The sequence below is a fragment of the Pseudomonas sp. MONT-RG-20F-20-E-7-02 genome (assembly GCF_022662395.1).
GTDB lineage: Bacteria > Pseudomonadota > Gammaproteobacteria > Pseudomonadales > Pseudomonadaceae > Aquipseudomonas.
This window is the reverse complement of record NZ_JAKNQN010000004.1, coordinates 112,298-227,640: the sequence shown is the minus strand read 5'-3', so window position 1 is coordinate 227,640 and position 115,343 is coordinate 112,298. Positions and strand designations below refer to the sequence as shown.

The following is a 115,343-nucleotide window of genomic DNA, read 5'->3' as shown; positions in this document are numbered from 1 at the left end:
GGACGCCAAACTGTCCACTTTGCCGCTCACCAACTTGATCGACGACGTCGAAACTGCCCTGGGCACCGCCGTGCAAACCGCTGTGAAACGTGCGGACGAACAAGCCTTCGCCCTGGCCAACGGGCAGAACCTGATGTTCTGCGAAGATGCCGCCCGCCGCCTCAACCTCGCCTTGAAACGCTCGGATGCCGTCAAAGCCTTCCACCTGAAAGTGATCCACGCCGAAAGCCTGCACGCGCACGATGCCGTGGCTGAAAGCCGCTGGACGAGAGACTCTGCATGATCACCTGTAACGCTCTGCGCTGGGGTGCACCGGGGCAACCGCTCACCCCTGCGCTGGATTTGACCCTGGAAAAAGGCAGCCTCACCGGCATCATCGGCGCCAACGGCACCGGCAAAAGCAGCCTGCTCAAAGTGATCGCCGGCTTGCAAAAGCCGCTGGCGGGCAAGGTCAGTGTGGATGTTCCACGCCGAGGCGGCCTGTCGTTCCTGCCTCAGCAACAACACCTCGACAGACAGTTTCCGATCAGCCTGCAAGCGTTGGTCGCCGCCGGTTTCTGGGGCACCCAGCTCACGCCGCCACAACGCAGCGAACGCCTGCAAGCCGTGCTGGAAGATTGGTGCCTCAGCGGCCTGGAACATCGCCCGCTGATGGCCTTGTCCGGCGGCGAACTGCAACGCGCCCTGCTCGCGCGCATGAGCCTGGCCGAAGCGCCGGTGTTGTTGCTCGACGAGCCCCACGCCGCCCTCGACGAAGAAGGCCAGGCGCTGTGCTGGAAACACATCCACGCCTGGCACGATCAAGGCCGCACGCTGATCGTCGTCTGCCATGACCTGGCGTCCGTGCGCCACCACACCCAGAACGTGGTGCAGATAAAAAGCACCGGCTGCGTGTTCGGGCCCAGCAAAGAACTGATCCGTCCCCAAGCCCACATGCAGGTGGCCTGATGCACTTCGCCGCGCACTTGTGGATGCCCTTCTTCGACTTCGTTTTCATGCGCCGCGCACTCATCGGCGGGCTGGTGCTCGCCTGCAGCACCGCGCCGCTGGGAGTGTTCCTGATCCTGCGGCGCATGAGCCTGATCGGTGACGCCGTGGCCCACGGCATTCTGCCCGGCGCCGCACTGGGCTTCTGGTTTGCCGGGCTCAGCCTGCCCGCGCTGACCATCGGCGGCCTCGGCGCCGGGTTGAGCATGGCCGGTTTATCCGCATGGATCACCCGCCGCACCGGCCTGCGCGAAGACGCCAGCCTCGCCGCCATCTACCCCATTTCCCTCGCCGCCGGTGTGCTGATCCTCGGCATCGCCGGCAAGCGCCTGGACCTTTTGCACCTGCTGTTCGGTTCAGCGCTGGCCGTGGACGAAACCACCCTCACCGGCATGCTCTGGGTCTCCGGCTTCAGCTTGATCGCCATGGCGCTGATCTACAAACCGCTGTTGCTGGACACCCTCGACCCGCTGTTCCTGCAAACCGTCAGCCGCCTCGGCCCGCTCGCTCATGGGTTGTTCCTGACCTTGGTGGTGCTGAACCTGGTGATCGGCTTCCAGGCCATCGGCGCGTTGATGGTGGTGGGTTTGATGATGTTGCCGGCGATTGCTTCACGGTTCTGGAGCCGGCGCCTGCCGGTGTTGATTGCGGTGTCGGCGGTGCTGGGATGCCTGTCGGTGTGGTTCGGTTTATTGCTGTCGTTCTACTACTCGCTGCCCAGCGGCCCGGCCATCGTGCTGGTGGCTGGCGGCGGGTATTTGCTTTCCGTGGTCTTCGGTCCGGTGCACGGCTTGCTGCGCCGCCCGCCCTCTCTTACATCCCAATGAGGTGTTTCCCGATGCGCGCTCTACTCGTGCTGTTCAGCCTGCTGCTGCCGTTGTCGATGGCTCAGGCTGCCGACAAACTCCAGGTGGTTACCAGCTTCAGTATTCTCGATGACATCACCCACCAGATCGGTGGCGATCACATCCAGATCAGCAACATGGTCGGCCCGGACGCCGACGCCCACACCTACGAACCCACGCCGGACGACGCCAAGGCGCTGCTCAAGGCCAAGGTAATCATCAAGAACGGTTTGGGCTTCGAGCCCTGGCTGGACCGCCTGGTGACCAGCACCGAAACCAAGGCCACGGTGGTGACCGCCAGCAAAGGCGTGATCTCCCACACCATGGAAGAAGACGGCGAAACCATTCCCGACCCGCACGCCTGGCATAACCTGGCCAACGCCGAAATCTACGTCAACAACATCACCAAGGCGCTGATTGCCGCCGACCCGGCCAACAAAGCCGACTACCAGCGCAATAGCCAAACCTACCTGAAAGAAATCTACCGCTTGCTGGCCGAAGCCAAAGCCAAGTTCGGCGCGCTGCCACCGGGTAACCGTCGCATCGTCACGTCCCATGACGCCTTCGGTTATCTCGGCCAGGCCTATGGCATCCAGTTCCTGGCGCCCCAAGGCCTGTCGACTGAACGCGAACCGTCTGCCGCCGAAGTTGCCGCGCTGATCACCCAGATCCGCAAAGACAAGGTCAAAGCCGTGTTCATGGAAAACATCAAGGATTCGCGCCTGCTCAAGCAGATTGCTGACGAAAGCGGCGCGCAAATCGGCGGCACCTTGTACTCCGACGCCCTCGCCGCCGAAGGCCCGGCCAGCACCTTCACCGGGCTGTTCGAATACAACCTCAACACCCTGTGCGCCGCCCTGAGCAAGCCATGACCCTGAGCATGCTCGACCTGGAAGGGGCTGCCCTCGGCAGCCGCTTTCCACTCGAACCCGTGCTCGACGCCCTGCCGTGGAACCGCGATGGCCTGATCGCCGCCATCGCCCAGCAACACGGCAGCGGCGAGGTGTTGATGCTGGCCTGGATGAACCGCCAGGCCCTCAATGAAACCCTGGCCACCGGCCAAGTCTGCTACTGGTCGCGCTCGCGCCAACAGCTGTGGCGCAAAGGTGAAAGCTCCGGCCACTGGCAGCAGTTGGTCGAAGCGCGGCTCGACTGCGACGGCGACGCCGTGCTGCTGATCGTCGACCAGCAAGGCCCGGCCTGCCACACCGGCCGGCCCACCTGTTTCTACAACGCCATCGATGGCGCCTACGTTAATGTCATTACGGAGCCCGCTGCATGATCCGCAAAAACCCTTCTGGCGATCTGCCGGTGATTGCCGAATCGGCCTACGTCGATAAAACCGCAATCATCTGCGGCAAGGTCATCATCGGCGAGAACGTATTCGTCGGCCCCTACGCCGTGATACGCGCCGACGAAGTCGACGCCACCGGCGACATGGACCCGATCACCATCGGCGCCAACTCGAACATTCAGGACGGCGTGGTCATTCACTCCAAATCCGGCGCGGCGGTGAACATCGGCGAGTTCACTTCCATCGCCCACCGTTCCATCGTCCACGGCCCCTGCACCGTCGGCGACCGTGTGTTCATCGGCTTCAACAGCGTGCTGTTCAACTGCGCCGTCGGCGATGGCTGCGTGGTGCGCCACAACTCAGTGGTGGATGGCCGCGACCTGCCCGCCGCGTTCTATGTGCCCTCCACCACCCGCATCGGGCCGAACACTGACCTGTCGCAATTCCCGCCGGTGAGTGTCAGCGCCTCGGAGTTCTCCGAAGACGTGGCGCGCACCAACGTCGATTTGGTGCGTGGCTACAAAGCCTTGCAAAACGAGTTCTGAACCATGAGCCGCCTGCTGATTCGCAATGCCCGTCTGGTGAATGAAGGCCAGGAGTTTGACGCCGATGTACTGGTCGCCAATGGCCGTATCGAGAAGATCGCCGCCAGCCTCGAAGGCTACAACGAACCGGTGGAAATTGACGCACAAGGTCAGTGGCTGCTGCCGGGCATGATCGACGACCAGGTGCATTTCCGCGAACCCGGCGCGCCCGACAAAGGCAGCTTCTACAGCGAATCCCGTGCGGCGGTGGCCGGTGGTATCACCAGCTTCATGGACATGCCCAACACCCATCCCGCCACCTTGAACCTGGAAGCCCTGGCCGATAAAAAGCGTCGCGCAGCGTTGCACTCGGTGGCCAACTACGGCTTTCACTTTGGCGTGAGCAACGACAATCTCGACACCGTCGCCGCCCTCGACCCGCGCGAAGTGGCCGGGGTGAAAGTGTTCATGGGCGCCTCCACCGGCAACATGCTGGTGGACGACCCACGGATTCTGGAGCGACTGTTTGCCGAAGTGCCGACTATTCTGCTCGCTCACTGCGAACACACACCGAGCATCCTGGCCAACGAACAGCGTCTGCGTGAGCGCTTTGGCGACAATATCCCTGCCGTCGCCCATCCACTGATTCGCGATGCCGAAGCCTGCTATCGCTCGTCGTCGTTTGCAGTGGAGCTGGCCAAGCGTCACGGCACGCGCCTGCATGTGCTGCACCTGACCAGCGCCCGCGAGCTGGCCTTATTCGAAGACAAACCCCTGGCCGAAAAGCGCATCACCGCCGAGGTCTGCCTGCACCACTTGCTGTTCGATGACCGCGACTATCACCGCCTCGGCCACCAGATCAAATGCAACCCGGCGATCAAGACCCGCGCCGACCGCGACGCGCTGCGCCTGGCCTTGCTGAGTGAGCGTCTGGATGTGATTGGCACTGATCATGCGCCGCATACCTGGGCGCAAAAACAGTTGGGCTACCGCGAAGCACCCTCCGGCCTGCCGCTGGTGCAGCACGCGTTGCCGGCGTTGTTGGAGTTGGTGATCGACGGGCATCTGCCGCTGACCACGCTGGTGGCTAAAACCAGCCACCGTGTTGCTGACCTGTTCGCCATCCCGGACCGCGGCTACCTACGCGAAGGCTATTGGGCTGACCTGGTGCTGATCAAGCCCGAGCCCGAAGGCAAACCCGTCAGCAGCCAGCCGATTCTCGCGCGCTGCGGCTGGACGCCTTTCGCCGAGCGCAGCTTTCGCCACAGCGTCAGCACCACGCTGGTGTCCGGCCACCTGGCGTGGCACAACGGCCAGGTGGTCGACAGCTGCCAGGGCTTGCCCCTGCACTTTTTGCGTTAAGCGCGGGGTTTGACCGTACCGCAATCGTTGCCCAGCCACTGGGCGTGCGTGTCGAGGCTGCCCTTTTGCTGGATGCCGGTGGCATTGAAGGTGCCGTTCACGGTGGTGGTGAATTCCTGCTGACTCTGGAACGTGGCAACGCCGGTGCCTTGGGCTTTCGGGCAGCTGAAACGGAATTTCCACTGGTTTCCGGTCTTGTCGGTCACTTCCTGTTTGCAGCCCGACTGCGGGTCGGTCAGCGGAATGGAATCCGACGCGACTTGGGCGGGCGTCAGGCAAACCTGCACGCCTTTGCCGGCCATGGTGATGCCTTGTTTTTCCAGCATGGCGCGCTGTTCAGGTGTCATCTGTTGCTTGAGCTGACCGAGGATCAGCGACAGGTCCGGCAAGTCCTGGTTGTCGACTTTCATATTGCTGGTGGTCAATTCCCACAAGCCCGGCGCCAGCATCTGCGCCTGAGCCGCCACGGGCAGCGACAATCCAACAACCATGGCCAAACTGAGCAGACGAGCATTCATCGGGTAACTCCTGGGTAATTGTGGGCGTTAGACGCCGCAAAGGTGTCAGTGTTGCACGGCAAATAAAATAGCGACATTCACGGCGGTTCATGGTCTGTTAGGCACTTGATTGCCTGGAGTTAAGTCATTCATGGATTTTTTTGGCCCGCACCTGCTCGCCTACTTCATTGCCACGTTGCACTTTCTCGGGACTCTGGCCGCGATCCACGCGGTGCTGACGGTCAGGACTGCCCAAGGCTCGATTGCCTGGGCGTTGTCACTGATGTTCATGCCGTACCTGACGCTGATTCCCTACCTGATTTTCGGCCGCAGCACCTTCGACGCGTACATCCAGGCGCGGCGCCAGGCCAATCAGGAAATGCACACCGCTATCACCGAGCTGAACTGGCGCCCCTGGGTCGAAGAAGCCCTGGCCGCGCGCAACTCCAGTGCCTATGCCTCGCTGCGCGCCATGCCCAAACTGGGACGCATGCCGTGCCTGGCCAACAATCAAGTGCGCCTATTGATCAATGGCGACGCCACGTTCAGCGCGATCTTCGAGGCGATTCGCAACGCCAAAACGGCGGTGCTGTTCCAGTTTTTCATCATTCATGACGACGAGCTTGGCAGGCAGTTGCACGCCTTGCTGAAGGAAAAAGCTGCCGAAGGCGTAGACATTCACGTGCTCTACGACCGCATCGGCAGCCACGCCCTGCCCCACCGCTACGTACAATCGCTGCGCGACGCCGGGGTCAAAGTCAAAGCGTTCGCCACCCGCAGCGGCTGGCTCAATCGGTTCCAGGTCAACTTCCGCAACCACCGCAAAATCGTGGTGGTGGATGGCATCACCGGGTTTGTCGGCGGGCATAACGTCGGCGATGAATACCTGGGCAAAAAACCACCGCTGGCGCCGTGGCGCGATACCCATGTGCAAGTCACCGGCCCGGTGGTGGCGTGCCTGCAGGAATCGTTTGCCGAAGATTGGTTCTGGGCCGCGCGCGAGCTGCCGCCGCTGATCCTGCCGGACGCTTACCCCGAGGACGGCGTGCTTTGCCAATTGCTCGCCAGCGGCCCGGCCGACCCGTACGAAACCTGCTCGCTGTTTTTCGTCGAGGCCATCCACGCAGCGACCGAACGCGTGTGGATCACCAGCCCCTATTTCGTGCCCGATGAGGCGGTGTTCTCCGCCCTGCGCCTGGCGGTTCTGCGTGGCGTAGATGTACGCCTGCTGCTGCCGTCGCGGCCCGACCACCGCATTGTGTATGCCGCCTCCAGCCTCTACGCCATCGAAGCGGTGCGCGCCGGGGTGCGGGTGTTCCGCTATAAACCGGGCTTCCTGCACCAGAAAGTGGTGCTGGTCGACAGCGAGATCAGCGCCATCGGCAGCGCGAACATGGACAACCGTTCGTTCCGGCTGAATTTTGAAGTGATGTTGCTGACGGTGGATGAGGCGTTCGCCAGCGAAGTGGAGCAGATGCTGCTGGATGACTTTGCCCTGGCCCATGAAGTCAGCCAGGAAGAAAGCCGCGAGACGCGCCGCCTGCAACAGTTGGGCATGCGGGTTGCGCGGCTTATTTCACCCATCCTCTGAGCACAACAGAACAAATGTGGGAGCTGGCTTGCCTGCGATGGCGGTGTGTCAGTTGACCCATCTGGTCCTGATACACCGCCATCGCAGGCAAGCCAGCTCCCACAGTTTTTGATCCCCAGTGTGTTTTGAAGATCAGCGGTAAATATCTTCCCGCGTCCACGGCAGTTCATGGCTGCCATCGGCATGCGGTTTCACCGCCAATATCTGGTGCAGGTTGATCCAGCCCCGCGCAAACGCATACGCGCAGCCCGCCAGGTACAGCCGCCAGATGCGCAACGCTTGCTCCGGCACCATCTTCGCCGCCGCTTCCAGGTTGTCTTCCAGGCGTTCGCTCCAATGGTCCAGCGTGCGCGCGTAGTGCAGGCGCAGGCTTTCGACGTCGACCACTTCCAGCCCGACTTCACTGATTTCCGCGGTCATCATCGCCAGGTGCGGCAGCTCGCCGTTGGGGAACACATACCGCTCGATAAAATCCCCGGCGCCACGGCCCACGGGGCGGCCGTCGGTGTGCTTGGCGGTAATGCCGTGGTTCATCACCAGGCCGCCTTCACGCACCGCGCCAAACAGGGTTTTGCAGTACTGGGCCAGGTTGGCGTGGCCGACGTGTTCGAACATGCCCACGCTCACCACTTTGTCGAAACGGCCGTCTTGAGGCAGGTCGCGGTAGTCGAGCAGTTGCAGGTCTACCTGGCCTTCCAGGCCCTCGGCTTTGACCCGTTCGCGGGCCAGCGCCAATTGCTCTTTGCTCAGGGTGATACCAAACACCTTGACCCCAAACTCACGCGCGGCAAAACGCGCCAGCCCGCCCCAACCACAGCCTACGTCGAGCAAATACTCGCCCGGCTGCAAGCGCAACTTGCGGCACAGGTGGCGGAATTTGTCTTGTTGAGCCTGGTCGATGGATTCGCTGCCGGTTTCGAAATAACCGCAGGAGTACGCCATGTCCTGATCCAGCCATAGCTGGTAGAACTCGTTGGACAGGTCGTAATGGTAGGAAATGGCGGCTGCGTCAGTAGCCTTGTCGTGGATCGAGCGCACCGGACGACTCCCCTCGTCGTCATCGATCAAGGCGTGACTCAGCTCGTCACACACCCGGATCACTTCGGTGATGGAGCCTTCCAGCTCCAATTTGCCCTCGACGAAGGCTTCGCCCAATGAGTCGAGCGTTGGATGGGTCAGGCTGGAAACGACCGTGGGGTCCTTCACCACGATGGTCACACTGGGCTCGGGGCCCAAGTTGAATTCATGGCCGTCCCAGAGTCGAAGACGCAGCGGTAGCTTGAGATTCTGTAAGGCCGGTGGAAGTTGCGCGAGCATGAGTAATCCCCCCTTGTTTCAGACGTCTGGAGTGAGGGTAGACCATCCGAAGACAAAGTAGGAGGCTATCGATTTGATAGCGCTGATCTATGGGGCTCGAAACTCGAGCAAACCGTCTTGGATCCACTGTTTCAGCCACGTAACCGCTTGCAGCGATGCACCCTCTCCAGTAGTGACTGCCAACTCTGCGCACAGTTCTGAAAAGTTCCAGCCGGTGGTGGCCATGCCTGCCAGCGCGCAGGCTTCATCAGGCTCCAGGCTGCGGTAATGGCAGACATTCTGGTGACGCCACACCAGGCAAATCTGCGCCAGTTCCAATGCGTGGCTGTGGGGGAAATCCGACTCATCCTTGCTTGCGCGCCAGATCGCCACGCTATTGAAATGGCACAGCACCTGCTGCACCGACGGCGCCAGGCTCACCTGCAACCCCGGCCAGTCTTCGGGCGCCAGTTGCGCCATGTCATTGAGGCTCAAAGGCTCACCCTGCGGCGCATCGAAGGCGAGGGTAAACGCCCACTCCAATCGCGCCAGCTCGGCCAGCGGCGCGCTCTGCTCCGCCACCAGATGCTCAACGAGAAATGCCGGGAACCGCTCGCCCAACCAACGCAGGCTGTAATGGGCCGACGGATAGCGCCGCACGTAGGCGTCTGTCAGTAACGCGAATTCGTCGTCACCCAGCCAATACCAGATGGCGCTGAAGTCGTGGCGCAACACTTCCTGCAGCCGCGAGACATAGGCGTTGTGATAAATCGCCAGGCCCGTGTCCACGTCCAGGGTCGGCCCGCCCAGCAAGGTGGCGGCAAAGCCACTGTTGGCCACCGAGCTTTCGGACAATAGATGCTGTTCAAAGGCCAGCTGCCAGTCGATCAGGCGCATAACGCCCTCCTGGCCAACGCGCTGGCGCCCAGCTCACGGGCCTTGCTCAACTCGGTGAGCAACTCTTCGAACGGCGGGAAATGGTCATCACGTTCCAACAGCGTCGACACCGGCCCCAGCAATTCCAGCGTCTGTTGATAAAGCGCCCACACCGGGTCGCACACCGGGTGGTCATGGGTGTCGACCACGTAGTCGCCGTAATCCATATGCCCGGCCAGGTGCAGTTGGCGGATGCTTTCGGGCGGCAGATTGCGGATAAACGTCCAGGCGTCGAACCCGTGGTTACGCGAGCTGACGTACACGTTGTTAACGTCCAGCAACAGCTGGCACCCGGTGAGGTGGGCCAGGGCGTTGAGAAATTCCCACTCGGTGAATTCGTCGGCCTTGGAGCGCACATAACTGGAGACGTTTTCCAGCACCAGCGGGCGCTGCAATACGTCCTGCACTTGGCGTACGCGGCTGGCCACGTGGTAAAGGCTTTCTTCGGTGTAAGGCAGCGGCAGCAAGTCGTGCAGCTGGTGTGCGCTGCCACGGCTCCAGCACAGGTGATCGGAAATCCACGCGGGCTGAATGCGCTCGGCGAGCTGTTTGATGTGTTTCAGGTAATCGGTATCGAGGGCATGCGGCCCACCGATGGACAGGGACACACCGTGCATCACCAAGGGATAGCGCTCGGCTATCGCGTCCAGGTAATACAAGGCTTTACCGCCCTGGACCAGATAATTCTCGGAGATCACTTCGAACCAATCCACGGCCGGCGATTGTTCAAGGATCTGCTGGTAGTACTCACTGCGTAAACCCAGGCCGTAACCCAGACTTGGAAGGGACGCGGACATGACTCACTCCAGGGCAAAGTGTCCGCAGCGGTGGGGGGCTTCCGCTGCGGGTGCACTCGGTTGCCGGTTATTCGCCGACGGTGCCGCCAGCCTTCATGCAGGCATCAGCCGAAGGCTTGGCAACGAAGCCCTGGCCTTTGCAAGAACCCAGACCTTTGCACGCATGGTCCTTGGTTTTGCAATCGTTCTGGCCTTTGCAGGCGTTGATGCCGTAGCAGTGCACGGCCGTGTCAGCGGCTTGAGCCTGAGTGACAACACCAGCAAACATGGTAGCGGCGGCCATTGCGAGAGCGGCACCAGCAGCAGCGGATTTGATGTTCATCGTGTATTCCTCATGATCGGTAGTGGAGTCGGTCTGAACGGATTGTTCAGTCTCGACATACCACTAGAGTGAGGTCCCTTATCGGCGTTACAGCTGTGTGCAAATATTTCTGAAAATTATTCTTCGAGCTTCAAAAGCGGCTCCTGAAAGCGCAGCAAACGCCCGGCGTTGCCCAGTACCAGCAAGGTGCTGAGGTTATGCAACACCGCCGCAATCATCGCGCCGGCCGCGCCCAGCCAGCCAAATGCGGCGAACACCACGATGGCCAGCGTCCAGCCCAAGCCGATGATCACGTTGACCTGCAACGTGTGTCGGCACTGGCGGCTCAAGCGCACACAGGTGCCCAGGCGGCGCAGGTCGCTGCCGATCAACACCACATCCGCCGACGCCAGTGCGATGTCCGCCCCGCCCGCGCCCATCGCCACGCCCACCACGCCCGCCTTGAGCGCCAGCGAGTCGTTGATGCCATCGCCCACCACCATCGGCCGGAAACCGCTGCCGATTTCCCCCAGCACGCGGTTGAGTTTGTCTTCCGGTAAGGCCTGGGCTTCGACATCGCTGATGCCCACGTCCAATGCCAGGCTGTCGGCAACGCTCTGACGGTCGCCGGTCAGCAGCAGTTGGCGACCCAGGCCCAAGTCGCGTAGCTCTTGCAATGCCTGGCGTGCCTCCGGCTTGACGCTGTCGGCGAGCAACAGCCAGGCGAGGAATTGCCCGTTCAATGCCAACCCGGCAATCGGGCCATCGTGGTTCGGCACCTCAGTGGTCACGATGCCCAATTGCTCGAACAACTCCGGGCGCCCCAAGGCCGCTTCGCCCTGCTCGGTCCGCGCTACAACACCCAAGCCCTGGCGTTCGCGAATATCCGTGAGCACCAGCATCTGTTCCTGCGTCGCCAAGCCCGCCAACGCGCGGCTGACCGGGTGGCTGCTGGCCGAGCCAAGGCTGGCCGCCAGGTTCAGCAACACCTGCCGATCGGGTGCTGTGGTCTCGATGGACTGCAGACGCAGCGTGCCAAAGGTCAACGTACCGGTCTTGTCGACCACCAACGAAGTCAGGTCGGCCAGTTCCTCAAGAAACGCCGAGCTGCGAATCAAAATCCCGTGCCGCGCCGCCACCGCAATCCCGGCAATCGCCGTGGCCGGGGCCGACAGCACCAACGCACACGGGCACGCCGCCACCAGCACGGCCAACATCGCCTGGGCGTCATTGGTCACAAACCAGGTCACCGCCGCCAGCAGCAACACCAGCACCATATAGCTGCCGGCATAACGCTCCAGCAGCCGCGTGATCGGCGGCTTGGAACGCTCGGCGTTCTGCATCAGCGCAATGACTTTGCCCAAGGTCGATTCATGACCCGTACGCGTCACTTCAAGGCGCAGCAAGCCATCCAGGTTGATCGCGCCACCAAACACCTGCACACCGACGCTGGCCTCCAACGGCACCGACTCGCCAGTGATCGGCGCCGTGTCCAGGCTCGCCTGGCCCGACAGCACCACGCCATCGGCGGGCACGCGGTCACCGGCGCGCACTTCGACGATATCGCCGGTGTTCAGCGTGCCGTTATCCACTTCAACAATGCTGCCGTCAGCCTGCACCAGCCGCGCATGGCTGCGGGTCAGTTTGCCCAAAGCATGAATCGCTTCCTGGGAGCCAATCACGCTGCGCTCTTCCAGCACGTGGCCGAAAATCATGATGATCGGCAGCAACGCAGCGGTCAGCAGATCGCCCGTAGCCCACGCGCCGATCATCGCCAGGGCGATCAATTGGTCGGTGATGCCATGCAGGCTCGGGTAACGCAGGCTGTACCAGGCCGAGCGCATCACCGGCACGGCGACCAGCAAGGACGCGACGCCAAGCAGCAGTTGGCTCACGCCGTTCTGGTCCGGCGCCAGCCAGCGCCACACCAGGCCCAATACCAGTAAGCCCAGGGCCAACATGGCCAAGGTCAGTTGCCGCGCAGCACTGCGCTGTTCGGCGGAAGTCAGCATAGGCGCGCTCATTGTTCGGCTCCCTGGATGATCAAGCGGGAGTCGTCTTTAGGATCGACCGTGGTCACGGAGCCGGCCTGGCCGAGAATCTTCGGCATACGCTCGCGGTACAGACGCAGCAACAAACCTGGGTCTTTGACCTGGGCCAGGCTGGCGACAGTGGCGGTTTGCGCCTGGGCATTGGCCAGGCGTTCGCTGGCCTGGGCGTGGGCGACTTGCACCAGCCGGTCAGCCTCTTGGTTGGCGGTCTGGGTGAGTTTTTCTGCGTCGGTACGCGCATTCGCCACGGCTTTATCGGCTTGCTGACTGGCGGTCAGCACGGCATTGAACGCATTCACCGCCGGGCCCGGCAGGCTCGACTGCACGTCGACACGGGTCACTTCGATGCCCAGCCCCAAACCGGTGGAGGCCAATTCCGCCAGGCGCTTGTTGATGCCTTGCACCAAGTCGCCACGTAACCGCTCACGACGCTCGGCGGCGCCGTTGTCGCTGCCGATCAATTCGGGGCGCGCCACCAGAATCGTGTCCAGGTCGCGCGCCGCCGTCAGCGCCACCGCGCTGCGCGTCACCAAGCGATCCAGCGCCGGCAGCACGTGTTCGCCTTGCAACACAAACGCGTAGGGCTCGGTGACCTTATAGAACACCCGCACATCCAACTGCACCACGCCGGCATCGCCGGTCAGCAGGTAACCGGAACCCGCCAGGGCATCGCTCAATGGCGTGGCAAAACTGGCCACGCGGTCGGCCTGGATAGCCGTGTCGGAGCGCAACAGGTTCTCCACCCGGCGCTCTATCACTCGGTCGGCGGCCGGCAACAACACCACCTGCTCGAACGGCTGCGGCCACGCCAATAACAGCCCGGCGTTCTGAATGCGGTCGAGGGCGCCGAAGTGCAGCACCACGGCACGGTTCTGCGGGTCGATCTGGCGCACGTTGGAAAATGCCCAGGCCAACGCCGCCAACACGGTCACCGCGTACAGCGCCAGGAAGGTCAGGCGCCCGGCCTGAATCCACGGGCTGTCCGGGCTGTCACGCATCGTCATGGTTGAACATCCTTCGGCCCGTCCACCAGCGCACGAAACGGCGCGGCGTCGGTGCGCAGGATGATTTTTGTACCCGGCGTCACCACCGTGCCCAAGGTGTCCAGCGAGCGCAGCAAGTTGTACAGCTGCGGATTACCGGCGTAGGCGCGGCCATAAATCTGCGCCGCTTCAACCCGCGACTGCGCTTCGATATCGGCGGCTTTCACCGTGGCGTCGGCCTGCACGATGCGCGCATCGCGCTCGGCGGCCGAGCGAATCTGCGCCGCTTCACGCTTGCCCACGGCGGTGCGTTCGGTGGCGATGGTTTCGCGCTCGGCGCGCATGCGGTCGACGGTGGCCGTGAGGGTGACCGACGGCAGGGTCAGGCGCTCGACACCGACTTGCGCCACGCGCACGCCATAGGTGGTGAGCAATTGTTGATCAATCTGCTGGCGCAACTGCGCTTCGAAGTCGGCGATGCGCACTTGGCTGGCGTCGGTGTTAATCAGGCTCGACAGGTCAAAGCTGGCCGCGGTGGTTTCCAGCGCCGAGCCGACGAAGGTGCGAATCTGCCGAGCCGCTTCATCCGGCTGGTTCTGCACCGCACGCATAAAGCGCTGCACATTGTCGGCATCGCCTTGGACCTGCCACGCCACATAGGCCTGCACGATAATCCGCAGGCCGTCGCGGGTGCCCACATCCTGCAAACCGCTGGAGGTGGTGCGCAGGCGCAGGTCCACCGGGATCGCCGCTTCGAACGGTGCCGGCCAGCGCCAGCCCAGGCCGGGCTCCAACAGCACCCGCGACGGGTTGCCGAACCGCGTAATCACCGTGGCTTCGCCGGAACGCACCTGCACCAGGCTGGCGGCCGCCACCGCAAACAGCACCAGCAACACCGCCCAGGCCATGCGCCGCCAAGGGAATGGGCCAGCCGCTTGCTCATCACCGTGATGATGATGGTGGTGGTGGCCGTGATGATGACCGTGATCGTGAGAATGAGCGCTCAACAGACAGACTCCTTATTGAACGGCTTTACGCGGCGCCATCGGGTCGGCCGGCAAAGTAAAAGAACGCAGATCGATCGTCGGCGCGCCATCGGCGCCCAGGCGGTGATCCAGAATAAGCAGCTTGGCGTGGGCCAGGCCTTGGCTGAGTTGGCCGAGGTACTGTTCCAGCACGAAGGCCTGGCCTGCGGTGGCATAGGCCTTTTGCTCGGCGGTAAAACGCAGGTCAGCCGCTTGGGCGCCGGCATTCACTTCACGCGCAGTGGCCAAGGCCTGGTCGCGGGCGGTGCTGGCTTGCAGCAAGGCCTGGTTGGTCTGTTCGCTGGCGGCGCCGCGCTCACGGGAGATCAGCGCCTGGGCGCCGATCTGCGCAGCCTGCACCGCGTGGTAGGCGTTGGCAGCGCCGGCCGGTGGATGAATCGCTTCCACCACCGTGGCCAGAATTTCCACGCCACTGTCGAGTTTTTGCAGGTCCGCCTGCACCGAACGGCCGATTTCGTCGGCCAGCTGGGTGCGTTGCTCGCCGAGCAATTCATCCAGCGTGCGCGAGGCAAAGTCGTGAACCAGAATGCGGCTGGCGGTGCTGCGGATCAGGGTCGGTACATCGGCGCTGTTATAGGTGGCGGCGAGCGCGGCCTTATCCGTCAGGCCGATGCGGTAGACAAAGCGCACGTCCATATTGACGATCTGGAAGCTCTGTTTGTCGCCACTGCTGCTGGCGATCACCTGGGCCTTGTCATTCACATGGCTGGCGTCCCACAAGCGGTTGGCGATCGTCGGCGCCGGGCCTTCAGCAGAAGCCAGCTCCGGTGCGGAAGCTTCGCTGACGCTGGTGGCCAGTTCATGCACCACACCGTTTTCCACGTTGATGACGCGGCCCAACGGCCAGGGCAACCCGGCATGCAAGCCAGGGCCCAACACTTCCACCGGTTTACCGAAGCGCTCATAAATCCCACGGCCTTGCAGGGGCACTTCGTGCACGCCGGTCAGCGCCCAGCCGACCGCCAGCACCACCAGCAGCACCGGCAAGAACGCCCGACGCATGTAGGTAAAGGCCCAGATCTGGCGCAGGTCGATGCCAAAGCGGTTGTGCAACTCGTGCTGCAACGCCAGCAACGGCTGGGGCGGCCAGCGCAACAGCCCGGCGATAAAGCTTTGCGCCATCAAACGCGGTTCGAGGCGTGGCTGGCGAGGGCTGAACAGCGAAAGGAGCGCCCGCAGCAAAAACTCCACCGCGACCAGCCCCGGCAGCAGGCCGATCAACACGGCCAGGCGCAATGGCCACACCGTCTCCCCACCGGCAAACAGCAGGCAAATCGCGCTGACCACCAGGCAGGCAATCGCCACCCGGCTCAACTGCGCCAGCTGCGAGGCTTCCGGCCATTGGGCCGCCGTTTCCTGCGCCAGGCGGCGTTCGAACACCAGTAAACCAAAGGCCAACGCCAACCCAAGCGCAGCGCCGATACTCGCCGACTGCCCCACCGGCGCGGCGGGCAACGCCAGGTTCCAGAACTCGATGATGCTGACCAACGCCAGCAACGACCAGCCACTCAGCCACAGCACCGGCGCGCCAATCTGTGCCAGCAGGCCGCTACCGAAACGCCCGAGCAGGCGCGTGTACCCGCCGGTGTCTTCAACCGGCAGTTCGATCACTTCAGCCGTCGGCGCTTCCAGCGCCTGGGCGCGCCAATCGGCGACCCACCACGCCGATTGCAACCCGGCCACCAGCACCAGCAAGGCCGACGCGCAGTTGATCAACACCACCGGCCAGATCGACAGCGGCGCAAACAGGGCGACAAACAACGCCAGCACCCAACCGCAAACGGCAAGGGCCGTCAGGCTGATGCCCGCCTGGCGTAATCGACGGGCATGAAACAGCCCCTGCTGAAAACGCGGCAGGCCTTCCACCGAAGCGCCGTCAGCTTCTAGATCCACTTGCATCCGCTCAACGCCCGCTTGTACATAATTCGTTACGATATAACACGCAGCGTGAAATTTTTGTTCGAAAACAACACAAAACCCCCTGTGTGCGGGCTTGCTCGCGAATGCGGTGGGTCAGTTAGCGATGTTTAACTTGATACACCGCTATCGCGGGCAAGCCCGCTCCCACATTTATCCTTCATTGCATTCGGGATCGTGACTAAACCCCCAGAAACACGAGCCATCACTGGTGCAGGCACGGATTAATCGGCACACTCCAACACAGTTTTTCGCGGGTCCACGGACAAGGAAGCGTCATCCCCCATGATTTCGATCTATCAGCTCAAGCCGCGTTTTCAAAACCTGCTGCGCCCCCTTGTGCAGCGCCTCTACGACAACGGCACCACCGCCAACCAGATCACCGTGCTGGCCGGCGTGGTTTCCCTGCTGGTCGGCCTGCTGATCGCCAGCTTTGCTCAACACCTGTGGCTGTTTGCGCTGATCCCGTTGTGGATGATCCTGCGCATGGCCCTCAATGCCATCGATGGCATGCTCGCCCGGGAATTCGGCCAGCAGTCGCGCCTGGGCGCCTACCTCAATGAACTGTGCGACGTGATCGCCGACAGCGCGCTGATCCTGCCCTTCGCACTGATCCCTGGTGTGAGCCTGGCGCCGGTACTGCTGGTGGCATTGCTGGCGGTGTTCAGCGAATACGCCGGTGTGCTCGGGCCGATGGTGGGTGCGTCGCGGCGCTACGACGGGCCGATGGGCAAGAGTGATCGCGCGTTTGTACTCGGCGTGTTGGCCACCGGCGTGGCGCTGGGCTGGCTCGGCGCAGGCTGGGTCGACACGGTGATGTGGCTGGTCGCCGCCCTGCTCGCCTACACCTTGGTCAACCGTGTGCGCCAAGGTCTTAAAGAAACGACTTCCCCTTCTGCATAAGGAATTTGCGATGCGCGAACAGCAAGAGCACACCTTCAGTACCCATGATGGCGTCGAGCTTTTCTACCGGCACTGGCCGGCCACCGCCCCGCTTGGCGATGAGCCGCGCAAGGCGATCCTGCTGTTCCATCGCGGCCACGAGCATTCGGGGCGCATTGCCCATTTGGTCGATGAACTCGACCTGCCGCAGTTCGACTTCTTCGCTTGGGACGCCCGTGGCCACGGCCAGTCGCCCGGCGCGCGCGGCGACAGCCCCAGCTTCGCCACCAGCGCCCGCGACGTGCAAACCTTCCGCGACCACATCGGCGACACCTACGGCATCGAAGAACAAAACTGCGCGGTGATTGCCCAGAGCGTCGGTGCGGTGATCGCAGCCACGTGGGTGCACGATTACGCGCCGAAAATCCGCGCACTGGTGCTCGCCTCGCCGGCGTTCAAGGTCAAGCTCTACGTGCCGTTCGCGCGGCCGGGCCTGGCGCTGATGCGCAGGTTTCGCGGCAACTTTTTCGTCAACAGTTACGTCAAGGCCAAGTTCCTCAGCCATGACCCCGAGCGCGTGGCTTCCTACGACAGCGACCCGCTGATCACCAAGGCGATTTCGGTGAATGTGCTGCTCGGCCTGTACGAAGCTGCCGACCGCGTCGTCGCCGATGCCCAGGCGATCCAGGTGCCGACGCAACTGCTGATCTCCGGCTCCGACTTCGTGGTACACCGCAAACCCCAGCAGCGATTCTTCGACCGCCTCGGCAGTTTGAAAAAAGAGCTGCACATCCTGCCCGGCTTCTTCCACGACACCCTCGGCGAACGTGACCGCGCCGTGGCCGTGAGCAGCGCCAAACGCTTTATCCTGCAGAACTTCGCCCAGCCGCTGGACCGCGCCTCGCTGCTGGACGCCGACAAACTGGGCGCCACCTGCGCCGAGTCCGAGTCCCTGGCTGCACCGCTGCCGCGCAACTCGTTGCGCGACCTGTACTGGCGCATGACCCGCGCCAGCATGGGCCTGGGCAAGAACCTCTCGGACGGCGTGAAGCTGGGCTTCGACACCGGCTTCGACTCCGGCAGCACCCTCGATTACGTGTACCGCAACAAGCCCACCGGCAAGGGCGGGTTGGGGCGGATGATCGACACCAACTACCTCAACTCCATCGGCTGGCGCGGCATTCGCCAGCGCAAGCTGAATGTCGAAGAACTGCTGCGCCTGGCCATGGCCAAGTTGCGCAGTGATGATCGCGAAGTGCGCATTGTCGACATCGCGGCGGGCCACGGCCGCTACATTCTGGAAGCCTTGCAGGGCGTGTCGCCGCTGCCGGAATCGATCCTGCTGCGCGACTACAGCGACATCAACGTGCGCGACGGTGGCGCGCTGATTCGCGAAAAAGGCCTGGGGGATATCGCCCAGTTCGTCAAAGGTGATGCGTTTGATCGCGCGGACCTGGCGGCGCTGGAGCCCAAGCCGACGTTGGCGGTGGTGTCCGGGTTGTATGAGCTGTTTGCCGATAACGGCATGGTTGGCGGCTCGTTGGCCGGTCTCGCCGAAGCCGTGGAGCCCGGCGGTTACCTGGTTTACACCGGCCAGCCGTGGCACCCGCAGCTGGAGCTGATCGCCCGCGCACTGACCAGCCACCGCCAGGGCCAGGCCTGGGTGATGCGCCGGCGCAGCCAGGCGGAAATGGATCAACTCGTCGAGGCCGCAGGCTTTCGCAAGATCACTCAGCGTGTGGACGAATGGGGCATTTTCACTGTGTCTCTGGCACAGAAGATCTGAGCATGCGCGAACCCGGCCTATTGAAACCCGCGGTCCTCTGGCTGCTGCTGTTGGCGCCGCTGTTTTTCAGCACCTACGGCTTTGCCACGTGGGTCACCAGCCAGCGCAGCGACGTCGGCACGCTGTTGTTTGGCTGGGAAATCCATATGCCGTTCTGGGCCTGGACCATCGTGCCCTACTGGTCCATCGACCTGCTTTACGGATTCTCACTGCTGCTGCCCAACAGCCGACAAGAACTGAAACAGCACGCCCTGCGCCTGCTGACGGCACAAGTGATTGCCGTGAGCTGCTTCCTGATCTGGCCGCTGCGCTTCACCTTCGAGCGGCCGGAACTGGACGGAGTGTTCGGCTGGCTGTTTGCGGTGTTGGCGGGCTTCGACAAGCCGTTCAACCAGGCGCCGTCACTGCACATCGCGCTGCTGGTGATCCTGTGGGTCATGTACCAGCGCCACACCCAAGGCTTTTGGCGCTGGGTGGTGCACGGCTGGTTCGCGCTGATCGGTATTTCGGTGCTGACCACTTATCAACATCACTTTATCGACTTACCCACAGGCGCGCTCGCCGGCTGGCTGTGCGTATGGCTGTGGCCGCTGGAACACCCGAGCCCGCTGTTGAGTGTGCGGCTTACGCGGGACCGAAAACGCTGGCGGCTGGGCGTGCGTTACGGCCTGGGCGCCGTGGCCTTGGTGATTCTCGCGCTGGCGCTCGGCGGCGGGTCGCTGTGGTTGCTGTGGCCGGCGGTTTCCCTGGGGTTGATCAAGGCCAATTACTTCGTGCTGGGCGCGCCGGGCTTTCAAAAACGCGCCGACGGCACGCTGACGCCCGCCGCGCGCTGGCTGTACGCGCCCTACCTGGCGGCGGCGTGGCTCAACTCACGCCTGTGGACACGCAAGCATCCACAGCCGGACCTGATTGTGGATAACGTTTGGCTTGGGCGAATTCCCACGACGGGTGAGCAAGGTTCATTCACGGCCATCGTCGATCTCTGCGCCGAATTGCCGATTAATCCACAGGGCCGTGGGTATGCATGCATCCCCGTGCTGGACCTGATCGCGCCGACACCCACCGAATGCCTGCATGCCGCGCAGGCGATTGAACGCTTGCGCGCAAACGGACCTTTACTGGTGTGTTGCGCCCTCGGCTACTCGCGCAGCGCCACCGCCGTCGCCGCCTGGCTGCTGCACAGCGGGCGCGCGGCTACGGTCGATGCGGCACTGGCTATTATTCGTACAGCGCGGGCCCATGTGGTCCTGCATCCTGCTCACCGTGAAGCGTTGGAGGGCTTAGCCCATGCCCGCTGATATGGAACTCCAAGTGGTCGCCAACCTGCTGCGTCGCGGCCGCTCGCTGGATCAGTTATCCACAGGCCTGACGCTGCTCGGCGTGTTATTCGGCCTGGCTCAACTGCTGATGGCGAGCATTGCGCCGATCTGCCTGCTGCTCAGCCTGTGGATGATTATCCTCGGGATGCTGCAAAAGTACTGGGCGCTGCGCGTCGCCTTCGATGCCGACCTGTTCGCCCTGCTCGCCCGCGACACCGACCGCACCCCGGACCTTGACCAGGCCCTGCAAAGCCTTGGCCTGCAGTCGGCCAAGCGAGCCGGCCGGCCCTGGACCGAACGCCGTCGCGGCGCCCTCAAACTGCTGCGCAAGCAAGCCTGGCTGTTGGGCGCGCAAGTGCTGCTGACCCTGGCCGTGATCCTCGCCAGCCCTTGGCTATCTTTCGCCGGATAAGGAATCCCCATGTTCGAACCCGTGGTTGCCACGCTGATCACTTCAATGGCCCGCACCGTCACCGGCGCTCGCAGCCTGTGGCTGGGGTGTGCGCCGGTACCGGTGCAACGCATCTATTTCGCCAACCACAGCAGCCACGGCGACTTCGTGCTGGTGTGGGCGTCGCTGCCGCAAAACCTGCGCAAATTCACGCGCCCGGTGGCCGGCAGCGATTACTGGAATAAAAGCGCGCTGCGCCGCTACATCATCAACCGCGTGTTCAACGGCGTGCTGATTGATCGCGAACGCAAAGACCCTGTGGATAACCCATTACAGCCCATGCTCGCGGCGCTGGAAGGTGGCGACTCGCTGATCATCTTCCCCGAAGGCACGCGCAATCTCGAAGACGGCCTGCTGCCGTTCAAAAGCGGCCTGTATCACCTGGCAAAAAGTTACCCACAGGCCGAACTGATCCCGGTGTGGATCGCCAACCTCAACCGGGTCATGCCCAAGGGCCGCGTACTGCCGCTGCCTTTGTTGTGCACCACCAGCTTCGGCGCGCCGCTGCAATTGGGAGACGGCGAAGACAAAGCCGCCTTCCTCGCCCGCACCCGCGACGCCCTGCTCGCCCTCGCCCCGGAGCATGTCTGACATGGATAGCCAAACCCTGATGTTGTTCGGCGGCATCGGCGCCATCCTGGTGCTTGCCTCGCTGATCGGCCTGATCCTCAAGCTGCGCACCCGTGGCACGCCGAATGCGGTGATCGACAATCTCAACGCGCGCATCAACGCCTGGTGGGTGATGGTGGTGGTGATCGGCATCGCCTTCTGGCTCGGCACCGGCGCGGTGATCCTGCTGTTCTACGCGGTGTCGTTCTACGCCCTGCGCGAGTTCCTGACCCTTACGCCGACCCGCCGCAGCGACTACCCGGCGCTGGTGGCCGCGTTCTACCTGGCGCTGCCGCTGCAATACCTGCTGATCTATTCCGACTGGTATGGGCTGTTCTCGATCTTTATCCCGGTGTACGTGTTCCTGCTGCTGCCGATCCTCGCCTCGCTGGGCGGCGACAGCACGCACTTCCTGGAGCGCGCATCGAAGGTGCAATGGGGCCTGATGATCGCGGTGTTCTGCGTGTCCTTCGTCCCGGCCCTGCTGACCCTCGACATCCCCGGCTACGAAGGCCGCAACCTCTTGCTGATCGCCTACCTGGTTATCGTGGTGCAGCTGTCGGACGTGCTGCAGTACGTGTGCGGCAAGCTGTTCGGCAAACACAAGATCGCCCCCAACCTGTCGCCGTCAAAAACCGTCGAAGGCTTTGTTGGCGGGATCCTGCTGTCATCCCTGATCGGCGCAGCGCTGTGGTGGACCACGCCGTTCAACCCGTGGCAGTCGTTCTTGATCGCACTGCTGATCAACCTGCTCGGGTTTGCTGGCGGCATTGTGATGTCGGCCATCAAGCGGGACCGGGGCGTGAAGGATTGGGGCCACATGATCGAAGGCCACGGCGGGATGCTGGACCGGCTGGATTCGGTGTGTTTTGCCGCGCCGATTTTCTTCCACCTTGTTCGGTACTGGTGGACCTGAGAAATACCACCTCAAGCTCCCACAGTTGTTTGACGATTGTTCCCACGCTCTGCGTGGGAATGCATCCTGTGACGCTCCGCGTCACGGCTTTCTGAGTGGACGCAGAGCGTCCTCGGCGGCATTCCCACGCGGAGCGTGGGAACGATCAGCCAGCGTTCAGCCAGCTCCCACAGTGGTTTGGTGGGGTTTTGAAGTGCTTAGCCCGGCAAATGCCCCAGCGGCAAGGCGCCTGGGGTTTTTACGGTCTGGATCGCGAAGTTGCTGCGGATGTCCCTCACGCCCGGCAGCTTTAACAGGCTGCCGGTGACAAACCGCTCATACCCACGCAAATCCGGCACCACCACCTGCAATAGAAAATCCGACTCGCCCGACACCAGAAATGCCGAGATCACCTCGGGCAGTGCGGTCACCGCTTCGCGAAAGGCATTGGCCTCGGTGTCGTTATGCCGCTCAACCTTCACGCCGACGAACACCATCATGCCCAAGCCCACTTCATCGCGGTCCAGCGTCGCCTGGTAGCCGCGAATCACCCCGGCTTCTTCCAACAGCCGCACGCGGCGCAAACACGGTGAGGCAGACAGGCCGATCTCATCCGCCAGTTGCACATTGCTCAGGCGACCGTCGCGTTGCAGGGCTTCAAGAATCTTACGGTCAAAGGCATCAAGTTTGAGATTTGGCATAAGTGAAGGGTCACTGGCTTGATTTTTGGCAGAGAATACCAAGACTAGACGCTTTTCTGGCTGACTACGCAAGCACCTGCCCTGCCCTTGCATCCTAGAATTGGCCAACCAATCTAGGGGGTTTGAACATGACGGAACTCTGGTTATTTCTGGTGGCGCTTTCGGTCGCGTATCTACTGCCGGGGCCGGACATGATCCTGTTGCTGCAAACCGGCGCGCGGCAAGGCAAGGCGTTGGCGCTGACCACGGCCATCGGCTTGGGGCTCGCCCGGGCCTGCCATGTGGCGCTGGCAGGCATGGGCCTGGCGACATTGTTCAAGGTGGCGCCATGGACGTTCGATGTGGTGCGCCTGGGCGGCGCGGCCTATCTGTTATGGCTGGGCGTGCAGTGTCTGCGGGCAAATATGTTGCCTTCGCTTGAGGCAAACCCCGGCGCCCCGCCAGCACATGCCTGGCGCGCAGCCTTTCAACGCGGCCTGCTGACGAATCTGCTCAACCCCAAGGCCTTGTTGTTCTGCTCGGTGCTGCTGCCGCAGTTCATCAACCCGCATGCCGGCCCGGTGGCGGCGCAGTTTGCGTTGCTGGGGGTGATTCTGGTGGGTGTGGGCTTTGCCTTCGACTGTTGCTACGCCCTGGCCGGCGCACGCATCGGCCACTGGCTGGCACGCAATCGCTCGGCGCAGCGTCTGCAGCAATGGTTATTCGGCAGTCTTTTGATCGGTTTTGCGGTACGCCTCACCTTTGTGCAACACGCCTGAGCGTGTGCGGTGTATCCACGTCATCTTTTGTATCAAAGACGCGTGTAAGATACGCCGCACTTAGCCAGGGATGCTCACCATGTTCGATTCGTTGAAAGCGATCAGTCGCCGTTTTCTCGGCCTGTTAACCACTGTGGTGAGTGCCCTGTTCGGCCAATGGCAACCGCCCTTCTGGCTGCGCGCCATCGGCCATGGCCTGGGGAATCTGGGCCGCAAGGCTCGCGCGTACCCGCGCCAGGCCGGTGCCGGGGTGCTGGGTCTTGTGTTGCTGGCTGCTGCGGGCTTCTATGGCTGGCACTGGTATTCGAACCTGCCGCAGCCGCACACCGTCGGTTATTCGCTGCACAAACCAAACCTGACGGATTACACCCAGCAACCGCCGGTTGTGGATAACTTGCAGGTACGTTTTGCCGAATCCGTGGCGCCGTTGGCAGCGATTGGCAAACCGGTGACCGAAGGCATCAGCCTCAAACCCACCGTGGCAGGCGCCTGGCGCTGGTCCGATGACCGCACTTTATTATTTGTGCCGGAAAAAGACTGGCCGGTAGACGCCCACTACACGCTGGACCTGGCGAAGAAAAATCTCCTGGCCGAGGGCGTGCTGCTCAGCCAATACAGCAGCCAGTTTTCCACCCAACCGTTCCGCGCCACCCTGGCGCAAAACGAGCTGTATCAAGACCCGTCCAACCCGACGCTGAAGCAACTGGTCGCGACCTTCCATTTTTCCCACCCGGTGGATGAAGACAACCTACGCAAGCGCGTGTCCGTAACCCTCGGCAAAGGCCTGGCCTACCGCGACGCGCAGCTGCCCAACCGCCCGGAAATCACCTTCGACGATACCAAGCTCAACGCCTACGTGCGCTCGGCCGCCCTGGCCACGCCGCTGGAAAGCACGCCGGTCAGCGCCAAGCTCGATGAAGGCATCAAGGCCCGCGACGGCGGCAATGCCAGCACCGCACCGCTGGTGGCGGAAGTCACCGTGCCCGGTCGTTATCGCCTGACCTTTACCGGCGCCGAAGTCAGTTTTGTGGATAACGAGCGCGGTGAGCCAGAGCCCGTGCTGATGTTCAGCAGCTCCAGCGCCGTAGCCGATGACACCATCGCCGGTAAGGTCCAGGCCTGGCTGCTGCCGGAAAAAGCCCAAGACGACACCCGCCCCTACACCAGCAACGACATCGACGATGCGATGCTCGCCCGCAGCACCAAGGTCAACCTGACCCACGTGCCCAGCGTCGAGCCGCTGAACACCCTGCACGCCTTCAAGTTCAAGGCCCCGGCTGGCCGCGCGCTGTATGTGCGCGTGCCCGCCAACCTGGAAGCGATAGGCGGCTACCTGGCGAAGAATCCTACGGCGTCCTTGATCAGCATGCCGGCGTATCCGCGCACGCTGCAGTTCCTGTCTGACGGCGCACTGCTCAGCCTCAATGGCGAAAAACGCCTGGGCTTCATGGCCCGTGGTGTGCCCGGCGCCCATGTGGAAATCGCCCGCCTGCTGCCCAACCAGCTGCAACACCTGGTGGACCAGAGCAGCGGCAGCTTTGCCCGGCCAAACTTCGGCAATGAATACTTCGACCGCATGGTGGAGCGTCAGTCGCTGGATATTCCGCTGTCGTCCAATGACCCGGCAAAAACCGTGTACGACAACGTTGACCTGAGCCATTACCTCACCGCCAACGGCGGGCGTCGTGGCATTTTCGTGCTCAAGCTGAGCCCGCAGGATGACCCGGCCCCGCGTACGTTCGAATATGACCGCAGCAGCACCAGCGATTTGCGTTTTATCGTGGTCACCGACCTCGGCATCATCGCCAAGCGCTCCAGCGACGGCAGCCATGATGTGTACGTGCAATCCATCGGCAACGGTTCGCCGGTGGCCGATGCGCAAGTCGACATCATCGGCCGCAACGGGCTGCCGGTCAGCAGTGGCCGCACCGATGCCGAAGGCCACGCGCATTTCGCCAAGCTGGATGAACTGCGCCGTGAGAAAACGCCGCTGATGTATGTGGTCACTCGCGGTAACGACCAATCCTTCCTGCCGATTGCGCGTCAGTCGCAGCAGCTGGATTTGTCGCGCTTCGACGTAGGCGGTTTGGAAGAAGACGGCGCGATTGATCGCCTCAGCGCCTACCTGTTTACCGACCGTGGCCTGTATCGCCCGGGCGAAACCGCGCACTTGGGCATGATCGTGCGCAGCGGCAACTGGAAAGGCGCCTTGCAAGGCCTGCCGGTGGAGCTGCAAATCACCGACCCACGTGGCCTGGAAGTGATTCGCCAGCCGCTGAAACTGTCCACCAGCGGTTTTGAAACCTTTGATTTCCCCAGCAGTGAAGTCGCCCCTGCGGGCGATTACACCGCGACCTTGCAGCTGATTGGCCAGAAAAACACCCGCACTGACCTCGGCAGTGTCAGCTTCAAGGTCCGCGACTTCGAGCCGGACCGCATGAAGGTCAGCCTGAGCCTGCATGACACGCCCGTGTTGGGCTGGATTCCACCGGACCAGGTGGTGGCCAAAGTTACCGCCATGCACCTGTTCGGCGCCCCGGCAGCCGGGCGGCGCGTTACCGCCAAAATGTCCCTGAGCCCGACGCTCGCGGCCTTCGACCGTTACCCGGATTACCGCTTCCGCCTCAACGACTCATTGGAAGACGCCAGCACCGAAGACCTCGCCGAAACCACCGTCGACGACAACGGCCAGGCCGTGCTCGACCTCAACCTGCAACGCTTCGCCAACAGCACTTATCGCCTGCAAGTGATGACCCAGGTGTTCGAGGCCGAAGGTGGCCGTAACGTGGCGGCGCAAAGTGCGCTGCTGGTGTCGTCCGCGCCCTATCTGGTCGGTGTGAAAAGTCAGGATTCGCTGTCGTACGTCGCCAAGGACGCCCCACGCCAGGTGCAATGGCTGGCCGTCGCGCCGGACCTGACGCCACTGGCGGTGGACGGCCTGACCAGTGAAGTGGTCGAGCACCGTTATGTGTCGGTGCTGGTGAAACAGTCCAACGGCACCTACAAGTACGAATCGCGCATCAAGAACATCAGCCAGCCGGCCGCGCCACTGACGATGACCAAAGACGGCGCCAAGCAGACCCTGAACACCGGCACGCCGGGCGATTACACCCTGCAACTCAAAGACGCCAACGGCAACCTGCTCAACCAGATCGACTACAGCGTGGCCGGGCGTGGCAACACCTCGCGCTCGCTGGAGCGTAATGCCGAGCTGCAACTGCGCCTGGATAAGCGCAGCTATGCCACGGGTGACGAGATTGCGATCAGCATCCGCGCGCCGTACACCGGCGCCGGCTTGATCACCATCGAGCGTGACAAGGTTTACACCCAGCAATGGTTCAAGGCCGACAGCACCAACAGCGTGCAACATATCCGCGTGCCTGCAGGCCTTGAGGGCAATGCCTACGTCAACGTGCAGTTTGTGCGCGACATGGGCTCGTCCGAGGTTTATATGAGCCCGCTGTCCTACGGCGTGGTGCCGTTCAGCATCAACCTGGATGCGCGGCGCATGGCGCTGAAGGTGGAAAGCCCGGCGAAGATCGAACCGGGGCAAACCCTGGACATCAAAGTCACGGCCGACCGCCCAGGCCGCGCAGTGGTCTACGCGGTGGACGAAGGCATTCTGCAAGTGGCGCGTTACCAGACGCCGGACCCGTTGGGCTTCTTCTTCCAGAAGCGCGCATTGGAAGTCGGCACCAGTCAGATTCTTGACCTGATCCTGCCGGAATTCAGCCGCCTGCTCAGTGGGGCAGCGCCCGGTGGCGATACGGAAGGCGCCCTGGCTAACCATCTCAACCCGTTCAAGCGTAAACATCAGCCGCCCGTGGCCTGGTGGTCTGGCTTGGTGGATTTGCCGGCCGGTGAAACCGTACTGCATTACCAGGTGCCGGACAGCTTCAACGGCAAGCTGCACCTGTTTGCGGTGGCGGTGGATGCCGACAGCGTCGGTGTCAGCGAGGCCAACACCGACGTGCGTGGGCCGATTGTGATCACGCCGAACGTGCCGGCCTTTGTCGCGCCGGGGGACGTGTTCAATGTGAGCGCCGGGGTGTTCAGCAACCTCGATGCAGCGGCGGACGTGAAGTTTGAGCTGCAAACAAGCGACGGCCTCAACGTGCAGGGCGACAAAGGCAGCACCTTGTCACTGCAACCGCGCAAAGAAGGCACCGCCGAATTCAAGATCAAGGTCGGCGAAACCCTGGGCTCGGCGGACCTGCGCTTTATCGCCGTGCTGCCGGACGGCAAGCGTATTCAGGTGGCGGAAACCACCTCGATCCGCCCATTGAGTGAGCACCGTGTGGCCTTGAGCCTGGGCCGTTTCGACAGCGCCAGCAAAGAGCTCAAGCCGACCCGCGAACTGTTCAGCCAACTGCGCGACGTGCAGTTGGGCGTGGCGGCCTCGCCGCTGGTATGGGCCAACGGCCTCAAGCATTACCTGGATGACTACGGCTATGCGTGCACCGAGCAATTGGTGTCCAAGGCCATGCCGGCGTTGATCTGGGGCGGCACCGCACCCGAAGCCGAGCAAGCCTTCAGCAGCGCGGTGCGCATGTTGCGCCAGCGTCAGAACCAGGCCGGTGGTTTCGGTTTGTGGGCCGCCAACCCGGATGTGGCGCCGTACGCCAGCCTGTACGCCACCGACTTCCTGATCGAAGCCAAGGAACGCGGGCTGCCGGTGCCGGAAGATGTGCTGGTGCGCGCGAATGCTTATCTGACAGACCTGGCCAACGGCCCGAGCGAAGGCCTGTCGGAATTGCGCAACCGTGCCTACGCCAGTTACCTGCTGAGCCGTCAGGGAATTCTGGTGAGTGGTGCCTTGAGCGACATTCGCGAGCGCTACGAGAGCTACTTCAAAGACACCTGGCAGAACGACCTGGGCGCTGCCTACCTGGCCGCCAGCTACAAGCTGCTCAAGCAGGACCGCCAGGCCGATACGCTGTTCCGCAAAATCCCGTGGCGCTCCCTTGTGGATAAGTGGGACAGCGACGGCCTGTATTACGACCCGCTGGTGCACGACGCCGAACACTTGCACCTGCTGGCGCGCCACTTCCCCGAGTTGCTGGACGATGTGCCGACCGCCTTGCTGGATAAGCTCGGCAAGCGTCTTAACGAGCAACGCTACAACTCGCTGTCGGCCGCGCTGCTGCTGCGCGCCCTGGACAACTATGGCCAGCGCGCACAAAGCGACATGACCCTCAAGGCCACCGCGTGGCTGGGCGACAAGCAGCAGCAGTTGCTGGAGATGGCCGGTCAGCCGCCGCGCGCCGCCGTGCCGGGCGCCACGCAAAAGCTGGTGCTGGAAAAAACCGACGGCCCGGCCGCGTTCTACATGCTCAGCGAAGCCGGTTTCGACAAGGGCGCCAAGCTCAAGCCGATCAACAATGGCCTGGAAATCATCCACGAATACCTCGACCTCAAAGGCGAGCCGGTGAGCAAAGTGGCGGTGGGCGATGAGTTCCTGGTGCGCCTGCGCCTGCGCGCCACCGACCGCGACCAAGTGCAGCAAGTGGCCGTGGTCGACCTACTGCCCGGTGGCGTCGAGCCTGTGTATAACTTGCCGCCGGAGCCGGAAGCCGCCAGCGCCGATGAAAGTGAAGGCGACGATTCGGAGTACGTGGAAACCGCCGACGGGGATGAAGCGGATGCCTGGCAGGCGCCGATCGGCGAGACCGAGCTGAGTAACTGGCAGCCGGACTACGTGGATGTGCGTGATGATCGCGTGGTGTTGTACGGCACCGCATTGCGCGACGTAGGCACTTTTGTCTACCGAGTGCGCGCCACCAACGCCGGCACCTTCAACACGCCGCCGGCCTACGCCGAAGGTATGTACGAAACCACCCTGCAAGGGCGCGGCAAAGTAGGCCAGCTTGAAATTACCAAGCCTTAAACGCCTGACGCCGCTGCTGGCAGCGGCGGTGGTGTTGGCGGCGGGGCTGCGGCTGTGGCCGCATGCCCCGCTGGAACAGGCCGTGACCTCGTCGCGGGTGGTGTTGGCCGACGACGGTGCGCTGCTGCGCATGACCTTGGCGGATGACGGCCAATACCGTTTATGGCTGCCGCTTGCGCGCATGTCGCCGTCACTGGTCGAAGCCTTGCTGCTCAAGGAAGACCGCAATTTCTATTGGCACCCGGGGATCAATCCCCCGGCGCTGCTGCGCGCGGCCATGGCCACCTACAGCGGCGGCCAGCGCCAGGGCGGTTCGACCTTGAGCATGCAACTGGCGCGGCGCTTGTGGAATTTGAACACTCGCCAGGTGCCAGGCAAGTTGCAGCAGATGGCCCTGGCGCTGTGGCTGGAAGCGCGTTACAGCAAGCACGACATTCTTGAGGCCTACCTGAACCTGGCGCCCATGGGCGGCAATATCGAAGGCGCCGAGGCGGCCAGCCGGATTTACTTTGGCAAGTCGGCGGCGCAGTTGTCGTTGTCTGAAGCGCTGGCGCTGGCGGTGATTCCCCAGCAGCCGGGGCGGCGCGCGCGCTTCGGGCCCTCGCTGCAAAATGCGCGGCTGCGCTTGATGGCCGACTGGCGCGAGACTTATCCACAGGACCCGCGAAACGACAGTTTGCTCGACTTGCCACTGGAAGCGCGCAACCGCCAGCAGATCCCCTTTTTGGCGCCGCACTTGAGTGAACAACTGCTGGCGTCCCAGCCCGGCAACGAGTTGAACAGCACACTTAACCTGCCCTTGCAGCAACTGCTCGAACGCCTGATCACCGGCTTTATCGCCGAGCGGCGCAGCACCGGCGTGGAAAACGCCACGGCGATCCTGATCGACAGCCGCGACCAGAGTGTCAAGGCGCTGGTGGGCTCGGCGGATTACCTATCCACAAGCATCCACGGGCAGGTCAACGGCGTAACGGCGCGGCGCTCGCCGGGGTCGACCCTCAAGCCGTTTCTGTATGGGCTGGCGCTGGATCAGGGTGTGATTCACCCGATGAGCATCCTCAAGGATTTGCCGAGTAACTTCGGCTACTTCCAACCGGAAAATTTCGACGGCAGTTTTATCGGGCCACTGACGGCGCGGGATGCCTTGATCCGTAGTCGCAACATCCCGGCGGTGTGGCTGGCCAGCCAGGTGAAGTCGCCGTCGCTGTACGGATTGCTGCAACGCGCCGGCATCCAGGGCTTGCGCGGCGAGAGCCATTACGGCCTGGCCTTGGCTCTGGGCGGTGGCGAGATGACGCCCGAAGAACTGGCGCGGCTGTATGTGATGCTGGCCGGTGACGGGCATCTGCGGCCGTTACGGTATTTGCAGGAACAGCCGCAAACCACCGGCCCGCAACTGCTCACGCCGCAAGCCACGTTTATGGTGCGCGATATGCTGCGCCGCAACCCACGGCCGGATGGCTTGCCGGGCCGCCATTGGCGCACCGCGTGGAAAACCGGCACCTCGTGGGGGTTTCACGATGCGTGGAGTGCTGGTCTGGTCGGGCCGTACGTGTTGGTGGTGTGGGTAGGCAACTTCGATGGCCGACCCAACCCTGCGTTTATCGGCGCGAAGACCGCCGCACCGCTGTTCTTTCGCATCGCCGACGCCCTGCCGCTGGCGCTGCCCACTGTGGTGATAAAACCGGACAAGCCGCCTGCCGGGCTGGTGCGCATCGACGTGTGCGCCGCTTCCGGCGAGCTGCCCAACCGCTGGTGCCCGCAAACCCGCAAGACCTGGTACGTGCCCGGTGTGTCGCCGATTCGTGTGTCCAACCTGCACCGCCCGGTGTTGATCGACACCCGCACCGGCAAAGCCGCGTGCCCGCCGTTTGACCCGCAATACACCCGTGAGGAAGTGTTCGAGTTCTGGCCCAGTGATGTGCAGCGCCTTTATCGCGCAGCTGGCCTGCCCCGGCGCACACCGCCCAACGTGATGAAAAACTGCCAGCCCAACCGCATCAGCGACCAGAGCGAGGCGCCGCAGATACGCTCGCCGTTGACCCAGGTCAGCTATCAATTGCGCCTGTCGCAGCCCCAGGAAAGTATCCCGCTGAATGCCAACGCGGCCAGCGACGCAGCGACGTTGTATTGGTTCGCTGACCAGACCTTGATCGGCCAAGGCCCGCCGCAAACCACGCTGAATTGGCGACCGGGCAAGTCGGGGGAATACCGGTTGCGGGTGAGCGATGATCAGGGGCGCAGTGCGAGCCGGGGGTTGAAGGTGGAGTTTGTGCCGTGATCACAGGGTACTTGGCTGGGTAAGCGCAGATCCCCCTTGTGGGAGCGGGCTTGCCCGCGAAGACGTTGGCCCGGCAAACAGTGATGTTGACTGACCCACCGATTTCGCGGGCAAGCCCGCTCCCACATTTGATCTGCGCGACGCCGTGATCAGGCGTCTTCGTCGCCGAGGCTGGCTTTACCGGCATCCTTGGAAAAATGCTTGAACGCCGCACCCAGCTTGCGTTGCTCGAAGATCGAGAATACCAACGTGCCAAGCAGGATCAGCATCCACACCAGAAACAGCTTCAAGGTATCCACCTGAGCCACGAACAACAGCAACGTCACCACGCCGCCGATGACCATGCCCAGCCCCATCCACGCGCCGAGTACTCGTCCCACCGCCAGGCGCATGCCTTTGGGCAGCACCAGCCGGGTCGCCATCATCACCACGATAATCGTCAGGAAAAAGCCAAACGCCGCCATGAAGGGAATCGGGAAACCGCCTTCGCGGTACAACCACGCCAGCAGCCGATACACGGGGCCCAGTGGCTCCATTTGCTGATAGGTGTCGGGGCCGGGTAGATGCAATTGGGCAAAATGCGCAGGCGTCATGGCCATGATGCCCACGCCAATCATCCCGACCACGGCGGCATAGAAACCACCGGCGCGCCACAGCGGCGCCAGCACGCGAGTGTTTTCTACATCCTGGGTCAGCGCCAGGCCGAACACCGCGTTGCGCTGTTTGCCCTGGGCAATCGCGGGTTTGCCGTCGCGCTCACAGGCATCGCCAATCAGCATCACGTCCAGGTCCTGCACCAGCAGGATTTCGCCTTGGCGCCTGGAGCTGCCGAACAGCTCGTATTCGTCAGGGGCTTTGTTGCCGAACAGGTCAATGCCTTCGGCGATCACGCTGATTTCGCCCGTGGCGTCCTGCAGACGGAAGTCATTGCAGCGCGCCTCGCCAGACACTCGGCTCCAGCTCCAGTGCCCGTCGTCGTCTTTCTTGCCGTCCTCGACAACCCAGACATAGCCCACGCACGGCTTGCCATTCACCGGCGACAGCAGGGTCTTGTCGGCAATCACCTTGCCGCGTACTTCCACCAGGCCCATCGCCAGCGAACGAATCTGGCTGGTGGCCAGCCGCTGTTCGGTTTTATAGAAGTTGGGCCCGAAGCTGAGCAGCAGACCGACCAAAATGCCTACAGGGAAAAACAGCGCGATAAAGATGTTCGGCGCGTAAGCAATCAAGCTGATGAAGCCCGCGAGGAACACCAGCGCCAACGCTGTTTTCCACTTGGGTTTCTTCGCGACGACGCCGGCCTGGGTGGTTTTCATGCCCCCGGCACCTCGAGCTTCACGCCTTCGTAGCGGGTTTCTTCGGCGCTGATGGCCAGCAAGGGAATGCGCTGATAGCCGAGCATCCGCGCAAAGAACAGGTCGGGGAACACCGCGATCGCGATGTTGTAGAGGTTGACCGATTCGTTGAAAAACTCACGCCGGTCGGCAATGCGCTCTTCCACCGCCGAGATCGCCTGCTGCAACTCGACCATATTCGGCCCCGAGATCAACGCCGGGTAACTCTCCGCCACCGCAATCACCGACTTGAGCGCCGCATTAAGCTGGTTGGACGCGTCGACCTTGTCGTTGAGGCTGCTGGCATTCAAGTATTGAGTACGCGCATCGCTGAGCCGGGTAAACAGCGCGTTCTCATGGTTCATGGCGGTCTGCACCACGCGCATCAGGTCGGGAATCTGGTCGGCCCGTTGCTTGAGCAATACGTCGATGTTGGCGAAGGCTTTATCCACATCGTTACGGCGCATGACCAGGCCGTTGTAGACGCCAACCATCCAGCCGACCAGACCCACGACAATGATCAGCACGACGACGCCGGCGATTAGCAGTTCTATGTTCATGGTGAAGGCATTCCCTGGCTGAGTTATCCACAGGGAGGCATTCTAGGGTGAACCTGACAGGTGAATGCGGTATTGGCGCACGAAAACGATAAACGCCGATGACCGGTTGCTTCGGCGGTTTTTTACACGTTCTTCGCCGATAAAAAACCCTCGATTGCCGAGGGTTTTTTAGTGGTTGGTGCAGAGCAAAATATTTTGACACCAATAGTTCAGCAAATACTGGGACAAACGGCTCAACAGGGAGGCCCCAGCTCGGTGGATATTTTGACACCTCCCAGCCTATCCCACCAAACCGGCCCTGATTTTCAACAATATATTTTGACAATAGTGGCAAGGGACTAACTCTTACTACAAAAGCATGACCTAAACCTTACTGCTCCCATTCGGGCGCTGTCAGGCTGAGGCGGCTGCTCCAAGGAAGAATTGTTGCCCGGAGAGCTGCGACCAACTGTTGTTAAGTAGTGGCCGTAGGGGCTGGAGCTGCCGTAGCCCTTTGAGGGGTTTAAGCTGCTTAAGGCCTTTTAGAGGCTTCAACTGACGCATAGGCCTCATTGGGCCGCCATTAGCATTGCTGGAAAAAAATACTACTTGACCGTGATTGTCGCGTATCAATCCATTAGCAATACGGCCTAGATGCTGTCCCACGTATGAATACAGGGCGTCACCATGAAAATACCCAACTGGTCGCCCATCAAAACTAAAAAGATGGACATTGTCATCGGTATAGATGGTCGGAGTGCCGTTTCGATCGTAAAAATCCTGGCTCATGGGAGTGATCCATTCTAAAGGGAATACAGGGCATCAATTGATGCCCTGAGTCGAGTGGACGGCCTATTAAGCCGCTTTTGGGCGAAGAACAATGCGGAACGGCTGGCCGTTCGCACGTCGTATCACCTTTCCAGACTTAGTGCGGATGGTCATACGGTAAATGACCTCCCCTTCCTCGTCCGGCTTTTCGAACATCTCTTGCTGGGACATAGTCGTCTCTCACAGAGATAGGCTCGAACACAAACTCGCTCCCTTGCGAACGGTACCCATTGAGGCTACCATCACAACGCTTTTCCTGAAGCGCGAGAGACATCTGGAGCCTGTTCAGACGTCTTTTCCCAAAAGCCGATCAAGTTCGTACCTTGGTCGGCTTTTCTATTTCCTGGTCTCAAACTTCCACTACAAATCTCCATTAGAGATTTGCTAGCATACTCACAAAGAGCATGAGGCCAATCCATAATTTGATAATATCATCATCATTTTGATCACGTCAACCCATCATGTGTTATCCTCGACACATGAATGATTGGTTGCACCCGTTGACGACCGAACGGAGAAAACATGATTGACCTCAGCGATTACAGCAAGGCACAGCAGGAGCGCTTAGCCTTCATAGACTTCCGTCTCTATTTTTTGGGAGTCGTATCGCGCTCGGATCTAATGGAACGCTTTGGAGTGGCTTCAGCAGCAGCCACACGCGACTTTGCGCTCTACCGTGAACTCGCCCCGGAAAACACTGAGCTTGATCCGGTTAGTAAGCACTATGTTATTCGTGAGCAGTTCGTGCCTCAGGTAATACATGCTTCCGAACGCGTATTAGTGACTCTGTCGCAAGGATTCGGGGATGGCGTAGATTCAGGGGAAGGCTCACTGATTCGACACGAATCAGTGTCGTTGCTGAGTCGCCCTAAGATCGAAATCCTCGCGCCTATCACGCGTGCAATTCGCCTTGGGCAAGTGGTAAGAATCGAGTACACGTCGAAATCTGGGCCTTCAACGCGAGAGATTGTTCCGTTTGCTATCGGTTGTGATGGGCTCCGTTGGCATGCTCGCGCATTTGATCGCAAGAGCGGAAAATTTGCAGATTTCGTATTCACTAGGATGAGCAGCGCTGAGGTTGTTCTTGGGGAAAAGCCTCGAGCTTCAGAGAGTTGGTCGAATGATGATCAGTGGAATCGAATGCTGGACCTCCCTATAGTCCCCCATCCTGACAAAGATTCAGCCGAGCTAGTCATTCGCGATTTCGGAATGGAAGATGGAGTCATGCGGCTTCGTGTGCGTGCGGCGATGGCGGGCTATGTCCTGCAGCAATACCACATTGATTGCTCACCTGATCACAGCATCAAGGGTCTAGCTTATCGGTTATGGTTAAGCGACCCGCTGGCTCTCTATGGTGTCGAGAGCGCAATCTTTGCACCTGGATATACGAAGCCTTCAAATAGCAGTGCGTCTCCATTGCGTGGAACCCAGAGCACCTAGAGATAGTCTTGTAAGTGCCGCTGTTCGTTGGAGTTTTGACTCGCAAACCTCGTCAAATTCCACGCAAAAAAACCGCGCCTAGCGCGGTTTTCTTATCAGTAACCTGAGAACTCAATCTCTTGTGCGCTCGGCTTTCTGGCAAGCTGAAGTACCATAAACTCGTCATGGCCGGCGTCCTTTGCTTGGCGCGTTGGCCGGATTTGCTGAGTATTAAGCACAGCGCATATCTCGCGTAATTGAGGCATAGGTTTCCGCTGGACGGGGGCTGAGGAGCTCAAGTCTGACTCCATCATTCTCACTTACGAGCCAGAGTCCCGTCTGTGCCAATTAACGATTTATTCCAATCGCCTACTCCCCACTTAACCACCCCTATACGCGGATGGGTACCATCGGCGTAAACTTGAGAACAAAGCCTACCCGAGTCGGGAGCGATTTCTTCTCTAGGGCCAACTAGTAGCCCTGCCGGCGAAGGTAGGGGCTTGCCGAGTTTATGTGCAAGCGAGGTGCTGCTCGCGACGACATATCTGGCCGGAGAAATTGCACTAAGATCCCACGCCCGTTGATGTGTCCAACGACCCGCGTGCGCTCCCCAATCCAAGATAGGTGTAAAAATCCAGTCAGGTTGATAGTAACGGATTAAGTCGTTAGTCAAAGGAGCCATTTGCAGATCTTGGCAAATTAGAATCACACATCGTCCAAGCCCTTCAACGTCTGCAATAACTATCTTTGTTCCGGCACAATTATCTTCCATCAAAAAAGCATCAGCAGGTATATTCACCCCCAGTTCAGCGGCGCGATTTTGGTCAAGGCCTGCTTGCCAGATTTTTCTCTGTCGCCATAACTCCACTCCGAACCGATTAAGGACACGAGATTCATTCCACGGCTGGCCTTCAATTTTTGCTACAGTGTTTCCAGATCCCGCGACAAAGAGCCTTACACTTGAAGGATTACTACGCATTCGTGCGCTGATTTCATCGCAGTCCGTCTCACTAATTAGCAATTCTGGAGCAATCGCAATATCTGCAGCTCCCATACTGTTTAAAGCAGTCATAACTAGAGACGGCACATCAACACTACTTGAAGCACACGTATCAATATAGTTAACACCATCACGGATGGTATGCTGCAGGTTTAAGTGACTGGCATCTTCCGCTATAGGGATTATCCCCACGGTCTCAAAACCAGCAGGAGCTAAAGAAGTACCCACTCCTCGCGTGCTTGAACCACTAACTCTAATAGGGGTTACCAATACACGCTGTTCGTCGTTTTTCATAACTTGTGGAACAACAGACAAGTAACAAAAACTATCACTAAAACAATATGCACTTGTTGCAAAAGACCCGCGGGAAAGCCTTGTCAACGTACCTTTAGGTATAAGAAGACTACTGTCATCTTTATAGAAAAACCCCTCGACCTCACGATGATATATCAGCCCTCTGATCCAGTGATTTATTGGTAATTTTTCTTTCATTGAACTATGAGTGAGCGCACGCGGATGTGCGACTTCAAAAAAACGGTCAATAACTGAAAGTGCGACTAACACCCTACCTTTTTCGATACCGTCTTCGGCTGATTTTACCAAATCACGTACCGCCGCGTAGGACTCTTCGCCCTTTGCAATCATCAGAGCGCTATGAATCGCAGCGTTAAATCCCTCGCTCGGCCGCATCGCCCTTAAAGCGACATTATGCGACCATTGGGATGCAGTACCCCAGTACTCAAAAAAAAGCTGTGCCGGGGAGAGCTGCATCAAAAGTCCTCATCAAAAGTAAAACCGTGTCGATCATTGCTATTGAAAAGCCTACTATCCAGATCACTATTATACATTTCTACATGTACACCAAGTCTATCGAATAGCGTCCGAACAAGTTCAAACTCGAACTCAAGCGAGCTACGATGCTTTTCACCGACAGTTCGGCGTCTACGCATAATCGCTCTCATGACCTGAGATACCGCATCGGCGAAAAATTCACCAAGAAGATGGCGTTGATGGCTATCTGGATGAGTTTGAATAACAGAGATCAGGCCCCGAACGGTCTTCAATAATTCTATTGTAGCTGCGGGATGTCTTCCGTAGAAGTTTGCCAAATGATTTACCAGCGGCTTTCCATTTGACATCAGCGCTTCACAAAACTCATACACAATATAGCTATTGCTTTCAACCTTGAGTATAACGTTGGCTAAATGCGAAACCCCAACAGCAAGCCTCTGGACAGTTGGACACTCATTGGCGGCACGCAATGCATATTTTGCCAGCTCCAGCGAGTCGAAGGATTGTAGAGGTATTTCCGTCAATCTGTATAACGCGTTATATCGAGCTCGATCCAATGCATCTGATCCAGCGGTTGGATTATAAGGCCCAGCCAAACTGATAGCTTCTTTGAAATCACGCGCAGCGCTCTGGTAGTCTCTCTTCAAGTAAATAACCTCGGCTTTTAGGCGAGTTATTTCCACATCGAAATATCTCAACTCATAAAGCTGGTCTTGCGCTAATTTTTCTACGGGAATATCTCCTCTCAGAGAAGACATCTCACCGATTGTGCGCATTGTAGCCTCAGCCTCTTGTTTCCTTAGGTAAATCAAGGCGGCAGATCTTCTGAAGGAAATTCTACGAAGCTTTAAATTTAAGGTGGAAAAGGTAGAAAGAATTGTATCGAGCTCCTCTAACAACGAAAGCTCAAAATCGTCTTCCAAAGCGTACGAGTGAAGATTACAGAGCTCCCCGAGCTTATCTACCAGCAATATCTTCCAGACTTCCTCATCTACGTCTGAAAGGACTCTCAATAGGTCTATAACGTCCAGCCTCAACGATAAGGACACAAGATGATCTGGTGCAACGTCAGCGATCTGCTCGCCTGCTTGAATTAAAGCTTCAATATAGCTTCGATCTATAAAATCTTCATTTTTGACGGTTTCAAAAGCACTTTCAAGCAGCTGCCGAAACTCTGAGACAGCTCGAGTAGGCTCTCGTTGAGTTAATGACTTTAGGTAGTCAGCAGTAGCGTGTCGGGGCCTGAGACGTCGCTTAACTAATGCAACTATATCGGCATCGAAAGAAGGAATTTTAATATCGATCCCTATAATATTACTTGCGAGCTTTGCATATTCTAATGTTAACTGATCATAGTTAGCTTCCCGCGCTGCAAATAGCGCAAGTGTTTCGTATGATGGGACATCATCGGAGGCTTGAATAGATAGTGATCTTATATCCTCCTGTAAAGCCGCAAGAGAAAATCCTCCAATCCTTGTTAGTTCGCTGAGAGCTCTTGCTTCAGCGTCACTTCCTTCAGATGATTCCCCCCTGGCAAGTCGCATTGGCACAGCACGAAGTGTTAGCTGTTCTTCGCGAATTTCTCGTATTGCCGCCGCCACTCTAGCAGTTCCATCAATGTTTTGTCTGTTCATCACAAAACATAATGCAACCGTATCAGGAAGCTGCATTGTGCAAATTCCTGCAACATCCGCGAAGCCAGTACGACTATCTATAAGAACTAAATCGTAAGACCGCTTTGCCCAGGACTTTAAATTTTCTAATAAAACGCCACCAGCATACTTTTCAAAAAAATCAGACCACGAAAACTTTGACAATGCGTCTTCATAGGAAATTTTTTCATGTTCGCCTATGACTAGTCCGCCAGCACCTATATAGTCTAATGCAAGTGGACTTCCTGTAACGTCTGATACAAGGTCTTCTGATACCAACTTTTTTACATGGCAAGAAAAAATATTTCCGTGTGCGGCGTCTTGGATCAACCCCTCCGCTTGCTCTTTGCTTTTTGCGTTAGCCGCAGACTGGTTCCAATTCCAAAAAATATCTAGCAAGCCAGGTGTGTTTCTTAAAGACTTGGCTTGAGTAGCATCCAGTAACCCTCTGAAGTAATATTCAAGTCCCGGGGCCTCCATGTCCCAGTCCATGACTAATACTTTTTTCCCATTTGCAGCTGCTAGGAAAGCAACGTTAGCGAGAGCCATCGTTCGGCCTACCCCGCCCTTGTAGGAGTAAAAAGTTACAATTTTTGATGGGCTAGTCATGCTGCATACCTTTCTTTTTTTCTTCCAAGAGGAGTATACGACCTCATAATTGGCGAAAGAGTACTATTAGCATGTTCAAAAACTTTATTTGCATCATCTGCACTATCGGCGGCATCAAGCTTACTGCCAGTCAAGTTATATTCCGCTATCGCCCCTAGCGCGGCAGATGTTAAAAAGTTTATCGACCACTTCCCATTCTTATATGAATCTATTACTCCAATCTCTCGCAAATCTTTCAACTTTCTACTTGTGTGCTCTTCGCTGTGGTTAATTAAGATCGAGAGTTCTTTATTGCTCTGCTCTTTTTCCAACAGCGCTTTTACATATTTTAAATTAGCATCATCAGTTATAGCCGATATAAACTGCGAGCAGACCTTCTTATTTAAATGAGAGGTCATAACTGTCTGAGCTAGACTCAAGAGCCCAAGTATATATGCCTCTCTCGACTCTAGAGCGGCATCAGCGGGACGAATTGCCGCAGCAGCTGCACTTGGCTGAGCATTCATTATGCATTCATTCAGAAGGCCCTCTACCAGGCTCGCTATTTCAACGCTGCGATGCCGCGACTTGGCCATTACGGCCTCTTCAAGAAAGTCGGCCAGCACCGATTCAAAATGCGTTCCTAGGCCAAAGGGCTTTGCGCTGTCGGCTGCGAATGCAATGAGTGGGTTTTGGGCGGACATGAGGATTCCCCTTTTGATAGAGATTTCACTATAGGTTGAAATCAATCGTTGATCAATTGACATCCGTCGAAACGGAGTCGTTCGCAGAGAAATTCAAGAAAATCAGCTTTCCAAGGCGATGCGGCTATCGTTGACATCATTAAAAACAAAAAATCGTCGACATAACGGCGGAAAACACTTGATTCTCGCTTGATCCTACGGCGGGACTGCCACCTTTACGATAGGAAAAATCACCCGAGCAACCAGCCTTTCACCAGGAGGACCTCGCAAAATAGCCGAATTCCAGTTCTTTCAAGGACTTTTGACACAACTGAATCAGTGCCTTTTGCATGCTTACCGCCCTGGAGGCACTGCTAGGCTTACTTTTTAAAACGGGAGTAAAAATCCATGTCGGATGAATATTCGTTATCAGAAGTTTTGGAGAGGATGTACCAGAATCAACTGGGCTTGGAAGCTGCCCTAATGGAGCTAACGCCGAGAATCAGGGTTAACTGAAGTTGGTGGGAACCTTCGTGGTGCACTCTGGGTGATCGGTGAAAACCCAGGCCACATTAAGCAAGGGCTAGCTAGGCTTAGAGGAAAGCGCGAGAGCTAAAATGTATCTATAGGGAAACATATTATCGCCTCCCATATACCCCTATGCTCCGCGGGTTTCTAGAAACTCTCTCAAGCCTGCCAACCTATTGATAACAGTTAATTTGGAACTACGGGCTCACCTCTTACCTTCCCCCACGGCTCGAATTTCGACATCACTGCGATTCCGATGGGTTTGAGCGTATGAGCAGGCCGATACATCGCTTAAGACGTTCGCGTCACACGCGAGCTGTGGATAGGCAAAATTGTCAAAAAACTCTTCTATATTGACTATCACAATTGAAGAAAAAGACGCGACTGCCACGAAGAAATATTTCTCTAGCCGCTGGTTGATCCCAAAGGAAAGGTATGAGAGTAGCAATTTTGGATATCCATAATTTCCGCGGTATTCGTGAAGGAAGCGTTCACTTTAGAGACCATCCTGTACTGATCGGAGCCAACAACACCGGTAAAACTACGGTAATAGAGGCTTTGACGCTTCTCCTCGGAAGGGAGCGGATGATCAGGGAGCTCACCGAACATGACTTTTACGGTTCAGATCCCCAGCCTGCCGACAGAATAAAGCTTGTAGCCACAATCACAGATTTTCCTTCCGAAGACCCTTATCAGAATACCGATTGGTTTAGAGACGGTAGAGGCGTGCCTAAATGGCTGGACGAAACCAACGGTACGATCAGCGCTGTTCGCACAGAACAAGCCTCTAGGCTTTGCTGCCAGATTGGCGCTCAAGCTTATTTTGACCGCGACTCACTGTCGGTCGAGGTGGTTCGTTACTTCCACGATCATGATAATCCGATGGATCCCTTCGCCGAGGACTCGCCTGTAGGCGTTCCTCCACGATTGATAAAAGAAATTGGGTTTTATCTCGTACGAGCGAGCCGAACCTGGGACAAAGTTTTTTCATGGGGGAGTGAACTGTTCCGGCGCACGCTACAAGCAGCCGCAGCCCAACCGTCCGAGGCCATTTTAGCTGAGCGTGACCGGCTCAGAAGCCCGGAAGCCCCGATCGAGAATGACGATCGAATTTCACCACTGATCCAGAACGTCAACGCTGAATTAGCGAGATGCATACCGAATGCGCCTCTTGTTCAACTGCGAGTGACCAGTACCGATAGCCGATCACTTCTCGACTCTGTCGCAGCACATTTTGCTGTCGTCGGAGGACTAGGAGTACCCGCTGCCAGACAAGGCAGTGGCTTGGTGTCCCTACAAGGTTTGTTACTACTTCTGGAGCTAGGTCGAGGACGTGCAGCAGCGGGTGAGGGATTTCTAATGGCCCTGGAGGAGCCTGAGCTTCATTTGCCCCCAGCAGGACAGCAGCAGTTGGTGCAACGAGTGCAAGCGCTTTCAACCCAGACCTTCATAACTACGCATTCGCCATTGATTGCAGCGGTATCGGATCCTACCTCTGTATTGATTCTGCGAAATATTGACGGCCATCTCTCGGCCCTTCCTTTTTTGGCTGAGCCGTTGCTACCAGATGCTCAGAACTTGAAGAGGAAGTTTTTTCAACAAAGTCGTGTGGATGTCCTGTCGGCTTTAATGCACCCGTGTGTATTGGTGCCTGAAGGCCGTGCTGATTTCCAGTTACTGAAAACGGTGCTGCGGCCGTTGATGTTGACCGAGGGTTGGTCCACGAGCATGCCATCTATGTTTGGGCTGGAGGTCGGAGTCGTTCCCACTGAGGATGCCAAAGTGGTAGAGACGTTCCAGTTGCTATCAGCTACCCATCACAAAGTCTGCTGCTTGGTGGACGGTGACAGAGACGGTAAACGCTACATCACGAACCTTCTGGCAGAGCCCACTGCTCCCTCATCAATAATACGGTGGGCAGACGACGAAATGATCGAAGACGCCATCGGCTGGATTCTGGCTGCGGATGGAGACCAAGTTGTCGGGAGGCTTACGGAGTTGACGGAGGTTGCTCCCTCGACTGTATCTGACATCGTCACCCATTTAAAAAATAAGAAAGTGGACGTGATCTGCTATGAGTCGGTGGCAGACGCAATAGTTAACTCACCTCTCTGTCGCGCCAGAGCAGCAGAGTTGTTCAGCTGTTTGGCTATGGCGTGCGCGGGAACTGCTAGCGCCCATTTCGCCGCCGACCCAGAGGGTGTCTGGGTATTCCAACCATGACAATTCAATCTTTTTCCGGCGCGGCGGGTTGTGGAAAGACTCATCAGTTAATGGCAAACCTAGCCGCGAGATTGGAAAGACAGCCTCTACAGGCGTTTCAAAAAGTTTTGGCGTTGACCTTTATGCATGGGTCGCGGAGGCGTTTGGACGATCGATTGGGCGATGTCGACCTTCTACGTCGGCAGTACGAGTGCACAACAATCGATGGATTCGCTTGGAGAATCGTCAGTAGATGGCAAGCACTGATCACACTATTGGGAATGGGGCATCCAAGAGTGAATGATTATGAGGCTGTGTGCCAGGTCGCGGCGGATCTCCTGTCTCACGATATCGTTGTCCGCTGGATCGCTGCGACGTATCCCATCGTGGTCGTGGATGAAGCACAAGATCTCACGCCAAACCGATTGCGGATAGTGCAGTCAATGGCTACCAATGTTGACCTATTAATTGCTGCAGATGAGTTTCAATGTCTCATCGAGGAGCTACGTCCTAACCCAGCTTGCGAATGGTTAACTGCTGTTGGCCACGACGCACTTCTGCAGCAGCCTAGGCGCACCTCAGATCAAAATCTCCTAGCCGCAGCCGGTGCCATCCGATCAGCACAGGCTCCAGCATCAAATGGACTTTTTAAGGTTTTCCACACCCCCACACCAGCCCTCGCCGCTTCTTACGTTTCTAATGCCATTGGTTGGAATAGAGGGGGTAATCGGGTCGCAATTATCACCCCAACAATGGGGCAATTTGCCAACGGCATCCTCACGTGGGTAGCTACCCGAACAACAAGCAGAGGAAACGGCCCCTACAACATCATTCTGGAGGAGTCGGAGACTAAGCTTGCTGACGCATTCATTGACGACCTGGCTTTGCCGGACCAAGCCACATTGGCGGAAGCGTTCACGTTGATGGCGGAAAAACCTGCCACGATTACTCAAGACTTTGTACGTTGGCTCGAGAAAGTGCGTCGGACTAAGGGAAGGACTCATGTCCTTCGCGAAGAAATGGAGGACACAATACGGCACTCATTTTCAAACCAACGACGTCTAAGCTCACGAGATGGGCCCGGTATTCGAGCGCTAACAGTTCATGGAGCGAAAAACAGAGAGTTTGATCTAGTGATTGTGCTTTGGCCTGCGGCAATTCGTGGAAATGACGAGCAGCAGAGACGGCTACTTTACAATGCTGTCACCAGAGCAAAGCACCAGTGCATCGTATTAGTACAAGTGCCAAGAGCAATGACATCTCCTCCATTCTCTGCTCGAAGGGAGTTAGCTTAAACGAGGGCTGGCCCTCACCACTACGTGCCTTTTGGTGAGGTGGAGACAAAGCTGTTAGCTGCGGCAATGCCAGCAGCACTGGGACGACTTTTATGAGGCGAACCTTGAGGCATCTCAACTTCGTCTGCCTTAGGCCAGTGAATTCCCAGGCCGCGAACTAGATAACGGTTCGTTCGGGAAAAATCAGACTCTTCCGAAAAATCCCCCTGCCTGAAGGAGATCATTCGCAGATCGTAGAGTCGGGTAATTGCGTCGGCAATGTGATGTCTTTTAACCCCGGTAACCAGCGCTAACCTGTCGTAGGAAAGCATAGCGATACCACCACGATTTGAATCTCTATACGCGAGCAGGGCGATGTAAATCTTCAATGCCGACAACGACGCTCTGCTGAAGTTGAACTCAGTGAGCATGAGAATCTTGGCGCCAAACGACCCATCGTAAAGCCAGCGTTTCGGGATCTTCGCCCAGCTTTTACTTTCAACCCAGCCGCAAATCAGAATGCTCGATCCCTTCCTGAGAGCCTGTGCTTTTCGCTGAATGAGCTCCTCCGTCTCCAGTCGTTTCAACGCTTTCGAAACAGTTGGGCGAGACAAACCTGTGAGCCGAATAAGCTCCTCATAAGTCACGCTCGCATTCCCAGTGGTGAAATCTGCTCGGCAGCACAGCGCCAAGTAAAGCTTGAGCGAAGAAATGCATACGTTTCTTGCTGACTTGTCTTCCTTCATCCACAGGGTCTTTAGCGAGTAGGACTCATCTGCAAAGTTGGCAAGTCCGCCTTCACGTATCCAGTCAATAGGCAGCTTGGCCCAATCCGAGACGGGACGACGTACTTCAATTTTGCTCATTTCGACCTCCAGGCGTGCACTAGCAAACCAGCGCTCAGAAGCAAGATACAGCACAACGCCAGCGTCAACGGATCAGCCGAAAGCGCCTTATCAATTACAAACAGGACAGGATTCATTGCCTGGAACCTCAGAAAAAATGGCTACAGGGGAAACGTTAACGCCAAGTGCGGCTTGCTATCTAGATATAGGCGCCTATCAAAAACAACCTAAATATCTAATAAATAAGGGAATATATTCTTTTTGATTAGTTAATCTAAGATTTGCTTGAGAGGTGTATTTCTGTGCATTTTCTGATCAATCCAAGCTCAATTTAAAATGTGCATATGAAGAGTGCAGCCGACTGGCTCAAACACACCTTAACAGCGTCGTGCTGGATACCCGGCTGTCTGATGTGGGAGAGGGCGGTGGTCTCTTTGGTTTCCGCTTTGAGTAGTTTGATGTAGCAGGTTTGGATCATACCGTCCGCAGTACCTGCTGCCGATCTAGAGCTAGGCCTGCCGATCCGGTTGTCCCGTGCAGCCAAGCTTGTGACTTGCACAGGAGCGCCATGCCCTGAAAAGTTCATTGCGGGTCAGGTACACACCCAACGGGTGGACGGTTAAGAACAGCCTAGGATCCGACTGGGGAGATGACTCACGGCTTCGCCACGATTAAAAAGGGTGCCTGCGGACTACTTACAGACACCCCGCCTCAGGGTGGGCACAGCGACCGGCTTATGCCGTGAAGGTGTAATTGAATGACGGTGAACGTGAATCACCCAAGGCAAAATTTCAGCTGAACCGAATGCTAATTGCCGGCGTACAGTGGTTCCTCCAAAAAAAGGGGGTAGCGGCGGTCAATCAGTGCCACGTCGGCGCCTTCATCCGCAGCGATCAAAGCGTTCCACACCCCGACATCCAGTTTCACTTTTTCCCCGTGTTTTTTGACAAGGATTGGATTCCTACACCAACCATTTACGGCTATCGAATAAAGGCGTCGTTCTTAGTAACGCTTACAAATATTCGTCACGGTAAATGAACTATCAAACAAGTCCGGTAGCGCTTTCGTCGACTTTGGTCGGTGTTTTTGCTTTAGATGTGGCAAAAGGACATCAGCGCATGGTATTGGTTTAGCTCCTCTAGACTTTGCAAGGGAGATGCGACATGTCAGGCAGAGACGGCGGCCCTCGTGGGCCGGTCGACCCCATCATTGCGTGCGACCAGCTTTCGTTCACCACTCAAATAGCATCGCCCAAGGATGACGTAGTCGAACAGCTGCGAGAGAACTTCATCCTGGACATCATGCCCGGAGATCATCACGGTCAATCGGTCGTGCTCGCTCTCTGGAATGGGCAGGAAGTCGGCGGCATTGCTGATCGTAGGTTACAGCGCCTGCGCCAATGCATGACCGATGGTTCCATGTATGCGGCACGCGTTGTATCGATCATCAGCGGACAGGTACGCGTCCACATCTATCCAGTCTGAACGAAGCAAGGAGGCTTCCATGATCACCATTGTCGGCGGTATTTACGGCGAGCACTGCGTGCGACCCGCGTGGGACGAGGTTTATGGTTCTGCTGGAAGGGCTGCGACAGCGATCGCCAGGTTCGGTGGCCAGGTTGAATTACACGGCATTGTAGATATCGACCAACAGTTCATCATGGAGAGCCGGGCAGCCCTCGAGGGCTTCAAGTTCCATCCATATATCGTCCCCCGCGGTCTGTCTTTCGAGTATCTACATGGCCTGTCGACGCCCACGGTGGCTGGCCCAATAGGCGCCGTAACGGAGCTCAAAACCGGTACTGAAAAGGTCTTGCGATTCGGAATGATGGAAGCATCCGTCATTGTCGATGCCGAGTACGCGGTCTATGACCCGCAAAGCGCCGACGCGCCACAATCGTTTGGTGCCAACGGCTCCAAAGCGGAGCACTTGGCCTTGGTGCTGAATCGCAATGAGGCTGGGTTGTTCATCGGCGACCACTCCCTGTCCCCAGAAGCTCTCGCAACAACCGTTGCTGACAAGCAGCAGGCTGAAGTGGTGATTATCAAGATGGGGCCTCTGGGAGCCCTGGTCTATGACAAAGGGAGCATCAGTCGAGTCTCGGCTTACCGAACGAATCGCGTCTGGAAAATTGGCTCAGGTGACACCTTCGTTGCACACTTTGCGCTGGCATGGATGGAGGAAGGCTTGTCGCCACACGAAGCCGCGGTTCGAGCCTCCAAAGCAACGGCTTACTATTGCGACACGCAGGGTCATCCCAGCCCGAAGTTATTTGCCGGTTACAACGCAACACCGCTTGAGCCTTCCGAGCGTTACCGCAACGGTTTCAGGCCTCAGGTCTACCTGGCGGGCCCATTCTTCACCCTCGCTCAACTGTGGATGATCACGGAAGCCCGAAATGCTCTCACCGATCTCGGGCTGCGCGTCTTTTCGCCTTACCACGATGTAGGTTTGGGGTCAGCCGATGACGTTGTACAAAAGGATCTCCAGGCCATTCACGACTGCGATCTAATATTCGCCATCGGAGACGGTTTGGATTCCGGAACCGTCTATGAAATCGGCTACGCCAGGGCGTTGAACAAACCCGTGGTGGTGTACGTGGAAAATGAGTCGACCCAAGACAAGAAAATGATGGAGGGCTCCGACTGCCGAATCAGCAATGACTTCGTCAGCGCGATCTATCAGACCGTTTGGGAGGCGTGCGTACTATGAAATCTGCGCTTTTGCTCTCTGGCGGAATGGATTCATTGTCGATCGCCTGGTGGAAACGTCCAGACCTCGCCATCACTCTCAACTATGGTCAACTGGCCGCTAAGGCAGAGATTGCCGCCTCTCGTGCGATCTGCCAACACCTGGCGATTGCGCACCATGTGCTTGAAATTGACTGTCGGCACCTAGGCTCTGGCGATATGGCTGGAAGGCAGGCTGACGATCTGGCGCCGGCCTCGGACTGGTGGCCCTATAGGAACCAGATGCTGGTGACGCTGGCAGCCATGAAAGCGATTTCCTTCGGGGTCACACATCTGTGGCTAGGAACAGTGAAATCCGACGGCTTCCATCGGGATGGTTCGCCTGAGTTCATGGCGGCCATCAGTCACCTATTGGCGATACAAGAGGGAGGAATGGTCGTGGAGGCTCCCGCAATCGAAATGGATACCGCGGAGCTTGTCCGAACGTCTGGTATCCCCGCCGGCTATTTGGCTTGGGCGCACAGTTGCCACAAGGCCGACGTTCCTTGCGGCAACTGTCGCGGTTGCAACAAGTACTTTGCAGTGTTCGATGAGGTTGGCCATGACTTGGATCGACCTGGGTAATCCCTCACCCAAGCTTTCGCCGAGCCGGTACAACTTGGTGAAATGGCAAACGGGAGAGGTCCAGCGCCTGACAGCTAGCACGGCCGACTCAATGACGACCTTCAATCAGGTTATCGAGGGTCGCAAATCCGATCGTCAGTTCGGGCCCATCGACGACCAACAGCTTGGTGCGCTCCTATGGCAAGCTTGCCGATGCCGAGAAATTTGGCCGTCCGATCTAGGATTCGATTTGGAGCATAGATCGGCCCCTTCCGCCGGAGCGATTCACCCCATTCATGTATTGATCAATAAACCAGGCGACTGCCGCTGGTGGCTTTATCAGCCGCAAGGCCATTATCTGGTCGAATTGATCAAGGCATCGGAGCAGCTTGCAGGACTGCTCGAGCACAGCGCCAGGGTGCTTGAAGGTCCGTCTGCAGTAAGGCTGCTTTTTGTTGCCGAGCCTGGGAAGACGCTGACCAAATACGATGAGGGCTGTAGCCTAGTCTGGAGGGACGCCGGCGCGCTTTTGGCAATCATGGCATTGACAGCCCATGCCCAGGGACTGACGTTCTGTCCACTGGGCATAACGGGTGAGCCGTGGGCCAGTGCTTTATCCGATAAGGGACAACTGACTGGTGTGGGTTTTGGGCTTCTTGGATTTGCTGCGAGGTCGTGACTCTTCAGCACCGCGTCCCATGCCCATGATGCTGTGAACAGTCTGAGCGGAAGACATCATCTCCAGCCAGATCAGGGCGTCCAGTTCGGAAGCCCTGACACCCAGGCCTTTGCTGAACCGAATGAACTGCTCTTCCAACTGCAGATAGTGCCGCTCAACCGTCAGGTTGGTTTCAAAGAATTTGCCCAGTAAACCAGCACGGAGGATATGGATGTCGAGGATGGCTACATCATCGGCATCTAACCAGTTGCGAGCGACCCAAGAAGCGGTTTTGTAACCAATCCCCGGAACATCCAGCAGCCAGTCACGTAACGCTTTACCTGAACTCAACGGAGGATACTCGGCGGATAGTTTTTGCAGAGCTGCCGTCAGGTAGCGGGCCTTTTGTTTGGCGAAACGGTAACGGACCAATCGGCCATCCACGCTCATGGGTTCCCTCAGCCACTCCAGCAGCACCTCTTCGGATGGAGGTTCCTCACCAAAGGCGCCACGTTCTTTGACATGGTGAAAGGCTGCAAGACCAATACTGGATGGGATGCCGTGTCCCCCTAACAGGCAAGCGCCGACTTCTTCCTTGAGCGTTGCGCCCAGCTTGTAATCAATGCGTTCACCATGCAGTCGGCGGGCGTACACCTGGTAGGCCCAATATGCAGGCGTTGGGAAAGCCTCTACAGCCCCCCAAGGCACACCAGGAATGACTTCGTCGTCAGCCTTGGGCAGTTCGACATTGAACACCAGATGGTCGATGAAAATAGCGCCTAATTGCATCAGGCGGCCTCCTCGGCATTGCCGTAGTTTTCCTGCATCCATTGCAGTAGCTCGTGCCGCTCTAGCGCATTCATGCTGTCGATTCGAGAGCGCAGACGAGCCTGGCGACGTTGAATGGTTTGCCGATCCCTGAATGTCTCACCCAGGTAGCGGGAGTCGTGCAAACGACTCGAGGGTTCGTAATTCATCCAGACCACTTCCTCACGTACATCCACGTGAGTTTTGGCTGGGAAACTTACTTTGCGCCACCCCGCGAGCTCTCGGTTGTAGAGCTCAGAGTCATAGCCTGAAATCATCACTTTGCAAGGCAGTGCAGCCAGGCAAGTGAGTAATTGAACATGGTCCTCTTCGGTGTAGTCGCATCGGTAGACCTTGGCTCGGCGCCGGGTCTGCGGCACATAGGGCGGGTCAACATAGACAAGCTCGTTGCCGGTATAGGTAAAAGCTTCTAGGAACGCCACCGCATCCACCTGATGAAGCTCACACGTGCCTACCTGTTCAGCACGCCACCGTTCGATGACGGTGGCATCCAAATCCAGACCAATGCTTCGCTGAGCTGCCTTCTTATTGCGCATGACAGCCCCTCCGCCGAGGTGGGACTCAATGTAGGTCTGATGCGGTGGCATCAGGTTAATCAAGCGCTGGTAGCACTTGCCTTTTCCGCCTGGATATCTCATGCGCAAAGCATCGTCAGATATGACGATGATGTCAATAGAGGGCCGCCGAACGGCTACACAAACTGGAGTTCAAGCTGAGGGCGTGTTTGTTTTTGAGAATACTAATTTAGCAATGAGGCCATTGCCGTACCGGCTTCACCTACCTTAAATCTCGAGATTTGATCCCATGAAAACCACTAAAAACCGCAACGCCCAACGCAACGCCAAAGCGATTTCGAAGCGGAAAAAAACACCCCATTCCAAAGCCAGTAAAAACGGTTCTAAAAAGATCCCACTAAAACGGCCTTTCGCTATTGGGTGCGCAGGATTGAGCTGGTCGGGTCAAACCATCATTTGCATCTCTCGCTAACGGAGAAATAGGTTCCCGGTGATTTTTCACCGGGAACCACCACACCGTGTGACGATGTAGCTAAATAACGGGGGTAGTAAGGGCATCCAAAATCGTCAAACTGTATGTCCTATCTATAGCGTAAGGACTTTAGGCGTCTGGTTAGGTACAATCAAAACGAATCCCAAAGGCCCGTTGCAATGGAGATTGCTGTCGCATTTCGCCTCGGCGAGCGTGCAAAAAAAAACCTCGTTACCGAAGTATCGAGGCTTTTTTTGACTTCCTTTGCCGCAACGCATTGGAAGGAGCAGCAGGGGAACAACTACGAAGCTGTTGTTGCGAACGACAAAATAGAAGCCCCGCGCATCAGGCTTTCAAATTACTGGTTTTTATTACCCCGTGCAAGCGCCATTTGAGCGGGGATTGGTGCGAAATTGCACTCCACTTGACCAGGCGCTTGCAATGGCTCTGACCATCGACTCCATCGGTTTTTACCAGCACGCTTAGTCAACATGATCGGCGGAGAGCTGCCCATTGCCGCCAGTGAAGACAGGCAGTTATCGATGCCTTTCGCGGTAGGTCGCTACCGGCCAGCAGCTGCCGATCGAATGTGTCTGCGAGACTAGGAGCGATTCAGTTTGTGGTCTCTATCCATAGCCTTTTTAAACCACGTGGGCACGTTAAGCGTTTTGCTACTGACTCTGCTGGGGATCGTGCGCCAAAACTCCACAATCGCGCTGGAGAACTCATCAAGCTGCTTATCAGTAACCAAAAGGTGGGTGTGATCTATCCACCTCATATCGGGAGTGCTTCCATTAGCAGACTGGATTCGTAAATATTCTGGATGACTGACTTTTAATTTTTTCAAAGAAAGGCCTTCACCGTGTTTATACACATTCACTACGTATCGACAAGCACTCAGCTTTTGAAGGTAGCCTGCGCTACGCTTGGAAAGCTCCGAACTGACTAGGAGATCGACAATATCTTCGAATGTTGCCTTCCACACCAGTTCTGTGACGGTAGGCCCTCTATGCCAATGCTCAATTTCCTTCAGAAGCCACCGACGCAATTCCTTATCCCAGGCGTGATACATCCCAGCAACGATGCTTAGTCTGGTTTGGTCTCGCAGTTCACTCAGCAGCCGGTAATACTCGACTCCTTCATGGTAGGCGTCTTCTTCGAAGCTTCCCGGATCGTCTCGGTCGGGATCAAAATGTTGAGATTGTTTCTCCAGCCAACGCTCTGCTGCCTCATCTGCTTCCTGCTCGATGTTACTGAACTGAGAAAGCAGCTTATTTTTTCCCTGCTCAGCATAAAAACGATGTTGCTCAATGACTGACTCTCGCCAGGGCCCCCAAATGTCAAAATAGGTAACTGGACGCGTTTTATCGTCGTCTTCTTGGTCCCACGTGCTAGACATACTTGTTCTCCGAAAAGGGCCAGCTCTTATGAGGCTTGGAGTCTCTTTAAACCCGATTAAAAATCACGACGGCATACGGATGCAATGTTCGCCCGCCCGCCCACCAGGCAACAGCGAACGTGGACAGCGATTGATCTACGAAACAAGCAGAGCAGTTGAAAAAAGACACGTGGAGTAAATGAGAATGGGTTTAGGTATGCCGACGTCCACTCCCGAGGCTGGCTATCGAGCGTGAGCAACCCAAACTGGAATGACTGCTTCTGGCCGATTGTGTTGAAAAAGTCGGCTTTCCCGAAACACTCGAATATTGAGGGGTGAAAACACCTCAGTTGCACGCTGCTACGCGAAATCCGAATCCTGAACCTTCTGCCAAAAATTCAGATTTCAATCTCAGGCACGTACTTTTCTGGCGCGGAATTCGAAGCCGACTTTTTCAACAGAATCGGCCGTTTTCTGCCGATCATGGTTACGGAACGTGCTGGTCAAATCCGATGCAAATGGGTGGTCACGTCAGGCGACTTCTCAGGATAGGCGCCCACATCGTCTAGTGAGCTGGTGTGTATTCGGCGTACTCACCTCTTGTCATGCCCGCTACCGCCGATACGGTTTCCTGTTGAGGCTCAACGCGCAGCTCATCAACGATCCTTCTGCCTTTGAAAATGGAAACCCTATGAGATTCCTCAACTGGGCGTCGTCACCGACAACCAAGAAAATTAACACTGTCCTTACTATCTTGAGTGCCCTTGCAGCGCTAATTTCACTGTACGTGGTGTTCTTCCCGCCCTCCCGTCACAACCCCGAAATTATAGGTCGTTGGGAAACGGATTATTCCTATCCAATCACCGGTGGCACCCTGAGCTTCAAGGGCATAACCACCTACCTGCATGAAGGCAAATACAACGTGGGTGGGGTGATCAGTTTGGAGGGAGAGGTGAAGCAGCAACCATTCAATTTCTCGTACAACGTCACCGGAGCCGGCACCTGGACCACTGATGACGATCTGCTCTCGATTTCTCTGATCAATCTCAAATCACTTCCGAAATCGGTCAATGTGGCGGGAATCGATTTCCCCCCGGAACTGGTGGCCACATTGTCAAGACAGCCAATATTCAATCTCGACAACAACTATCCCAGTGGTATGTCAGATGAATTCCGTGTGCAATCGGTGAAACAAGATCGCTTGAGTTTGCTGGCCACGGATCCCACCGGAAAGCCTTTTACGATTGAGCTTCGCCGCCAGGCTGCCCTCAAAGCGATCGAGTAAAAACCGGACAATCATCCCCTCCGCTGAATCTGAATTGGCTGGCTGTCTTCGTGATAACGAGGACGGCCAACCGATGTATGTCAGATCCAGCACTGTGCTCCTGCGATCGCTCTTGCTCACTGCCTTCAGATGGACATCTGGAAGTCGTTTAAAATCTCTCAATCTGCATACAGCCAGCTGACTTATGGGCACTCGTATCTCCAACGACTCAACACATGCTAAGTGCGATATCGAGATCTGTGCGCAGCCTTCGACCGGAACCCATCAATACATAAATCGTATTCTTCGTCTCAAACAGACACCCATGAGTGAAAGAAACAGCCAACGTGGTTCTTACCCAGTCACCGGGTGGAAAACGACCTTTACTATCTTGGATAACGGTCAAAGCGTAAACCAGAGCAGGGGTTAGCCCCCTGTCAGTAATTGCTTTTCGCTGACGCGTTGATACTTCGATATCCAATATTGCCCAATCAGCAACAAGACAATAGGCACGGCAAGGAAAATGTAGGGTGGCGAGCGCCACGGCATCGGCGTCAGCGAGTGGGCACCCGTTTATCTTCTCGCCTGCGGAAAGCAGTGAGGTAAACCCTGCCAAATTCATTCGTTCCTCCGGCCGATCTGTAATCCGACTTGAGCGAGAATCGTGTATCAGCATAGCTCGCAACTGATTACCTGGTTCCGATGCCGACGAATAGCAACAGGGTCATATCCCACCTTGCTTCTCTAATCTCCCTTTAAGTCGCTGAAGGGGATGATTTCTGTTGGCGGCGTCACCGTACCAAGTGGTTTGCGCCAGTAACCCATGCTATGCCATTGGCCGTGTTTGTACCCAACCTCAGAGTAAGTACCGATATGGGTAAAGCCGAGCGCCTCATGGATACCTATGCTCCCCGCATTGGGTAAGGCGATGCCGGCATAGGCCGCATGAAAACCCTGTTTCTCAAGGCGTGGTAATGATAAAGCGCACGACCAATCCCTTTCCGGTGTAAGGCTGGATCGATATAGACGGTGAAATCTACTGACCAGCGATAGGCTTCCCTGGCTCGATGCTGGCTTGCGTAAGCGTATCCAACGACCTTACCGCCATCTCTGCTACCAGATAAGGGTACGTCCGCAGTGTTACTGCAATTCGCTCCGCCATCTCGTCGACTGTCGGTGATGCCAGCTCAAACGAGATGACGGTGTCCAAAACCATAGGCGCATAGCCCACCAAAAAACTGCGAAATAATGAACGGCGCTGCATCTGAAATGCGTATTCCCGAGAATGTATCGGTGAACCGCCTCCGAGAGGCCTACAAGCCTCATCTCCAATTCACAATCGCAAAATACGTTGCGAGCCGCAACTAATATCTTGGAACAATTTCGCTGGCCCTTATGCCCAAAAAAATGTGTCACAACGACTGCTAAGGTGGTATTAGCGTTTTCCCCGGAATTGCGAGCCGAGTGATATGCCAAAGATTGATCAGATCGACCAGGACGCCGAACAGCTCTATGAAGCGCTGAGTCATTTGGTTCGCGTCTACCAGTTTCGTGACAGAGATCGCAGCTGCTGCGAAGGACTGTCCGTCACTCAATGCTACGCGCTGGAGCATGTGATCAAGGCTGGGCCTGTTCGGGTTCAATCGCTGGCCAGCGAGCTTTTTCTCGACAAGAGTAATGCCAGCCGGCTGGTCGATTCGCTTGCCAAACAGGGCCTGGTTCAACGTGTGCCGGACGCAAGTGACGGCCGTGCTCTGGCAATCACCGTGACGCCCGAAGGCATGGCCATCTACGAAAGCATTCGGTCGGACTTGGTGGGAGAAGCTCGTAATCTAGCCTGCGACTTATCGAAAGAAGCACGTGATGGCGCGATCGAAATGCTACGCCGCTTCGCCAAAGCCACCGAACAACGCTGCGGCCTGAAAGACCTTAGCCGTGACGAATATCTGCCAAGGAAATGTTGCTGAAGTAGCAAAATCTGTCCCTCTCCCAAAAAATCGCACCGTCTCTAGACCTGTAAAGTCTGAGAAAAAGTGACCATCACCTAAAGTCTTACGAATGTCTCAAAAAATTCTGTTCTTCCCAATGTCCATGCCAGACGAGACCTTTCACTCACGAGTTACCCGATATCATTTACTTTCGGGAAATAGAACTGAGCGTGAGACTTTTAAAGATCTATTTGGTGCCGAACCATTTGTTATCAAAATTATCCCTAAACGAATCGAAGACCTTGCGGAGAAGCTTCCTGGCGACAAGAGCGATAATCTAAATGAGTTGCTTGCGTGCAACACCATTCTTCCTGCTTACAAGCCGTTCTTAGGCATCTCCAAAGTCAATGATGGCAATAGCACTTCGCTCGTATCCAGACTTCCTCGTAGAGAGGTAAGTTTTCATAGCATGGCTAAGATTTGCCTTTCCTGCGCCCAATCGGATCTTATTGAGGCGGGGCATTCGTACTGGCACCGATCTCATCACATTCCGGGCGTAACAGCTTGCTGGAGACACGGTGAGACTTTATTGCAGGCCTGTCCAACTTGCACTCATCCGTTTTACCGAAAAAACAAGCTATTACCTATGTTAACCAGCTCCTGCGTATGTGGCTGGAGACCATTAGGCTCACACTCTCCTTCGAGAGTGCCGGAAATCGAGCAAAAATTTGCGCAGTTTGCAAAGGACCTTCTGCATAGTGATTTACCGGCTGTTCCATCTGGGGTATTAGCCGCATGCTATCGTCGACAAGCCAAGAAAAATGGGTTTGCTCGTGGAAACCTAATGGCGACGACGAAAATGTTCGAAAGTATCCAATCAAAATTTGGTCATGATTTTTTGTCGAGAATTGATAACGCGTACGCGTCAGGCAAGTACCATCAGTGGATAAGAACCACCACTGTGAATGATCAGCTAGATATGCCCATCACCCGACACCTCATCATTTCTCTTCATTTATTTGGGGACGTGAAGACATTTAAAAAGAGAATTACGGAAGAGCTAATACTATTTACTGGAACAAAGTCTAGAAAACCATACAACAAAACAACCCCTAACACCACCAAGGCACTTCATCGCCTGAAAGTTAACAACATCATAGAAGCCCGCACGGGAGCAACCTTGGATTACTTATGGAAACATGCGTATCAAGCTACCCTTTGGCTCACAGCAAACGATAAAAAATGGCTTTTAGGCGTACTCTCAAAAAAAGTAAATACTGCGTCAACAGAAGAATCTAAAACCAATAAATTCGATAGCGAATACGCAGACATAATTAAAATTGGCGTTAATGATCTTTATAAAATTAGCAAAACGCAGATCCGCGTTAATCTTGGAAATATGCTTGCATTGCTACCAAAGAGAATAGCAGGCGTCCCTCAACGAAATAGCCTATTTCCACTGGTATCCGAACAGCTCGAAACTAATTTTGAATCAGTGTGGCACTTCCGTTTGCGCAGAATTATTTCAGTGCTATCAGAAATGCACCGTCTGAAATTAACTCCCATTATTACGAGCTTGGTTCAACTGTCGTCTTTGCCTAATCAAGCTTGGAACGCACTCATTAGCTACTTCGAATGGGATGTGGAAAAAATGGTGAGCGAAGGAATAGATGTTGAAAAAGAATTGGTCAAAGCAAACGTCACCCGCCAATGGGAGGGCCCTCCTGGTTACCAAATGTCCCTCGGAGGACGAGCCTACACCAAGCAAAAAAGTTAAGTAGCCACTCTTGGCCTGCATTCCCTTCGCTTAGATGGGGCGATGCATTCTCTCACCCGTTGCATCGGGTGGGCCCCTTTGTTGACGCTCACCCCAGCCAGTGGCGGTGCCACTCCTTTTTTCATACTTGACGTGCATGTGGTGGTGATGGCTAACTATTCACGGGAACTGCCTAAACGGCGTTCTAACAGACACGAGTAGTGGGTATCTCCTGTCTAGCAATTCCCCTGAAATGCGTCGCTTCTCGTCGGTAGCTTTCTACTGACAACGCTGTTCATCCGCGGATTAGTCCGTGGGTGCACTAGGAAAAGTAAACCCACGAGCAGTTTTTCTTAGTCCACCTACTACTGATACCGAGGACTCATCTATGAGCACACGCAAGCGATACGACCTATTCGTCTCCCACATTGCAGAGCAGTTCAGCAAAAAAACCGCTTCCGGCGGAAGCAAGCTGTACTGTTCGCGGCATGCCGAAATACTAGCCAGCGCTGGTTTTGGGTACCGTAACCAGCACACATTCCTCATCGCACTCGAGAAAGGCGTTGAACGCTGTGTGGGTTACTACATTCCCGATAGCCAGATGATCGAGCAATGTATGGTCCAAGGCCTTGGGTACCCAGAGGATTCCCTCAACGAACTCCTCAATATCTTCGTGAAGGCATCGACCAATTACTCTGACGTCGGCTTCCGTGCGGATTTTTTCGATGACCTGCAAGGTGCTCCACAGTTGATCGTTGGTAGCCGAGATCGCGCCAATCATGTCGTTCTGAAAAACCGTATCATCGACGCGATCGACGATGAAGATCGCCATACACGTAAACATTTCTGGAAATTCGTCAGCAATGAAAACCCTGCGGACTATTTCGACTATGACCTTAGAGCTCCGAAGGATTTCCCTCGTAGCTACCACCTAGGACGAACTATCAGTTTTCCTCTAGTGGCGATGTATGACCTCGATATGAAGGCGGACGAGGAGGCTTCGCACTACGGATACAACCGTCAGTTGTCATTTCGTGGCAGTGTGCGGCTGAAGCCTAGCGGTCGCCGTGGATGGCGTTTCCCTACTTGTCGATTGGATGATCTCCCATTCCGTGATGAGCGCAACGATGCTGAGCGTGCAAAAAAGCCCTTTGTTTTCCCTGGCGAAACCCTAGACGATGATGCTTTCGAAGCAGGACGCTGGGCTGCTTGGGAGAAGGAGTCGATCCCGAACGACAAGCTGCATTCGCTCGACTGGCTTGCTGGATATGCTATGCATGGGGAGAACTGCAACGCGGGGGGCCATATGTCCACCGGAATGGTCGATAGGGCACTGGCCGAAGCAATCGCCTACGCGGAGTCACTCGAATTATTCGACCCGCTTCGTATTGCGATTGAAGGGTGTCGGCACCTTGTATCCACAAGGACGACCAGGCAACTGGAAGTAGCAATTGCTGAAGAACTGGATCGTCGAGAGCGCTGATCGCTGTGACGCAAACCCAGATCCACTCTGACCGCTGGCAAAAAGTCTGTGTGCGGTCGTTACCGGTTTAATTTGGAGACGGACATGAGCAACGAAAATTCCCAAGGCATGTTGAACGGCATCAAAAACTTCACTGACAACACAGCAGATGCAATGAGCGCTACGCTACGCTTGATCCTGACTACAGGCGGGAGCGTCGAGAAAAGCATCGAGGTCGCTGCCATTCTGGCGAAAGAGGGATCGCGTGCGATGGTCGATGAGCAGTTTGGAGGTAGCAACTGTGCGGAAATTACCCATGGTTTGGCTAATCTCCCGCCGGTGCCGGATCTCAAGCCGCAACCCACAGAGAAAGGGCTGGTCTACCATCTGACCCAGACTTACTTTGAAGAAGTCAATTCTTAAAAAGATGTGTTGAGCGAGGGTATGCGCCCTCGCTCATTATCTAAGTTTCACTTGAAGCATAGTTCGAGCCTAAACACCTCAACACAGTCCGACTTTTGGCAGCAACTCTTCACCCATCGGCGACACCAGGTTCAGTAGCAATCCGTCCGTGGTGAATGCCTTCCAATACAGCTTGAGCACTTCTCCATTTGCTAACCGTTACCTGGCGGTCTGATAGAGGCTGAGCGGTATATTGCGGAGCGCGTGACTGGCTTACCAACTCTTGCTAGGTTTTCAGTTGCCCAGACCAAACGGCGGCGACGAAAAGCTTCAGAACTTTCACACACTGAGGCTAATGCATCGGTACAAAGCGGGAGTCGATCCAGCTGTTTTTCAAAACGAGACAAAGCATCGAGTTCACGGCCGATGCGGGTTTTACAGACACGTACTGGCTTTCCTGGCAGCGCTCGAATTGAAAATGCACACTCGATGATTTTTACTGAGAGAAGCGTGTCCAAGTCAGCGAATAGCCTACTCGGTTTTCGGTTTTCCTTATGACCTTCAGTCTTGCCTAGATGTGCTTTAAGCCACTGCAGGTCGTTGCGGTACAACCAAATGTAATCTCGGCATTCGTGCGCAAATAAAGTCAGGTAATGACGCGAAAAACGCTCACGTCTCTTTGCGCGGATCTTTAAGAACCTCAGTTGCTTCCATCTCTCGGGGCCTCCTGAAACAGCTCTAATCGACCGATAGACTGTTGCTACTGATAACCTTGCTGAACGTGCTATTTCCTCAGCTCCAGCGCCTGTAATAGCTCCCTCCCACACTGCCTGTTCAGCTTGCTTTGAAACGTGCTGGTTTGGAACCGATTGTTGCGCCAAATCTGTAGTGATATTCGCGTGCAGCTCCTCAATGCACGGTGCCTCTTCTACGCGCCGTAGAGGAATGCATGACGACACTCCGTTGACACGTAGAATGCTGGATAGGTCGAAACCGAAAGCACCCGCAAGCATCAGATATTTGAGGGGGTGATGCGTTCCTCTTGGTTTGCGCAAGATCTTGGTTACCCAACTCGCGGGAAGGCCATCCAACTCACCTCTCAAAACCAGAAACTCTCCATTCGTGGGGAAAGCCTCAAAGTGCCTATGTAAAAAATGGGCTAATTCACTGAGGCATAGCCGACCAGACGGAGAAGCTAGCCCTCGATCAATGACCGCGTTCAACAATGCCTGGCGAATCAGCGCGGCTGGTTGAGGCGGAGCGTTGGCTTCAAGTAGATGTAGAGAGTTTCGGGCAAGAGTAAGCAGGGCTTGCTGCTGAAGCTTGTTGACCGAAAATCGAGATGCGTGTGCTTGGACATCCTCATCCTGTGGCAAATAAAGCTTCCTAAGCCCTTTGGCTAGCCAGTGATGATCGACTACTGAAAGAGGTGCTTGGCAGTGGGGGCAGATCCACACGCCAGGCAATTGGTGTACGCGATGCCAATACGCTGTTCCGTAATCACGGACATCTGTTACCAAACAGGTAGGGCAAAACCGCGTCCTACACGTTGTTTCCAGTCGGCTGGCGATGATTCCAAGTTTGGTCTTAAGGCCAACCCCGCCCCGATAGGCCATTTGAAACTGAGCATTGGCGAACTGGTGTTCGGTTAGGAACGGCTGGAAGTACGGCAGTAGCGAATGCCTGACAATGATCGAGTCGAGGCCAAGGTTCGCTGCCGATGGTAACGCTTGCACCAAGTCAGCCAAATGGCAAGGAAATGCAAGATTGCGTGCGAAGCTCGCGTCGCCTTGGGCTGCATTGAAAACAGCCGCCCATGACCCTAGTCCAGACAGGCGAACATATCTCGATAGAAGGCTATGCAGCGTTTCATCGGGACAGGCAGCAGGAAAGAAATGAAATTCATGATCCATTTCAACCTCACGAACTACACCTTCCGATGCAGAGGAGAAAACTCGAACACATCAGTGTTCAACCAACCTTCCTCTCTTAACCTCTGCAATGGATCTTCATCTTGCGCAATTACAGTTGCTTTCGTTGGTGAACGTTTAGCATCGACCTGAACCGGACTGGCTTTCGGTGTACTGGAAACTTTCTCTGAGGGCGCCTCCATCCGAGAGACTGACGTAATACTGCGCAATAAAGCCAGTCGATCCACTACTTCATTAGCGTTCAGAGTCATCATGCTTTGGAGCTGATCATCTATCGGTAGCAGATCTTCAAAGCGGCTTAGCTGACGCGGATCCCGGCTGCGTAGAGCCGAAAGCGCCGGCTTGAGTATCTGCATTTTTTTGTCAGAAACGCGCCTGAACGTACTGGGTGTAAGCCGATCCTCTCCACTCTGGATCGCAAAGCGCTGCCCAAGAATCAGCAATTTCACCAAAAAGTCAGTGACTCCTTGAGTCAAGTCATAGAGCACATCAAACAACTCATCCGACAGTGGGCTGATCTCGCGACACCACTGATACTCCCACAGAGACTCAACCAGCATTCTCCACACCGGATCCTCTTTTTCGAATCTCTGAAATTCCGTGACGCCCAGACCACATCCTCGCCTGGCGTTTCTTAGAACATCGGAGAAAAGACTAATCATAGAATTGGTGCCAATGAAGACGACCGGGATGCCAATGGAGTTGATCAAATTTACGAAAAAATTAAGCATGTTGTCTTTACCGCCAGTCCGGGCGGAACGTAGATGCTGAATTTCATCGATCAATAGGGCACCGACAAAGTAGGTACTCGCGACCTGCTCCATGCGCTGGATAAGATCAGGTAAGCCATTCCGCGCACGATAGCTGTTCGCATACCGATCTTGGCCTATCGCTTGGTCAACAGCGCGGAAAAAAGCACGGCATAAACCGCTAAGCGATCCATCAAACGGGCAGTCCAGTTTTAACCAAGTGATCTGCGTCTGCACAAAAGAACGCCCTTCATAGCGCTGATGAACGATCGTTTGCGGATATAGCCGAAGTATTGACTCAAGAGCGGTGGATTTCCCGATTCCGCTCAACCCTACAAGACTGAAAGTGGTTGCCGTTGAGCGAAACCCGTCTGAACCTCCTGGCGCTGACAGCGAGTGCAAGTGTCTAACAGTGGCTGTAGACATTGGGTTGCGCCCTACATATCCACTACGCAGCAGCGAAGAAAATGCTGATTCAAGCTCAAGATGAATCGGTAATGGCTGAACAACGGAACGCAGGCGATCAATGCAATGGAGCCTGACCGACTTGTCGTGCTGCCGCTCCTCACAGGCCACCGGAGGAAAATGCGAGATCAGTGATGCAGCGTCACTCTCGGAAAGAATTGGAGGTAACGCCTCAATCAACGGATTACCTTGAAACTCCAGAACGGGAGATTCATGGTACTTCGCGAAATTCTGGACACTTCGATTCATTTGCTACCTCCCGGGCGGAACCGACTGAGTAGATCAATTACCTCAGCACTACGGGTACCAGCGTAATTTTCAGCGACACCACCCCCCGTGTTCGAGGCTTGGGTATTCTGATTTGAGCTAGCGGCTCTCAAGTCTTCGGGCACTACCGACTCCGAGCGCTCTTTCATGCGTTCGTGGGATCTGTTGGTTCGAATGTCACCGAGCTTCTGCGATTTCGAGCCCGGCTCCATCGTCAACTTTTTCTCCTTCACGGCATTCGACGCAACATCCGAAATTGTTGCGTCCAGCGCGACACGACTCGCCAGCTTGCTGTATTTGCTCTCAGGAGACTCTTGTTTAACTATCTCCAACATATCGATTACTTCCTCGAACCTGACGCCGTGATAACGCACCTCAGAGTTTCGGAGATCACAACGAATGAAGTGCCGATCCGGGCCTTGAATCCAGATATGTTGCGTACTATTTGGGTCATACCAACAGAGGATACTGCTGACACCACGATGCCGAGCACGTGCAAACAAGTTATGTTCGATGGCCCAGTCGCAGACGTAAAACATTCCCTTGAACTTAATCCCACCTTTCTGAACTGAGCCATTATCTCGGGGTAGCAGGTGCAGATAAATCAGCTCTTCGGTCTGAATATTGGCCTCGACTCGATCATTCTTCAGCGCCCACCTCCATATTCCCATAGGGGTTGGTTCGACCTGATCAGCAATCATCTCCTTATTGAGTCGCGCTGGCTGCCGATTCTGACTGTTGTAGTGAAGGATTCCCTCAATGATGATCTTCGTAAATTCGGCAAGATTCAGAGTTGCATCGAGTCGGTAATCACGCTCACCCCTCTCTAGAATTCGCTTACGAACAGCTCCTGGAATCCAGTGAATTTGCGTCGTGACATTCAGCACTTTAAATGAGCTTTCCACGATCGCTTTCCAATCTGGACGATAGGGAGGCGCGATACCCAAATTAATGCGCAAACCGGAGGCAAGCCCCTCAGCAGCTTGCCCAAGCATCTCACCACGATCCGCGAAAACTTCATGCGGTAGGTGATGACAAGGCCAATCCGCGTCTTCAATTTCAACGCCGTTGGCACCACAGAACTCCACTTTTGAGGTGAACGCGTTGTAAAGTGCTTGCCGGGCACCGTTCCAGCTTGGTCCCTCCAATCCAACGAATACCCCCGTGATCATTCCCGAAAAAGTATCGATTACGACATACACAACTGGACGGCCGATGATCCAATTGCGGTTGTAACGACTGACGAGATAGACGTCTGCAACAGTGGCGTCGATTTCAAATAAATGGCCTGGCCCGCGCAGATTTTCCCTAACAGTGCCACTCAGAGGACGATAGTCTTTTTGCCAATTGCGCTCACCACTACGGCCTCTCAGAACCGCAATGTCATCGAAGGCTTTGTGACCCCAGTAGGCAAATTGTCTGGCTGTGGGTAGCTCGCTGGCGGGAAGCAACGGCGCATCATCCCCTGCGTCACCCGGCATTGGCTTCACCGTATAAAAGCGGCGCAGCATCTTGATGTAAGCATCAGATATGGTTCCTACAGAACCTTTTGCAAACAACGCAAAACCAGTCTTGATGCAGCTTTTATCGGCCTCATTGAGCACCTTCGATTGAGTCGAGGCCTTCACTCCCTGAAATACAGCCGGCCGTCCAGGCTTCTGTCCTTCACGGTATTGTCGAGGCTTGCCCGGAGCTCCGGCATTAACTCGATCCGGAAGCAAAGCGTTACGCACCTGCCCGCTCACCCAATAGCGATATAGCAAGCGGTAGAGGGTCTTTTTCGGTATCTCTAGTTTTAACGCCTGATCACTGACCATCCGCCCCATAGAACCAGGCTGAAAAATCTCATCAGGGGGATCAGTATCGACCAGCGGTTGAATACGAGCCCAGTTGTTATCCCGAAAAGCCTTCTCTTTGTCCGACAGGTCATCCTCCACCTTCAACATGTAGGTCGGGGACGCCATCGTGATGGTCTTGATATCGCCGGCGCTCAACCAAGTCTTCAAATCAGACAAACGCATGACCCAAGGCCGCTTTGGTGATGGCTCAATCGTAATCAACACAATCTGATCACTTTGCCGATCAACCCAAAGAACCCTCACCAGGTTCTTCAGGAGAGGAGGTTCTGTCACAGCCTGAAGGACATCGTTCTTTCCGAGATCTGCCATTTCAACCAACCTTCAGTTCGTGGTCATGATTGGTAGAAGGCCATACGACCCTGAACGCCGGCACCGCGCTCCTCATTGAAAGACGCTCGGTAGCCAGATCCAAGAGGATCTGTTTGTGCCATACCAAATGCATGAACGTGGCCTTGGCATCGGCGTAGGGAATGAACAAGACACCCGCTATGTGCCGCAATGCGCGCTCAAGCGACCACGGGTACTCCCGCACGCGAGTTATCTCTTCCAGAAACGACTCGATCAGCGGACGTTGCTGAAGATGTCGTTGGAGGGTCGCTGACTTACGCAGCCAGTCAAGATTCTGGATCAAAGGGGTAGGTAGATCTTTCTCCGTAACAATGTTCCAGTCCACTCCTCGATCGTTCCAGTAGGCTCGTTCGATTTGAAACTTTTCCAAGGTGCGTTCAAGCCCTTTACTAGGCTTCAACGACTCGGTGTATTTGATCGTACGCGCTGCTAAGCGCGTGCTTCCATCTGGCTGCTTGATGGTGAGCAGAAAATCCGTCGTCATCACAAAGGGCACCTTGGTGCCTGGATAAACGGGATAACGAATACTCAAAGCATGGGCAATCGACTGAAGGGTTGGTACCGGCAGTAGTGGAAATTGCTCACGGATATCCAAAACCTCTGGGGAAAACTCGGCTACGAGCAAATACCCGTATTCAAGATCTGACAGTAGATGATGAAGCCTATCAACCTTTACTCCGTGGACCTTACGTGAGCGGCCCTGAGATGGAACGTCCTGCACGCGCAGCCATGGCACATACAGCTCCTGACTTCCTTGCCCAAAGCCTTTTTCGATATGCCGATCGATATCGGACTGCGTCTTGAAGCTACGACCACGCAAGCCAACCTCCCATGCCTTCTACAGCCTCCACATATCCTCAAAATGGAATGTGCACAAAAAGTCCTAGGAAATAATCGCCCTGTGAATAAGTCTGATCACTGGTACCAGACTAAACCTTAAGCGGGATCACAATCCAAAATCAGACATATGGTGGAGGACATTAAAAGAAAAAGCCCCTGAAATCAGGGGCTTTGGCATTGTGTCAAAATCTATTATCTGGTGTCAGAATATTTTGTCTGTTGTCAAAATCTATTGTCTAGAACCAGTGGTGCCTTACGAGTCCAAACGTATTACTCCACCGTCACCGACTTCGCCAGGTTTCGCGGCTGGTCCACGTCCGTCCCTTTCAGCACGGCGACGTAGTACGACAGCAGTTGCAACGGGATGGTGTAGAGGATCGGCGACAGGGTGTCGTGGATGTGCGGCATGTTGATGACGTGGGTGCCTTCGCCGTTGGTCATGCCGGCTTTTTCGTCGGCGAACACGATCAGTTGGCCGCCACGGGCGCGGACTTCCTGAAGGTTGGATTTGAGCTTTTCCAGCAGTTCGTTGTTCGGCGCGACGGTGACCACCGGCATGTCGTCATCCACCAGGGCCAGTGGGCCGTGTTTCAGCTCACCGGCTGGGTAGGCTTCGGCGTGGATGTACGAGATTTCCTTGAGTTTCAGCGAGCCTTCCATCGCCACCGGGTATTGCGCGCCACGGCCGAGGAACAGGGTGTGGTTTTTGTCGGCGAACAGTTCGGCGACTTTTTCCACGGTGCTGTCCATGGCCAGGGCTTCGCCGAGGCGGGTTGGCAGGCGGCGCAGTTCTTCTACCAGCGTGGCTTCGACGCCTTCGGCGAGGGTGCCGCGCACTTGGCCCAGGGACAGGGTCAGCAGCAAAAGGCCGACCAGCTGGGTGGTGAAGGCTTTGGTGGAGGCCACGCCAATTTCACGACCGGCCTGGGTCAGCAGGGTCAGGTCGGATTCGCGCACCAGCGAGCTGATGCTGACGTTGCAGATGGCCAGGCTGGCGAGGAAGCCCAACTCTTTGGCGTTGCGCAGCGCAGCCAGGGTGTCGGCGGTTTCGCCGGACTGGGAGATGGTCACGAACAGAGTGTCGGGTTGCACCACCACCTTGCGGTAGCGGAATTCGCTGGCGACTTCGACCTGGCACGGAATGCCGGCCAGTTCTTCCAGCCAGTAACGCGCAACCATGCCGGCGTGGTAGCTGGTGCCGCAGGCGACGATTTGAACATTGCGCACTTTGGCGAACAGCTCGGCGGCTTGTGGGCCGAAGGCGTTAACCAACACTTGGCTCTGGCTCAGGCGACCTTCCAGGGTGCGTTGCACCACAGATGGCTGCTCGTGGATTTCCTTGAGCATGAAGTGGCGGAATTCGCCTTTGTCGGCGGCTTCGGCGCCGTCGCGGTATTGCACGGCTTCGCGTTCCACGGAATTGCCGTTAACGTCCCAGATCGCCACGCTTTCACGGCGGATGTCGGCGATATCGCCTTCTTCCAGGTACATGAAGCGGTCGGTGACCTGGCGCAGCGCCAGTTGGTCGGAGGCGAGGAAGTTTTCGCCCAGGCCCAGGCCGATCACCAATGGGCTGCCACTGCGTGCGGCAACCACGCGGTCTGGCTGGCTGGCGCTGACCACGGCCAGGCCATAGGCGCCGTGCAGTTCTTTAACGGTGGCCTTGAGGGCGACGGTCAGGTCGCCGAGGTCCTTGAGCTTGTGGTTCAGCAGGTGGGCGATGACTTCGGTGTCGGTGTCCGAGGTGAACACGTAGCCCAGGCCTTTGAGCTGTTCGCGCAGCACTTCGTGGTTTTCGATAATGCCGTTGTGCACCACCGCCAAGTCACCGGAGAAGTGCGGGTGGGCGTTGCGTTCGCATGGCGCACCGTGGGTGGCCCAACGGGTGTGGGCGATGCCGAGGCGGCCGACCAGCGGCTCACCGAGCAACGCTTGCTCCAGTTCGCTGACCTTGCCCGGGCGGCGCATGCGCTCCAGCTTGCCGGCGTTGGTGAAAACCGCCACACCGGCGCTGTCGTAGCCACGGTATTCCAGGCGCTTGAGGCCTTCAAGCAGGATGGCGGTGACGTTGCGTTCAGCGACTGCGCCTACAATTCCACACATGGTTTTTCTCCTAGATGATTGCCGCGCATATCAGCGTAATGCCGCGGGCTTGGATCTGGTCGCGGGCCTCAAGCGGCAGGCGATCATCGGTAATAAGGGTATGGACGCTGCTCCAGGGCAGTTCCAGGTTGGGAATCTTGCGGCCGATCTTGTCGGATTCGACCATCACCACCACTTCACGGGCGACCTCGGCCATCACGCGGCTCAGGCCCAGCAGTTCGTTGAAGGTGGTGGTGCCGCGCTGCAGATCGATGCCGTCGGCGCCGATGAACAGCTGATCAAAGTCGTAGGAACGCAGCACTTGCTCGGCGACCTGGCCCTGGAATGAATCCGAATGCGGGTCCCAGGTGCCGCCGGTCATGAGCAGCACCGGTTCGTGTTCCAGTTCGCTCAAGGCGCTGGCCACGTGCAAGGAGTTGGTCATCACCACCAGGCCGGGCTGGTGGCCCAGCTCGGGGATCATCGCGGCGGTGGTGCTGCCGCTGTCGATGATGATGCGCGCGTGTTCACGCAAGCGCATCACGGCCGCACGCGCGATGGCACGCTTGTAGGCCGAGATGGGTTGCGCGGCGTCGCCCACCAGCTCTTGGGGCATGGTGATGGCGCCACCGTAGCGGCGCAGCAGCAGGCCGTTGCTTTCCAAAGCGGCCAAGTCCTTGCGGATGGTCACTTCCGAAGTTTCGAAACGCTTGGCCAACTCGTCCACGCTGACTTCGCCCTGTTCATTGAGCAAGGTCAGGATATTGTGGCGTCGTTGGGGGGTATTTCGTTTCGACATGGTGATGGTAAGTTTCGTTTCGAAAGATAACGAAGGCAATAAAAACCTATTGGGGGAAGATCGTCAAGCGGGGCACGCGATATTTTTAAAGTCGCCACAAATCAAATGTGGGAGCTGGCTTGCCTGCGATAGCGGATTGTCAGGCGACATTCAGGGTATATGTCAGACCGCTATCGCAGGCAAGCCAGCTCCCACAGGAGATAGCATTAGCCAGTTGGGTTGTGGATAACTCAGGTCTTCTTGATTTTGACCGGGCGTTTCCAACCGTCGATGTTGCGTTGGCGGGCGCGGGCTACCGCCAGTTGAGACTTATCCACATCCTGGTTGATGGTTGAGCCCGCTGCGGTGTTCGATCCATCGCCAATGGTGACGGGTGCAATCAACGAGTTATTGGAGCCGATGAATACATCCTCACCAATGGTGGTCTGGTACTTATTGGCGCCATCGTAGTTGCAGGTGATCGCACCCGCGCCAATGTTGCTGCGTGCACCAATCACCGCATCACCCAGATAGGCCAGGTGGCCTGCCTTGGCATCGTCGCCCATTTGCGCGTTTTTCAACTCGACGAAGTTACCCACATGAGCCCTGGCGCCGAGCACGCTGCCCGGACGCAACCGCGCAAACGGCCCGGCATCGCTGCCCTCACCCATCACCGCGCCGTCGATATGGCTGTTGGCTTTCACCACCACGCCTTTGCGCAGGGTGCTGTCCTTGATCACGCAGTTGGGGCCAATCACCACGTCGTCTTCGATGATGACGCGGCCTTCGAGGATCACGTTGATGTCGATCAGCACGTCACGGCCCACGGTGACTTCACCGCGCACATCGAAGCGGGCCGGGTCGCGCAAGGTCACGCCTTGGGCCATCAGGCGGCGGCCTTCGCGCAGTTGGTAGTGGCGCTCCAGCTCGGCGAGCTGCTTGCGGTCGTTGGCGCCCTGCACTTCCATCGGGTCGTGGGGCTGCTCGGTGGCGACCAGCAGGCCATCGCTCACCGCCATCTCGATCACGTCGGTGAGGTAGTACTCGCCCTGGGCGTTGTTGTTGGACAGGCGGCTCATCCAGTCGGCGAGCTTGTTGGCCGGCACCGCGAGAATCCCGGTGTTGCCTTCAGTAATGGCGCGCTGGGCTTCGCTGGCGTCTTTGTGCTCGACGATAGCCGCCACCTTGCCGTCGGCATTGCGCACGATGCGGCCATAGCCGGTGGGGTCATCCAGCTCAACGGTGAGCAGGCCCATCTGGCCAGGCACTACGTGCTTGAGCAGGCGCTGCAGGGTTTCCACTTCGATCAGCGGCACGTCGCCGTAGAGGATCAGCACGGTGTCGGCGCTGATGAACGGCACGGCTTGCGCGGTGGCATGGCCGGTGCCGAGCTGTTTGTCCTGCAAAACGAAATTCAGGTCATCTGCCGCCAGGCGTTCACGTACCACATCGGCGCCATGGCCGATGACCACGTGAATACGCTGTGGGTCGAGTTGCCGGGCGCTGTGGATAACATGGCCGAGCATGGAGTTGCCCGCGACCGGGTGCAGCACCTTGGGCAGGGCCGAACGCATGCGGGTGCCCTGGCCTGCGGCGAGAATGACGATTTCAAGAGACATGAATGGCTACCAATCCTGGGCGGTCCGGCTTTAGACCAGAGAAGTGTTTTGCAAAAAAAGAAAAAGGGTAGCCGAGGCTACCCTTTTTAATCAATCGCGCTTGAAGCATGGCGGCGTGGCCGCTTACTTCTTGCGTAACTGCTGGAGCGTGCGCAGCTGAGCTGCAGCCTCGGCCAGACGTACAGCAGCAGCGCTGTAGTCGAAGTCCGCGCCCTTTTCGTTCAGGGCCTTCTCGGCAGCCTTGACGGCTTCCTGAGCGGAGGCTTCATCCAGGTCGCCAGCACGTTGCACGGTGTCGGCAAGTACCTTGACCATGTTCGGCTGAACCTCGAGGAAACCACCAGAGATGTAAAACACCTCTTTTTCCCCGCCTTGCTTGGTCAGAGTGATCGGACCTGGCTTCAAGCTGGTGATCAACGGCGCGTGGCCCATGGCAATACCCAGGTCACCGAGTTCGCCGTGTGCAATCACCATTTCTACCAGACCGGAGAAGATTTCCCCTTCCGCGCTGACGATATCGCAATGGACTGTCATAGCCATCTGATTGCCTCAACCTGATGAGCGCCCGTTGCCGGGCGCCGGGATTACAGTTTCTTGGCTTTCTCGATCGCTTCTTCGATGCCGCCGACCATGTAGAACGCTTGTTCTGGCAGGTGGTCGTAGTCACCGTTGAGGATGCCTTTGAAGCCAGCAATGGTGTCTTTCAGGGAAACGTATTTACCCGAAGCACCGGTGAAGACTTCAGCCACGAAGAACGGCTGCGACAAGAAGCGCTGGATCTTACGAGCGCGGGATACCAACTGCTTGTCGGTTTCCGACAGCTCGTCCATACCCAGGATCGCAATGATGTCCTTCAGTTCTTTGTAACGCTGCAGCACGTACTGAACGCCGCGAGCGGTGTCGTAGTGCTCCTGGCCGATCACGTTCGGGTCCAGCTGGCGCGAAGTCGAGTCGAGTGGATCGACCGCTGGGTAGATACCCAGGGAAGCGATGTCACGGGACAGAACGACGGTGGCGTCCAAGTGGGCGAAGGTGGTAGCAGGCGATGGGTCAGTCAAGTCATCCGCAGGTACGTATACCGCTTGGATCGAGGTGATCGAACCTTCTTTGGTCGAAGTGATACGTTCTTGCAGAACGCCCATCTCTTCAGCCAGGGTCGGCTGGTAACCTACTGCGGAAGGCATACGGCCCAGCAGTGCGGATACTTCAGTACCGGCCAAGGTGTAACGGTAGATGTTGTCGACGAACAGCAGAACGTCGTTACCTTCGTCACGGAACTTCTCGGCCATGGTCAGGCCAGTCAGTGCTACGCGCAGACGGTTACCCGGCGGCTCGTTCATCTGACCGTAAACCAGTGCCACTTTGTCCAGAACGTTGGAGTCCTTCATCTCGTGGTAGAAGTCGTTACCCTCACGAGTACGCTCACCCACACCGGCGAACACGGAATAACCGCTGTGCTCGATGGCGATGTTACGGATCAGTTCCATCATGTTCACGGTCTTGCCTACACCGGCACCACCGAACAGACCGACTTTACCGCCTTTGGCGAACGGGCAAACCAGGTCGATAACCTTGATGCCGGTTTCCAGCAGATCGTTGCCGCCAGCTTGCTCGGCGAACGAAGGAGCTGGACGGTGAATGCCCCAGCGCTCTTCGGTGTCGATCGGGCCAGCTTCGTCAATCGGGTTGCCCAGTACGTCCATGATCCGGCCCAGGGTCGCTTTACCGACCGGTACGGAGATGGCAGCGCCAGTGTCGACAACGTCCAGACCGCGCTTCAAGCCTTCGGTGGAACCCATCGCAATGGTACGAACCACGCCGTCGCCCAGCTGCTGCTGAACTTCCAGGGTGGTTTCCGCGCCTTGTACTTTCAGCGCGTTGTAGATGCTCGGTACGCTGTCGCGTGGAAATTCCACGTCGATAACGGCGCCGATGATTTGAACGATACGTCCGCTACTCATAGCTGGATCCTCTGAATATTTGAACCGTTAAACCGCGGCAGCGCCGCCGACGATTTCCGAGATCTCTTGGGTGATCGCAGCCTGACGCGCCTTGTTGTAGATCAGCTGCAAATCGCTGATCAGATCACCGGCGTTATCGGTAGCGTTTTTCATCGCGATCATCCGCGCCGCTTGTTCAGCTGCGTTGTTCTCGACCACCGCCTGGTAAACCTGCGACTCCACGTAGCGCACCATCAAGCCGTCAAGCAGCTCTTTGGCGTCTGGTTCGTAGAGGTAGTCCCAGTGGTGCTTGAGTTCCTGATCCGGAGTCGCCACCAGTGGAATCAATTGCTCCACGGTCGGCTGCTGGGTCATGGTGTTGATGAACTTGTTGGATACCACGGAGAGGCGGTCAATCCGGCCTTCCAGGTATGCATCCAGCATCACCTTCACACTGCCGATCAAATCATTGATCGACGGCTCTTCACCCAGGTGGCTGATAGCTGCAACGACGTTACCGCCGAAGTTACGGAAAAAGGCCGCACCCTTGCTACCAACAACACACAGATCGATCTCGACGCCCTTTTCGCGGTTTACCGCCATGTCCTTGACCAGGGCCTTGAACAGGTTGGTATTCAAACCACCGCACAAACCACGGTCACTGCTCACTACCACATAACCCACACGCTTAACGTCGCGGTCGATCATGAACGGGTGGCGGTATTCCGGGTTGGCGTTGGCCAGATGCCCAATTACCTGGCGGATACGCTCCGCATAAGGACGGCTAGCAGCCATGCGCATTTGTGCCTTGCGCATTTTGCTGACCGCCACTTTTTCCATGGCGCTGGTAATTTTTTGCGTGCTTTTGATGCTCGCAATCTTACTGCGAATCTCTTTTGCGCCTGCCATGTAACACCTATCAGGTTAGCAAGCGGGAGCCTTGCGGCTCCCGCTGCGGCTTACCAGGTTTGGGTGGCCTTGAACTTCTCGATACCGGCTTTCATGCCAGCATCGATATCGTCATTGAAGTCACCCTTCACGTTGATCTTCGCCATCAATTCGGCGTGATCGCGGTTGAAGTAAGCAATCAGCGCTTGTTCAAAGCTGCCGACCTTGGCGATTTCAACGTCGGTCAGGAACCCACGCTCAGCGGCATACAGCGACAACGCCATGTCAGCGATCGACATTGGGGCGTATTGCTTCTGCTTCATCAGCTCGGTAACGCGCTGACCATGCTCAAGTTGCTTACGGGTCGCTTCGTCCAGGTCAGAAGCGAACTGGGCGAATGCCGCCAGTTCACGGTACTGAGCCAGAGCGGTACGGATACCACCGGAGAGCTTCTTGATGATCTTGGTCTGAGCGGCACCACCCACACGGGATACCGAAACACCGGCGTTCACTGCAGGGCGGATGCCCGAGTTGAACATGGCCGATTCCAGGAAGATCTGACCGTCGGTGATGGAAATCACGTTGGTCGGAACGAACGCGGAAACGTCGCCAGCCTGGGTTTCGATGATCGGCAATGCGGTCAGGGAACCGGTTTTGCCGGTCACTGCGCCGTTGGTGAACTTCTCTACGTACTCTTCGGATACGCGGGATGCGCGCTCCAGCAGACGGGAGTGGAGATAGAACACGTCGCCTGGGTACGCTTCACGGCCTGGTGGACGGCGCAGCAGCAGGGAAATCTGGCGGTAAGCCACTGCTTGCTTGGACAGATCGTCATAAACGATCAGCGCGTCTTCACCGCGGTCGCGGAAGAATTCACCCATGGTGCAACCGGAGTACGGTGCCAGGAATTGCAGCGCAGGAGATTCCGAAGCACTGGCAGCCACGATGATCGTGTTGGCCAGGGCGCCGTTTTCTTCCAGCTTGCGAACCACGTTGGCGATGGTCGATTGCTTCTGACCAATGGCTACGTAGACGCAGAAAATGCCGCTGTTCTTCTGGTTGATGATCGCGTCGATCGCCAGAGCGGTTTTACCGATCTGACGGTCACCGATGATCAGCTCACGCTGGCCACGGCCGACTGGGATCATGGCATCGACAGCCTTGTAGCCAGTCTGTACAGGCTGGTCTACCGACTTACGCCAGATCACGCCTGGAGCAACTTTCTCGACCGCGTCGGTCTCGGTGTTGCCCAGTGGACCTTTACCGTCAACAGGGTTACCCAGTGCGTCGACTACGCGACCCAGCAGTTCCTTACCAACCGGAACTTCCAGGATGCGGCCTGTGCACTTGGCGCTCATGCCTTCAGCCAGACTGGTGTACGCGCCCAATACAACGGCACCTACGGAGTCTTGCTCCAGGTTGAGGGCCATACCGTAGACGCCGCCCGGAAACTCGATCATCTCGCCGTACATTACGTCGGCCAGACCGTGAATCCGCACGATGCCGTCAGATACGCTGACGACAGTGCCTTCGTTACGGGCTTGGGAGGTCACATCGAGCTTGTCGATGCGGCCCTTGATAATTTCACTTATTTCGGAAGGATTGAGTTGCTGCATTGCTCTGCTGCCCCTTCAAACTCAAGATTTCAATGCTTCGGCAAGATTCGCGAGTTTGCCGCGAATCGAGCCATCGATAACCAGGTCGCCGGCGCGAATGACAACACCCCCAATGAGGGATGGGTCTTCCGCAACTTGCAGGCGCACTTCCCGGTCGAGTCGTGCACTGAGAACCTTGGCGAGTTTGTCTTGCTGTTCTTGGTTCAATGCAAAAGCACTGGTCACTTCAACGTCTACCGACTTCTCTTGCTCGGCCTTGTACAGGTCGAAAAGAGCGGCAATCTCCGGCAACAGCGGGAGACGGTCGTTTTCGGCAACGACGTGGATGAAGTTCTGCACTTTCACATCAAACTTGTCGCCGCACACGTCAATAAACGTGGCGGCCTTGTCTGCGCTCGTCAGTCGCGGGGCCTTGAGCACGCGCTGCATGGTGTCGTCTTGCGACACTGCTGCAGCCAGGCCGAGCATGGCTGACCAAGAGGCCAGCTGCTGGTGGGCCTGGGCGTGCTCGAAGGCTGCCTTAGCGTAAGGTCGGGCCAACGTGGTCAATTCTGCCATGATCGCCCTCGCTTAAATTTCAGCAGCCAGTTTGTTTACCAGCTCCGCGTGCGCGTTTTGATCGATTGTGGCACCCAGGATCTTCTCAGCACCGCCGACGGCCAGAGCACCCAGTTGGGCACGCAGCGCATCTTTGACACCGTTCAGTTCCTGCTCGATCTCGGCCTGAGCCTGAACCTTCACACGGTCAGCGTCGATACGGGCTTTTTCAACAGCCTCTTCAACAATCTGATTACCGCGCTTCTTGGCTTGCTCAATGATTTCAGCTGCCTGTGCCTTAGCATCGCGCAGTTGATGGCCCGCTTTCTCTTGGGCCAACTCCAGGTCGCGAGCTGCACGGGTGGCAGCGTCCAGTCCATCCGCGATCTTCTTTTGACGTTCATGCAGAGCCGCGATGACCGGAGGCCATACGAACTTCATGCAGAAAACGACAAAAATCAAGAACGCTAAGGACTGACCAATAATGGTTGCATTAATGTTCACGCCAATACCTCGCTCGTTCGTTGCACAACACACCAATCACTCGAAAAAACGAGTGATTAACCGGCGAGTTGACCAACGAAGGGGTTCGCGAAGGTGAAGAACAGAGCGATACCAACACCGATCATGGTCACGGCGTCGAGCAGGCCGGCAACGATGAACATTTTAACTTGCAGCATTGGCACCATTTCTGGCTGACGCGCTGCGCCTTCCAGGAACTTGCCGCCGAGCAGGCCGAAACCAATGGCAGTACCCAGGGCGCCCAGGCCGATCAACAGTGCAACAGCGATAGCGGTTAGACCAACTACAGTTTCCATCTTTCCTCCCGACTTTTACGTCGTATGGTTTAGGTTTTTTAGATTTTAAAGCGGTAAAACAAATCGTTTCATAGCCCTGTTGGGCCACCTTCCCGTGTTACCGGGAAGGACATCAGACTGGTCGAGACCGGTCTTAATGGTTCTCTTCGTGCGCCATCGACAGGTAGACGATGGTCAGCATCATGAAGATGAAGGCCTGCAGGGTGATGATCAGGATGTGGAACACAGCCCACGCCCACTGCAGAACAATGCCCAGGCCGCTAAGCCAGAGCAGGCCGCTGCCGAACATCACAGCGATCAGGATGAACACCAGCTCGCCGGCATACATGTTGCCGAACAGTCGCAGGGCCAGGGAAATTGGCTTGGCGATCAGCGTCACGAATTCCAGCAGGAAGTTCACCGGGATCAGCAGGGCTTGAACGAAGATGTTCTTGCTGCCGAACGGGTGCAGGGTCAGTTCGCCGATGAAGCCGCCGATGCCCTTGATCTTGATGCTGTAGAAAATGATCAACGCGAACACCGACAGGGCCATGCCCAGGGTAGCGTTCGGGTCAGTAGTCGATACGGCACGGAATGGAATGTGCGGGTCGCCGGAGATCGCCATGGCCAACTGAGGAATCCAGTCCACCGGGATCAGGTCGACGGCGTTCATCAGGAATACCCAGACGAAGATGGTCAGTGCCAGCGGTGCAATCACCGGGCTACGGCCATGGAAGCTGTCTTTCACGCTGCCATCGACGAATTCGACCAGTACTTCAACGAAGTTCTGCAAAGCACCTGGCTGACCGGAAGTCGCCTTTTTTGCCGCCATGCGGAAAATCAGGACGAAGATCAGACCCAATGCGACCGACCAGCCCAGAGTATCCAGGTGGAAAGCCCAGAAGCCCATTTCTTTGGCTTCTGCTGCGGAGTGGGCGAAGCCCCAGCCGCCGTTGGGAAGCTGACCGAAGGTCAGGTTCTGCAAGTGGTGCTGGATATAGCCCGAAGCGGTTGTTTCTGCCATGGTTGCCTCAAACGCCCTAAGGTTTCGAAAGTCTTGTTTTCATTAGCAGGGGAGCGAACCAGCTGACCAGTTGGGTCAACACGAAGACGCCGAATACAGCCAGCGGCGCCAGTGGCTTCACACCTGCAAAGGTCAGTGCAAACAGCACTGCCGTCAAAATCAGTTTCCCTGCTTCGCCAGCATAAAAAGACCGGACGATAGCCTGGGCTGCTCGGGCGCCGGAAAACCGAAAGGCCCTGTGAGCAAAATACATATTGGGCAGCAAGGCTATCAGGCCTCCGCAGAGTCCTGAATATCCGGCTACGACTCCATGCCAATACCAAAGCGCCAATGCGGCGATCAGCAAAATGACAAATTGAGCCAATAAAACCGGGAAAACGGCCAAGCGATGGAACGGCAACGTGTTTGGCGTGCGGGTTTCCATCACTCTTGCTCCTCAATGGTCGGCTGCCGAGAATCAATAACTTGGCATAATTTGTGCCGACAAAATGCGCGCAGAGTATAGGGGCGGTTCTGCCCCTATTCAACTGTCGGGTAGTGTTTTCCGATCGCGCGCTACATAAGCAAATGTTTCAGCGGATGTGGGCAAGGACGCCCTGAAGCTCATCGAGTGAGTTATATCCGATGACTAATTGCCCTTTGCCTTTCTTGCCGTGACGAATTTGCACCGCAGAGCCTAGGCGCTCGGCCAGGCGCTGCTCGAGTCGCGCGATATCCGGATCAGGTTTGGCGGTTTCGACCGGTGCAGGTTTACCGCTGAGCCATTGGCGAACCAACGCCTCAGTCTGACGAACGGTGAGGCCGCGTGCGACAACGTGTCGCGCCCCTTCAACCTGTTGATTTTCCGGCAAACCGAGCAAAGCACGGGCATGACCCATTTCCAGGTCGCCGTGGGACAACATGGTCTTGATGACTTCCGGCAACGCAATCAAGCGCAACAAGTTGGACACGGTGACGCGGGATTTACCCACCGCATCGGCCACTTCCTGTTGAGTCAGTTTGAATTCCTGCTGCAAACGCTGCAGGGCGATCGCTTCCTCGATTGGGTTGAGGTCTTCGCGCTGGATGTTCTCGATCAACGCCATGGCGATGGCGGTTTCGTCCGGCACATCGCGCACCATCGCCGGGATGGTGTCCTTGCCGGCCTGCTGGCTGGCGCGCCAGCGGCGTTCGCCAGCGATGATCTCAAAGCGGCCACCGCCAATCGGGCGCACCACGATCGGCTGCATCACGCCCTGGGCCTTGATCGAATTGGCCAGTTCTTCCAGCGCCTGGGGGTCCATGTCCCGGCGTGGTTGATATTTACCGCGCTGGATCAGGTCCAGCGGCAAGTGTTGCAGCTCGCGCTCGTCGGCTTGCACCGCTTGTTCTTCAAGCGAAGTGACAGTCGGACCACTCAGCAGTGCATCCAGTCCACGTCCGAGACCTCGTTTCTTGACGGCCATGGGGATTCCTTAAGTTGGCTGGGCTGCAGCGGTGCGTGAGTTGCGGCGTTGACGGCGAACCATCTCGCCGGCGAGTGCCAGGTAGGCAATGGCGCCACGGGATGATTTGTCGTACGCCAGCGCGGGCATGCCATAGCTTGGCGCTTCGGCCAGGCGGATGTTGCGTGGAATCACGGTGTCGTACAGCTGATCACCGAAGTGTTCCTTGAGCTGCGCCGACACATCGTTCATCAGGCTCAGGCGCGGATCGTACATGGTCCGCAGCAGGCCTTCGATTTGCAGGTTCGGGTTGAGCAACTCGGCGATACGCTTGATGTTATCCACAAGGTCGCTCAAGCCTTCGAGCGCGAAGTACTCGCACTGCATGGGGATAATCACCCCATCGGCTGCCACCAGCGCGTTCAACGTCAGCATCGACAACGACGGCGGGCAGTCGATCAAAATGTAGTCGTAATTCTCGCGGATCGGCGCCAAGGCGCTGCGCAGGCGGCTTTCTTTCATCTGCATTTCCAGCAGCACCACTTCCGCCGCGGTCAAATCGCGGTTGGCCGGCAGCAGTTGATAACCGCCATGCTCGGAATAGTGCATGGCCTGGGCCAGGTCGCACTCGCCAATCAGCAAGTCGTAGACCGAGTTTTCCAGGCCGTGTTTATCCACACCGCTACCCATGGTGGCGTTGCCCTGTGGATCGAGATCGATCAACAGCACCCGGCGCTTGGTCGCGACCAGGGATGCTGCGAGGTTGATGCAGGTGGTGGTTTTGCCCACGCCACCTTTCTGGTTCGCTATCGCGAATACCTTAGCCATTCTTGCTTGTGTTCCCAATCATGCCGTGCGGCGCAGTATCAGCAGATGGCGTTGGCCTTGGCAACCGGGTACGGCCAAGGCGTGTTCGCTATCGAGGTGGAAGTCTGCCGGCAATGCTAACAGCTCGTCGCTTGGATGAACGCCCTTCATTGCCAGCCAACGGGTGTCGCGGTCGCCTAAGTGGCGGGTCCAGTTGCTGAAGTTCTCCATGCTGCTGAATGCCCGGGAAACAATTCCGTTGAAGGGCTGCTGCGGCGTGAAGGCTTCGACGCGACTGTGGATAACGTTGAGGTTATCCAGCTTGAGTTCGAGTTTGACCTGGGTCAGGAAGCGGGTTTTCTTGCCATTGCTGTCCAGGCACGTGACTTGCGACTCGGGAAACAGGATGGCCAGCGGGATGCCAGGCATGCCGCCGCCACTGCCCACGTCGAGCCAGCGACCGTTTTCGATAAACGGCATGACGCTCAGGCTGTCGAGCAGATGCCGCGAGACCATTTCGTCCGGGTCGCGCACTGCTGTGAGGTTGTAAGCCTTGTTCCATTTGATCAACAGGGCCAGATAACCCAGCAGCAATTCGTGCTGGGCTTCGGTCAGGTTGACGCCAAGCTGGCGAGCGCCTGTGGATAACTCTTCGGCGTGTTGCGAGGTGACCAACGAACTCAAGCGCTTTGCTCCAACTGACGGCCCGCGCCGCGTTTTTTCAAATGAATCATCAACAGCGAAATCGCTGCCGGGGTGACGCCCGGGATACGTGAAGCCTGGCCAAGTGTCTCCGGCCGAGTTATCCCCAGCTTGCTTTGGATTTCTTTCGACAACCCGGATATCCCGGTGTAATCGATATCCACAGGCAGCTTGGTGTCTTCACTGGCGCGCAGGCGAGCGATCTCGTCCTGTTGGCGATCAATGTAGCCGGCGTATTTGGTCTTGATTTCAACCTGTTCGGCGACCTGTGGGTCTTCTGCACCGTGGCCTGTCACTTCGACCAGACCAGCGTAGTCGATTTCCGGACGGGACAGCAGGTTCAGCAAGTTGTATTCGTGGGTCAGCGGCGTGCCGAATTTTTCGGCAATCGCGTCGCCCTGCTCGGTGCCTGGGCGAACCCAGGTACTTTTCAGACGCTGTTCTTCCAGCGCGATGCTTTCGCGTTTTTTGCAGAACGCAGCCCAGCGTGCGTCATCGACCAGGCCCAGCTCGCGACCTTTTTCGGTCAGGCGCAGGTCGGCGTTGTCTTCGCGCAGGATCAGGCGGTATTCGGCCCGGGACGTAAACATCCGGTACGGTTCCTGAGTCCCGAGAGTAATCAGGTCATCGACCAACACACCGATATACGCCTCATCGCGACGCGGGCACCAGCTGTCTTTGCCTTGTGCACGCAGTGCTGCGTTGGTCCCGGCCAGCAAACCTTGGGCGCCGGCTTCTTCGTAACCGGTGGTGCCGTTGATTTGCCCCGCGAAGAACAGGCCGCCGATCACTTTGGTTTCGAGGCTGTACTTCAGGTCACGCGGGTCGAAGTAGTCGTACTCGATGGCGTAGCCCGGGCGCACGATGTGGGCGTTTTCCATGCCGCGAATCGACTGCACGATCTGGATTTGCACATCGAACGGCAGGGAAGTGGAAATGCCGTTCGGGTACAGCTCGTGGGTGGTCAAGCCTTCGGGCTCGATGAAGACCTGGTGGCTTTCCTTGTCGGCAAAGCGGTGAATCTTGTCTTCGATCGATGGGCAATAACGCGGGCCGATGCCTTCGATCACCCCGGAATACATCGGCGAACGGTCGAGGTTCGCGGCAATGATTTCGTGGGTGCGGGCGTTGGTGTGGGTAATCCAGCAGCTGACCTGTTTGGGGTGCTGCTCTTTGGAACCCATGAACGACATCACCGGGATTGGCGTATCGCCGGCCTGTTCGGTCATCACCGAGAAATCCACAGAACGCCCGTCGATACGTGGCGGGGTCCCGGTTTTCAGGCGGCCGACGCGCAGCGGCAATTCACGCAGGCGTTTTGCCAAAGCAATCGACGGCGGATCGCCGGCGCGGCCACCGGAATAGTTCTGCATGCCGATGTGGATAAGTCCGCCGAGGAATGTACCGGTGGTCAACACCACGGATTCTGCGAAGAAACGCAGGCCCATTTGCGTGACAACACCGCGAACCTGGTCTTGTTCGACGATCAGGTCATCCGCTGCTTGCTGAAATATCCACAGGTTCGGCTGGTTTTCCAGGGTTTCGCGTACCGCGGCCTTGTACAGGATGCGGTCAGCTTGTGCCCGAGTAGCCCGTACGGCCGGGCCTTTGCGGCTGTTGAGCACGCGAAATTGAATACCACCCTTGTCGGTCGCCATGGCCATGACACCGCCGAGGGCGTCGATTTCCTTGACCAGATGGCTTTTGCCGATCCCGCCAATGGCGGGGTTGCAACTCATGGCACCGAGGGTTTCCACGTTGTGCGTCAGCAACAGGGTTTTAACGCCCATGCGTGCTGAGGCCAGTGCTGCCTCGGTACCGGCATGACCGCCGCCGATGACGATCACTTCAAAACGGGAAGGGAAATCCACCACGCACCTCGTGCCTGCTTATGTAGGTAATCAGGAATTGATTGTTGAAAGAGTTTTAGAGCTTTGGCGGCAAGTATAGGGACTTAGCCCTTCCTAAAGAACCCTTTGCACAAAATTTAACCAGCTGTGGATGAATCACAGACAATAGAAATTAAAAAGAAAGAAATTTATAAGATCTTTGTTTTTATGTTTATTTCTACTGAGCCTACTTTCTGTGGATAGATCTCTACAGGCCTTAATTTTCGTTGTGTACAGCGATTCAAAAGTCTGTGGTCATGTGCCAACGAGGCCCTTGGATAAGTGCTTTAAGCCTGTGGATTAAACAGGTGGTTATCCACAGAGAGGTTTTTACTCAGGTTTCAGGCCCTGTTATCAACTGGGCACAAGGGCGGTTATTCACAGGGCTTAATCCACAGAAATGGTGTATTTCGCCCACGACGACACCACCGAAATCCTGAGACCTGGCAAACAACACTTCAAAAACGGAGCTATTGTGAGAAATCGGTGTGGCAGTTAATAATAGTAATTATCATTAACCTAGCTCATCGCGCCCTATGCCTCCTCCATCCCACTCGGTTGCAGTCCAGCACATCTATGAGCAGCACCATTCGTGGCTGCAAGGGTGGCTAAAAGGTAAGTTGCATAACGCCTGCGATGCGGCCGATGTGGCCCACGATACGTTCGTGCGTATTTTGGGCGGGCGGCATGCGGCACAGATCCTCGAACCCCGGGACTACCTGGCAACCATCGCTAGAGGTTTGGTGATTGACCGCTATCGCCGGCATGCGATTGAACAGGCTTATAAACAGTCGTTGGCTGAGCGCCCCGAAGCCACTGCCATCAGTGAAGAAGACAAGGCCATCATCATTGAAACCCTGGTGGCTGTGGATAAAGCCCTGGCTGACCTTGGCGATCGAGCCCGACGAATTTTCATGCTGTCGCAGATCGAGGGCCTGACTTATCAACAAATCGCCGACCAACTGCAGGTCTCGCTGACCACCGTAAAGAAACACATGATTCGCGCCCTGACTGAATGCTCATTGCTCATGGCCAGCCTGTAATGGCCGCCCCGGACCGCAAGGTTTTCGAAGCGGCTGCCAGTTGGTACGTGCAGTTTCAATCGCAACCGCCTACGCCCGCTGAGCGGCATGCCTGGCAGCAGTGGCTCAATGGCGACCCTGCGCATCAGGCGGCGTGGAATCAGATGGAGCAAATTCAGCGCAGCCTTGGCGCTCTGCCGCAGGATTTCACCCGTCGCGCTTTATCGGCCACGCAACAACGGCGGCAGGTGCTCAAGTGGATGCTGGTGCTGGGCGGCACCGGTTATCTGGGCTGGAACGTCCAAGAACACACGTCGCTGGGTAGTGTCTGGGCGGATTACCGCACACGTATCGGTGAACGGCGACGCATCGAGCTGGCCGATGGCACTCGTATTGACCTCAATACCAGCACCGCCATTGATGTGGCGTTCGACGGGCGCCAGCGTTTGGTCCGCCTGCGCGAGGGCGAGGTACTTATCCACACCGGCAAACTGGGTGGGCAGACGCCTTTTTATGTCGACACCCACCAAGGTCGGGTTCAGGCGTTGGGCACTCGGTTTACCGTGCGCCAGTTGCCGGATTCGACGCGTGTGGGTGTGCTCGAAGATCGGGTGAGCGTTTCGCCTGCTGATCAACCGGAGCACAGCCGATTATTGAAAGCTGGAGAAAGCGCTGACTTCGACCGCCAGAACATCGCCCCCAACCAAGCCTATCGCAGCATCCAGACCGCTTGGGTCGATGGCCAGGTGATCGTTCTCGACGCTCGGCTTGGGGATCTGATCAACGACCTGGCGCGTTATCGCCCAGGTGTCCTGCAGTGCGATTCGGCTTCTGCCGGGCTGCGGGTCTCGGGAACGTTTCGCCTCGACTCCACCGATGCAGTCCTGGCCAACCTGCAAGCCACGCTGCCGATCCAGGTGAAATATTTCACTCGCTATTGGGTCTCGGTGAAGCGCGTTGGTTGAACGCAAAAAATAATCCACAGGGGGGTTATCTTTTTTTTACCTGGCCCGGCCCTACAGGTAATCACGACGTTACCTTCAGGGCTTACCCACCTATGCGCCTCCCAACCAAGTTTCGCCAACGACTCTCTTACCACGGCATGACCTACGGTTTACTGCTGGCCACGGCGACTACGGCCGGTGTTGTGTTGTCCACAGGCGCCATGGCCGCCAGCGTCGCGCAACACTACACCATCGCTGCCGGCCCACTGGATGCCGCCTTGAGCCAGTTTGCCGCCAAGGCTAATGTGATTCTGTCGTTCTCGCCGCAGCAGACCGCGCGTTTGAATACGCCTGGGCTGGAAGGTGACTACTCGATTGATCAAGGCTTTGCGCTGTTGCTGCAAAACTCTGGGTTGCAGGCAGTCACGCAAGCCCCCGGAAGCTATGTATTGCAGGCGGCACCGGCCGGGCAACTGACGCTGGCACCGACGACTGTGAGCACTTATCAACAGCTCGGTTTCAATCAAGACATTGCTGGCGATGTGGGCTACAAGGCGCAAAACAGCCGCATCGGCACCAAGACCAGCACGCCGCTCTCGGAAACCCCGCGTTCGGTTTCGGTGGTTACTGGCCAACGTATCAAGGATCAGAAGTCGCAAACGCTGACGGACGTATTGGGTTACGTACCGGGGATCTTCGCGCCACCTTTTGCCGCCGGCGACGGCCTGGCCGGTGACCTGTTCTTCATTCGTGGCTTCAACGCCACGGATTATGGCTACGGCCTGCTGCGCGATGGCCTTCGGGTGCAGGGCAATCGGTATGACACCACCAGCGAACCGTATGGACTGGAGCGCGTCGAGATTTTCCGTGGCCCGTCTTCCCTGCTCTACGGGGAAAACGCGCCCGGCGGGCTGGTCAACCTGGTCAGCAAACACCCAACGACTGCGCCCCAGGGCGAGGTGCAATTGGGTTACGGCTCCAACAATCGACGCCAGTTGGGTGTGGATATCTCGGGCCCGCTCAATGACAGCGACAACATCCTCGGCCGCGTGGTCATGTTGGGACGCAAATCCGACACTCAAACCGATCACGTTCCTGATGATCGCTTGTACATCGCACCGTCCCTGACCCTGAACTTCGACGACTACAACACCCTGACGCTGCTGGCCAACTACCAGAAGGACCATACCAATCTGGAACTTGGCTTACCGGCCGCCGGCACGTTGCTGAATAACCCCAATGGCAAGCTGTCCAAACACACCATGCTTGGCGACCCGGACTGGAACACCTTCGAACGGGAAGCCTGGAGCGCCGGCTACGAGTTCAGCCATAGCTTCAATGATGATTGGCAGTTCCGCCAGAACTCGCGCTACATGCAGTCACGCATCAACCGCCATGAAACCTGGCCCGGCGCGCTGAACAATCGCGGCTTCGGCACCCAGCTGAACATGACCGCCTACGACCGCTACAACAAGTCCATGGTCTATTCGCTGGATAACCAGCTCGAGGGCAAATTCGAGGTGGGCGGCCTGGAAAACACCGTGCTGTTTGGCGCCAGCTACGACCGCACCTCGTTCAATCAAGACTGGGATGCAGGCTTTGCCGGCACCATCAATGTGTATAACCCGGTGTACCTGCGCGATCCGCTCACGCCTATCGCGGTTCAAAACACCCTGCTCGAACAGCAGATGAAGGGCGTTTATGCACAGGTACAGAGCAAATATGACCACTGGCTGTTCCTGCTGGGCGGTCGCCAGGACTGGGTCGACAGTGATTTCCGCGACAAAGTGAACAAGGCCAGCAACACCGGCTCCGAAGACAAGAAGTTCACGTACCAGGGCGGCGTGATGTACCAGTTCGACAACGGCCTGACGCCGTATGTCAGCTACTCCACCGCCTTTGTCCCGGTGCAGCAGATCTCCAACGCCGGTGCGCCGCTGAAGCCGATCACCAGCAGCCAATACGAAGTGGGTGTGAAGTACGAACCGATTGGCTGGGACACCGCGATGACGCTGTCGGTGTATGACCTGCGCAAGCAAGACGACACGTATCTGGATGCTACCACCAACAGCTATCGCCAAGTCGGCGAGAGCCGCGCCAAAGGTGCGGAAGTGGAGATCAACAGCAACATCACCCCCAACCTGAATATGACTGCGGCCTACACTTACACCGACGCAAGGATTACCAAGGATTCCGCCACATCATTGGTCGAAGGGCGCCAAATGACTGGGGTTCCACGCAACCAGGCGTCGGTATGGGGCAAATATCGCTTCCTCGATGGTCAGCTGAAGGGCTTGTCTCTGGGCGGCGGTGTGCGCTACTTCGACAGCACCTTTTCCTACACAGCACCGACGCTGTACGGAAAGCTGGATGCCGGAAGCGTCACGTTGGTGGATGCGGCCATCGGTTATCAGATCGACAAACACTGGTCGGTGGATGTGAACGCCAAGAACCTGTTCGACAAGGAATACGTATCCGGTTGCAACGATGCGGGGCGTTGCTATTGGGGTGACAGCCGTACCTTGCTCGGTACGGTGTCCTACAACTGGTAGAGCGCTGTGGATAACGCCGCTATTTGCCGATACAGAAGCTGGAAAAGATCCGTCCCAACAGATCATCCGAGCTGAACGCGCCGGTGATCTCGCCCAACAGCTGCTGCGCCTGACGCAAATCCTCAGCCAGCAGCTCCCCTGCCCCCGCCAAGGTCAGTTGTGCCCGACCGTGCTCCAACGCCGCGCTGGCATGACGCAGCGCCTCCAGGTGCCTGCGGCGTGCGCTGAAGCTGCTCTCCGAGGTTTGCTCATAGCCCATGCAGGCCTTGAGATGGTCGCGCAACAATTCCAAGCCATCGCCGGCCGACTTTGCGCTCAAGCTGATGGTGACATGGCCGTCCTCGCTGGTTTCCATGGCAATGGCTTCGCCGGTCAGGTCAGCCTTGTTGCGAATTAAGGTGACCTTCGCCGGGTCCGGCCGCTGTTCGAGGAATTCTGGCCACAGCGCAAAAGGATCCACAGCCTCTGGCGCCGTGGCATCCACCACTAGCAGTACTCGATCCGCTTCGCCGATAGCCTTGAGTGCACGCTCTACGCCGATCTTTTCGACCTGGTCATCGGTGTCGCGCAAACCGGCCGTGTCGACCACGTGCAGGGGCATGCCATCGATGTGGATATGTTCGCGCAAGATATCCCGGGTGGTGCCGGCAATCTCGGTAACGATGGCCGCTTCGCGACCTGCCAGGGCATTGAGCAGGCTCGACTTGCCGGCATTCGGTCGGCCGGCAATCACCACTGTCATACCGTCACGCAGCAAGGCGCCCTGCCCGGCTTCGCGCAGTACTGTGGATAACTCATCACGAACCTTATCGAGCATCGCCAGGACATGGCCATCGGCAAGGAAGTCGATTTCTTCCTCCGGGAAATCAATCGCGGCCTCGACGTAGATGCGCAGGCTGATCAACTGCTCGGTCAAGTTATGCACACGCAACGAAAAGGCCCCCTGCAACGAGCGCAATGCATTGCGCGCTGCCTGTGCAGAACTCGCTTCGATCAAGTCGGCAATGGCTTCAGCCTGGGCCAGGTCGAGTTTGTCATTCAGGAACGCACGCTCGCTGAATTCCCCCGGACGCGCCAAGCGGCAGCCCAACTGCAGGCAGCGCTGCAGCAACATATCCAGGACCACTGGGCCGCCGTGGCCCTGTAATTCGAGTACGTCTTCGCCGGTGAACGAGTTGGGGCCGGGAAAATACAGCGCCAGGCCTTCGTCCAATACGGTTTTATCGGCATCCAGAAAGGGGCCGTAATGGGCATATCGCGGTTTCAACTCACGGCCGCTGATGGCCTGGGCTGCCACACCCGCCAGCGGCCCGGAAATTCGAACGATACCGACACCGCCGCGACCTTGAGCGGTGGCGACAGCAGCGATGGTTTCACGAGGAGCGCTCATCAGCAGGTTCCAGAACAAAAGTGACGGAAAGCAAAACGCCCCACTAGGGGGCGTCTTGAGTGGTTATCCACAGAGTAAATTACGCCGCAGCTTTTTTGGTAGCCGCTTCGATTTTACGTGTGATGTACCACTGTTGAGAGATCGACAACACGTTGTTGACCACCCAGTACAGCACCAGACCAGCAGGGAACCACAGGAAGAAGAAGGTGAAGATGATTGGCATCATTTTCATTACCTTGGCCTGCATCGGATCCGGCGGAGTCGGGTTCAAACGCTGCTGGATGAACATGGTCGCGCCCATGATGATCGGCAGGATAAAGAACGGGTCTTTGATCGACAGGTCAGTTATCCACAGCATGAACGGCGCCTGGCGCATTTCCACGCTTTCCAGGAGTACCCAGTACAGCGAGAGGAATACCGGCATCTGTACCAGAATAGGCAAGCATCCACCCAGCGGGTTGATCTTCTCTTTCTTGTACAGCTCCATCATGGCCTGCGACATTTTCTGCCGGTCGTCACCATGTTGCTCTTTCAGCGCCGCCAGTTTCGGGGCCACGGCACGCATGCGCGCCATCGACTTGTAGCTGGCTGCCGACAGCGGGAAGAAGATCCCCTTGATCAGCATGGTCAGGAAGATGATCGAGAAGCCCCAGTTGCCGACGATGCTGTGGATATGTTGCAGCAGCCAGAAGATCGGCTGGGCAATGAACCACAGAATGCCGTAATCCACAGTCAGTTCCAGACCTGGGGACAACTCTTTCAGCACTGCCTGGCTTTTCGGGCCGGCGTACAGAGTGGCACTGGTTTCAGCCTTGGCACCTGGTGCGACGGTCAACGCCGGGCCAGTGAAACCAATGATGTAGTTGCCTTGGCTGTCTTTGCGGGTTTGAACCAGGTTGGCTTCACCCTTGTTCGGGATCCATGCGGTCACGAAGTAGTGTTGCAACCAGGCAACCCAGCCGCCTTGGACAGTTTCTTTCAGCGCGCCCTTGTCGATATCTTTCATCGACACTTTTTTGTACGGCTCGCTACTTGTCCACAGGGCGGCGCCCAGGTAAGTCGCGGTGCCGGTGGCAGTGCTGGAAGAAGGATCGGCGCTGTTATCACGCTTGAGCTGGGCAAACAGGTTGCCGCTCCAAGGCTTGGCGCTTTCGTTGTCGATCAGATAAGTGACTTTCAGATCGTACAAACCGCGGGTGAAGCTGAAACGCTTGATGTAGTTGACGCCGTCCTGACTGAATTTCAGGTCAACGTTCAACTGGTTCTGGCCATCAGCCAGTTGATAAGTCTTCTGTTCGGTCGAATAAACCGGACGACCGGTAGCACGCGCATCAGGACCGTCGGTGCCGGTCAGGCCACTTTGTGCCAGATAAGTACGTTCACCACCGTTGTCGAACAGTTGGAACGGAACATCCGGATGGTCTTGGCGACGTGGATACAGCGGCAGTTTCAACTGCGCGATATCACCACCTTGTGGGTCGATAGCCAGGTCGAGCACATCCGTTTTAACGTGGATGAGGTCTTTATTGGTGACCACTGGCGTTTCTAGAGGGGCGTTTGTCTCGCCATTCGCGCTGGGAACATCGGCACTCGCGGACGCATTGTTACCCAACGGAGTGTCCGGAATAGCCGGCGCAGCCTGATTGGTAGCAACATTCTGAGTCGGCAGGGCAGCCTGGCCATAGTCCTGGTTCCACTTAAGAACCATGACGTAGGACACGATTGCCAGGGCGACGATCAGGATCGTGCGTTTAATATCCATGATTACTCGGCCATCGAAGAAGAACGGGAGGTAGGGATAGGTGGAACCGGGTCATAACCACCGGGATTCCACGGATGACAGCGGCCTAAACGACGAAAGGCCAGCCAGCCACCGCGCAGAAGACCATGATTTTCTATGGCCTCTAACGCGTAGCAGGAACAACTGGGGTAGAAACGACAGTGGTCAGCCATCAGAGGACTAATGGCATAACGGTAAAACTGGATCGGAACGAGGGCCAGTTTACGCATTGGTGCTGTCTACCCCTACAGTTTCGGTGCTGACTGCTGGTGCTGGCTTGTTGGTACGCGCCAAACGTTTCCAGAGCTTGCCGAAATGCTGAATCAATTCGGGGTTTTCTACGTCCCCCAAGCCTTTGCGCGCGACGATAACAATATCCCAACCAACCAGAGTGTCCTGGTGGAGGCGAAACGATTCGCGCATCAGACGCTTGAGGCGATTGCGCTCAACGGAGAGCTTTACGCTCTTCTTGCCGATCACCAACCCGAGACGGGGGTGATCCAGATCGTTGTTACGCGCAAGGAGCAGGAGATTTTTCCCCGGAACCTTGCCGGTGGGGGAGTCAAAGACTGCCTTGAAGTGCCGGGGGGTTAGCAGACGCTTTTCCCGACTGAAGTCCTGACTCACCACCAGTACCGGATTATCAAACTGCCAGACGCGCACGACCTTTGGCGCGGCGACGCGACAGGACAGCACGGCCGTTCTTGGTAGCCATGCGAGCACGGAAGCCGTGAGTACGGGCGCGTTTGATGGTGCTTGGTTGGAAAGTACGTTTCATGGCGTTGTTACCTGGTTCGTCCACAACGGGCCGGAATGGCCCCCGTTTTAAGAGACCGGCGATTCTAGAGAAAGCAAGCCTCTAGGTCAATTTCCAACCAGCTTTTCCTTTAATTAGATCTTTGCAGGCCACCAGGCCTTTTTTGCCCACTCGGCTTTCATGAGCAATGCCATAGATATAAAAATAAAGAAGGAAGTTATTTAAAGCTTTTCTGTAAAGCTTATAAAAGCTAGGCAGGCGATCTTCTGTGGATAACTGCCTTAAGCCCATATTCCACCTGATGTACAGAGAATGACAACTAGGCGGGGAAGCGGTGCTTAGCCTGTGCTGCACTGTCGGATAAGCTGTGGGTGGAATGGGTTGTTATCCACAGGCCAGTTACCCACAGACTTTCGACCCCACTTGTGCAACGAGCTTAGGGGCGCTTATCCACAGAGCTTATGCACAGACCATTGGTCGCCTTTTTTACGGTTAACGCATTGATTTTGGGTGCTCTGTGAGCAACCTACATGTGGATAAGTGGACGACTGGCCGCTACAATGGCGGCTGTTTTTGCCTCACCGGCTTTCAACTTAGGGGATATCCGTGTCAGTGGAACTTTGGCAGCAGTGCGTGGAGCTTTTGCGCGAAGAGCTGCCTGCCCAGCAATTCAACACCTGGATCCGTCCGCTACAGGTCGAAGCCGAAGGCGACGAGTTGCGTGTCTACGCGCCGAATCGCTTTGTTCTCGATTGGGTTAACGAGAAATACCTGAGCCGCGTTCTCGAATTGCTCGACGAACACGGCAACGGCCTTGCGCCCGTGCTTTCCTTATTAATAGGCAGCAAACGTAGCTCTGCACCGCGTGCAGCGCCGAATGCGCCGTTGGCCGCCAGTGCTTCGCAGGCTCAGGCCGCTGCGGCACCTGTTAATAACTCGCCAGCGCCCGTTGCCCAGACGCCTGCAAAATCCGCATCGCAGAAAAACGCGCCTATAAATGAAGAGCCGTCCCGCGACAGCTTCGACCCGATGGCCGGCGCCAGCTCCCAGCAAGCACCAGTGCGTGCCGAACAGCGCACCGTGCAGGTTGAAGGCGCGCTCAAGCACACCAGCTACTTGAACCGCACGTTCACCTTTGAAAACTTCGTCGAAGGTAAATCCAACCAGCTGGCCCGCGCGGCCGCCTGGCAGGTCGCCGACAACCCCAAGCACGGTTACAACCCACTCTTCCTTTATGGTGGCGTTGGCTTGGGTAAGACTCACTTGATGCATGCGGTGGGTAATCACCTATTAAAGAAGAACCCGAATGCCAAGGTTGTGTACCTGCACTCGGAGCGCTTCGTGGCTGACATGGTCAAGGCCCTGCAGCTGAACGCAATCAACGAATTCAAGCGTTTCTACCGTTCCGTTGATGCCTTGCTGATCGATGACATTCAATTCTTCGCGCGCAAGGAACGTTCTCAGGAAGAGTTTTTCCACACGTTCAACGCCTTGCTCGAAGGCGGCCAGCAGGTCATCTTGACCAGCGACCGTTACCCGAAGGAAATCGAAGGCCTGGAAGAACGCTTGAAGTCGCGCTTTGGCTGGGGCCTGACCGTTGCGGTAGAGCCGCCGGAGCTGGAAACCCGCGTCGCCATCCTGATGAAAAAGGCCGACCAGGCGAAAGTCGATCTGCCGCACGACGCTGCTTTCTTTATCGCCCAACGTATTCGCTCCAACGTGCGTGAGCTGGAAGGCGCGCTCAAGCGGGTCATCGCTCACTCGCACTTCATGGGCCGCGACATCACCATCGAGTTGATTCGTGAATCCCTGAAAGACTTGTTGGCACTGCAGGACAAGCTGGTGAGTGTGGATAACATCCAGCGCACCGTGGCTGAGTACTACAAGATCAAGATATCCGACCTGCTGTCCAAGCGCCGCTCGCGCTCAGTGGCACGTCCACGTCAGGTAGCGATGGCGCTCTCCAAAGAGCTGACCAACCACAGCCTGCCGGAAATCGGTGATGTGTTTGGCGGTCGCGACCACACCACGGTCTTGCACGCGTGCCGCAAGATCAACGAACTTAAGGAATCCGACGCGGATATTCGCGAGGACTACAAGAACCTGCTGCGTACACTGACAACTTGATGACACCAGCGCAGCTTATTAAGGCAAGGGACTAGACCATGCATTTCACCATTCAACGCGAAGCCCTGTTGAAACCCCTGCAACTGGTCGCAGGCGTCGTCGAGCGCCGACAGACCTTGCCGGTGCTCTCCAACGTATTGCTGGTTGTCGAAGGCCAGCAATTGTCCTTGACCGGCACTGACCTTGAAGTCGAACTGGTCGGCCGCGTGCAGCTGGAAGAGCCTGCTGAACCGGGCGAGATCACTGTGCCGGCGCGCAAGCTGATGGATATCTGCAAGAGCTTGCCCAACGACGCGCTGATCGACATCAAGGTTGATGAGCAGAAGCTGGTGGTCAAGGCCGGTCGCAGCCGCTTTACCCTGTCGACGTTGCCTGCCAACGATTTCCCAACGGTGGAAGAAGGCCCGGGCTCGCTGACCTGCAGCCTTGAGCAAAGCAGGCTGCGTCGTTTGATCGAGCGCACCAGTTTCGCCATGGCTCAACAGGACGTGCGTTACTACCTCAACGGCATGCTGTTGGAAGTGTCGGAAGGCATCATCCGCGCGGTGGCCACCGACGGTCACCGTCTGGCCATGTGCTCGATGAAAGCTGACATCGGCCAGCCGGATCGCCATCAAGTGATCGTGCCGCGTAAAGGTATCCTTGAACTGGCGCGTCTGCTCACCGAGCCGGACGGCAACGTCAGCATCGTCCTGGGCCAGCACCACATCCGCGCTACTACCGGCGAGTTCACCTTCACCTCCAAATTGGTCGACGGCAAGTTCCCGGATTACGAGCGCGTGCTGCCTAAAGGTGGCGACAAGCTGGTGATTGGTGATCGTCAGGCCCTGCGTGAAGCATTCAGCCGTACCGCGATTCTGTCGAACGAAAAGTACCGTGGTATCCGTCTGCAACTGGCTAACGGCCAATTGAAAATCCAGGCGAATAACCCTGAGCAGGAAGAAGCCGAAGAAGAAGTGGGCGTTGACTACAACGGCGGCTCGCTGGAGATCGGTTTCAACGTGAGCTACCTGCTGGACGTATTGGGTGTGATGACCACCGAACAGGTTCGCCTGATTCTGTCGGACTCCAACAGCAGCGCCCTGGTGCAAGAATCCGATAACGACGACTCGGCTTACGTTGTTATGCCGATGCGCCTGTAATCATGCTCAGCAGAAGCTAGATGTCCCTCAGTCGCGTCTCGGTCACCGCGGTGCGCAATCTGCACCCGGTGACCTTCTCCCCTTCCCCCCGCATCAATATCCTCCACGGCGCCAACGGCAGTGGCAAAACCAGCGTGCTGGAAGCCATTCATTTGCTGGGGCTCGCCCGTTCTTTTCGCAGCGCACGCCTGTTGCCGGTGATTCAGTACGAACAACTGGCCTGTACGGTGTTCGGCCAAGTCGAATTGGCCGAAGGCGGTCATAGCAGCCTGGGGATATCGCGAGATCGCGGCGGTGAATTTCAAATTCGCATTGATGGGCAAAATGCTCGCAGTGCTGCGCAATTGGCGGAAATCCTGCCATTGCAGCTGATCAACCCCGATAGCTTCCGCTTGTTGGAAGGCGCACCCAAAATCCGCAGGCAATTCCTCGATTGGGGAGTGTTCCACGTGGAACCGCGTTTCATGGCCACTTGGCAGCGCCTGCAGAAGGCCCTGCGACAGCGGAACTCATGGCTGCGGCATGGTACACTTGACGCCGCTTCGCAAGCAGCCTGGGACCGGGAACTGTGCCTGGCCAGCGACGAAATAGATGAATACCGACGCGCCTATATCAAAGCCTTGAAACCAGTCTTTGAGCAGACCTTGAGTGAGTTGTTGGATCTCGAGGGCCTGACGCTGAGCTACTACCGTGGTTGGGATAAAGAACGTGAGCTGAGCGCAGTGCTCGCCACGTCCTTGCAACGGGATCAGCAAATTGGCCATACGCAAGCAGGCCCCCAACGGGCTGATCTGCGCCTTAGATTAGGCGCACATAATGCCGCGGATATCTTGTCTCGCGGTCAGCAGAAGTTGGTGGTGTGTGCGCTGCGCATTGCCCAAGGGCATTTGGTTAGCCAAGCCCGGCGCGGTCAGTGTATTTATCTGGTGGATGACTTGCCGTCCGAACTCGACGAGCAACACCGCCGCGCGTTATGCCGCTTGTTGGAAGACTTACGCTGCCAGGTGTTTATCACCTGTGTGGACCACGAATTATTGAGGGAAGGCTGGCAGACGGAAACGCCAGTCGCTTTGTTCCACGTGGAACAAGGCCGTATCACCCAGACCCACGACCATCGGGAGTGAAGGCATGAGCGAAGAAAACACGTACGACTCGACCAGCATTAAAGTGCTGAAAGGTTTGGATGCCGTACGCAAACGTCCCGGTATGTACATCGGCGACACCGATGATGGTAGCGGTCTGCACCACATGGTGTTCGAGGTGGTCGACAACTCCATCGACGAAGCTTTGGCCGGTCACTGCGACGACATCAGCATTATCATCCACCCGGATGAGTCCATCACCGTGCGCGACAACGGTCGCGGTATTCCGGTAGATGTGCACAAAGAAGAAGGCGTTTCGGCGGCAGAGGTCATCATGACCGTGCTCCACGCCGGCGGTAAGTTCGACGACAACTCCTATAAAGTCTCCGGCGGTTTGCACGGTGTAGGTGTGTCGGTAGTGAACGCCCTGTCTGAAGAGCTGATCCTGACTGTTCGCCGTAGCGGCAAAATCTGGGAACAGACTTACGTGCACGGTGTGCCACAAGAGCCGATGAAAATCGTTGGCGACAGTGAATCCACCGGTACGCAGATCCACTTCAAGCCATCGGCTGAAACCTTCAAGAATATCCACTTCAGCTGGGACATCCTGGCCAAGCGTATTCGCGAACTGTCCTTCCTCAACTCCGGTGTGGGTATCGTCCTCAAGGACGAGCGCAGCGGCAAGGAAGAACTGTTCAAGTACGAAGGCGGCCTGCGTGCGTTCGTTGAATACCTGAACACCAACAAGACTGCGGTCAACCAGGTGTTCCACTTCAACATCCAGCGTGAAGACGGCATCGGCGTGGAAATCGCCCTGCAGTGGAACGACAGCTTCAACGAGAACCTGTTGTGCTTCACCAACAACATTCCACAGCGCGACGGCGGTACTCACTTGGTGGGTTTCCGTTCGGCACTGACGCGTAACCTGAACACCTACATCGAAGCCGAAGGCTTGGCCAAGAAGCACAAAGTCGCCACCACCGGTGACGATGCACGTGAAGGCCTGACCGCGATTATCTCGGTGAAAGTGCCGGATCCGAAGTTCAGCTCCCAGACCAAAGACAAGCTGGTGTCTTCCGAAGTGAAGACGGCAGTGGAACAGGAGATGGGTAAATACTTCTCCGACTTCCTGCTGGAGAACCCGAACGAAGCCAAGCTGGTCGTCGGTAAGATGATCGACGCGGCGCGTGCCCGTGAAGCGGCGCGTAAAGCCCGTGAGATGACCCGCCGTAAAGGCGCGCTGGATATCGCTGGCCTGCCAGGCAAACTGGCTGACTGCCAGGAGAAGGACCCTGCCCTCTCCGAACTGTACCTGGTGGAAGGTGACTCTGCTGGCGGTTCCGCCAAGCAGGGTCGTAACCGTCGCACCCAGGCCATCCTGCCGTTGAAAGGTAAGATCCTCAACGTTGAGAAGGCCCGCTTCGACAAGATGATTTCCTCTCAGGAAGTCGGCACCTTGATCACGGCGTTGGGCTGCGGTATTGGCCGCGATGAGTACAACATCGACAAGTTGCGTTATCACAACATCATCATCATGACCGATGCTGACGTCGACGGTTCGCACATTCGTACCCTGCTGTTGACCTTCTTCTTCCGTCAGTTGCCGGAGCTGATCGAGCGTGGCTACATCTACATCGCTCAGCCACCGTTGTACAAAGTGAAAAAGGGCAAGCAAGAGCAGTACATCAAAGACGACGATGCCATGGAAGAGTACATGACGCAGTCGGCCCTGGAAGACGCGAGCCTGCACTTGAACGACGAAGCGCCGGGCATTTCCGGTGAAGCGCTGGAACGTCTGGTTAATGACTTCCGCATGGTGATGAAGACCCTCAAGCGTCTGTCGCGCCTGTACCCTCAGGAACTGACCGAGCACTTCATCTACCTGCCATCGGTGAGCCTGGAACAGCTGGGCGATCACGCACACATGCAGAATTGGCTGGCCCAGTACGAAGTTCGCCTGCGCACTTCGGAGAAGTCTGGCCTGGTCTACAAAGCCAGCCTGCGTGAAGACCGTGAACGTAACGTGTGGCTGCCAGAGGTTGAACTTATCTCCCATGGCCTGTCGAACTACGTCACCTTCAACCGCGACTTCTTCGGCAGTAACGACTACAAAACCGTCGTTACCCTCGGTGCGCAATTGAGCACGCTGCTGGACGACGGTGCTTACATTCAGCGTGGCGAACGCAAGAAGCAGGTCAAGGAATTCAAGGAAGCCCTTGATTGGCTGATGGCGGAAAGCACCAAGCGTCACACCATCCAGCGATACAAAGGTCTGGGCGAGATGAACCCGGATCAGCTGTGGGAAACCACCATGGACCCGGCTCAGCGTCGCATGCTGCGTGTGACCATCGAAGACGCCATTGGCGCTGATCAGATCTTCAACACCCTGATGGGTGATGCGGTCGAGCCTCGTCGTGACTTCATCGAGAGCAATGCCTTGGCAGTGTCCAACCTGGACTTCTGATCAGGTGTTGGCTCATAGAGCAGTGGCGACGTTTCGCAAATAAACGGTTCAGCCATACTAAGAAAGCCCGCGAATAGCGGGCTTTTTTTGTGCTTAATGGCTCGTGTAGGTTCACACTTTAAATGCGTTTTTCACGAATAAATGGTTCGGCTAATCTGTTAACTCCAACGCTGAATTGACCCACCCTCAAGTCAACACAAATCCAGGAAAAGTATTGGTTCGCGAGGAGTCTGCCCGGGTCAGTGATATCTCGGCAACTGGGTCAATTCGGCGCCGGCGCCAACAAAGGTACGATCAGATTTGTCGATACGCTGCTCGCCCACAGCTTCAACACTGGATCGCCTTGGATGATGATGTGCAAGGCTGGGCCGAGGGCCTGGCGGAAAAACTGATTGCCTGTGCGCCCGAATTTGGGCTCCGCTCCCGTGAGACTCAAGCGGAGCTTCAAAGTGGGTTGAGTGAGATGTGTCTGCTATCAGGGCGTGCTTAAAGCTTCCTCACACAAACATCTGTTCGTGCTCATCCTTGAATCTCTTCAATTTTTGTATTCAGCATTGTTAGGGGCTATTCATCCCAATCAGCGGGCTCACAAATAAGACGATTCTCAGACAGCGTTAGGGCTACCTACACTGACTAAAACGGGCGTCCCTTAGGAGGCCCGTTTTGCTTTTAAGCTTGAGGTTTGAAGCTTGCGGGTTTTTTTTCTATTACTGCCCAATCAATTACCGGCTTGTGCGCCCGCGACAGCAGGGTGTAGACCGACGGCAGCACGAACAGCGTAAACAAAGTGCCCACCAGCATCCCGATAACGATCACAAGCCCCAGGCCAAATCGGCTGCTGGCGCCTGCGCCGGACGAGAACAGCATCGGTACTAGTCCAACCACCATCGCGGCTGTGGTCATCAGGATAGGGCGTAGACGGATTCGCGCCGCGCGGATTATCGCCTGGGCCGGCGTGCAGCGGTATAGCAGCTGCAACTCGTTGGCGAACTCGACCATCAGGATCCCGTGTTTGCTGATCAGTCCGATCAGCGTCACCAAGCCAATCTGCGTGTAGATGTTGATCGTGGCCAAACCCAGGGCCAGCGGGATCAACGCGCCGCAGATCGACAGCGGCACCGTAATCAGGATGATCAGTGGATCGGTCAGGCTTTCATACTGCGCGGCCAGCACCATGTAGATCACGATCAGCGCAAACAGGAACGTCAGCATCAACGCATTGCCTTCGTGAATGAACTGGCGCGAATCGGCCTGCCAGTCATGGCTGAAGCTGGCCGGCAGCTGTTGGCTGTGCGCCTGCAAAAACGCCACCGCCTGACCCAGGCTGACCCCCGGCGCCGGGATGCCCTGGAAGGTCGCGCTGTTCTGCTGATTGAACTGCTTGAGCTTGTTCGGCTCGATCACGCTGTGCAGGCTGACCACGGTCGACAGCGGCACCTGCTGGCCCGCGTCGGTATCGAGGTAGAAGGCGTTCAGGTCCTGGGGCGTGAGGCGACGCGACGCCTGGCTCTGGGGGATCACATCATAAGAACGGCCCTGCAAGGCGAAGCGGTTCGTGTAATTTTCGCCGATCAACACCGCCAAGGTGCTACCGATGTCCTGCATGCGGATCCCCAGGCTGTTGGCCTTGCTGCGGTCGATGCGCACCTGGGTCACTGGGTTGTTGAAGGCCAGGTCGCTATCGACCACCGCAAACAGGCCGCTGGCCCGTGCCTGGGTCTTCAGTTCTTCCATAGCCTGGTACAACGAGCGGTAGTCCTCGGTGCTGCGTATCACCAGTTGTACCGGCAAACCGCCGGTCGAAGCGGGCAGTGGCGGCAACTGGAACACAAAGATCGAGTTGCCCTCCACCGCATCCACGCTCTGTTGCAGTTCGGCCTGGATACTCGCGGCGCTGCGTGAACGTTGCGACCACTCGCTGAAGTTGACGCCGGCGAAGCTGGCCGCCACCCCGTCGTTGCCGTTGATGATCCAGGTACTGACGGTCTCCGGCAGTTGGCCGAGAATCTCGCTCAGCTGATAGGCATAGCGCTCCACGTAATCGAGGTTAGCGTGTTGCGGTGACTTGATCGCCAGCAGCAGGTTGCCCTGGTCCTCATTCGGCGCCAGTTCCTTGCTGGCCTGCCCGTACAGCCAGGGCAGACTGATCAGCACCAGTGCGCCCAGCAGCAGGATCAGCCCTCGCCTGCGCAACGAGCCGAGCAACGCGCGCTGGTAAAGGCGCGCCAGGCGCTTGAAGAAGCGCTCGGCCAGGCGGCTCATGCGCCCTTCGTGTTCCTGGCTGGGCAGCAGCTTGGCGCACATCACCGGGGTCAGGGTCAGGGCGATGACCCCGGAGACCAGCACCGCGCCGGCCAGGGTCAGGGCGAACTCCTTGAACAACGCGCCGGTCAGGCCGTTCATCAGTCCGATGGGCATATAGACGGCGGCCAGGGTGATGGTCATGGCGATCACCGGCGAAGCAATTTCCCGTGCGCCGAACAGCGCGGCTTGCAGGGCCGTGCGGCCTTCCTTGAGGTGACGGTGGATGTTCTCCATCACCACGATGGCGTCATCCACCACCAGGCCGATGGCCAGCACCATCGCCAGCAGCGTCAGCAGGTTGATGCTGAACCCGAACAACGTCATCAGCGCCAAAGCGCCGAGCATCGACAGCGGGATGCTGACGATAGGGATGATAACGCTGCGCACCGAGCCCAGGCACAGGTAGATGATCAACACCACGATCAGGATCGCTTCGATCAGGGTCTCGATCACTTCGATGATCGACGCCTCGATAAAGTGCGCGGTCTCGAACGCCAGCGCCACCTTGACCCCCGGCGGCAAGGTTTTCTCGATGGCCGGCAGCAGGCGCTTGATATCGGCGACGATCAGCAGCGGGTTGCCCTTGGGCGTTGCGTACAGGCCCAGGTGTACCGCCGGCTTGGCATCCATCAGGGCACTGGTTTCATAGGCGGCCGAGCCGAGCTCCACCGTAGCGATATCGCGCAGGCGCAGCAGGTGGTCACCCGTGTTGCTGATGACCATGTTGCGAAATTCATCCAGGCTGCTCAGGTCGGTATTGACCTGGATTGAGGAGACCACGTACTGGCCCTTGATCTGCCCCGGTGCGGCCTGGAAGTTATTGTCGCGGATGGCCTGTTCGACCTGAGCCGCGCTGATGCCGTGGCCTGCCATGCGCTGCGGATCGAGCCACAGGCGCATGGCAAGGCGTTGGCCGCCGAAGGTCTCGACCTTGGCCACACCCTCGATGGTGGAAAACAGCGGCTGCACCACGCGACTGAGGTAATCGCTCAAGGCCGAAGCGCTGAGCGAATCACTGGAAAATCCCACATAGGCCACGGCCGTTGCGTCGCCGGCGGAGCGTTCGATCACCGGGTCGTAGGCCTGTTCCGGCAGACGATATTTGACTTGGTTGACCTTGGCAATCACATCGCTCAGGGCCTTGGCCGAATCCTGATTAAGGGCCATGCGCAAGGTGATCTGGCTGCGTCCCTGCACCGAGGTCGAGCTGACGTAGTCCACGCCTTCCACCGAGGCCAGGGACTGGTTGATCGGCTGGGTTACAAAGCCTTGCATCAGCTCGGCGGGGGCGCCGGGATAGTCTGTGGTGACGCTGATCACCGAGCTTTCCAGCAGCGGGTACTGACGCACGGGCAGGTCGAGGTAAGCCTTGAGGCCGGCCAGTACGATCAGCAGGCTGACCACAAGGGCCAGCACCGGGCGGCGCACAAAGAGGTCGGTGAATTTCACGGTTGCTCTCCGGACATGCTCAGCCGCGGGGGCGTGTTGGCGTCGTTCAACACCGTGCGTTCAAGGGGTTCGATGGCGGCGCCGTCGCTGAGCTTGATCTGCCCGGAAATCACCACCTGCTCACCCGGATTCAAACCCGAGTCGATCACTACCCGGCCATCCCGGCGTTCGCCGGTCTTGACCAGCACCCGCCGGGCAATCGGCGGGGTGTTGGCGTCTGGCGAGGGTTGCACCACAAACACATCTTCACCATAGGCGTTATAGGTGATCGCGGTTTCCGGCACGGTCAGCGTATTGCTCGGCAGCGGCTGGGGCAGGCGCACTTTGGCGAACATGCGCGGCAAGGCGCCGAGCGTCGGCGCTTGCAGCAGCGCCTGGACACTCAAGGTGCGCGCGCGATCAAGGAACGGGTCGATGCTGCTGATGCGCGCGGTGTAGCGTTGCCCCGGCAGGGCATCGAGCTGCACGTCCAGGCGGTTGCCGACCTTGAGTTGCGCCAACGCTTGTTCCGGCACGCTGAAATTGACGTACAGGCCTTGGTCGCCGACCAGGTTGATCAGGCTGTCGCCCGGGTTGACGTACTGCCCCAAGTGCACCTTGCGAATCCCCAGGGTGCCGGCGAAAGGGGCGCGGATGGTCAGTTGATCAATCTGCGCCTTGAGTTCCTGCAGGGCTCCTTGAGCCGTGGTGTACTCGGTCTGGGCATTGTCGAAGGCTTCGTGGGAGATAGCGTTGACCTTGACGAGGGTGCGCGAACGCTCCAGCTTGACCTTGGCGTTTTCCAGCTCGCTTTGCAGGCGCATCAGGCTGCCGCGCTGTGGCGCATCGTTGAGCTTGACCAGCACTTGGCCCCGCTCAACACGCTGGCCGGACTCCACCGGCAACTGCACCACGCGCCCCCCGACTTCGGCGGGCACGCTCACCTGCTGCACCGCCTCCAGTTCGCCGATTGCCTCCAGGTAGCGGGTGAACGGTGCATCGCTGACCGGCGCAATCGCGACCTTTATCGGCGCCGGGGCGTAGGAGGCAACGGCCGGATGGCTCCAGCGCCATAAGCCCCAGGCCAGGGCGAGCAACAGGAGCGCGGCGATCAGCAATGCCACGGTGGTTCGGGAAACGGCACGTCCCGCAGTGCTGACGTGAGGCATAAGCTTCATTCCTTGAAGAGCAATCAGTAAATGGGCCAACAGCCCGGTGTCAGCAGTTCGACGAGGTTCGCATCCGGGTCACGGAAGTAAACGCTCGATCCGCCCTTGGGCCAGTGCGTACGCCCTTCGATGGCGATATTGGCCGCGCCCAGGCGCTTCTCCCAGGTCGGCAGGTCTTCGGCATCGATGGCAAAACAGATATGAATACGCCCGCTGGCGTCGTGGGGCGGGATCTCGCCGCCGCTCAAATATTTGGTGTGCACAGAGGCGCCCCGTTTGAACAGCAAGAGAGTACTCTGTTGACCAACGTTGAACGCGACGAGCACGCTGCTCTCAACCATCGCTTCCAGTTGCAGGTGCTGGCTGTAAAAAGCTTTGGCGCGCTCAAGGTCATCCACGTACAGCGCGGTCTCAATAATTCGCTTGATTTGAGGCATGTTTTGCTCCTGTTTAAAGGGTTGCTCCCTGAAATGGAATTCATCGCATGGTCACAGTCTTATTGCGCAATATCGATTTGAACCTGTTGGTGGTGCTCCATGCACTGCTGACCGAAAAGCACGTCACCCGCACGGGGGAGCGGCTGAATTTGAGCCAGCCGGCCATCAGTCATTCTCTGAGTAAATTGCGAGTGCTGCTGGACGATCCGATCCTGATCCGCGAGGGCAACGAGGTGATGCTTAGCGCCATGGCGCAAAACATTCAGGACCCGCTGCGCGAGATTCTCAGCCAGATTGAAACGCTGTTCGGCAAGTCCATCGACTTCGACGCGGCCAATTCTCAACGCACCTTCCAGTTGGCGATGTCGGATTATGGCGCGGCGATTATCTTGCCCAAATTGCTGGTGCGACTGCGTCGAGAGGCGCCGAACACGACCCTGGTGGTAACCCAGGGCAGCCGGCACGCGATGTTCGAGCAAGTGGCGCAGGGCAAGATCGACCTGGCCCTGGGGGTGTTCCCCAGCCTGACGCCCGACGTGTCGATGGAAGTGTTGTTCGAGGAAAGTTTTTCCTGCCTGCTCGACCGGCGGACCTTGCCCAAGGAAGGCATGCTGGACCTGGAGAGCTACCTGGAGCGCCCGCATATCCAGGTGTCCATGGACGGTGGCGCCAATGGCGAAGTCGACAGCGTGTTGCGCGCCGAAGGCTTGCGCCGTCGTATCGCCGTGAGCGTGCCGCACTGGCGCACTGCGCCAGGCTTGTTGCACAACACTGACCTGATCCTCACCGTCGCGACGCGAACCCTGGAGGACACCTTGCTTAACCCGGACCTGGTGCAATTGCCGCCACCGTTCAGCATTCCGCGTTTTCCATTTGTGCAGATCTGGCACCAGCGTTTCTGTGACGATCCGGCACATGCGTGGTTGCGCGATCAAGTCAAGCAAGTGGTGGCTCATACCGTACTGGCCGATTGATCGGGGCGCAGGCGTAAACGCAGGTCTTGCCCCAGTTGGGTGACGTCGTACAGGGTAAAGTCCAGGGAGTGCGTCAGGTGTTCCAGCTCCGGCAAATGTACCAATGGCCGTGCCAGGTCGCCGAGCAGACGCGGTGCTACGTACAGCAGCAACTCGTCGACCAGGCCTGCGCGCAACAAGTTGCCGGCCAGTGTCGGGCCGGCTTCCACCATGACGTCATGCAGGCCGCGCTCGCTCAAGTGAGCCATCAGGGCGTGCAGATCCAGACCCTGCTGATTACCCGGCAGGCCGAGCAGGCGTTCGCCGTTGGCGCCTTGCGGTACATGGCGCTCGTGCATCACATGCAGGCTCGGCGCCTGGTCGTCGAACACGCGTGCGGTCTGCGGCACGCGCGCCTGGCTGTCGAGGATCACCCGTAATGGCGCGATGGCCTCGGCGGACGCCATTTCACGCACGGTCAGCGAGGGGTTATCCGCCAGTACGGTGCCGCTGCCGGTCAGGATCGCCGCACTGCGCGCGCGCCAGTACTGCACATCGGCGCGCGCCCGGGCGCTGGTGATCCACTGCGAACTGCCATTGTTCAGCGCGGTGCGGCCGTCCAGGCTCATGCCCATCTTCAACTGCACCCAGGGCCGCTTGCGCTGGACCGTGGACAAGAAACCCCGGTTCAGTTCCCACGCCGCGACGTTGAGCAAACCGACCTTGACCTCGATCCCGGCTGCGCGAAGTTCGGCAATGCCGCGCCCGTCGACCTGCTTGAACGGGTCTTCATGGGCCACGATCACGCAAGCCACGCCGGCCTGGATCAGCGCTTGATGGCAGGCCCCCGTACGGCCGACATGGCTGCACGGTTCGAGCGTCACATAAGCGGTGGCGCCCTTGGCCAGGCAGCCGGCCTGGCGCAGGGCGAACACTTCGGCGTGCGGGCCACCCGCACGCCGATGCCAGCCTTCACCCACGATATGCGTACCGTGGGCGATGACACACCCGACCCGAGGATTGGGCCAGGTGGAGTGACTGCCGCGCTCGGCCAACGACAATGCATGCTGCATATGTTGAAAGTCGATTTCGCTGAAGTGGGTCATGGGTGCGTTTGCCGTGCCGAAGCCTGGGCGGTGATCGGGTAGATGCGGCCATCGTAGGCACTGGCGAGGAAGCCGCTGCCTTCGGCGTCGTGGGTCAGGCAGGAGATACCGCTGGCGGTGATCTTCTCCACCTTTGCCCAACTGCGCTTGGCCAGGTCGAACACGGCCACGGTGCCGCCGTAGCTGCCGGTGGCGATCATCTTGCGGTCCTTGGAGATGGCGATGCACTTGATCGAGTGGCTGTGGGGGGTGTCATAGACTTCGCTGTTGCCAGCCTGCCACAGGCGCAGCTTGAGGTCCCGACCGATGCTGGCAAAGCCGCCCTGGATCTGTGTGCAACCGTTGGAAATGCGGTCGTGGGCCTTGTCGAGGTAGGTCTCAAGCTCGAAGTCGGCAATGCGGAAAAACGCCGCCGCCGCCGTCGCGCACACGCTGAACAAGTACTGTTCATCCGCCGCGATGCCTTTGATCGCATTTTCATGCATGCGCACTTCGCGCAGGAACTGCGGCTGCCGATCCATCAGGTTGAAGATCAAGGCTTCGCCGGTGTAGGTACCAATCGCGGCGTGCAGCTCGCCGTCCTTTTCAAAGGTCGTGCCGCAGTTGAGCGGTGAGCGGTGCTGGTAGATCACGTCGCCGGTCTTGGCGTCGAACACCGTGCCCATTTGCCCGCCGGTCAACACGCTGTCGCCGAATGGCAGCAGGAAATTGCACAGGCTGCCGGCCTTGGTGCTGGGCTGGCCATTGATCTGCAGGATACCGGCGTCGCCGATGCTGTAAATGTCGTCGCCGACCACCGTCACCGCGTTCAGGCTGATGGCCGGCTCGATGCCGCTGACGTCCCATTGCTGGGTAGTGAAATCCCAGGTGGCGTAGGTGGACCCAAAGGTCACGAAGGCGATGCGCTGGTCACCGAGCAATGCGCAACTGCGCGGCCAGATGATGCTTGGCAGTGAGGTCTGTGCGGTTTTTTCCAGGCGGTTGTCGGCGGTCAGTTTCCATAGCATTACGCAGCGGTCGTAGCTCAGGCTGACCAGCAGGCGCTGCGCGTCGTTCCACACAATGCGTTTGATCCCGGCGGCGTGGGCCGGTTGCAGGTAGGTGCCGCTGCTGCTGATCACCGAAATCTTGCCTTCGTCGTCACCGGCAAAGATGATGCCTTCGCGGGATAAGGCCACGGTGTCGGTCTCGACACCGCCGAGGTCGATGATGTCCAGTTGCTCGCCGGTGGCGGCGTCCCAGCGGCGGATCGAACCGTCATCGCTGCTCGACACCAGGGTCTGGCCGTCTGCGGACCAGCACACCGAGATCACATCGGCCTCATGGCCTGTCAGGATCTTCCGGGTTTGCCCACTGAGGTTGAACAGGCGGATGGTGTGGTCGCGGGAGCAGGTGGCGATGGTCTGGCCATCCGGTGAGAAGGCCGCCATTTCGATGTCGTCATCGTGGCCGACCAGCACGCTCTTCAAGCGCAGCGAAGGAATTTCCCAGACGCGGGCGGTGTAGTCGCTGCTGGCACTGACCAGCAACGTGCCGCTGGCGTTGAACGCGCATTGGTTGGCCAGGTGGTCGTGGAGTACGCGCTGGATCGGGGTTTTGGTTTTTGCGTCCCAGAGGATCACCTGGTTGTCATAGCCGGCGGTGGCGACGTAGGTATCGTTGAACGTTGCAATACCGCTGATAGGGCCAAAATGTCTCATGCGTCATTATCCTTAATGTTGAGGTTGGCTTATTGCGGGCGACCTGAATGACTCAGCCGCGCAAGCGAGTTATTTCACCAGGTTGATCACGTGATTTTTTTTATCGACTTTGGCTTGCAGGTAATGGGTGTTATGGCGCGTGACAAAGACGCCAGTGGGAATCACTTTATCGACGATAATGCCGTTATCAACCAGGGCCTGAACTTTGTCCGGATTATTAGTAATCAATTGGCAATGTTTGATATTCAACGCTTTCAACATGCCGGCGGCCATGGAAAAGTCGCGGTCATCTTCGGGGAAATTAAGGTGTGCATTTGCTTCGAAAGTATCCATGCCGGAATCCTGCAAGCGGTAAGCATCCAACTTTGCATATAAGCCAATCCCTCGACCTTCCTGGCGCAGGTAAATCAAATAGCCACCGACTTCTCGCATACGGTCGATGGACTCATTTAGTTGAGGGCCACAATCACACCGCTGCGAACTGAATACATCACCCGTCAGGCACTCAGAATGAATCCGCACTAACGGGCTGACCGGGTTAGCCGGCCCCAATTTAATGACAATATGTTCGTGGGCGGTTTCCAATCCACTGAACGTATAAAAAGTCCCGGGATGCGAAGTGTCATCCAAGGGAATATCAACGTGATTGCGTACGCTTAGGCGGGTCATTTGCGGTTCCTTCCATGCTGAATGATTAACGCGTTTTTGTTTGAAGTTATTCGTTTTAAGACAGCGAGGGGTCTACAGGGTCTTGGCGAGGCGAAAACCCATTACATAAATCTGTCGCGGGTATTTGCCGTGGCGTCGGCAATTGCGAGTCAGGTCGCGAAAGCGGGTGAAGCTGCCGCCGCGGGCGATCCGGTGGTTGCCGACCACGGTTACCAGGTCGTCGGTGATAGCCGTGCCGCCTGGGTAGGGGGCATAGTCATCGCTGACGTACTCTTCGACGTTGCCGGCCATGTCCAGGCAGCCAAAGGGCGAGGCGCCTTCGATCAACAGGCCCACCGGGGTGGTGTCGAACAGGCCCATTTCGGCGGTGTTGGCGTGCTGCGGCAGAAAGGTCGGGCCCCAGGGGTATTCGAGGTTTTCCGGGCCGGCCGCGGCGTATTCCCACTCGGCTTCGGTGGGCAGGCGGTAGGCCTGGCCACTGGCTGCGCTGAGCCAAGCGGCGTAGGCGTCGGCGTCTTCGGCGGTGATGCCGTACACCGGGTGATTGGCGCGCTCGCTGGGATATTGGCCGAACGCCCAGCTTTCGGGAATCCGCGCGTGGCCCGAGGCTTCGAGGAAGGCGCGGTATTCGAGGTTGGTGACCGGGTACTTGCCAATCGCGTAGGGTTGCAGGTGTACCGGATGTCGCGGTACTTCCTTGGCGATCCAGTCGCGGTCCAGGCCGAGGCCCTGCAGGTCGTGCATGACTTGATCCACCGCCGATTCTGGCAGGCCGATTTCGACCTGGCCGCCACTGATGTGAATCATTGCCGGGTTGAGCACGTCGAGCCGTGGGTCCATGGTCAGGGCCAGCAGTTGGGCAGCGGCATAGCGCCAGGCCAGTGGCGAGACCGGGTTTTCCACGCGTTCAGCCAACTGTTCGATGGACTCTTCCGAGACCTGGCGCCAGGCGGCCAGGGGCAGCTTCAAGTTAAGCGCGTCCTGGAAGTGCTCAGGCAGGCCCATCAAAAAACGGTCGGTCATCTCGGCGGTCAGGGGGCCGTCGAACACCGGCCAATGGTTGAAACCCTTGGAAGTCATAACGCTTGGTTTCCTGCTGCAGTAAAGAAAAGGCACGCGCACCCAGGTGCCGCGTGCCCGGCTTTTATAGGGTGCAGATCAGCCCGGTTTGCAGGCAGTTGCGCTCGAAATCATCCCAATAGCCTTTAGGATGTTTGGCCCGCTCGGCTTCGGAGATGAGGGGTTTTTGCCATTGCAGACGCGAGAAGCCTGCCTTCATGATCGCCAGTTCATAACGCTCACGGCTCCAGCGATGAAAGGTAAAGGCGCTGGGCGGCTGGGTGACGAATTCAGCGTGGTGGCGAAAGCCGCCTTCGTGGGCTTCTTCGGTCAGCACATGCACGCCGTACTTGGTGAAGTTGCCGCGTTGCAGCTGGAATGTCGGCTCCACGGTGTAGGCCACGACGCGGCCGCCGGGGGCGAGATTCTTGGCGGCCACCTGGAACATCTTGTCCAGTTTTGCCGGCGAGTCGGCGTAGTTGAACAGCCAGGCGGCGGTAATCAGGTCGAATTTGCCGAGGACGCCCAGTTCGCAGATATCGCTGACATGGAACTCGATCGCTTCCTGATTACACGCCGATTCCTTGCGAGCCAGGTCAATCATCGAGGCGGAAATATCCACCCCGACCACTTTGCTTGCGCCCTGGCGATATAACTCACGGCCAAAGAAGCCGAAGCCGCAGGCCAGGTCCAGTACGGATTTGCCTTTGACATCACCGACCATATGGAAAAACGTCGCGGTTTCTACTGAACGCTGGGAGGCCGTGTCCGTGAAAGCCTCGAAGCGTTCGCCAATGGCGTCATACGTAGCAGTTGCAGATTGGTTAGTCATTGCCTCACCTTCTAAAAATAATAGCTGTCGTCAATCCCTGACTCGGGAACATGAAGAAGTCTTCTGTTTCGGTGACCCCGTTGTTTATTTTCAAGTGCGCGTAGTAATAAGAAAACCTCCAATGACGACGATTACGCCGACCAGTTTATTAATATTTAGAGACTGCTTGGGAAAGCCGATCAGGCCAAAGTAGTCAATCGCGATTGAAACGATAAGTTGGCCGACCAATACCGCCATGATGAAGTTCAGCGCACCGAGCCGGGGGGCCATCAATAAGGCGACGGTGATGTAAAACACACCCGCGACACCCCCCATCCAAATCCACCACGGACCTTCCTGTACCGCTGAAAAGTTCGGACGGGGCGCTTTTACAACAATGATGACAACGATGAGAACGACCAGGCTGACCAACAAGGAAACTGCGGTTGCCCACAAAGGGTGGCCCAGCAGACTGCCTAATTTTGCGTTAGTCCCGGCTTGCAAGGGAACTGCGAAGCCGGCGAATAAACTGAGCAGGACAAACATTATTAAGGTCATGGAGTGTGCATTCCGTTTTTTTGAAGTTTTACGATGATCGGTTTGCTGACGCCAATTCTTTGTTCTGATGGGTTGTATTCGTCGCACTGATGGGGCAATTGGCTACTGTACTTCTTGCACAGACAATGATTCACGAGGAGTCAGACTGGGGCAGTGAAATCTCGGCAACTGGGTTAACCAGGCATCGGCGCCAACAGGTGTTGGCTCATAGAGCAGTGGCGACGTTTCGCAAATAAACGGTTCAGCCAAACTAAGAAAGCCCGCGAATAGCGGGCTTTTTTTGTCCTTAATGGCTCATCTGTGCATCAAGCCAGGCTTTGTACTCTGGCCACGCGATTGATACGATCGTTGATCAGCAATGCAAAACCACTCAGGACTATGAAGCTGATGGCCAGCGTCATTTGAAGGTCATAGGCGCTAAGATTGATCAGGGCACTGATCAACCCACCGCCTATGAATATTATCGTGTTACCCGCTGAAGCTGACGCACCAGCGTTATCCGGGAACAACTCCATCGCTCTGGAGGTTGCCGCGGGCCGAGTAATAGTTGTGCCTGCCGTGCAAATCATCATCGGTACCAGCACTGTTAGGGGCGTCAGGCCATAGAATGTTGCCAGGAGCAGCATCGTCAGACCGGACAGGAGAATCAGGCACAAGCCCGTGCGAATTTGCGTTGCCGATTCCATGCGTTTGTTCAGCACTCCGGCGAGGGTGCCACCCAGGACGTAGGCCGCACCGTAGATCAACAGCATCAGCGAGAACTCGTAGTTGCTCATTTGCAACTGTTCAATGAATACGAGTGGCGAGACCACGATAAACGAGAAATGGCAGGCAAATACGATGGCGCATATCAGCCAGTACGCAATGAAATTGAAGTTGCGGCACAGCTGCCGGTAAGTTTTGAAGATATTGAGACTCGACCCCGCACTCGAGACGGGTGGCGTGTTACGCAGCGACAACCATGCCTTCACAAACACCACCACGGCAATCGCGGCGAACACGTAAAAGCTTCCCTGCCAGTCCAGCAATTGTTGCAACACTGTGCCTATCAGCGGCGAGATGGAGATGAAGATCCCGCTCGCAGTCACCATCAGGATGCGCAAACGGTCACGCTCCTTACCTACAAACAGGTCCTGAACCAATGCTTGGGACAATACAAAACAGCCACAACCCACCGCTTGGACGACACGAAATATAAGAAACGCGGCGTAGTCCGAAGCCCAGACGCAGCCCAAGGCGCCCATAATCGAAACGGCCATACCGCCCAGCAGCAGATTCTTGCGACCGAGTGCGTCAGACAAGGGGCCAATCAGCAATTGTGAGAGGGAGATGCCGATAGCGAACACGCTGACAGACAATGCAATGTCCGTTGGTGTGGTGTTGAACTGCGTTGACAGTGCCGGGAACGACGGCAGTAGCACGTCGATCGGGAATACGCCCAACATGACCATGGTCATGAGCAGTATGACGGCGGCAACTTTGGTTGCTCGGGTAGCGCGATCTGTTGTCTCAGGCATCAATGAGTCCCGCCACGCTGAACAATTCCCTGTGCGCCTGCTGCTCAAAAAAACCGGCGCGTTTCATCGCCTGGAGTGTCGCCGTTGCGCCGGCGCGAGCGCGCCTGGCGCGTGCTTGGGGTGCGACGATGTGCTGGATGACGTGCTCTGCCTCGGCTGCAGAAATACCAGCGCCGGCAAGGCTGGCAGCCAACCATTGCTCGTCCACTTCCGAGAACACCAGGATAATATCGATCAAATGGCTGGCCGAAGCGAGTTGCTGGGTGGACGACAGGCGTGGCCACAGGTACTGAAATACTTCGGAAAAATACCGGCTGTGCCGGGCCTCGTCTTCCAGATGTTCTCTGAACATTTGATAAACGGTGGACACCAAGGTATCGCCCGTAAGGTCGAGCAACTCCTTGGCGATGATCGTTTCGGAGACAAAGCCGACCATAAACCACAGCAACGGACGACTTTCATCACCGGCGGTGTCCAGCAAGTCGAGCAGTAAGCGGATGCGTTTTGGCGGCACATCCCACGGTGGCATCTGATAAAACCTCGCCACTTGCTCCGCCAGCTCGTAGGAGAACAGCGCGTGATAACCCTCGTCGGTGTACAACTGCAATGCCGCAATTTTCATTGCATGCGGCAGTTCGATACGCAACTCGTCGTGAATAAGGGTTTCGACCGCGCGGTTGACAATCTTGTGTTCGAGTATCGTCGTGTAGTTGAGGAAATAAACCAAGTGATTCGCCGCCAACCGATGGCGAGTTTGCTCGGATGCCTGCTCGATAATCGGATGAGCAAAATAATGGATGAACGACGATGGGAACCAGCCTTTAGTCAGTAATTGCAGCTGAACTTCAGCGGCCGGCGGCAGGGCATAGTGGGTCTTTTTATTGCGCACCGACGATCGATTATGCCAATCCCCCAGCGTGTACCGACGACTCCCGCCAGACTCAGTTCTAACGGTGGACATCACTGGTCTCGCTCCCGATTTTCCATCAACGCCTTGAGCTCCTTGCACTGCACTTCTCCGTCGCCGTAGCCGGCCCCGACAAAGAACAGCGGTTGTTCTGTGGCATCTTCCAGCCCCAGCAATTTCTCGACCTGTTCGTCACTCAATGCACCGGTCAACCATGTGGACAGTCCCAGCTCGGTTGCCGTCAATTGGAACGTTTGCGAAATATGCCCTGCCTCGACAAAGGCCATGCGGTAAGCGCGGGAGTGCTCATATTTCCACCACAACTTGTCAAAACGCGCAGTCAGGAACAACCCCATTGGCAGGTCATTGATAAAGTGCTGTCCAGCCAGCAGTTGCCCCAGCGGCGCGGTGGGCAGCGAGTGGACCCACCGCAATGCATGCAGCTCTGGATGGTAATAATAAATACCCGGTTCCAGGCCTTCGATCCGCACCGCATAGACATAACCTTCGCAGGCATTCAGACCACCGCCGGACGGGCTGCTGCGTCGCGACCTGAACGCTTCGGGGACAGTGTCGCCGGTATCGGCTTCGCGTTCTTTGAGGTAGCCCAGGGTCAGGTAAAGCAGGCGGCTCAGATCGTCCCATGTGACAGCTTGCGAGGAGAACGAGCGCGAGGTTTTCCTTTGCAGCAGGACTGTTGTGAGGTCATTCGAGGCCTTGTCCAGCATCGGCGCCGGCAAGTAGATCAGGTCGGTATTAGCGTGCGCGGTAAAACGCGCTACGGGAGGCTGAGTGTCGAGGACTTCTTCGCAATGCTCGAGGTATTGCGCGGACCATTCGTGAATATCGCTGGGGACATGTTCAAACGGCAGGTTCTTGGTGCCGATATGGAAGATCTTCGACAGCTCGTCCCATCCCCATTCCGGTTGCACCGGCTTATCAATTGAGAACAGACCGGCCGCCAGGAAGGCTGCGTCAATCTCGCTCGCGCTGTCGAACAATGAAGGGTCTTCAATAAGGCTTATCAAGCGCGAGGAATACAACGTATCCAGTTCAAACTGAGTGTGGTCTTTGTAGTTCCAGATCACGGTAAACGGCGGGCGGGCAAGGATGAAAAAGTGTGGGTTGATATGCATTGTTTTTGTAACCCCGAGCATGGCCAGTGATGAAGCTGGAAGGTCGCCCTCCCAGCCTCATCATTCACTTCACTTAGCGCGCTTTAGCCGCGATCAGGCAGTGCAGGTTGGCGATTTTTTTCGATTCGAGGTTGATAGCTTTCATGGGTGTTACTCCAGAATAGTCAGTTGAATGCCGCTTCAATGCGGCAATCAGAGCCTAGTCAGCAGGTATTGCGCCATCAAGCGCCTGGGTGGTTTGAATTCCTAGCCTGTCCCAGATTACCGCCGCAGGCCTTCATTTGATTTTCATCGCGTGATGTACAAGCGATTTGCAAATGCTCCACGTGGAACATCTACGTTTTTAACGTTGGGTAGCCCCAGCAACGCTTTCCAACCGATAGCCATATCCGTAGATGGTCAACAGTTGCCAACCACGGTCCGCAGTCAGGCCAAGCTTGTTGCGCAGGCGATAAATATGCGTATCCAGAGGCCGCGATGACACCATTTCTTCGTGGGTCCAGAATCGCTCATAGAGATACTCGCGCGATAACGGCCGCGCCAGGTTGGCAAACAGGCAACTGGCAAGCCGGTATTCGCGCTCGGTTAAATTGATCGGTTTGCCGGCACGGGTCACCGTCAGCTCGGCATCATCGAAGGTCAAGTCGTTGAAGCTTTGCACTTCATGGGTGGCAGATTTCTGTAGGCCATGGCGCCGCAATACTGCTGTGACCCGCGCCTTAAGCTCGTTGGGACGAAAGGGCTTGCTGACATAATCATCCGCTCCGCTGTTTAATGCTGTGACGATATCGCTCTCGGCATCTCGACTGGTGAGCATGATTACAGCAGGCGGAGACTCCATGTGTTCGCGGGTCCAGCGCAGCAACGCGATGCCGGTGATATCCGGCAGTTGCCAGTCGAGTATCAGCAGGTCGAAGGTTTCTCGACGCAGTTGGCGCAGCAGGTCTTCGCCCCGCTCGAAGCAATGCAAGGACCAGGGTTGTTCCGCCGTGCTGGGGATTTGTCGCAGTGTCTGTTCCACCCGTCGCAGTTCAGCGGGTTCGTCATCCAGTATTGCGACACGCATGGGTGGGTCCTTTCTTCTAAAAATACAGCAGCCGACGGCCCGGTAAAAAGGGCACATACTGCGCAGATGCCGGCTGTCGAATCTGAATAATTGTGGTCGGATTCGACGGCCCCTTGGCTCTCTCGGTACGCTGATATCAAAGGGCTGTAACCCACTAATGTCCGCGATACCTATGTGGGAAAGATACCGGCTCCCGGCCTTAAGTAAAAGGATCAGCCGACACATGCGCTGCCGTCTACCCCTGTCCGCCCTTCTGACTCTGGCGGCCTTTACTGCAAGCGCTTCTGCGAAACTGCACCTGCCTTATATCGACGATTACCTGCTGTGCCGTGCGCTACCGCTTCCGGCGGTTGTCCAGCATCTCAGTGGGGAAGCCTGGAAGCTTGATGCCAAAGGCAACGCGAGCCCGCTGCAGGAAGGCATGCGTATTGATGAACAGGAAGGCGTGAAAACCTCAGCGTCGGGTTTTGCCAGTCTGTTGCTCGGTGATGGTTCGCGGGTGGTACTGCCTTCCGGGTCCCAGGTGCGGTTGCATTTGGTCCAGAAACAATCCATTCCCCAAATCATTCTGGAACAAGGCCAGGCCGAAACGTATGTGATCAAGCGACCCAGCGATTACGACCGTTTCCAGATAGTCACACCGATCGGTGTGCTGGGTGTACGAGGGACGCACTTTCGGGTGCGCACCGACGGTGAACAGTCTGTGCTTGAAGTGCTCGACGGGCAGGTGGCGGTCAACCGTGAAATGGCGGTGCAAGGTGAGGTTAAGGTAGGGGCGCGGCAGGGCTTGCTGTTCAAGCGCCAAGGCGCCGTCAAACCCGTGGAGCTGCTGCCCGCGCCCACGCTTATCGGCCAGGACGGGCAGAAAGGCGATGCCCCTGTCTGGCGCTTGTACCTGCGGCCCCTGCCCGGCGCCCAGCGATATCGTGCTCAAGTAGCGACCGATAAAACCTTTTTGAACATCCAGCAGGAAAACTTTTCCAGTGAGCCGAAAATGAGCTTCACTGGCCTCAAAGCGTCGTTCTATCACGTGCGTGTGTCGGCCTACGACGAGCACGGCCT

At 57.2% G+C, this 115,343-nt stretch carries 99 protein-coding genes and 2 pseudogenes (2 of these 101 running past the window's edge); 41 read left to right on the top strand and 60 right to left on the bottom strand.

The genetic code is table 11. From position 1 onward, the window contains the following. The 7 genes in view from folE2 to L8I05_RS13965 are tightly spaced (at most 11 nt apart) and all read left to right on the top strand, a layout consistent with a single transcriptional unit that may run on beyond the window. Positions 1 to 283, top strand: partial view of a GTP cyclohydrolase FolE2 gene (gene folE2 / locus L8I05_RS13995; protein WP_242169626.1) — the end only. The gene continues 614 nt to the left of window position 1, outside the view; only the last 283 of its 897 coding nucleotides appear in the window; its start codon lies beyond the left edge, outside the window; the stop codon is at positions 281 to 283. After that, positions 280 to 948 carry an ATP-binding cassette domain-containing protein gene (locus L8I05_RS13990; protein WP_177016747.1) on the top strand — a complete coding sequence of 223 codons (669 nt, stop codon included), beginning with the start codon at positions 280 to 282 and terminating at the stop codon, positions 946 to 948. The genes folE2 and L8I05_RS13990 overlap by 4 nt, the downstream gene beginning before the upstream one ends. After that, positions 948 to 1,814, top strand: a complete 867-nt coding sequence (locus L8I05_RS13985) for a metal ABC transporter permease (protein ID WP_145158332.1) — start codon at positions 948 to 950, stop codon at positions 1,812 to 1,814. The genes L8I05_RS13990 and L8I05_RS13985 overlap by 1 nt, the downstream gene beginning before the upstream one ends. An 11-nt stretch (positions 1,815 to 1,825) precedes the next feature. Continuing rightward, on the top strand, positions 1,826 to 2,704 hold the full coding sequence (locus tag L8I05_RS13980; RefSeq protein ID WP_197626310.1) for a metal ABC transporter substrate-binding protein: 879 nt from the start codon (positions 1,826 to 1,828) through the stop codon (positions 2,702 to 2,704). After that, on the top strand, positions 2,701 to 3,114 hold the full coding sequence (gene hisI, locus L8I05_RS13975) for a phosphoribosyl-AMP cyclohydrolase (protein WP_242169624.1): 414 nt from the start codon (positions 2,701 to 2,703) through the stop codon (positions 3,112 to 3,114). Before L8I05_RS13980 ends, hisI begins: the two co-directional genes overlap by 4 nt. Continuing rightward, a complete protein-coding gene (locus tag L8I05_RS13970; RefSeq protein WP_159961184.1) occupies positions 3,111 to 3,671 on the top strand; it encodes a DapH/DapD/GlmU-related protein in 561 nt (186 codons plus the stop codon). Before hisI ends, L8I05_RS13970 begins: the two co-directional genes overlap by 4 nt. Positions 3,672 to 3,674: 3 nt before the next feature. Continuing rightward, the gene (locus tag L8I05_RS13965) at positions 3,675 to 5,012 is read left to right on the top strand and encodes a dihydroorotase (protein ID WP_242169622.1); all 1,338 of its coding nucleotides are present in this window, start codon (positions 3,675 to 3,677) and stop codon (positions 5,010 to 5,012) included. On the opposite strand, the gene L8I05_RS13960 is transcribed toward L8I05_RS13965, so the two are convergent. Continuing rightward, positions 5,009 to 5,530 carry a DUF3617 domain-containing protein gene (locus L8I05_RS13960; protein WP_159961188.1) on the bottom strand — a complete coding sequence of 174 codons (522 nt, stop codon included), beginning with the start codon at positions 5,528 to 5,530 and terminating at the stop codon, positions 5,009 to 5,011. The genes L8I05_RS13965 and L8I05_RS13960 overlap by 4 nt on opposite strands. 130 nt (positions 5,531 to 5,660) lie before the next feature. On the opposite strand from L8I05_RS13960, the gene cls reads away from it, so the two are divergent. Continuing rightward, on the top strand, positions 5,661 to 7,100 hold the full coding sequence (cls, locus tag L8I05_RS13955) for a cardiolipin synthase (RefSeq protein WP_159961190.1): 1,440 nt from the start codon (positions 5,661 to 5,663) through the stop codon (positions 7,098 to 7,100). A 132-nt stretch (positions 7,101 to 7,232) separates the two neighbouring features. Here cls and cfaB read toward each other — a convergent pair whose 3' ends face one another. From cfaB to L8I05_RS13915, 8 genes are all read right to left on the bottom strand, one after another. After that, on the bottom strand, positions 7,233 to 8,417 hold the full coding sequence (cfaB, locus tag L8I05_RS13950) for a C17 cyclopropane fatty acid synthase CfaB (protein WP_177016753.1): 1,185 nt from the start codon (positions 8,415 to 8,417) through the stop codon (positions 7,233 to 7,235). 87 nt (positions 8,418 to 8,504) lie between these two features. Next, a complete protein-coding gene (locus L8I05_RS13945) occupies positions 8,505 to 9,293 on the bottom strand; it encodes a DNA-binding domain-containing protein (protein ID WP_242169620.1) in 789 nt (262 codons plus the stop codon). After that, on the bottom strand, positions 9,284 to 10,129 hold the full coding sequence (locus tag L8I05_RS13940; RefSeq protein WP_242169618.1) for a DUF692 domain-containing protein: 846 nt from the start codon (positions 10,127 to 10,129) through the stop codon (positions 9,284 to 9,286). Before L8I05_RS13940 ends, L8I05_RS13945 begins: the two co-directional genes overlap by 10 nt. Positions 10,130 to 10,196: 67 nt before the next feature. Next, the gene (locus L8I05_RS13935; protein WP_242169616.1) at positions 10,197 to 10,451 is read right to left on the bottom strand and encodes a hypothetical protein; all 255 of its coding nucleotides are present in this window, start codon (positions 10,449 to 10,451) and stop codon (positions 10,197 to 10,199) included. Positions 10,452 to 10,567: 116 nt separating this feature from the next. Then, positions 10,568 to 12,454 (bottom strand): cation-translocating P-type ATPase, encoded by a 1,887-nt coding sequence (locus tag L8I05_RS13930; protein WP_177016756.1) that lies wholly within the window; start codon positions 12,452 to 12,454, stop codon positions 10,568 to 10,570. Further along, positions 12,451 to 13,485 (bottom strand): protease modulator HflK, encoded by a 1,035-nt coding sequence (locus L8I05_RS13925; protein WP_242169614.1) that lies wholly within the window; start codon positions 13,483 to 13,485, stop codon positions 12,451 to 12,453. Before L8I05_RS13925 ends, L8I05_RS13930 begins: the two co-directional genes overlap by 4 nt. Beyond that, positions 13,482 to 14,471, bottom strand: coding sequence for a protease modulator HflC (locus tag L8I05_RS13920; RefSeq protein ID WP_242169612.1), 990 nt, complete (start codon positions 14,469 to 14,471; stop codon positions 13,482 to 13,484). The genes L8I05_RS13925 and L8I05_RS13920 overlap by 4 nt, the downstream gene beginning before the upstream one ends. A 12-nt stretch (positions 14,472 to 14,483) precedes the next feature. Next, positions 14,484 to 16,409, bottom strand: a complete 1,926-nt coding sequence (locus L8I05_RS13915; RefSeq protein ID WP_242169610.1) for a protease modulator HflK — start codon at positions 16,407 to 16,409, stop codon at positions 14,484 to 14,486. Positions 16,410 to 16,712: 303 nt separating this feature from the next. On the opposite strand from L8I05_RS13915, the gene L8I05_RS13910 reads away from it, so the two are divergent. From L8I05_RS13910 to L8I05_RS13885, 6 genes are read left to right on the top strand one after another with little or no spacing between them, the layout of a single operon-like run. After that, on the top strand, positions 16,713 to 17,330 hold the full coding sequence (locus L8I05_RS13910; protein ID WP_242169608.1) for a CDP-alcohol phosphatidyltransferase family protein: 618 nt from the start codon (positions 16,713 to 16,715) through the stop codon (positions 17,328 to 17,330). A 10-nt stretch (positions 17,331 to 17,340) separates the two neighbouring features. Beyond that, positions 17,341 to 19,095 (top strand): bifunctional alpha/beta hydrolase/class I SAM-dependent methyltransferase, encoded by a 1,755-nt coding sequence (locus tag L8I05_RS13905; protein WP_242169606.1) that lies wholly within the window; start codon positions 17,341 to 17,343, stop codon positions 19,093 to 19,095. Between the two features lie 2 nt (positions 19,096 to 19,097). Next, on the top strand, positions 19,098 to 20,396 hold the full coding sequence (locus L8I05_RS13900) for a phosphatase PAP2/dual specificity phosphatase family protein (RefSeq protein ID WP_242169605.1): 1,299 nt from the start codon (positions 19,098 to 19,100) through the stop codon (positions 20,394 to 20,396). Continuing rightward, positions 20,386 to 20,829 (top strand): hypothetical protein, encoded by a 444-nt coding sequence (locus L8I05_RS13895; RefSeq protein WP_242169603.1) that lies wholly within the window; start codon positions 20,386 to 20,388, stop codon positions 20,827 to 20,829. The genes L8I05_RS13900 and L8I05_RS13895 overlap by 11 nt, the downstream gene beginning before the upstream one ends. A 9-nt stretch (positions 20,830 to 20,838) precedes the next feature. Continuing rightward, positions 20,839 to 21,459: a lysophospholipid acyltransferase family protein gene (locus L8I05_RS13890; RefSeq protein WP_242169601.1), complete on the top strand. Its 621-nt coding sequence runs from the start codon at positions 20,839 to 20,841 to the stop codon at positions 21,457 to 21,459. A gap of 1 nt (position 21,460) precedes the next feature. Next, positions 21,461 to 22,393 (top strand): phosphatidate cytidylyltransferase, encoded by a 933-nt coding sequence (locus L8I05_RS13885; protein ID WP_017528659.1) that lies wholly within the window; start codon positions 21,461 to 21,463, stop codon positions 22,391 to 22,393. 197 nt (positions 22,394 to 22,590) lie between these two features. Here the strand turns inward: L8I05_RS13885 and L8I05_RS13880 are convergent, their stop codons facing one another. Next, positions 22,591 to 23,073 (bottom strand): Lrp/AsnC family transcriptional regulator, encoded by a 483-nt coding sequence (locus tag L8I05_RS13880; RefSeq protein WP_016978705.1) that lies wholly within the window; start codon positions 23,071 to 23,073, stop codon positions 22,591 to 22,593. A gap of 128 nt (positions 23,074 to 23,201) precedes the next feature. On the opposite strand from L8I05_RS13880, the gene L8I05_RS13875 reads away from it, so the two are divergent. The 3 genes from L8I05_RS13875 (at position 23,202) to pbpC (ending at position 31,999) form a co-directional block, all read left to right on the top strand. Next, the gene (locus L8I05_RS13875) at positions 23,202 to 23,831 is read left to right on the top strand and encodes a LysE family translocator (protein WP_242169599.1); all 630 of its coding nucleotides are present in this window, start codon (positions 23,202 to 23,204) and stop codon (positions 23,829 to 23,831) included. Positions 23,832 to 23,910: 79 nt separating this feature from the next. Next, entirely contained in the window at positions 23,911 to 29,718 is a 5,808-nt protein-coding gene (locus tag L8I05_RS13870) for an MG2 domain-containing protein (RefSeq protein ID WP_242169597.1), read from the top strand. After that, positions 29,699 to 31,999, top strand: coding sequence for a penicillin-binding protein 1C (pbpC, locus tag L8I05_RS13865; protein ID WP_242169595.1), 2,301 nt, complete (start codon positions 29,699 to 29,701; stop codon positions 31,997 to 31,999). The genes L8I05_RS13870 and pbpC overlap by 20 nt, the downstream gene beginning before the upstream one ends. A 149-nt stretch (positions 32,000 to 32,148) precedes the next feature. On the opposite strand, the gene L8I05_RS13860 is transcribed toward pbpC, so the two are convergent. From L8I05_RS13860 to L8I05_RS13850, 3 genes are all read right to left on the bottom strand, one after another. Next, positions 32,149 to 33,315, bottom strand: a complete 1,167-nt coding sequence (locus L8I05_RS13860) for a hypothetical protein (protein WP_242169593.1) — start codon at positions 33,313 to 33,315, stop codon at positions 32,149 to 32,151. After that, entirely contained in the window at positions 33,312 to 33,893 is a 582-nt protein-coding gene (locus L8I05_RS13855; protein ID WP_177016768.1) for a LemA family protein, read from the bottom strand. Before L8I05_RS13855 ends, L8I05_RS13860 begins: the two co-directional genes overlap by 4 nt. Before the next feature lie 393 nt (positions 33,894 to 34,286). Continuing rightward, complete coding sequence (locus L8I05_RS13850) at positions 34,287 to 34,661, bottom strand: glutamate-rich protein 5 (protein WP_242169591.1); 375 nt, start codon at positions 34,659 to 34,661, stop codon at positions 34,287 to 34,289. Between the two features lie 561 nt (positions 34,662 to 35,222). Between L8I05_RS13850 and L8I05_RS13845 the strand changes: the two genes are divergently transcribed. Next, positions 35,223 to 36,140, top strand: coding sequence for a WYL domain-containing protein (locus L8I05_RS13845; protein ID WP_242169589.1), 918 nt, complete (start codon positions 35,223 to 35,225; stop codon positions 36,138 to 36,140). Positions 36,141 to 36,435: 295 nt separating this feature from the next. On the opposite strand, the gene L8I05_RS13840 is transcribed toward L8I05_RS13845, so the two are convergent. Genes L8I05_RS13840 through L8I05_RS13830 form a run of 3 tightly spaced genes read right to left on the bottom strand, consistent with a single transcriptional unit; the run spans position 36,436 to position 40,855 of the window. Beyond that, complete coding sequence (locus L8I05_RS13840) at positions 36,436 to 37,890, bottom strand: hypothetical protein (RefSeq protein ID WP_242169587.1); 1,455 nt, start codon at positions 37,888 to 37,890, stop codon at positions 36,436 to 36,438. After that, entirely contained in the window at positions 37,890 to 40,172 is a 2,283-nt protein-coding gene (locus L8I05_RS13835) for an AAA family ATPase (RefSeq protein ID WP_242169584.1), read from the bottom strand. The genes L8I05_RS13840 and L8I05_RS13835 overlap by 1 nt, the downstream gene beginning before the upstream one ends. After that, complete coding sequence (locus tag L8I05_RS13830; protein ID WP_242169583.1) at positions 40,169 to 40,855, bottom strand: helix-turn-helix domain-containing protein; 687 nt, start codon at positions 40,853 to 40,855, stop codon at positions 40,169 to 40,171. The genes L8I05_RS13835 and L8I05_RS13830 overlap by 4 nt, the downstream gene beginning before the upstream one ends. 387 nt (positions 40,856 to 41,242) lie before the next feature. On the opposite strand from L8I05_RS13830, the pseudogene L8I05_RS13825 reads away from it, so the two are divergent. The 3 genes and pseudogenes from L8I05_RS13825 to L8I05_RS13815 all read left to right on the top strand — a co-directional run bounded on the left by L8I05_RS13825 (position 41,243) and on the right by L8I05_RS13815 (position 44,859). After that, positions 41,243 to 41,450 (top strand): annotated as a pseudogene (locus L8I05_RS13825) (hypothetical protein). A 347-nt stretch (positions 41,451 to 41,797) separates the two neighbouring features. Then, complete coding sequence (locus L8I05_RS13820; protein WP_242169580.1) at positions 41,798 to 43,585, top strand: AAA family ATPase; 1,788 nt, start codon at positions 41,798 to 41,800, stop codon at positions 43,583 to 43,585. After that, complete coding sequence (locus L8I05_RS13815) at positions 43,582 to 44,859, top strand: ATP-binding domain-containing protein (protein WP_242169579.1); 1,278 nt, start codon at positions 43,582 to 43,584, stop codon at positions 44,857 to 44,859. Before L8I05_RS13820 ends, L8I05_RS13815 begins: the two co-directional genes overlap by 4 nt. Positions 44,860 to 44,879: 20 nt before the next feature. Here the strand turns inward: L8I05_RS13815 and L8I05_RS13810 are convergent, their stop codons facing one another. Continuing rightward, positions 44,880 to 45,704, bottom strand: coding sequence for a MarR family transcriptional regulator (locus L8I05_RS13810; protein WP_242169577.1), 825 nt, complete (start codon positions 45,702 to 45,704; stop codon positions 44,880 to 44,882). A gap of 732 nt (positions 45,705 to 46,436) precedes the next feature. On the opposite strand from L8I05_RS13810, the gene L8I05_RS13805 reads away from it, so the two are divergent. The 5 genes from L8I05_RS13805 (at position 46,437) to L8I05_RS13785 (ending at position 49,655) form a co-directional block, all read left to right on the top strand. Further along, positions 46,437 to 46,721, top strand: coding sequence for a hypothetical protein (locus tag L8I05_RS13805; RefSeq protein WP_242169575.1), 285 nt, complete (start codon positions 46,437 to 46,439; stop codon positions 46,719 to 46,721). A 125-nt stretch (positions 46,722 to 46,846) separates the two neighbouring features. Continuing rightward, positions 46,847 to 47,167: a hypothetical protein gene (locus L8I05_RS13800; protein ID WP_242169573.1), complete on the top strand. Its 321-nt coding sequence runs from the start codon at positions 46,847 to 46,849 to the stop codon at positions 47,165 to 47,167. Positions 47,168 to 47,186: 19 nt separating this feature from the next. Next, on the top strand, positions 47,187 to 48,395 hold the full coding sequence (locus tag L8I05_RS13795) for a PfkB family carbohydrate kinase (RefSeq protein WP_242169571.1): 1,209 nt from the start codon (positions 47,187 to 47,189) through the stop codon (positions 48,393 to 48,395). Beyond that, the gene (locus tag L8I05_RS13790) at positions 48,392 to 48,997 is read left to right on the top strand and encodes a 7-cyano-7-deazaguanine synthase (protein WP_242169569.1); all 606 of its coding nucleotides are present in this window, start codon (positions 48,392 to 48,394) and stop codon (positions 48,995 to 48,997) included. Before L8I05_RS13795 ends, L8I05_RS13790 begins: the two co-directional genes overlap by 4 nt. After that, the gene (locus L8I05_RS13785) at positions 48,975 to 49,655 is read left to right on the top strand and encodes a nitroreductase family protein (RefSeq protein WP_242169566.1); all 681 of its coding nucleotides are present in this window, start codon (positions 48,975 to 48,977) and stop codon (positions 49,653 to 49,655) included. Before L8I05_RS13790 ends, L8I05_RS13785 begins: the two co-directional genes overlap by 23 nt. On the opposite strand, the gene L8I05_RS13780 is transcribed toward L8I05_RS13785, so the two are convergent. Together L8I05_RS13780 and L8I05_RS13775 are read right to left on the bottom strand one after the other, a co-directional pair. Beyond that, on the bottom strand, positions 49,590 to 50,423 hold the full coding sequence (locus tag L8I05_RS13780) for an 8-oxoguanine DNA glycosylase (protein WP_242169564.1): 834 nt from the start codon (positions 50,421 to 50,423) through the stop codon (positions 49,590 to 49,592). The genes L8I05_RS13785 and L8I05_RS13780 overlap by 66 nt on opposite strands. After that, positions 50,423 to 50,998: a DNA adenine methylase gene (locus L8I05_RS13775; protein ID WP_242169562.1), complete on the bottom strand. Its 576-nt coding sequence runs from the start codon at positions 50,996 to 50,998 to the stop codon at positions 50,423 to 50,425. Before L8I05_RS13775 ends, L8I05_RS13780 begins: the two co-directional genes overlap by 1 nt. A 630-nt stretch (positions 50,999 to 51,628) precedes the next feature. Between L8I05_RS13775 and L8I05_RS13770 the strand changes: the two genes are divergently transcribed. Next, positions 51,629 to 51,844 carry a hypothetical protein gene (locus tag L8I05_RS13770; RefSeq protein ID WP_242169560.1) on the top strand — a complete coding sequence of 72 codons (216 nt, stop codon included), beginning with the start codon at positions 51,629 to 51,631 and terminating at the stop codon, positions 51,842 to 51,844. A gap of 206 nt (positions 51,845 to 52,050) precedes the next feature. Here L8I05_RS13770 and L8I05_RS13765 read toward each other — a convergent pair whose 3' ends face one another. Then, positions 52,051 to 52,848, bottom strand: a complete 798-nt coding sequence (locus L8I05_RS13765; RefSeq protein ID WP_242169558.1) for a hypothetical protein — start codon at positions 52,846 to 52,848, stop codon at positions 52,051 to 52,053. Between the two features lie 475 nt (positions 52,849 to 53,323). Between L8I05_RS13765 and L8I05_RS13760 the strand changes: the two genes are divergently transcribed. Continuing rightward, complete coding sequence (locus L8I05_RS13760; RefSeq protein ID WP_242169556.1) at positions 53,324 to 54,112, top strand: hypothetical protein; 789 nt, start codon at positions 53,324 to 53,326, stop codon at positions 54,110 to 54,112. A gap of 208 nt (positions 54,113 to 54,320) precedes the next feature. On the opposite strand, the gene L8I05_RS13755 is transcribed toward L8I05_RS13760, so the two are convergent. Both L8I05_RS13755 and L8I05_RS13750 read right to left on the bottom strand, forming a co-directional pair. Next, positions 54,321 to 54,713, bottom strand: coding sequence for a hypothetical protein (locus tag L8I05_RS13755; protein WP_242169554.1), 393 nt, complete (start codon positions 54,711 to 54,713; stop codon positions 54,321 to 54,323). 122 nt (positions 54,714 to 54,835) lie between these two features. After that, positions 54,836 to 55,355, bottom strand: a pseudogene (locus L8I05_RS13750) (arsinothricin resistance N-acetyltransferase ArsN1 family B). Between the two features lie 205 nt (positions 55,356 to 55,560). Here L8I05_RS13750 and L8I05_RS13745 point away from each other — a divergent pair. From L8I05_RS13745 to L8I05_RS13730, 4 genes are all read left to right on the top strand, one after another. Continuing rightward, complete coding sequence (locus tag L8I05_RS13745) at positions 55,561 to 56,058, top strand: MarR family transcriptional regulator (RefSeq protein ID WP_242169552.1); 498 nt, start codon at positions 55,561 to 55,563, stop codon at positions 56,056 to 56,058. 91 nt (positions 56,059 to 56,149) lie between these two features. After that, a complete protein-coding gene (locus L8I05_RS13740; RefSeq protein WP_242169550.1) occupies positions 56,150 to 57,796 on the top strand; it encodes a TniQ family protein in 1,647 nt (548 codons plus the stop codon). Positions 57,797 to 58,163: 367 nt separating this feature from the next. Then, positions 58,164 to 59,258, top strand: coding sequence for a hypothetical protein (locus tag L8I05_RS13735; protein ID WP_242169548.1), 1,095 nt, complete (start codon positions 58,164 to 58,166; stop codon positions 59,256 to 59,258). Positions 59,259 to 59,342: 84 nt separating this feature from the next. Beyond that, positions 59,343 to 59,660, top strand: coding sequence for a hypothetical protein (locus tag L8I05_RS13730; RefSeq protein WP_242169545.1), 318 nt, complete (start codon positions 59,343 to 59,345; stop codon positions 59,658 to 59,660). Between the two features lie 191 nt (positions 59,661 to 59,851). Here the strand turns inward: L8I05_RS13730 and L8I05_RS13725 are convergent, their stop codons facing one another. The 20 genes from L8I05_RS13725 to mnmG all read right to left on the bottom strand — a co-directional run bounded on the left by L8I05_RS13725 (position 59,852) and on the right by mnmG (position 82,183). Continuing rightward, positions 59,852 to 61,552: a TnsD family Tn7-like transposition protein gene (locus L8I05_RS13725; RefSeq protein ID WP_242169543.1), complete on the bottom strand. Its 1,701-nt coding sequence runs from the start codon at positions 61,550 to 61,552 to the stop codon at positions 59,852 to 59,854. Between the two features lie 14 nt (positions 61,553 to 61,566). Then, the gene (locus tag L8I05_RS13720) at positions 61,567 to 63,033 is read right to left on the bottom strand and encodes an ATP-binding protein (protein WP_242169541.1); all 1,467 of its coding nucleotides are present in this window, start codon (positions 63,031 to 63,033) and stop codon (positions 61,567 to 61,569) included. Then, the gene (locus tag L8I05_RS13715) at positions 63,030 to 65,219 is read right to left on the bottom strand and encodes a Mu transposase C-terminal domain-containing protein (protein WP_242169540.1); all 2,190 of its coding nucleotides are present in this window, start codon (positions 65,217 to 65,219) and stop codon (positions 63,030 to 63,032) included. Before L8I05_RS13715 ends, L8I05_RS13720 begins: the two co-directional genes overlap by 4 nt. Before the next feature lies 1 nt (position 65,220). Beyond that, the gene (locus L8I05_RS13710) at positions 65,221 to 66,078 is read right to left on the bottom strand and encodes a TnsA endonuclease N-terminal domain-containing protein (protein WP_242169538.1); all 858 of its coding nucleotides are present in this window, start codon (positions 66,076 to 66,078) and stop codon (positions 65,221 to 65,223) included. Between the two features lie 290 nt (positions 66,079 to 66,368). Further along, positions 66,369 to 68,201 carry a glutamine--fructose-6-phosphate transaminase (isomerizing) gene (glmS, locus tag L8I05_RS13705; protein WP_159961249.1) on the bottom strand — a complete coding sequence of 611 codons (1,833 nt, stop codon included), beginning with the start codon at positions 68,199 to 68,201 and terminating at the stop codon, positions 66,369 to 66,371. Between the two features lie 10 nt (positions 68,202 to 68,211). Further along, positions 68,212 to 68,979 carry a DeoR family transcriptional regulator gene (locus L8I05_RS13700; protein WP_106575964.1) on the bottom strand — a complete coding sequence of 256 codons (768 nt, stop codon included), beginning with the start codon at positions 68,977 to 68,979 and terminating at the stop codon, positions 68,212 to 68,214. Between the two features lie 230 nt (positions 68,980 to 69,209). Next, a complete protein-coding gene (gene glmU / locus L8I05_RS13695) occupies positions 69,210 to 70,577 on the bottom strand; it encodes a bifunctional UDP-N-acetylglucosamine diphosphorylase/glucosamine-1-phosphate N-acetyltransferase GlmU (RefSeq protein ID WP_242169536.1) in 1,368 nt (455 codons plus the stop codon). Between the two features lie 123 nt (positions 70,578 to 70,700). Next, positions 70,701 to 71,117, bottom strand: coding sequence for a F0F1 ATP synthase subunit epsilon (locus L8I05_RS13690; protein WP_058424358.1), 417 nt, complete (start codon positions 71,115 to 71,117; stop codon positions 70,701 to 70,703). 44 nt (positions 71,118 to 71,161) lie between these two features. Continuing rightward, positions 71,162 to 72,538 (bottom strand): F0F1 ATP synthase subunit beta, encoded by a 1,377-nt coding sequence (atpD, locus tag L8I05_RS13685; RefSeq protein WP_015886645.1) that lies wholly within the window; start codon positions 72,536 to 72,538, stop codon positions 71,162 to 71,164. Between the two features lie 27 nt (positions 72,539 to 72,565). Continuing rightward, a complete protein-coding gene (gene atpG, locus L8I05_RS13680; protein ID WP_159961255.1) occupies positions 72,566 to 73,426 on the bottom strand; it encodes a F0F1 ATP synthase subunit gamma in 861 nt (286 codons plus the stop codon). A 50-nt stretch (positions 73,427 to 73,476) separates the two neighbouring features. Then, the gene (gene atpA, locus L8I05_RS13675; protein WP_003177064.1) at positions 73,477 to 75,021 is read right to left on the bottom strand and encodes a F0F1 ATP synthase subunit alpha; all 1,545 of its coding nucleotides are present in this window, start codon (positions 75,019 to 75,021) and stop codon (positions 73,477 to 73,479) included. Positions 75,022 to 75,042: 21 nt separating this feature from the next. After that, the gene (locus tag L8I05_RS13670; RefSeq protein WP_057439298.1) at positions 75,043 to 75,579 is read right to left on the bottom strand and encodes a F0F1 ATP synthase subunit delta; all 537 of its coding nucleotides are present in this window, start codon (positions 75,577 to 75,579) and stop codon (positions 75,043 to 75,045) included. Between the two features lie 12 nt (positions 75,580 to 75,591). Beyond that, on the bottom strand, positions 75,592 to 76,062 hold the full coding sequence (locus tag L8I05_RS13665; protein ID WP_083355998.1) for a F0F1 ATP synthase subunit B: 471 nt from the start codon (positions 76,060 to 76,062) through the stop codon (positions 75,592 to 75,594). A gap of 56 nt (positions 76,063 to 76,118) precedes the next feature. Further along, positions 76,119 to 76,376, bottom strand: a complete 258-nt coding sequence (gene atpE / locus L8I05_RS13660) for a F0F1 ATP synthase subunit C (protein WP_002555987.1) — start codon at positions 76,374 to 76,376, stop codon at positions 76,119 to 76,121. A gap of 133 nt (positions 76,377 to 76,509) precedes the next feature. Next, positions 76,510 to 77,379, bottom strand: a complete 870-nt coding sequence (atpB, locus tag L8I05_RS13655; RefSeq protein ID WP_017736231.1) for a F0F1 ATP synthase subunit A — start codon at positions 77,377 to 77,379, stop codon at positions 76,510 to 76,512. A gap of 16 nt (positions 77,380 to 77,395) precedes the next feature. Continuing rightward, entirely contained in the window at positions 77,396 to 77,803 is a 408-nt protein-coding gene (locus L8I05_RS13650) for a F0F1 ATP synthase subunit I (protein ID WP_010565865.1), read from the bottom strand. 148 nt (positions 77,804 to 77,951) lie between these two features. Then, positions 77,952 to 78,824 carry a ParB/RepB/Spo0J family partition protein gene (locus L8I05_RS13645; RefSeq protein ID WP_094949087.1) on the bottom strand — a complete coding sequence of 291 codons (873 nt, stop codon included), beginning with the start codon at positions 78,822 to 78,824 and terminating at the stop codon, positions 77,952 to 77,954. Positions 78,825 to 78,833: 9 nt separating this feature from the next. Beyond that, positions 78,834 to 79,631, bottom strand: coding sequence for a ParA family protein (locus tag L8I05_RS13640; RefSeq protein WP_017477894.1), 798 nt, complete (start codon positions 79,629 to 79,631; stop codon positions 78,834 to 78,836). Positions 79,632 to 79,649: 18 nt separating this feature from the next. Continuing rightward, positions 79,650 to 80,294 (bottom strand): 16S rRNA (guanine(527)-N(7))-methyltransferase RsmG, encoded by a 645-nt coding sequence (rsmG, locus tag L8I05_RS13635; RefSeq protein WP_159961259.1) that lies wholly within the window; start codon positions 80,292 to 80,294, stop codon positions 79,650 to 79,652. Then, complete coding sequence (mnmG, locus tag L8I05_RS13630; protein WP_003195895.1) at positions 80,291 to 82,183, bottom strand: tRNA uridine-5-carboxymethylaminomethyl(34) synthesis enzyme MnmG; 1,893 nt, start codon at positions 82,181 to 82,183, stop codon at positions 80,291 to 80,293. The genes rsmG and mnmG overlap by 4 nt, the downstream gene beginning before the upstream one ends. Before the next feature lie 554 nt (positions 82,184 to 82,737). On the opposite strand from mnmG, the gene L8I05_RS13625 reads away from it, so the two are divergent. From L8I05_RS13625 to L8I05_RS13615, 3 genes are all read left to right on the top strand, one after another. After that, positions 82,738 to 83,244, top strand: a complete 507-nt coding sequence (locus L8I05_RS13625; protein WP_177016771.1) for a sigma-70 family RNA polymerase sigma factor — start codon at positions 82,738 to 82,740, stop codon at positions 83,242 to 83,244. Then, the gene (locus tag L8I05_RS13620) at positions 83,244 to 84,188 is read left to right on the top strand and encodes a FecR domain-containing protein (RefSeq protein WP_242169535.1); all 945 of its coding nucleotides are present in this window, start codon (positions 83,244 to 83,246) and stop codon (positions 84,186 to 84,188) included. The genes L8I05_RS13625 and L8I05_RS13620 overlap by 1 nt, the downstream gene beginning before the upstream one ends. 92 nt (positions 84,189 to 84,280) lie before the next feature. After that, entirely contained in the window at positions 84,281 to 86,719 is a 2,439-nt protein-coding gene (locus tag L8I05_RS13615) for a TonB-dependent siderophore receptor (protein ID WP_242169533.1), read from the top strand. Between the two features lie 19 nt (positions 86,720 to 86,738). Here L8I05_RS13615 and mnmE read toward each other — a convergent pair whose 3' ends face one another. The 5 genes from mnmE to rpmH all read right to left on the bottom strand — a co-directional run bounded on the left by mnmE (position 86,739) and on the right by rpmH (position 90,667). Next, positions 86,739 to 88,109 carry a tRNA uridine-5-carboxymethylaminomethyl(34) synthesis GTPase MnmE gene (mnmE, locus tag L8I05_RS13610; RefSeq protein WP_177016774.1) on the bottom strand — a complete coding sequence of 457 codons (1,371 nt, stop codon included), beginning with the start codon at positions 88,107 to 88,109 and terminating at the stop codon, positions 86,739 to 86,741. Positions 88,110 to 88,188: 79 nt separating this feature from the next. Then, positions 88,189 to 89,871, bottom strand: coding sequence for a membrane protein insertase YidC (gene yidC / locus L8I05_RS13605; protein ID WP_159961271.1), 1,683 nt, complete (start codon positions 89,869 to 89,871; stop codon positions 88,189 to 88,191). A gap of 2 nt (positions 89,872 to 89,873) precedes the next feature. Beyond that, the gene (gene yidD, locus L8I05_RS13600; protein ID WP_083355989.1) at positions 89,874 to 90,119 is read right to left on the bottom strand and encodes a membrane protein insertion efficiency factor YidD; all 246 of its coding nucleotides are present in this window, start codon (positions 90,117 to 90,119) and stop codon (positions 89,874 to 89,876) included. After that, complete coding sequence (rnpA, locus tag L8I05_RS13595; RefSeq protein ID WP_026013533.1) at positions 90,112 to 90,516, bottom strand: ribonuclease P protein component; 405 nt, start codon at positions 90,514 to 90,516, stop codon at positions 90,112 to 90,114. Before rnpA ends, yidD begins: the two co-directional genes overlap by 8 nt. A gap of 16 nt (positions 90,517 to 90,532) precedes the next feature. Next, positions 90,533 to 90,667 carry a 50S ribosomal protein L34 gene (gene rpmH / locus L8I05_RS13590; RefSeq protein ID WP_003213577.1) on the bottom strand — a complete coding sequence of 45 codons (135 nt, stop codon included), beginning with the start codon at positions 90,665 to 90,667 and terminating at the stop codon, positions 90,533 to 90,535. 585 nt (positions 90,668 to 91,252) lie between these two features. Between rpmH and dnaA the strand changes: the two genes are divergently transcribed. From dnaA to gyrB, 4 genes are read left to right on the top strand one after another with little or no spacing between them, the layout of a single operon-like run. Then, positions 91,253 to 92,773 carry a chromosomal replication initiator protein DnaA gene (dnaA, locus tag L8I05_RS13585; protein ID WP_159953419.1) on the top strand — a complete coding sequence of 507 codons (1,521 nt, stop codon included), beginning with the start codon at positions 91,253 to 91,255 and terminating at the stop codon, positions 92,771 to 92,773. A 38-nt stretch (positions 92,774 to 92,811) separates the two neighbouring features. Then, positions 92,812 to 93,915 carry a DNA polymerase III subunit beta gene (gene dnaN, locus L8I05_RS13580; protein ID WP_057439291.1) on the top strand — a complete coding sequence of 368 codons (1,104 nt, stop codon included), beginning with the start codon at positions 92,812 to 92,814 and terminating at the stop codon, positions 93,913 to 93,915. Positions 93,916 to 93,935: 20 nt separating this feature from the next. Beyond that, positions 93,936 to 95,039, top strand: a complete 1,104-nt coding sequence (gene recF, locus L8I05_RS13575; protein WP_010565854.1) for a DNA replication/repair protein RecF — start codon at positions 93,936 to 93,938, stop codon at positions 95,037 to 95,039. A gap of 4 nt (positions 95,040 to 95,043) precedes the next feature. Then, complete coding sequence (gene gyrB / locus L8I05_RS13570; protein ID WP_101265040.1) at positions 95,044 to 97,461, top strand: DNA topoisomerase (ATP-hydrolyzing) subunit B; 2,418 nt, start codon at positions 95,044 to 95,046, stop codon at positions 97,459 to 97,461. Between the two features lie 669 nt (positions 97,462 to 98,130). Here gyrB and L8I05_RS13565 read toward each other — a convergent pair. Genes L8I05_RS13565 through L8I05_RS13555 form a run of 3 tightly spaced genes read right to left on the bottom strand, consistent with a single transcriptional unit; the run spans position 98,131 to position 102,799 of the window. After that, the gene (locus L8I05_RS13565) at positions 98,131 to 101,214 is read right to left on the bottom strand and encodes a MexW/MexI family multidrug efflux RND transporter permease subunit (RefSeq protein WP_242169532.1); all 3,084 of its coding nucleotides are present in this window, start codon (positions 101,212 to 101,214) and stop codon (positions 98,131 to 98,133) included. Continuing rightward, the gene (locus tag L8I05_RS13560; protein ID WP_242169529.1) at positions 101,211 to 102,362 is read right to left on the bottom strand and encodes an efflux RND transporter periplasmic adaptor subunit; all 1,152 of its coding nucleotides are present in this window, start codon (positions 102,360 to 102,362) and stop codon (positions 101,211 to 101,213) included. The genes L8I05_RS13565 and L8I05_RS13560 overlap by 4 nt, the downstream gene beginning before the upstream one ends. Positions 102,363 to 102,385: 23 nt before the next feature. After that, positions 102,386 to 102,799, bottom strand: coding sequence for a VOC family protein (locus L8I05_RS13555; RefSeq protein ID WP_242169527.1), 414 nt, complete (start codon positions 102,797 to 102,799; stop codon positions 102,386 to 102,388). 47 nt (positions 102,800 to 102,846) lie between these two features. Here L8I05_RS13555 and L8I05_RS13550 point away from each other — a divergent pair, with 47 nt between their 5' ends. Then, the gene (locus L8I05_RS13550) at positions 102,847 to 103,773 is read left to right on the top strand and encodes a LysR substrate-binding domain-containing protein (RefSeq protein ID WP_242169525.1); all 927 of its coding nucleotides are present in this window, start codon (positions 102,847 to 102,849) and stop codon (positions 103,771 to 103,773) included. Here L8I05_RS13550 and ribD read toward each other — a convergent pair. The 10 genes from ribD to L8I05_RS13500 form a co-directional block, all read right to left on the bottom strand. After that, positions 103,752 to 104,858, bottom strand: coding sequence for a bifunctional diaminohydroxyphosphoribosylaminopyrimidine deaminase/5-amino-6-(5-phosphoribosylamino)uracil reductase RibD (ribD, locus tag L8I05_RS13545; RefSeq protein WP_242169523.1), 1,107 nt, complete (start codon positions 104,856 to 104,858; stop codon positions 103,752 to 103,754). The genes L8I05_RS13550 and ribD overlap by 22 nt on opposite strands. Next, entirely contained in the window at positions 104,855 to 106,558 is a 1,704-nt protein-coding gene (locus L8I05_RS13540) for a WD40 repeat domain-containing protein (RefSeq protein ID WP_242169521.1), read from the bottom strand. The genes ribD and L8I05_RS13540 overlap by 4 nt, the downstream gene beginning before the upstream one ends. A 69-nt stretch (positions 106,559 to 106,627) precedes the next feature. Then, positions 106,628 to 107,227: a GTP cyclohydrolase II gene (gene ribA / locus L8I05_RS13535; protein WP_242169519.1), complete on the bottom strand. Its 600-nt coding sequence runs from the start codon at positions 107,225 to 107,227 to the stop codon at positions 106,628 to 106,630. Positions 107,228 to 107,299: 72 nt separating this feature from the next. After that, complete coding sequence (locus tag L8I05_RS13530) at positions 107,300 to 108,307, bottom strand: SUMF1/EgtB/PvdO family nonheme iron enzyme (protein ID WP_242169517.1); 1,008 nt, start codon at positions 108,305 to 108,307, stop codon at positions 107,300 to 107,302. A gap of 64 nt (positions 108,308 to 108,371) precedes the next feature. Then, on the bottom strand, positions 108,372 to 109,118 hold the full coding sequence (locus L8I05_RS13525) for a class I SAM-dependent methyltransferase (RefSeq protein WP_242169515.1): 747 nt from the start codon (positions 109,116 to 109,118) through the stop codon (positions 108,372 to 108,374). 90 nt (positions 109,119 to 109,208) lie between these two features. Continuing rightward, positions 109,209 to 109,655, bottom strand: a complete 447-nt coding sequence (locus tag L8I05_RS13520) for a DMT family transporter (RefSeq protein ID WP_242169513.1) — start codon at positions 109,653 to 109,655, stop codon at positions 109,209 to 109,211. Positions 109,656 to 109,960: 305 nt separating this feature from the next. Continuing rightward, positions 109,961 to 111,172, bottom strand: coding sequence for a multidrug effflux MFS transporter (locus L8I05_RS13515; protein ID WP_242169511.1), 1,212 nt, complete (start codon positions 111,170 to 111,172; stop codon positions 109,961 to 109,963). Beyond that, positions 111,165 to 112,133, bottom strand: coding sequence for a diiron oxygenase (locus L8I05_RS13510; RefSeq protein ID WP_242169510.1), 969 nt, complete (start codon positions 112,131 to 112,133; stop codon positions 111,165 to 111,167). Before L8I05_RS13510 ends, L8I05_RS13515 begins: the two co-directional genes overlap by 8 nt. Then, the gene (locus tag L8I05_RS13505; RefSeq protein ID WP_242169508.1) at positions 112,133 to 113,215 is read right to left on the bottom strand and encodes a SagB family peptide dehydrogenase; all 1,083 of its coding nucleotides are present in this window, start codon (positions 113,213 to 113,215) and stop codon (positions 112,133 to 112,135) included. The genes L8I05_RS13510 and L8I05_RS13505 overlap by 1 nt, the downstream gene beginning before the upstream one ends. Before the next feature lie 343 nt (positions 113,216 to 113,558). Further along, positions 113,559 to 114,281, bottom strand: coding sequence for a response regulator transcription factor (locus L8I05_RS13500; RefSeq protein ID WP_159953448.1), 723 nt, complete (start codon positions 114,279 to 114,281; stop codon positions 113,559 to 113,561). A gap of 223 nt (positions 114,282 to 114,504) precedes the next feature. On the opposite strand from L8I05_RS13500, the gene L8I05_RS13495 reads away from it, so the two are divergent. After that, positions 114,505 to 115,343: the 5' portion of a FecR domain-containing protein gene (locus tag L8I05_RS13495; RefSeq protein WP_242169506.1), read on the top strand. Its footprint extends 73 nt past the window's final position; only the first 839 of its 912 coding nucleotides appear in the window; its start codon is at positions 114,505 to 114,507; its stop codon lies off the right edge, out of view.

Bases quoted from the DNA above. Each gene is read 5' to 3' on its own strand.
- L8I05_RS13510 (WP_242169510.1), bottom strand. From the start codon at position 112,133: ATGTCCACCGTTAGAACTGAGTCTGGCGGGAGTCGTCGGTACACGCTG.
- L8I05_RS13810 (WP_242169577.1), bottom strand. From the start codon at position 45,704: ATGAGCAAAATTGAAGTACGTCGTCCCGTCTCGGATTGGGCCAAGCTG.
- L8I05_RS13640 (WP_017477894.1), bottom strand. From the start codon at position 79,631: ATGGCTAAGGTATTCGCGATAGCGAACCAGAAAGGTGGCGTGGGCAAA.
- L8I05_RS13670 (WP_057439298.1), bottom strand. From the start codon at position 75,579: ATGGCAGAATTGACCACGTTGGCCCGACCTTACGCTAAGGCAGCCTTC.
- L8I05_RS13885 (WP_017528659.1), top strand. From the start codon at position 21,461: ATGGATAGCCAAACCCTGATGTTGTTCGGCGGCATCGGCGCCATCCTG.
- L8I05_RS13550 (WP_242169525.1), top strand. From the start codon at position 102,847: ATGGTCACAGTCTTATTGCGCAATATCGATTTGAACCTGTTGGTGGTG.
- atpD (WP_015886645.1), bottom strand. From the start codon at position 72,538: ATGAGTAGCGGACGTATCGTTCAAATCATCGGCGCCGTTATCGACGTG.
- L8I05_RS13900 (WP_242169605.1), top strand. From the start codon at position 19,098: ATGCGCGAACCCGGCCTATTGAAACCCGCGGTCCTCTGGCTGCTGCTG.
- atpE (WP_002555987.1), bottom strand. From the start codon at position 76,376: ATGGAAACTGTAGTTGGTCTAACCGCTATCGCTGTTGCACTGTTGATC.
- L8I05_RS13980 (WP_197626310.1), top strand. From the start codon at position 1,826: ATGCGCGCTCTACTCGTGCTGTTCAGCCTGCTGCTGCCGTTGTCGATG.
- L8I05_RS13795 (WP_242169571.1), top strand. From the start codon at position 47,187: ATGATCACCATTGTCGGCGGTATTTACGGCGAGCACTGCGTGCGACCC.
- atpG (WP_159961255.1), bottom strand. From the start codon at position 73,426: ATGGCAGGCGCAAAAGAGATTCGCAGTAAGATTGCGAGCATCAAAAGC.
- L8I05_RS13970 (WP_159961184.1), top strand. From the start codon at position 3,111: ATGATCCGCAAAAACCCTTCTGGCGATCTGCCGGTGATTGCCGAATCG.
- glmU (WP_242169536.1), bottom strand. From the start codon at position 70,577: ATGTCTCTTGAAATCGTCATTCTCGCCGCAGGCCAGGGCACCCGCATG.
- L8I05_RS13880 (WP_016978705.1), bottom strand. From the start codon at position 23,073: ATGCCAAATCTCAAACTTGATGCCTTTGACCGTAAGATTCTTGAAGCC.
- mnmE (WP_177016774.1), bottom strand. From the start codon at position 88,109: ATGAGCGCTCCTCGTGAAACCATCGCTGCTGTCGCCACCGCTCAAGGT.
- L8I05_RS13905 (WP_242169606.1), top strand. From the start codon at position 17,341: ATGCGCGAACAGCAAGAGCACACCTTCAGTACCCATGATGGCGTCGAG.
- L8I05_RS13790 (WP_242169569.1), top strand. From the start codon at position 48,392: ATGAAATCTGCGCTTTTGCTCTCTGGCGGAATGGATTCATTGTCGATC.
- L8I05_RS13945 (WP_242169620.1), bottom strand. From the start codon at position 9,293: ATGCGCCTGATCGACTGGCAGCTGGCCTTTGAACAGCATCTATTGTCC.
- L8I05_RS13770 (WP_242169560.1), top strand. From the start codon at position 51,629: ATGGAGATTGCTGTCGCATTTCGCCTCGGCGAGCGTGCAAAAAAAAAC.
- L8I05_RS13560 (WP_242169529.1), bottom strand. From the start codon at position 102,362: ATGCCTCACGTCAGCACTGCGGGACGTGCCGTTTCCCGAACCACCGTG.
- L8I05_RS13555 (WP_242169527.1), bottom strand. From the start codon at position 102,799: ATGCCTCAAATCAAGCGAATTATTGAGACCGCGCTGTACGTGGATGAC.
- L8I05_RS13850 (WP_242169591.1), bottom strand. From the start codon at position 34,661: ATGAGCCAGGATTTTTACGATCGAAACGGCACTCCGACCATCTATACC.
- glmS (WP_159961249.1), bottom strand. From the start codon at position 68,201: ATGTGTGGAATTGTAGGCGCAGTCGCTGAACGCAACGTCACCGCCATC.
- L8I05_RS13620 (WP_242169535.1), top strand. From the start codon at position 83,244: ATGGCCGCCCCGGACCGCAAGGTTTTCGAAGCGGCTGCCAGTTGGTAC.
- L8I05_RS13700 (WP_106575964.1), bottom strand. From the start codon at position 68,979: ATGTCGAAACGAAATACCCCCCAACGACGCCACAATATCCTGACCTTG.
- L8I05_RS13940 (WP_242169618.1), bottom strand. From the start codon at position 10,129: ATGTCCGCGTCCCTTCCAAGTCTGGGTTACGGCCTGGGTTTACGCAGT.
- L8I05_RS13930 (WP_177016756.1), bottom strand. From the start codon at position 12,454: ATGAGCGCGCCTATGCTGACTTCCGCCGAACAGCGCAGTGCTGCGCGG.
- L8I05_RS13840 (WP_242169587.1), bottom strand. From the start codon at position 37,890: ATGCAGCTCTCCCCGGCACAGCTTTTTTTTGAGTACTGGGGTACTGCA.
- L8I05_RS13785 (WP_242169566.1), top strand. From the start codon at position 48,975: ATGACTTGGATCGACCTGGGTAATCCCTCACCCAAGCTTTCGCCGAGC.
- L8I05_RS13755 (WP_242169554.1), bottom strand. From the start codon at position 54,713: ATGAATTTGGCAGGGTTTACCTCACTGCTTTCCGCAGGCGAGAAGATA.
- L8I05_RS13835 (WP_242169584.1), bottom strand. From the start codon at position 40,172: ATGACTAGCCCATCAAAAATTGTAACTTTTTACTCCTACAAGGGCGGG.
- atpA (WP_003177064.1), bottom strand. From the start codon at position 75,021: ATGCAGCAACTCAATCCTTCCGAAATAAGTGAAATTATCAAGGGCCGC.
- L8I05_RS13690 (WP_058424358.1), bottom strand. From the start codon at position 71,117: ATGGCTATGACAGTCCATTGCGATATCGTCAGCGCGGAAGGGGAAATC.
- L8I05_RS13890 (WP_242169601.1), top strand. From the start codon at position 20,839: ATGTTCGAACCCGTGGTTGCCACGCTGATCACTTCAATGGCCCGCACC.
- L8I05_RS13625 (WP_177016771.1), top strand. From the start codon at position 82,738: ATGCCTCCTCCATCCCACTCGGTTGCAGTCCAGCACATCTATGAGCAG.
- L8I05_RS13780 (WP_242169564.1), bottom strand. From the start codon at position 50,423: ATGCAATTAGGCGCTATTTTCATCGACCATCTGGTGTTCAATGTCGAA.
- L8I05_RS13540 (WP_242169521.1), bottom strand. From the start codon at position 106,558: ATGAGACATTTTGGCCCTATCAGCGGTATTGCAACGTTCAACGATACC.
- L8I05_RS13845 (WP_242169589.1), top strand. From the start codon at position 35,223: ATGATTGACCTCAGCGATTACAGCAAGGCACAGCAGGAGCGCTTAGCC.
- L8I05_RS13860 (WP_242169593.1), bottom strand. From the start codon at position 33,315: ATGAAAACCACCCAGGCCGGCGTCGTCGCGAAGAAACCCAAGTGGAAA.
- L8I05_RS13765 (WP_242169558.1), bottom strand. From the start codon at position 52,848: ATGTCTAGCACGTGGGACCAAGAAGACGACGATAAAACGCGTCCAGTT.
- dnaN (WP_057439291.1), top strand. From the start codon at position 92,812: ATGCATTTCACCATTCAACGCGAAGCCCTGTTGAAACCCCTGCAACTG.
- L8I05_RS13745 (WP_242169552.1), top strand. From the start codon at position 55,561: ATGCCAAAGATTGATCAGATCGACCAGGACGCCGAACAGCTCTATGAA.
- hisI (WP_242169624.1), top strand. From the start codon at position 2,701: ATGACCCTGAGCATGCTCGACCTGGAAGGGGCTGCCCTCGGCAGCCGC.
- L8I05_RS13730 (WP_242169545.1), top strand. From the start codon at position 59,343: ATGAGCAACGAAAATTCCCAAGGCATGTTGAACGGCATCAAAAACTTC.
- L8I05_RS13925 (WP_242169614.1), bottom strand. From the start codon at position 13,485: ATGACGATGCGTGACAGCCCGGACAGCCCGTGGATTCAGGCCGGGCGC.
- cfaB (WP_177016753.1), bottom strand. From the start codon at position 8,417: ATGCTCGCGCAACTTCCACCGGCCTTACAGAATCTCAAGCTACCGCTG.
- L8I05_RS13775 (WP_242169562.1), bottom strand. From the start codon at position 50,998: ATGCGCAATAAGAAGGCAGCTCAGCGAAGCATTGGTCTGGATTTGGAT.
- L8I05_RS13910 (WP_242169608.1), top strand. From the start codon at position 16,713: ATGATTTCGATCTATCAGCTCAAGCCGCGTTTTCAAAACCTGCTGCGC.
- L8I05_RS13815 (WP_242169579.1), top strand. From the start codon at position 43,582: ATGACAATTCAATCTTTTTCCGGCGCGGCGGGTTGTGGAAAGACTCAT.
- L8I05_RS13990 (WP_177016747.1), top strand. From the start codon at position 280: ATGATCACCTGTAACGCTCTGCGCTGGGGTGCACCGGGGCAACCGCTC.
- L8I05_RS13740 (WP_242169550.1), top strand. From the start codon at position 56,150: ATGTCTCAAAAAATTCTGTTCTTCCCAATGTCCATGCCAGACGAGACC.
- L8I05_RS13720 (WP_242169541.1), bottom strand. From the start codon at position 63,033: ATGAATCGAAGTGTCCAGAATTTCGCGAAGTACCATGAATCTCCCGTT.
- L8I05_RS13735 (WP_242169548.1), top strand. From the start codon at position 58,164: ATGAGCACACGCAAGCGATACGACCTATTCGTCTCCCACATTGCAGAG.
- L8I05_RS13520 (WP_242169513.1), bottom strand. From the start codon at position 109,655: ATGACCTTAATAATGTTTGTCCTGCTCAGTTTATTCGCCGGCTTCGCA.
- L8I05_RS13650 (WP_010565865.1), bottom strand. From the start codon at position 77,803: ATGGAAACCCGCACGCCAAACACGTTGCCGTTCCATCGCTTGGCCGTT.
- recF (WP_010565854.1), top strand. From the start codon at position 93,936: ATGTCCCTCAGTCGCGTCTCGGTCACCGCGGTGCGCAATCTGCACCCG.
- L8I05_RS13915 (WP_242169610.1), bottom strand. From the start codon at position 16,409: ATGCAAGTGGATCTAGAAGCTGACGGCGCTTCGGTGGAAGGCCTGCCG.
- ribD (WP_242169523.1), bottom strand. From the start codon at position 104,858: ATGACCCACTTCAGCGAAATCGACTTTCAACATATGCAGCATGCATTG.
- L8I05_RS13820 (WP_242169580.1), top strand. From the start codon at position 41,798: ATGAGAGTAGCAATTTTGGATATCCATAATTTCCGCGGTATTCGTGAA.
- ribA (WP_242169519.1), bottom strand. From the start codon at position 107,227: ATGACCCGCCTAAGCGTACGCAATCACGTTGATATTCCCTTGGATGAC.
- yidC (WP_159961271.1), bottom strand. From the start codon at position 89,871: ATGGATATTAAACGCACGATCCTGATCGTCGCCCTGGCAATCGTGTCC.
- L8I05_RS13985 (WP_145158332.1), top strand. From the start codon at position 948: ATGCACTTCGCCGCGCACTTGTGGATGCCCTTCTTCGACTTCGTTTTC.
- L8I05_RS13525 (WP_242169515.1), bottom strand. From the start codon at position 109,118: ATGACTAACCAATCTGCAACTGCTACGTATGACGCCATTGGCGAACGC.
- L8I05_RS13870 (WP_242169597.1), top strand. From the start codon at position 23,911: ATGTTCGATTCGTTGAAAGCGATCAGTCGCCGTTTTCTCGGCCTGTTA.
- L8I05_RS13725 (WP_242169543.1), bottom strand. From the start codon at position 61,552: ATGGATCATGAATTTCATTTCTTTCCTGCTGCCTGTCCCGATGAAACG.
- L8I05_RS13965 (WP_242169622.1), top strand. From the start codon at position 3,675: ATGAGCCGCCTGCTGATTCGCAATGCCCGTCTGGTGAATGAAGGCCAG.
- L8I05_RS13800 (WP_242169573.1), top strand. From the start codon at position 46,847: ATGTCAGGCAGAGACGGCGGCCCTCGTGGGCCGGTCGACCCCATCATT.
- L8I05_RS13855 (WP_177016768.1), bottom strand. From the start codon at position 33,893: ATGAACATAGAACTGCTAATCGCCGGCGTCGTCGTGCTGATCATTGTC.
- L8I05_RS13875 (WP_242169599.1), top strand. From the start codon at position 23,202: ATGACGGAACTCTGGTTATTTCTGGTGGCGCTTTCGGTCGCGTATCTA.
- L8I05_RS13645 (WP_094949087.1), bottom strand. From the start codon at position 78,824: ATGGCCGTCAAGAAACGAGGTCTCGGACGTGGACTGGATGCACTGCTG.
- cls (WP_159961190.1), top strand. From the start codon at position 5,661: ATGGATTTTTTTGGCCCGCACCTGCTCGCCTACTTCATTGCCACGTTG.
- atpB (WP_017736231.1), bottom strand. From the start codon at position 77,379: ATGGCAGAAACAACCGCTTCGGGCTATATCCAGCACCACTTGCAGAAC.
- L8I05_RS13515 (WP_242169511.1), bottom strand. From the start codon at position 111,172: ATGCCTGAGACAACAGATCGCGCTACCCGAGCAACCAAAGTTGCCGCC.
- L8I05_RS13615 (WP_242169533.1), top strand. From the start codon at position 84,281: ATGCGCCTCCCAACCAAGTTTCGCCAACGACTCTCTTACCACGGCATG.
- L8I05_RS13935 (WP_242169616.1), bottom strand. From the start codon at position 10,451: ATGAACATCAAATCCGCTGCTGCTGGTGCCGCTCTCGCAATGGCCGCC.
- L8I05_RS13505 (WP_242169508.1), bottom strand. From the start codon at position 113,215: ATGCATATCAACCCACACTTTTTCATCCTTGCCCGCCCGCCGTTTACC.
- gyrB (WP_101265040.1), top strand. From the start codon at position 95,044: ATGAGCGAAGAAAACACGTACGACTCGACCAGCATTAAAGTGCTGAAA.
- yidD (WP_083355989.1), bottom strand. From the start codon at position 90,119: ATGCGTAAACTGGCCCTCGTTCCGATCCAGTTTTACCGTTATGCCATT.
- L8I05_RS13895 (WP_242169603.1), top strand. From the start codon at position 20,386: ATGCCCGCTGATATGGAACTCCAAGTGGTCGCCAACCTGCTGCGTCGC.
- L8I05_RS13530 (WP_242169517.1), bottom strand. From the start codon at position 108,307: ATGACTTCCAAGGGTTTCAACCATTGGCCGGTGTTCGACGGCCCCCTG.
- L8I05_RS13500 (WP_159953448.1), bottom strand. From the start codon at position 114,281: ATGCGTGTCGCAATACTGGATGACGAACCCGCTGAACTGCGACGGGTG.
- L8I05_RS13830 (WP_242169583.1), bottom strand. From the start codon at position 40,855: ATGTCCGCCCAAAACCCACTCATTGCATTCGCAGCCGACAGCGCAAAG.
- L8I05_RS13960 (WP_159961188.1), bottom strand. From the start codon at position 5,530: ATGAATGCTCGTCTGCTCAGTTTGGCCATGGTTGTTGGATTGTCGCTG.
- L8I05_RS13715 (WP_242169540.1), bottom strand. From the start codon at position 65,219: ATGGCAGATCTCGGAAAGAACGATGTCCTTCAGGCTGTGACAGAACCT.
- rpmH (WP_003213577.1), bottom strand. From the start codon at position 90,667: ATGAAACGTACTTTCCAACCAAGCACCATCAAACGCGCCCGTACTCAC.